The organism is Nocardia altamirensis NBRC 108246, from assembly GCF_001612685.1.
Classification (GTDB): Bacteria; Actinomycetota; Actinomycetes; order Mycobacteriales; family Mycobacteriaceae; genus Nocardia; species Nocardia altamirensis.
In genome coordinates, this window is the sequence record NZ_BDAY01000007.1 from 1 (window position 1) to 115,343 (window position 115,343).

General features: G+C 66.6%; 107 protein-coding genes (1 of these 107 running past the window's edge). 62 read left to right on the top strand and 45 right to left on the bottom strand.

Going from position 1 to position 115,343, the window contains the following annotated elements; translation table 11 throughout:
- Positions 1–123: 123 nt before the first annotated feature.
- Entirely contained in the window at positions 124–852 is a 729-nt protein-coding gene (locus NA11_RS03520; RefSeq protein ID WP_084654042.1) for a copper homeostasis protein CutC, read from the top strand.
- On the opposite strand, the gene NA11_RS03525 is transcribed toward NA11_RS03520, so the two are convergent.
- Entirely contained in the window at positions 849–1,637 is a 789-nt protein-coding gene (locus tag NA11_RS03525) for a hypothetical protein (protein WP_141717384.1), read from the bottom strand. The two genes, NA11_RS03520 and NA11_RS03525, sit on opposite strands and share 4 nt — an antisense overlap.
- A 194-nt stretch (positions 1,638–1,831) precedes the next feature.
- On the opposite strand from NA11_RS03525, the gene NA11_RS03530 reads away from it, so the two are divergent.
- Positions 1,832–2,386, top strand: coding sequence for a TerD family protein (locus NA11_RS03530; protein WP_245745703.1), 555 nt, complete (start codon positions 1,832–1,834; stop codon positions 2,384–2,386).
- 60 nt (positions 2,387–2,446) lie between these two features.
- Here the strand turns inward: NA11_RS03530 and NA11_RS03535 are convergent, their stop codons facing one another.
- The 3 genes from NA11_RS03535 to NA11_RS03545 all read right to left on the bottom strand — a co-directional run bounded on the left by NA11_RS03535 (position 2,447) and on the right by NA11_RS03545 (position 7,102).
- Positions 2,447–3,214, bottom strand: coding sequence for a lytic polysaccharide monooxygenase (locus tag NA11_RS03535; RefSeq protein ID WP_069160275.1), 768 nt, complete (start codon positions 3,212–3,214; stop codon positions 2,447–2,449).
- 256 nt (positions 3,215–3,470) lie between these two features.
- Positions 3,471–5,447 carry a glycosyl hydrolase family 18 protein gene (locus NA11_RS03540; RefSeq protein ID WP_069160276.1) on the bottom strand — a complete coding sequence of 659 codons (1,977 nt, stop codon included), beginning with the start codon at positions 5,445–5,447 and terminating at the stop codon, positions 3,471–3,473.
- A 152-nt stretch (positions 5,448–5,599) separates the two neighbouring features.
- Positions 5,600–7,102: a beta-N-acetylhexosaminidase gene (locus tag NA11_RS03545; RefSeq protein WP_084654044.1), complete on the bottom strand. Its 1,503-nt coding sequence runs from the start codon at positions 7,100–7,102 to the stop codon at positions 5,600–5,602.
- 345 nt (positions 7,103–7,447) lie between these two features.
- Here NA11_RS03545 and NA11_RS03550 point away from each other — a divergent pair, with 345 nt between their 5' ends.
- On the top strand, positions 7,448–8,707 hold the full coding sequence (locus tag NA11_RS03550) for a cytochrome P450 family protein (protein WP_069160277.1): 1,260 nt from the start codon (positions 7,448–7,450) through the stop codon (positions 8,705–8,707).
- A gap of 41 nt (positions 8,708–8,748) precedes the next feature.
- Here NA11_RS03550 and katG read toward each other — a convergent pair whose 3' ends face one another.
- From katG to NA11_RS03595, 9 genes are all read right to left on the bottom strand, one after another.
- On the bottom strand, positions 8,749–10,980 hold the full coding sequence (gene katG, locus NA11_RS03555; protein ID WP_069160278.1) for a catalase/peroxidase HPI: 2,232 nt from the start codon (positions 10,978–10,980) through the stop codon (positions 8,749–8,751).
- Positions 10,981–11,014: 34 nt separating this feature from the next.
- Positions 11,015–11,431, bottom strand: coding sequence for a Fur family transcriptional regulator (locus tag NA11_RS03560; protein WP_069160419.1), 417 nt, complete (start codon positions 11,429–11,431; stop codon positions 11,015–11,017).
- A gap of 153 nt (positions 11,432–11,584) precedes the next feature.
- Positions 11,585–12,586 (bottom strand): hypothetical protein, encoded by a 1,002-nt coding sequence (locus tag NA11_RS03565; protein WP_245745704.1) that lies wholly within the window; start codon positions 12,584–12,586, stop codon positions 11,585–11,587.
- Positions 12,587–12,882: 296 nt separating this feature from the next.
- The gene (locus NA11_RS03570; RefSeq protein WP_069160279.1) at positions 12,883–13,431 is read right to left on the bottom strand and encodes a GNAT family N-acetyltransferase; all 549 of its coding nucleotides are present in this window, start codon (positions 13,429–13,431) and stop codon (positions 12,883–12,885) included.
- A gap of 9 nt (positions 13,432–13,440) precedes the next feature.
- Positions 13,441–13,956 carry an SRPBCC family protein gene (locus NA11_RS03575; protein WP_069160280.1) on the bottom strand — a complete coding sequence of 172 codons (516 nt, stop codon included), beginning with the start codon at positions 13,954–13,956 and terminating at the stop codon, positions 13,441–13,443.
- Between the two features lie 23 nt (positions 13,957–13,979).
- Positions 13,980–14,963, bottom strand: a complete 984-nt coding sequence (locus NA11_RS03580) for a TolB family protein (RefSeq protein ID WP_245745705.1) — start codon at positions 14,961–14,963, stop codon at positions 13,980–13,982.
- Positions 14,964–15,033: 70 nt separating this feature from the next.
- Complete coding sequence (locus NA11_RS03585) at positions 15,034–16,137, bottom strand: NAD(P)-dependent alcohol dehydrogenase (RefSeq protein WP_069160281.1); 1,104 nt, start codon at positions 16,135–16,137, stop codon at positions 15,034–15,036.
- Complete coding sequence (locus NA11_RS03590) at positions 16,134–17,648, bottom strand: GMC family oxidoreductase (RefSeq protein ID WP_245745706.1); 1,515 nt, start codon at positions 17,646–17,648, stop codon at positions 16,134–16,136. Before NA11_RS03590 ends, NA11_RS03585 begins: the two co-directional genes overlap by 4 nt.
- Before the next feature lie 8 nt (positions 17,649–17,656).
- Positions 17,657–18,544: an alpha/beta fold hydrolase gene (locus NA11_RS03595; protein ID WP_245745707.1), complete on the bottom strand. Its 888-nt coding sequence runs from the start codon at positions 18,542–18,544 to the stop codon at positions 17,657–17,659.
- Between the two features lie 503 nt (positions 18,545–19,047).
- Between NA11_RS03595 and NA11_RS03600 the strand changes: the two genes are divergently transcribed.
- On the top strand, positions 19,048–19,251 hold the full coding sequence (locus NA11_RS03600) for a cold-shock protein (protein WP_069160283.1): 204 nt from the start codon (positions 19,048–19,050) through the stop codon (positions 19,249–19,251).
- Between the two features lie 51 nt (positions 19,252–19,302).
- Here the strand turns inward: NA11_RS03600 and NA11_RS03605 are convergent, their stop codons facing one another.
- Positions 19,303–19,752: a DUF4440 domain-containing protein gene (locus NA11_RS03605; protein WP_069160284.1), complete on the bottom strand. Its 450-nt coding sequence runs from the start codon at positions 19,750–19,752 to the stop codon at positions 19,303–19,305.
- Between the two features lie 54 nt (positions 19,753–19,806).
- On the bottom strand, positions 19,807–20,559 hold the full coding sequence (locus NA11_RS03610; protein ID WP_245745708.1) for a DUF1460 domain-containing protein: 753 nt from the start codon (positions 20,557–20,559) through the stop codon (positions 19,807–19,809).
- 188 nt (positions 20,560–20,747) lie between these two features.
- On the opposite strand from NA11_RS03610, the gene NA11_RS03615 reads away from it, so the two are divergent.
- The gene (locus tag NA11_RS03615; protein WP_069160286.1) at positions 20,748–21,896 is read left to right on the top strand and encodes an epoxide hydrolase family protein; all 1,149 of its coding nucleotides are present in this window, start codon (positions 20,748–20,750) and stop codon (positions 21,894–21,896) included.
- Between the two features lie 19 nt (positions 21,897–21,915).
- On the opposite strand, the gene NA11_RS03620 is transcribed toward NA11_RS03615, so the two are convergent.
- Positions 21,916–23,088: an iron-containing alcohol dehydrogenase gene (locus NA11_RS03620; RefSeq protein WP_069160287.1), complete on the bottom strand. Its 1,173-nt coding sequence runs from the start codon at positions 23,086–23,088 to the stop codon at positions 21,916–21,918.
- An 88-nt stretch (positions 23,089–23,176) separates the two neighbouring features.
- Here NA11_RS03620 and NA11_RS03625 point away from each other — a divergent pair, with 88 nt between their 5' ends.
- Positions 23,177–24,079 (top strand): LysR family transcriptional regulator, encoded by a 903-nt coding sequence (locus tag NA11_RS03625; RefSeq protein WP_069160288.1) that lies wholly within the window; start codon positions 23,177–23,179, stop codon positions 24,077–24,079.
- Here NA11_RS03625 and NA11_RS03630 read toward each other — a convergent pair.
- Positions 24,076–25,356, bottom strand: a complete 1,281-nt coding sequence (locus tag NA11_RS03630; RefSeq protein WP_069160289.1) for a nucleotide disphospho-sugar-binding domain-containing protein — start codon at positions 25,354–25,356, stop codon at positions 24,076–24,078. The genes NA11_RS03625 and NA11_RS03630 overlap by 4 nt on opposite strands.
- 301 nt (positions 25,357–25,657) lie before the next feature.
- Between NA11_RS03630 and NA11_RS03635 the strand changes: the two genes are divergently transcribed.
- A complete protein-coding gene (locus NA11_RS03635; RefSeq protein WP_069160290.1) occupies positions 25,658–26,638 on the top strand; it encodes an SGNH/GDSL hydrolase family protein in 981 nt (326 codons plus the stop codon).
- Positions 26,639–26,662: 24 nt separating this feature from the next.
- Here NA11_RS03635 and NA11_RS03640 read toward each other — a convergent pair whose 3' ends face one another.
- The gene (locus NA11_RS03640; protein ID WP_069160291.1) at positions 26,663–27,688 is read right to left on the bottom strand and encodes a LacI family DNA-binding transcriptional regulator; all 1,026 of its coding nucleotides are present in this window, start codon (positions 27,686–27,688) and stop codon (positions 26,663–26,665) included.
- 142 nt (positions 27,689–27,830) lie between these two features.
- On the opposite strand from NA11_RS03640, the gene NA11_RS03645 reads away from it, so the two are divergent.
- The 3 genes from NA11_RS03645 (at position 27,831) to NA11_RS03655 (ending at position 32,460) form a co-directional block, all read left to right on the top strand.
- Positions 27,831–29,201, top strand: a complete 1,371-nt coding sequence (locus NA11_RS03645) for an MFS transporter (RefSeq protein WP_069160292.1) — start codon at positions 27,831–27,833, stop codon at positions 29,199–29,201.
- 5 nt (positions 29,202–29,206) lie between these two features.
- The gene (locus tag NA11_RS03650) at positions 29,207–30,823 is read left to right on the top strand and encodes a metallophosphoesterase family protein (protein WP_069160293.1); all 1,617 of its coding nucleotides are present in this window, start codon (positions 29,207–29,209) and stop codon (positions 30,821–30,823) included.
- A 158-nt stretch (positions 30,824–30,981) separates the two neighbouring features.
- The gene (locus tag NA11_RS03655) at positions 30,982–32,460 is read left to right on the top strand and encodes an MFS transporter (protein WP_084654051.1); all 1,479 of its coding nucleotides are present in this window, start codon (positions 30,982–30,984) and stop codon (positions 32,458–32,460) included.
- A 62-nt stretch (positions 32,461–32,522) separates the two neighbouring features.
- On the opposite strand, the gene NA11_RS03660 is transcribed toward NA11_RS03655, so the two are convergent.
- Positions 32,523–33,275: an IclR family transcriptional regulator gene (locus NA11_RS03660; RefSeq protein WP_069160294.1), complete on the bottom strand. Its 753-nt coding sequence runs from the start codon at positions 33,273–33,275 to the stop codon at positions 32,523–32,525.
- A 170-nt stretch (positions 33,276–33,445) separates the two neighbouring features.
- Here NA11_RS03660 and NA11_RS03665 point away from each other — a divergent pair, with 170 nt between their 5' ends.
- The 3 genes from NA11_RS03665 to NA11_RS03675 all read left to right on the top strand — a co-directional run bounded on the left by NA11_RS03665 (position 33,446) and on the right by NA11_RS03675 (position 39,155).
- Positions 33,446–34,354: an alpha/beta hydrolase gene (locus tag NA11_RS03665; protein WP_167837555.1), complete on the top strand. Its 909-nt coding sequence runs from the start codon at positions 33,446–33,448 to the stop codon at positions 34,352–34,354.
- Between the two features lie 48 nt (positions 34,355–34,402).
- Positions 34,403–35,203, top strand: coding sequence for an IclR family transcriptional regulator domain-containing protein (locus tag NA11_RS03670; RefSeq protein ID WP_084654053.1), 801 nt, complete (start codon positions 34,403–34,405; stop codon positions 35,201–35,203).
- A gap of 67 nt (positions 35,204–35,270) precedes the next feature.
- A complete protein-coding gene (locus NA11_RS03675) occupies positions 35,271–39,155 on the top strand; it encodes an nSTAND1 domain-containing NTPase (protein ID WP_084654055.1) in 3,885 nt (1,294 codons plus the stop codon).
- Here NA11_RS03675 and NA11_RS03680 read toward each other — a convergent pair.
- Positions 39,134–40,024: an alpha/beta fold hydrolase gene (locus NA11_RS03680; protein WP_069160297.1), complete on the bottom strand. Its 891-nt coding sequence runs from the start codon at positions 40,022–40,024 to the stop codon at positions 39,134–39,136. The genes NA11_RS03675 and NA11_RS03680 overlap by 22 nt on opposite strands.
- A 36-nt stretch (positions 40,025–40,060) precedes the next feature.
- On the opposite strand from NA11_RS03680, the gene NA11_RS03685 reads away from it, so the two are divergent.
- From NA11_RS03685 to NA11_RS03695, 3 genes are all read left to right on the top strand, one after another.
- Positions 40,061–40,846: a helix-turn-helix domain-containing protein gene (locus NA11_RS03685; protein WP_084654056.1), complete on the top strand. Its 786-nt coding sequence runs from the start codon at positions 40,061–40,063 to the stop codon at positions 40,844–40,846.
- A gap of 67 nt (positions 40,847–40,913) precedes the next feature.
- Positions 40,914–41,993 (top strand): ADP-ribosylglycohydrolase family protein, encoded by a 1,080-nt coding sequence (locus tag NA11_RS03690; protein ID WP_069160298.1) that lies wholly within the window; start codon positions 40,914–40,916, stop codon positions 41,991–41,993.
- Positions 41,994–42,138: 145 nt separating this feature from the next.
- Entirely contained in the window at positions 42,139–43,272 is a 1,134-nt protein-coding gene (locus NA11_RS03695) for a lactonase family protein (RefSeq protein ID WP_218023235.1), read from the top strand.
- On the opposite strand, the gene NA11_RS03700 is transcribed toward NA11_RS03695, so the two are convergent.
- Entirely contained in the window at positions 43,269–43,841 is a 573-nt protein-coding gene (locus tag NA11_RS03700) for a hypothetical protein (protein ID WP_069160299.1), read from the bottom strand. The two genes, NA11_RS03695 and NA11_RS03700, sit on opposite strands and share 4 nt — an antisense overlap.
- Before the next feature lie 426 nt (positions 43,842–44,267).
- On the opposite strand from NA11_RS03700, the gene NA11_RS03705 reads away from it, so the two are divergent.
- The gene (locus NA11_RS03705) at positions 44,268–45,356 is read left to right on the top strand and encodes a ParB/RepB/Spo0J family partition protein (protein ID WP_167837556.1); all 1,089 of its coding nucleotides are present in this window, start codon (positions 44,268–44,270) and stop codon (positions 45,354–45,356) included.
- A gap of 3 nt (positions 45,357–45,359) precedes the next feature.
- Here NA11_RS03705 and NA11_RS03710 read toward each other — a convergent pair whose 3' ends face one another.
- From NA11_RS03710 to NA11_RS03725, 4 genes are all read right to left on the bottom strand, one after another.
- Positions 45,360–46,121 carry a class I SAM-dependent methyltransferase gene (locus NA11_RS03710; RefSeq protein WP_069160301.1) on the bottom strand — a complete coding sequence of 254 codons (762 nt, stop codon included), beginning with the start codon at positions 46,119–46,121 and terminating at the stop codon, positions 45,360–45,362.
- Between the two features lie 26 nt (positions 46,122–46,147).
- A complete protein-coding gene (locus NA11_RS03715) occupies positions 46,148–47,203 on the bottom strand; it encodes a hypothetical protein (protein WP_069160302.1) in 1,056 nt (351 codons plus the stop codon).
- A 430-nt stretch (positions 47,204–47,633) separates the two neighbouring features.
- Complete coding sequence (locus tag NA11_RS03720; RefSeq protein WP_069160303.1) at positions 47,634–49,229, bottom strand: alpha/beta hydrolase; 1,596 nt, start codon at positions 49,227–49,229, stop codon at positions 47,634–47,636.
- Positions 49,230–49,291: 62 nt separating this feature from the next.
- Positions 49,292–50,485 (bottom strand): sensor histidine kinase, encoded by a 1,194-nt coding sequence (locus NA11_RS03725; RefSeq protein ID WP_069160304.1) that lies wholly within the window; start codon positions 50,483–50,485, stop codon positions 49,292–49,294.
- A 228-nt stretch (positions 50,486–50,713) separates the two neighbouring features.
- On the opposite strand from NA11_RS03725, the gene NA11_RS03730 reads away from it, so the two are divergent.
- From NA11_RS03730 to NA11_RS03840, 23 genes are all read left to right on the top strand, one after another.
- Positions 50,714–51,937, top strand: coding sequence for a ParB/RepB/Spo0J family partition protein (locus tag NA11_RS03730; protein WP_141717385.1), 1,224 nt, complete (start codon positions 50,714–50,716; stop codon positions 51,935–51,937).
- A 528-nt stretch (positions 51,938–52,465) separates the two neighbouring features.
- The gene (locus NA11_RS03735; protein WP_069160306.1) at positions 52,466–53,023 is read left to right on the top strand and encodes a flavoprotein; all 558 of its coding nucleotides are present in this window, start codon (positions 52,466–52,468) and stop codon (positions 53,021–53,023) included.
- 7 nt (positions 53,024–53,030) lie between these two features.
- On the top strand, positions 53,031–55,637 hold the full coding sequence (locus NA11_RS45475; protein ID WP_069160307.1) for a class III lanthionine synthetase LanKC N-terminal domain-containing protein: 2,607 nt from the start codon (positions 53,031–53,033) through the stop codon (positions 55,635–55,637).
- Positions 55,634–56,401: an SDR family oxidoreductase gene (locus tag NA11_RS03745; protein ID WP_069160308.1), complete on the top strand. Its 768-nt coding sequence runs from the start codon at positions 55,634–55,636 to the stop codon at positions 56,399–56,401. Before NA11_RS45475 ends, NA11_RS03745 begins: the two co-directional genes overlap by 4 nt.
- A 12-nt stretch (positions 56,402–56,413) precedes the next feature.
- Positions 56,414–56,881 (top strand): hypothetical protein, encoded by a 468-nt coding sequence (locus tag NA11_RS45480; RefSeq protein WP_069160309.1) that lies wholly within the window; start codon positions 56,414–56,416, stop codon positions 56,879–56,881.
- Positions 56,878–58,146, top strand: a complete 1,269-nt coding sequence (locus NA11_RS03755) for an aldehyde dehydrogenase family protein (RefSeq protein WP_069160310.1) — start codon at positions 56,878–56,880, stop codon at positions 58,144–58,146. Before NA11_RS45480 ends, NA11_RS03755 begins: the two co-directional genes overlap by 4 nt.
- Entirely contained in the window at positions 58,133–58,594 is a 462-nt protein-coding gene (locus NA11_RS03760) for a hypothetical protein (RefSeq protein ID WP_141717386.1), read from the top strand. The genes NA11_RS03755 and NA11_RS03760 overlap by 14 nt, the downstream gene beginning before the upstream one ends.
- Positions 58,587–59,945 carry an AMP-binding protein gene (locus NA11_RS03765; RefSeq protein WP_084654068.1) on the top strand — a complete coding sequence of 453 codons (1,359 nt, stop codon included), beginning with the start codon at positions 58,587–58,589 and terminating at the stop codon, positions 59,943–59,945. Before NA11_RS03760 ends, NA11_RS03765 begins: the two co-directional genes overlap by 8 nt.
- A complete protein-coding gene (locus NA11_RS03770) occupies positions 59,927–60,949 on the top strand; it encodes a beta-ketoacyl synthase N-terminal-like domain-containing protein (RefSeq protein ID WP_069160313.1) in 1,023 nt (340 codons plus the stop codon). The genes NA11_RS03765 and NA11_RS03770 overlap by 19 nt, the downstream gene beginning before the upstream one ends.
- Positions 60,950–60,963: 14 nt before the next feature.
- Positions 60,964–61,224 carry an acyl carrier protein gene (locus NA11_RS03775; RefSeq protein WP_069160314.1) on the top strand — a complete coding sequence of 87 codons (261 nt, stop codon included), beginning with the start codon at positions 60,964–60,966 and terminating at the stop codon, positions 61,222–61,224.
- Complete coding sequence (locus tag NA11_RS03780) at positions 61,221–61,826, top strand: hypothetical protein (protein ID WP_141717387.1); 606 nt, start codon at positions 61,221–61,223, stop codon at positions 61,824–61,826. The genes NA11_RS03775 and NA11_RS03780 overlap by 4 nt, the downstream gene beginning before the upstream one ends.
- A gap of 3 nt (positions 61,827–61,829) precedes the next feature.
- Positions 61,830–62,447: a hypothetical protein gene (locus NA11_RS03785; RefSeq protein ID WP_069160316.1), complete on the top strand. Its 618-nt coding sequence runs from the start codon at positions 61,830–61,832 to the stop codon at positions 62,445–62,447.
- Positions 62,444–62,896, top strand: a complete 453-nt coding sequence (locus NA11_RS03790) for a MaoC/PaaZ C-terminal domain-containing protein (RefSeq protein ID WP_069160317.1) — start codon at positions 62,444–62,446, stop codon at positions 62,894–62,896. Before NA11_RS03785 ends, NA11_RS03790 begins: the two co-directional genes overlap by 4 nt.
- An 11-nt stretch (positions 62,897–62,907) precedes the next feature.
- Positions 62,908–64,497, top strand: coding sequence for a thiamine pyrophosphate-binding protein (locus NA11_RS03795; protein ID WP_167837557.1), 1,590 nt, complete (start codon positions 62,908–62,910; stop codon positions 64,495–64,497).
- 145 nt (positions 64,498–64,642) lie between these two features.
- Positions 64,643–65,392: an ABC transporter ATP-binding protein gene (locus NA11_RS03800; protein WP_174567653.1), complete on the top strand. Its 750-nt coding sequence runs from the start codon at positions 64,643–64,645 to the stop codon at positions 65,390–65,392.
- 2 nt (positions 65,393–65,394) lie between these two features.
- Complete coding sequence (locus NA11_RS03805; protein ID WP_069160320.1) at positions 65,395–67,746, top strand: FtsX-like permease family protein; 2,352 nt, start codon at positions 65,395–65,397, stop codon at positions 67,744–67,746.
- Positions 67,747–67,752: 6 nt separating this feature from the next.
- Entirely contained in the window at positions 67,753–68,289 is a 537-nt protein-coding gene (locus tag NA11_RS03810) for a hypothetical protein (protein WP_069160321.1), read from the top strand.
- Complete coding sequence (gene fabG / locus NA11_RS03815; RefSeq protein WP_069160322.1) at positions 68,286–69,029, top strand: 3-oxoacyl-ACP reductase FabG; 744 nt, start codon at positions 68,286–68,288, stop codon at positions 69,027–69,029. The genes NA11_RS03810 and fabG overlap by 4 nt, the downstream gene beginning before the upstream one ends.
- A gap of 230 nt (positions 69,030–69,259) precedes the next feature.
- On the top strand, positions 69,260–70,390 hold the full coding sequence (locus tag NA11_RS03820) for an SAM-dependent methyltransferase (protein WP_167837558.1): 1,131 nt from the start codon (positions 69,260–69,262) through the stop codon (positions 70,388–70,390).
- A 7-nt stretch (positions 70,391–70,397) separates the two neighbouring features.
- On the top strand, positions 70,398–71,078 hold the full coding sequence (locus tag NA11_RS03825) for a DUF8020 domain-containing protein (protein WP_245745709.1): 681 nt from the start codon (positions 70,398–70,400) through the stop codon (positions 71,076–71,078).
- Positions 71,079–71,120: 42 nt separating this feature from the next.
- Complete coding sequence (locus tag NA11_RS03830) at positions 71,121–72,302, top strand: acyl-CoA dehydrogenase family protein (protein WP_245745710.1); 1,182 nt, start codon at positions 71,121–71,123, stop codon at positions 72,300–72,302.
- A complete protein-coding gene (locus tag NA11_RS03835) occupies positions 72,299–73,258 on the top strand; it encodes an ATP-binding cassette domain-containing protein (RefSeq protein ID WP_069160325.1) in 960 nt (319 codons plus the stop codon). The genes NA11_RS03830 and NA11_RS03835 overlap by 4 nt, the downstream gene beginning before the upstream one ends.
- Before the next feature lie 125 nt (positions 73,259–73,383).
- Positions 73,384–74,229 (top strand): ABC transporter permease, encoded by an 846-nt coding sequence (locus tag NA11_RS03840; protein WP_084654073.1) that lies wholly within the window; start codon positions 73,384–73,386, stop codon positions 74,227–74,229.
- Between the two features lie 86 nt (positions 74,230–74,315).
- On the opposite strand, the gene NA11_RS03845 is transcribed toward NA11_RS03840, so the two are convergent.
- The 3 genes from NA11_RS03845 to NA11_RS03855 all read right to left on the bottom strand — a co-directional run bounded on the left by NA11_RS03845 (position 74,316) and on the right by NA11_RS03855 (position 76,637).
- Positions 74,316–74,984: a cutinase family protein gene (locus NA11_RS03845; protein WP_245745711.1), complete on the bottom strand. Its 669-nt coding sequence runs from the start codon at positions 74,982–74,984 to the stop codon at positions 74,316–74,318.
- 193 nt (positions 74,985–75,177) lie between these two features.
- Complete coding sequence (locus tag NA11_RS03850; RefSeq protein ID WP_084654075.1) at positions 75,178–75,867, bottom strand: GNAT family N-acetyltransferase; 690 nt, start codon at positions 75,865–75,867, stop codon at positions 75,178–75,180.
- Between the two features lie 137 nt (positions 75,868–76,004).
- Entirely contained in the window at positions 76,005–76,637 is a 633-nt protein-coding gene (locus tag NA11_RS03855) for a TerD family protein (protein WP_069160327.1), read from the bottom strand.
- A 654-nt stretch (positions 76,638–77,291) separates the two neighbouring features.
- Here NA11_RS03855 and NA11_RS03860 point away from each other — a divergent pair.
- The 3 genes from NA11_RS03860 to NA11_RS03870 all read left to right on the top strand — a co-directional run bounded on the left by NA11_RS03860 (position 77,292) and on the right by NA11_RS03870 (position 80,726).
- Complete coding sequence (locus tag NA11_RS03860) at positions 77,292–77,741, top strand: helix-turn-helix transcriptional regulator (protein ID WP_069160328.1); 450 nt, start codon at positions 77,292–77,294, stop codon at positions 77,739–77,741.
- Positions 77,742–77,746: 5 nt separating this feature from the next.
- Entirely contained in the window at positions 77,747–78,160 is a 414-nt protein-coding gene (locus tag NA11_RS03865) for a VOC family protein (RefSeq protein WP_069160430.1), read from the top strand.
- 145 nt (positions 78,161–78,305) lie between these two features.
- Positions 78,306–80,726: an ATP-binding cassette domain-containing protein gene (locus NA11_RS03870; protein WP_069160329.1), complete on the top strand. Its 2,421-nt coding sequence runs from the start codon at positions 78,306–78,308 to the stop codon at positions 80,724–80,726.
- A gap of 39 nt (positions 80,727–80,765) precedes the next feature.
- Here the strand turns inward: NA11_RS03870 and NA11_RS03875 are convergent, their stop codons facing one another.
- Positions 80,766–81,170 carry a YunG family protein gene (locus NA11_RS03875; RefSeq protein ID WP_069160330.1) on the bottom strand — a complete coding sequence of 135 codons (405 nt, stop codon included), beginning with the start codon at positions 81,168–81,170 and terminating at the stop codon, positions 80,766–80,768.
- A gap of 107 nt (positions 81,171–81,277) precedes the next feature.
- Here NA11_RS03875 and NA11_RS03880 point away from each other — a divergent pair, with 107 nt between their 5' ends.
- Both NA11_RS03880 and NA11_RS03885 read left to right on the top strand, forming a co-directional pair.
- Positions 81,278–81,841, top strand: coding sequence for an adenylate kinase (locus NA11_RS03880; protein ID WP_069160331.1), 564 nt, complete (start codon positions 81,278–81,280; stop codon positions 81,839–81,841).
- Positions 81,842–81,904: 63 nt separating this feature from the next.
- Complete coding sequence (locus tag NA11_RS03885; protein ID WP_069160332.1) at positions 81,905–82,579, top strand: SMI1/KNR4 family protein; 675 nt, start codon at positions 81,905–81,907, stop codon at positions 82,577–82,579.
- A gap of 52 nt (positions 82,580–82,631) precedes the next feature.
- Here NA11_RS03885 and NA11_RS03890 read toward each other — a convergent pair whose 3' ends face one another.
- Together NA11_RS03890 and NA11_RS03895 are read right to left on the bottom strand one after the other, a co-directional pair.
- Positions 82,632–83,072, bottom strand: a complete 441-nt coding sequence (locus NA11_RS03890) for a VOC family protein (protein WP_174567654.1) — start codon at positions 83,070–83,072, stop codon at positions 82,632–82,634.
- Between the two features lie 101 nt (positions 83,073–83,173).
- Positions 83,174–83,809, bottom strand: a complete 636-nt coding sequence (locus NA11_RS03895; protein ID WP_218023236.1) for a nucleoside deaminase — start codon at positions 83,807–83,809, stop codon at positions 83,174–83,176.
- Between the two features lie 148 nt (positions 83,810–83,957).
- On the opposite strand from NA11_RS03895, the gene NA11_RS03900 reads away from it, so the two are divergent.
- Together NA11_RS03900 and NA11_RS03905 are read left to right on the top strand one after the other, a co-directional pair.
- Positions 83,958–84,143: a DUF1059 domain-containing protein gene (locus tag NA11_RS03900; protein WP_069160432.1), complete on the top strand. Its 186-nt coding sequence runs from the start codon at positions 83,958–83,960 to the stop codon at positions 84,141–84,143.
- Between the two features lie 102 nt (positions 84,144–84,245).
- On the top strand, positions 84,246–84,764 hold the full coding sequence (locus tag NA11_RS03905; protein ID WP_069160334.1) for a DinB family protein: 519 nt from the start codon (positions 84,246–84,248) through the stop codon (positions 84,762–84,764).
- Here NA11_RS03905 and NA11_RS03910 read toward each other — a convergent pair whose 3' ends face one another.
- Together NA11_RS03910 and NA11_RS03915 are read right to left on the bottom strand one after the other, a co-directional pair.
- Positions 84,765–86,000 (bottom strand): glycosyltransferase, encoded by a 1,236-nt coding sequence (locus NA11_RS03910; RefSeq protein WP_069160335.1) that lies wholly within the window; start codon positions 85,998–86,000, stop codon positions 84,765–84,767.
- A gap of 125 nt (positions 86,001–86,125) precedes the next feature.
- Positions 86,126–86,758 carry a TetR/AcrR family transcriptional regulator gene (locus NA11_RS03915; RefSeq protein WP_174567655.1) on the bottom strand — a complete coding sequence of 211 codons (633 nt, stop codon included), beginning with the start codon at positions 86,756–86,758 and terminating at the stop codon, positions 86,126–86,128.
- 90 nt (positions 86,759–86,848) lie between these two features.
- Between NA11_RS03915 and NA11_RS03920 the strand changes: the two genes are divergently transcribed.
- The gene (locus NA11_RS03920) at positions 86,849–87,805 is read left to right on the top strand and encodes a zinc-binding dehydrogenase (RefSeq protein ID WP_069160336.1); all 957 of its coding nucleotides are present in this window, start codon (positions 86,849–86,851) and stop codon (positions 87,803–87,805) included.
- A 188-nt stretch (positions 87,806–87,993) separates the two neighbouring features.
- Entirely contained in the window at positions 87,994–89,400 is a 1,407-nt protein-coding gene (locus NA11_RS03925; protein WP_069160337.1) for a metallophosphoesterase, read from the top strand.
- A gap of 48 nt (positions 89,401–89,448) precedes the next feature.
- Here NA11_RS03925 and NA11_RS03930 read toward each other — a convergent pair whose 3' ends face one another.
- Entirely contained in the window at positions 89,449–90,279 is an 831-nt protein-coding gene (locus tag NA11_RS03930) for an SGNH/GDSL hydrolase family protein (RefSeq protein ID WP_069160338.1), read from the bottom strand.
- 378 nt (positions 90,280–90,657) lie between these two features.
- Here NA11_RS03930 and NA11_RS03935 point away from each other — a divergent pair, with 378 nt between their 5' ends.
- The gene (locus tag NA11_RS03935; protein WP_084654079.1) at positions 90,658–91,299 is read left to right on the top strand and encodes a DNA alkylation repair protein; all 642 of its coding nucleotides are present in this window, start codon (positions 90,658–90,660) and stop codon (positions 91,297–91,299) included.
- A gap of 47 nt (positions 91,300–91,346) precedes the next feature.
- Here NA11_RS03935 and NA11_RS03940 read toward each other — a convergent pair whose 3' ends face one another.
- Positions 91,347–92,867 carry an FAD-dependent monooxygenase gene (locus NA11_RS03940; protein ID WP_069160339.1) on the bottom strand — a complete coding sequence of 507 codons (1,521 nt, stop codon included), beginning with the start codon at positions 92,865–92,867 and terminating at the stop codon, positions 91,347–91,349.
- Between the two features lie 380 nt (positions 92,868–93,247).
- On the opposite strand from NA11_RS03940, the gene NA11_RS03945 reads away from it, so the two are divergent.
- The gene (locus NA11_RS03945) at positions 93,248–94,108 is read left to right on the top strand and encodes a hypothetical protein (RefSeq protein WP_141717392.1); all 861 of its coding nucleotides are present in this window, start codon (positions 93,248–93,250) and stop codon (positions 94,106–94,108) included.
- A gap of 132 nt (positions 94,109–94,240) precedes the next feature.
- On the opposite strand, the gene NA11_RS03950 is transcribed toward NA11_RS03945, so the two are convergent.
- Entirely contained in the window at positions 94,241–94,678 is a 438-nt protein-coding gene (locus tag NA11_RS03950; RefSeq protein WP_069160435.1) for a GtrA family protein, read from the bottom strand.
- 209 nt (positions 94,679–94,887) lie between these two features.
- Positions 94,888–96,093: a winged helix DNA-binding domain-containing protein gene (locus NA11_RS03955; protein ID WP_069160341.1), complete on the bottom strand. Its 1,206-nt coding sequence runs from the start codon at positions 96,091–96,093 to the stop codon at positions 94,888–94,890.
- A gap of 110 nt (positions 96,094–96,203) precedes the next feature.
- Here NA11_RS03955 and NA11_RS03960 point away from each other — a divergent pair, with 110 nt between their 5' ends.
- The 3 genes from NA11_RS03960 to NA11_RS03970 are packed head-to-tail and all read left to right on the top strand — an operon-like array spanning position 96,204 to position 97,488.
- On the top strand, positions 96,204–96,641 hold the full coding sequence (locus NA11_RS03960) for a MarR family winged helix-turn-helix transcriptional regulator (protein ID WP_069160342.1): 438 nt from the start codon (positions 96,204–96,206) through the stop codon (positions 96,639–96,641).
- A gap of 10 nt (positions 96,642–96,651) precedes the next feature.
- On the top strand, positions 96,652–97,059 hold the full coding sequence (locus NA11_RS03965; protein WP_069160343.1) for a tautomerase family protein: 408 nt from the start codon (positions 96,652–96,654) through the stop codon (positions 97,057–97,059).
- 54 nt (positions 97,060–97,113) lie between these two features.
- Positions 97,114–97,488, top strand: coding sequence for a Rid family detoxifying hydrolase (locus NA11_RS03970; RefSeq protein WP_069160344.1), 375 nt, complete (start codon positions 97,114–97,116; stop codon positions 97,486–97,488).
- Between the two features lie 66 nt (positions 97,489–97,554).
- On the opposite strand, the gene NA11_RS03975 is transcribed toward NA11_RS03970, so the two are convergent.
- Both NA11_RS03975 and NA11_RS03980 read right to left on the bottom strand, forming a co-directional pair.
- Positions 97,555–98,103: a DUF1062 domain-containing protein gene (locus tag NA11_RS03975; RefSeq protein ID WP_069160345.1), complete on the bottom strand. Its 549-nt coding sequence runs from the start codon at positions 98,101–98,103 to the stop codon at positions 97,555–97,557.
- A gap of 219 nt (positions 98,104–98,322) precedes the next feature.
- Positions 98,323–99,033: a TetR/AcrR family transcriptional regulator C-terminal domain-containing protein gene (locus NA11_RS03980; protein WP_069160346.1), complete on the bottom strand. Its 711-nt coding sequence runs from the start codon at positions 99,031–99,033 to the stop codon at positions 98,323–98,325.
- Positions 99,034–99,083: 50 nt separating this feature from the next.
- Here NA11_RS03980 and NA11_RS03985 point away from each other — a divergent pair, with 50 nt between their 5' ends.
- The 6 genes from NA11_RS03985 (at position 99,084) to NA11_RS04010 (ending at position 105,253) form a co-directional block, all read left to right on the top strand.
- Complete coding sequence (locus NA11_RS03985) at positions 99,084–100,628, top strand: FAD-dependent oxidoreductase (protein WP_245745712.1); 1,545 nt, start codon at positions 99,084–99,086, stop codon at positions 100,626–100,628.
- A 148-nt stretch (positions 100,629–100,776) separates the two neighbouring features.
- On the top strand, positions 100,777–101,109 hold the full coding sequence (locus NA11_RS03990) for a metalloregulator ArsR/SmtB family transcription factor (RefSeq protein ID WP_069160347.1): 333 nt from the start codon (positions 100,777–100,779) through the stop codon (positions 101,107–101,109).
- Positions 101,106–101,843: a DUF2071 domain-containing protein gene (locus tag NA11_RS03995; protein ID WP_069160348.1), complete on the top strand. Its 738-nt coding sequence runs from the start codon at positions 101,106–101,108 to the stop codon at positions 101,841–101,843. The genes NA11_RS03990 and NA11_RS03995 overlap by 4 nt, the downstream gene beginning before the upstream one ends.
- 156 nt (positions 101,844–101,999) lie before the next feature.
- The gene (locus tag NA11_RS04000; protein WP_218023239.1) at positions 102,000–103,250 is read left to right on the top strand and encodes an alpha/beta hydrolase family protein; all 1,251 of its coding nucleotides are present in this window, start codon (positions 102,000–102,002) and stop codon (positions 103,248–103,250) included.
- Positions 103,251–103,304: 54 nt separating this feature from the next.
- The gene (locus NA11_RS04005; protein WP_069160349.1) at positions 103,305–104,198 is read left to right on the top strand and encodes an aminoglycoside phosphotransferase family protein; all 894 of its coding nucleotides are present in this window, start codon (positions 103,305–103,307) and stop codon (positions 104,196–104,198) included.
- A gap of 455 nt (positions 104,199–104,653) precedes the next feature.
- On the top strand, positions 104,654–105,253 hold the full coding sequence (locus NA11_RS04010) for a hypothetical protein (RefSeq protein ID WP_141717393.1): 600 nt from the start codon (positions 104,654–104,656) through the stop codon (positions 105,251–105,253).
- A gap of 5 nt (positions 105,254–105,258) precedes the next feature.
- Here the strand turns inward: NA11_RS04010 and NA11_RS04015 are convergent, their stop codons facing one another.
- Together NA11_RS04015 and NA11_RS04020 are read right to left on the bottom strand one after the other, a co-directional pair.
- Positions 105,259–106,440, bottom strand: coding sequence for a serine hydrolase domain-containing protein (locus NA11_RS04015; protein WP_084654113.1), 1,182 nt, complete (start codon positions 106,438–106,440; stop codon positions 105,259–105,261).
- A gap of 92 nt (positions 106,441–106,532) precedes the next feature.
- Positions 106,533–107,198: a dioxygenase family protein gene (locus tag NA11_RS04020; protein ID WP_069160352.1), complete on the bottom strand. Its 666-nt coding sequence runs from the start codon at positions 107,196–107,198 to the stop codon at positions 106,533–106,535.
- Between the two features lie 377 nt (positions 107,199–107,575).
- Here NA11_RS04020 and NA11_RS04025 point away from each other — a divergent pair, with 377 nt between their 5' ends.
- Positions 107,576–108,178, top strand: a complete 603-nt coding sequence (locus tag NA11_RS04025; protein ID WP_245745713.1) for a histidine phosphatase family protein — start codon at positions 107,576–107,578, stop codon at positions 108,176–108,178.
- Between the two features lie 97 nt (positions 108,179–108,275).
- On the opposite strand, the gene NA11_RS04030 is transcribed toward NA11_RS04025, so the two are convergent.
- From NA11_RS04030 to NA11_RS45485, 4 genes are all read right to left on the bottom strand, one after another.
- Positions 108,276–111,404, bottom strand: a complete 3,129-nt coding sequence (locus NA11_RS04030; RefSeq protein WP_069160353.1) for a lantibiotic dehydratase — start codon at positions 111,402–111,404, stop codon at positions 108,276–108,278.
- Positions 111,405–111,413: 9 nt separating this feature from the next.
- The gene (locus NA11_RS04035; protein ID WP_069160354.1) at positions 111,414–112,655 is read right to left on the bottom strand and encodes a lanthionine synthetase C family protein; all 1,242 of its coding nucleotides are present in this window, start codon (positions 112,653–112,655) and stop codon (positions 111,414–111,416) included.
- Between the two features lie 12 nt (positions 112,656–112,667).
- Entirely contained in the window at positions 112,668–113,954 is a 1,287-nt protein-coding gene (locus NA11_RS04040; protein ID WP_069160355.1) for a lanthionine synthetase C family protein, read from the bottom strand.
- A 183-nt stretch (positions 113,955–114,137) separates the two neighbouring features.
- On the bottom strand, positions 114,138–114,299 hold the full coding sequence (locus NA11_RS45485) for a hypothetical protein (protein WP_167837559.1): 162 nt from the start codon (positions 114,297–114,299) through the stop codon (positions 114,138–114,140).
- 200 nt (positions 114,300–114,499) lie between these two features.
- On the opposite strand from NA11_RS45485, the gene NA11_RS04050 reads away from it, so the two are divergent.
- A protein-coding gene (locus NA11_RS04050; RefSeq protein ID WP_069160357.1) for an ABC transporter ATP-binding protein crosses the window boundary here: on the top strand, positions 114,500–115,343 show its start. The gene runs 1,085 nt beyond the window's last position; only the first 844 of its 1,929 coding nucleotides appear in the window; its start codon is at positions 114,500–114,502; its stop codon lies off the right edge, out of view.

Sequence of the window (115,343 nt, forward strand, 5' to 3'; positions counted from 1 at the left end):
GGATTCTCGCTGCCACGGGCCGGGTATACCGAGATTCGGATTGCGGGGCTGCCGCTTGCTGTGGCCATCGATGAGGTGGTCGGGGGGTGCTGAGGTTGGTGGGGGATACTCGGCGGTGTGCGTGTGGAGATCGTTGTCGAGTCGGTTGGTGGGATGCGGGTTGCTGAGCGGTTCGGGGTGGATCGGGTGGAGTTGTGTGGGGGGCTGGGGGATGGGGGGTTGACGCCTAGTGTCGGGTTGATCGAGGCGGCTGTTGGGGTGGGGGTGCGGACTGAGGTGCATGTGTTGATCAGGCCGCGGCCTGGGGATTTTCGGTATTCGCGGGATGAGATCGCGGTGATGGTGCGGGATATCGAGGCGGCTCGGCGGGCGGGGGCGCGGGGGATCGTGGTGGGGGCGTTGGGGGCGGATGGGCTCGCGGATCCCGCTTGTGCGGAGTTCGTGGCTGCGGCGGAGGGAATCGAGACGACGTTTCATCGCGCCATCGATGTCAGTGCTTCTTCGGAAAAGCTGATGGCGCAGGCCATCTCGCTCGGTTTCACGCGGATACTCACGTCGGGTCGGCAGCCGAATGTGCTCGATGGCGCGCCGGTGATCAAGGATCTGGTGCAGCGGGCGTCCGGTGCGATTCAGGTGATGGCGTGCGGTGGTGTGCGGGCGTCGAATGCGCTGCAGGTCATCGCGGCGACCGGTGTTTCCGATCTGCACGCTGGTGTTCGCGCGCCGGTGCGTGGGGACAGTGGTGGAGGGGTGGTGTCGTTCGCGGGTGTCGGTGTGCCGGAAGGGTTCGATCGGTTCGAGACCGACGCGGACGGGGTCGCTGAGCTGTGTTCGGTGGTCCGCGGCGGCTAGTCCAGGCCCTTCCACGACCATCCGGGAAGCGTGTCGTCGTAGTCGATCCCGCCGAGCACGGTCGACACGCGGTTGGTGACGACCGTGTCGATCGGATAGATGTGGCACAGCAGTGCGGTGATGCGTAGCTGCAGTTGCGTGGTCGCGCCGATGCCGATGCTCGCGGCGAAGAAGGGGGAGTGCCCGGCCGCGGCCAACACGTGGAACGCGTCGACGGTCGGCTCCCAGTCCAACAGGAAGGGTCCTTCGTCTCGTTCGGCGTCGAGAACGAGAGCGAGGTCGTCGGGATGGTGTTCGAGCAGGGTCGGCCAGTCGAGCGGATCGAGGATCTGGGCGACCTCGAGGCCGAATCCGGCTGGGGCCCTGAGCAATTGCGCGGTGGTGTCGCGTAGCCAGTCGGGCACTTCGGTCCCGTCGAGGAATGTTCCGCGCCAACCGTTGTCGCCGTGTGCCCAGCCGATGCGGCAGGCCAGGTGTTGGTAGCGCGCGGTGGCTTGATCGGACCACCGTCCCGCGTATCGCCCGTCGATGTGGCCGCCTTCGATGCGGATTCGATAGATGTCCGCGGCACAGGGCGGACAGTCGCTGCGGTGCCGCACCGCGCCGAATCCGTCGCTCACTATCGTCTCGCCGTCCTCGGTGCGGACAGACCGTGCGGTCGGATCCAGCACCACGATGGGGGATTCGGTGCAGCCTCGCGATGTGAGCGTGATGCGGACCGCCTGGTCCCGAGGCTGGAAATGCCCCGGCTCCAGCCACGGCGATGTCGAAAATGTCGATCTCACGGGTCATTCCTACTCTCGACACGTCATCGGGTGCGAGGGGGTCGCCGTATCGCGCGGGGTCCATACATCGATTTCAGCTGCCGCGCCGGATAACCAGGGGTGGCGCGTAAGGATTCCGTTAGGGTGGATGTCCAAGGTGGTTAGGCGGTGCGGTATTTCGCGATGCCGGTCGCCCCTGCGGAAGGGGACGCGCGGTGCACGTGCTTCGCGACGACAGTGGTACGGGGTTCGAGCTCGTCACCATGACACTGGGCTGGGAGCCGGTGCGCCGGGACCGCTGGTGGGGCGGGGCCGTCCGCGATATCGACATGAACGCGGCCGCGATGCTGTTCAGCGGGGACGGACTGGTGGACGTGGTCTACCACGAGAGCCTGACCTCCCAGGACGGCTCGATCCATCACCTCGGCGACAGCATCACCGGTGAAGGGCCGCGCAAGGCCGACGACGAGATCATCTCGGTGGATCTGACCAGACTGTCGCCCCAGGTGACGACGGTGATCTTTCTCGTAACCACCTACACCGGCCACACTTTCGCCGAGATCGACAACGCCTTCTGCCGCCTGGTGGACAGCGTGTCCGCCACCGAGATCGCCCGCTACGAACTGCACGGCGCATCGCATACGGGACTGGTGATGGGCGCGCTGCGCCGCACCGTCGACGGGGTGTGGGAGTTCCACGAGATCGATGAAGGCATCGCCGCGCAGCATCCGGTCGACGCCGCACCGCTGCTCGGCCGCTACCTGCGCTAGCGCACGGCACAGCGGTCGCCCCGCGCCCGCGAGGGACGCAGGACGACCGCTGGAATCAGGTCAGAGGCGCTGCCACAGGGCCGGCGTGCTCGCCGGGGTCCAGGTGGGGTCGCTGGCGGTGTGGGATTGCAGGCAGCGGTAGCGGGCACCGTCGTAGGTCACGACGTCGCCTGCCTTGTAGGTGCCGCCTGCCTGCCATTGGCCGGGGGCCGGCGTCGTGGTGGTTGGTTGCGGCGTTGTGGTGGTTGGTTGCGGTGTTGTCGTGGTCGGCTGCGGCGTGGTTGTCGTCGGTCTCGGTGTGGTGGTGGGGGTTCCGCCGTTGATATCGAGGTCGATGCAGGCGTAGAAGGCGTTTCCGGTGTCGGCGATGTTCCAGATGGCGAGGAGTTTCTGCCTACCGGTGAAGTTGCCGAGGTCGACATTGTGGGTGACGGTGGCAGGCGGCTGCTGGCCGCGGCCGTCGACGAGGCCGACGCGGGTGCTGCCGATGTAGTACTCCCAGTTGGAAGTCGCATGCCGCGCGGTGTTGGTCCAGGTGAAAGCCGCTGCGCGGCTGACGGATTGCGGTTTCCATCCCTTGTTGTCGTCGTTCAGCTCGGCGAATCTGGACTCGCCGCCGTTGCAACTGCGCAGGCCCTTGGGTCCTTCCACGCTTTGCGGTTCGTATTTGATTGCGCCACACGGGACGAGGTTCTTCGCGCATTGCGCCTGCCGACTGAGCGGCGATGAGACGTAGCCGTGGGCGTTTGCGGTGGCTTGCGGCAGCACGGCGATAAGCAGCGGGGCGAAAGCTACCGCCCCGACGATGGACAGCGTTCGATTTTTCACAAGGTGCTCCTCTAGCTGAGAGAGGACGGTGGTAGCCGGCAAGTCGTCCCACGGACCTGAGCCGAGATATGGTCCGGCGACAGGTCATTTCATCAATTGAGGATTCGACTGTAAAAGCGCGCCGAGTGTTCAATCAAGGGCGTAATTCGACGGAATTCATTGTGCGTGAACGACACTCGAATATTTACTGCGTTGAATTCGGCGCACGAAAAGGCGGGTCTCGGTGCGCGAGACCCACCTTCGATTTCGTGCGGCGTTAACTCAGCGCGACGTCGTCGACGGAGTATTTGCCCTGCCCATACCAGCCGTTGACATAGACCGTGACGGTGGTGGTTTGGGGCCCGGTCGTGAACTTGGTCGAAAGCTGTTTATACGCACCGCCAGTCGACGGCGTCCAGGTGGACGTGTCGTTGGCGGAACCGGTGACGCCGAGGTAGACGTAGCTGCCGTTCACCCACGCCGACAACGTGTATGCCCGGCCGGGTTCCACGGTGACCGTCTGGCTGCACTTGGCGTTGTCGCTGCTGCTCGGCGCACCGGACAGGGCGTTCTTGCCGCCGTGCACCGGACTGCCGACGAGCGAGCCGAGATTGCCGGTGCAGGTCCACGGTGTCAGCGCACCCGCCTCGAAATCACCGTTCACCACACCCTTTCCGCCGGGCGACGGTGTCGTCGTCGGCGGGGTTGTCGTCGTCGACGGTGGCGTGGTCGTTGTCGTCGTCGGCGGCACGGTGGTCGTGGTGGTCGGTGTCGTCGTCGGCGTGGTCGAACAGTTGCTCGGCGCCGAGCCGTTGACGGCGTCGACGACGTGGTTGAACAGCGTGTTCGCCCGATCCAGGTCCATCAGCGAGTACATCATCCCGCCGCCGAGTCCCTTGCAGTGCAGGTAATCCGCCTTGGCCTTGATGGATTGCGGTGAGTCACCGCCCCACCAGTTGGTGCCGTCGTAGAAGTAGGCCGCCTGCGCCGTGGTGTCGTAGAACGTCCTCGACGGATTGTCGACGACGCCCGTGAGTTCCTTGTACATCCGGATGCCAGGCACATTGCCGGACAGCGGGGCACCCTGTGCGGGACCGGTCGCGGGCTGGAAGACACCATTGCTGTTGCCTGCGGGGACGCCGGTCCAGCCGCGGTAGTAGAACGGGAATCCGATGGTCAGTTTCTCCGCCGGGTACCCGCCTGCGATCCCGTACGAGCTGTCGCCCTTGATCCACGCGGAGACCGCCGCGTCGATGTTGTACTTGCCGTTGCCCGGCGGCACCGGCTGCATCGGGTCGTCCGGCCTGCTGTAGATGGGATCCTGGAAGTTGGTCGGTCCCTTCGCATCCCAGGCGCCGTGCATGTCGTAGGTCATCAGGTTGACCAGGTCGAGGTACCGGCCGAGCTTGTCGGTCTCGTAGTGCCGGATCTTGTCCTGGCCCGCTGCCACGGCGGCGGTCAACGCATAGCGCTTTCCGTCGGCGGTGCCTTGCGCGTCGAGTTGGCTGCGGAATTCGGCCGTCAGCAACGTGAAATTGGCCTTGTCGTTCGGCGAGGCGTGATTACCGAGGTGCCCGCCACCGCCCGGGTACTCCCAGTCCAGATCGAATCCGTCGAAGACCCCCTTGCCGGTGCCTGGGCCGCCGTAACCGTTCTGCGAGGGCAGGTTTCCCTTGAGGAACATGTCGATGCAGGAGGAGACGAACTTCTTGCGGGCGGCATCGCTCGCGGAAACATCGGAGAAGAACTTCGAATAGGTCCAGCCGCCGATGGACAGCAGCACCTTGAGCTTCGGGTGCTTCGCCTTGAGTTGCTTGAGCTGCTTGAAGTTTCCGACGATCGGGTCGTTCCATTTATCCGCGGTGCCGTCGACGCTGTTCGACGCGTCGAACGTCTTGCCGTAGTCGGCGTACGAATCACCAGCGCCGTCACCGGCATTCGGGTTGTTCTCGTCCTGGCTCGCCGCCTTGTTCGCCTCGAAGCAGGTCAGGTCGGTCGGGTGAATGTTGGCGAAGCTGTAGTTGAGGTAGTCGAGTTTGGCTGCGGCGCCTGAGGTGTCGACCTGTTTGAGGAAGTAGGCGTTCTGGTAGACCGACCACTGGTCGTAGTAGGCAATTTTGACGCCACCCGACGTCGGTGCCTTCAACGATGCTTGCGCCGGTACGGCGTTGGTCGTCCCGACCAGCGCCATGGATATGCCGATCAGCAGGCTCGCGACGAGCGCGAAGAGTGCCGAATATTTCGCCTTCCACATGGGGGATCCTCCCTGTGGTGTAGTGGGATCTATTGCCGCACAACCCAGGTCGGGTCGTGCGGGTCGTGCTCGCGGGCGATCCGGTGGCGAATAGAGCAGTGCCGACCTGACGGTCAGGCCGGCACTGCTCCCCGGCACGAGCGGTGGTGCGGTTACTTCCAGTCGACCTGGGGGGATCGGTAGAAGTTCATGCCCTGTGCGGTCCAGATCGGACCTTGCTTGGCGAGCCGGACACGGTAGTTGTCCCAGTTATGGGTCGATGCCGGAGACCAACCGATCTCGGCCGCACCGGCCAACCGTGGGAAGGCCAGGTATTCGATATCGGCACTGGTGCGCACCGTCTCGGTCCACAGCGGGGCCTCGACACCGGCGATCTGGTTCTCCGACAGGCCTTGCAGGTAGGTGGCCGGATCCCACGAGTAGGCGTCCTTCACCTCGACGTAGCCCGCCCAGTGCAGGCCGATCGGCGTCTGTGGGTTGTACTTCATGTCGAGGTACGCCTTGTTCGCCGGGGACATCACAATCTTGTTGCCCCGCTTGGCCGCCGCGACCACGTCGGCGTTGCTGGTGGCCGGGTCCCAGTACTGCGGCACGGCCGAGGTCGGCGGGTTCGTCACAACGATGTTGTGCCAGCCCATGATCTTCTTGTCGTACTGGGACAGCATCGGCGAGACCTTGTCGTAGAAGGTCTTGTAGTCGGCGGGTGTGGTGGAGTGCGCCTCGTCGCCGCCGATGTTGAGGTACGGGCCAGGGGTGATCGCCGCCAGCTCCCGGATGACGTCCTCGACGAACTTGTAGGTGATCGGCTTCGGGATGCACAGCGAGCTGTAGCCGACCTCGATATCGGTGCGCGGCGGCACCGGCTTGCCGTCGCAGTTCAGCTCACCGTAGGAGGCCTGCGCTGCGTTGGTGTGGCCGGGCATGTCGACCTCGGGTATCACCGTGATGTGGCGCGAGGCAGCGTAATTGACGATGTCCTTGTACTGCTCCTGGGTGTAGTAGCCGCCGGGATCGCCGCCGACCGCGGTCTTGCCGCCGATCTCGGCGAGCTTGGGCCAGCTCTTGATCTCGATGCGCCAGCCTTGGTCGTCGGTCAGGTGCAGGTGCAGTGTGTTGATCTTGTACTGCGCGATCTGATCGATGTAGCGCTTGACCTGATCGGGCTTGAAGAAGTGCCTGGCCACGTCGAGCATGGCGCTGCGCCAGCCGAAGCGCGGATGGTCGAACACCGTGCCGCCCGAGACGATCCAATCCTGTTTCTGCACAGTTGTTTTATTGATCGCCGACGGGAACAGCTGGCGCAGCGACTGCACGGCCGAGAACAACCCCTTCGGCGTGTTCGCCCACAGGGTGACGCCGTCCTTGGCCACCGTCAGCTGGTAGCCCTCGTCGCCGAGGCGGCGATCGGCGTCGCCGAGCTGCAGGGTGATGCCCGGCCTGCCCTTGTCGTGCCGTTCCACCACCGGCAGTTTGTATCCCGTTGCCGGGCGCAATAATTGGGCGAGGTAGTCGGCGACGCCGCGCGCCTGGTGTTCGGCGCGGATCACGCTGTTGGCGGTCAGCTTGAAGTTGGCCTTAGGGTCGGCCTTCGCCCGCACGGGCACCGGAACGATATCGGTGACACTGCGTTCGAGCGTCGGTGGGTTGTCGGCCATGGCTGGTCCGGCCAAGCCGGGCGCCACCAGGGTTATCAGCCCTAGAATAGTGCCGAATATGAACAGAGAAAAGAGATTCCGCAAGGCGCACCTCCGGTGCACAGATCAGGAAGAGACGCGCACCAGATTACAATTGTCCGTTCCTGAACGTCCAATTGTGTTCAAGTAACGGCTATTTCGATCACAAGTGATCGAAACCGGCCAGCTGGTCCTGTTCTACTGGTGACATTGCACTGAATTACCCAGTTGAACAATGGTTTTGAACTACTCTCATCCCTGCAGAAAGTGGACAGCCATTCATGTTCATGTGGGGAAAATTCCCAATCGACACCTGGAGCTTTTTCGATGACCATGCCGCCGCCCCCTGCGCGCAGTCCTGCCCACCACGCGCAGCACCGGGCTCCTGGCGACATCGACGGACCTCGGGTGCCTTTGTACGCACCGGAATTCGCGGCCGATCCGCACGGCGCCTATCAGGAGATGCGCGCCGCACACGGTTCGCTGGTTCCGGTCGAGCTGGCGCCGGATGTGCCTGCCACCTTGGTGATCGGGTACGGCACGGCGCTGCGCATCTTCAATGATCCCGACCATTTCCCGGCCGATCCGCGAGCCTGGCAGCGCAACGTCGCTGCGGACTGCCCGGTGCTGCCGATGATGCAGTGGCGGCCCAACGCGTTGCGCAGCGCGGGCGCCGAGCACGCGCGGTATCGGCAGACCACAACGGCGGGACTGGACAAGGTCGACCAGTACGGCTTGCACGACACCGTGGCACGGACCGCGCTCCCACTGATCAACGCATTCTGCGCGGACGGTGCCGCGGACCTGGTGCGCCAGTACGCGTTTCCGCTCGCGTTCGCGGTGCTCAACGCCATGCTCGGCTGTCCGGCCGAGATCGCCGAGCATGCCGCGACCGGCATGGCCGCGATCTTCGAGGGTGTCGATGCCGAACGCGGCAACATCATGCTCGTCGGCGCGTTGCAGGAACTGATCCAGCTCAAGCGGATTCAACCCGGTGACGACGTGACCACCAGGATGCTGCAACACCCCGCCGAGCTGAGCGACATCGAGATGGTGCACCAGCTGGCCACGCTGTACGGCGCAGGCATTGAGCCGCAACAGAATCTGATCGTGAACACGCTCCTGCTGATCCTGACCGACGAGCGGTTCGGCGGCAGCGTCCTCGGCGGCAGCCTGTCGACCCGCGACGCGCTCGACGAGGTGCTGTTCAACGATCCGCCGATGGCGAACTTCTGCATCAGCTTTCCGCGGCAGCCCGTGCTGATCGATGATGTCTGGCTGCCTGCCGACCAGCCGGTCGTCATCAGCATGGCCGCCTGCAACACCGACCCGGATATCACCGCGGCACAGCAGTACTCGGGAAATCGCTCGCACCTAGCCTGGGGTGCGGGCCCGCATGTGTGCCCAGCCAGCTCGATGGCGTACCTGATCGCCCAGGACGCCATCGACCAGCTTCTCGACGCACTCCCGGAGATCCGGCTCGCGGTCGCACCCGGCGAACTCACTTGGCGCCCAGGCCCATTCCACCGAGCGGTGACGGCACTACCGGTGGTCTTCCCGGAATCGCCGCCTTTGCCTGTGCTGTAGGGGAGCGATGGCCGGCCCTGCGGCCGGCCATCGCGCGTTGATCAGGCGATATCGAAGCGATCGAGGTTCGTCACCTTGGTCCATGCGGCGACGAAGTCCTCGACGAACTTCTGCTTCGCGTCATCGGTCGCGTAGACCTCGGCGACCGCGCGCAGCTGCGAGTTCGACCCGAAGACCAGGTCGACCCGGCTGCCCGTCCAGGTGGTCGCACCTGTGCCGCGATCGGTGCCGACATAGGTGCCGTCGTCGGCAGGCGACGGCGCCCATTTCGTGCCCATGTCGAGCAGGTTGACGAAGAAGTCGTTGGTCAGCGACTCGGTCTTTGCGGTGAGCACGCCGAGCGCGGACTGCTGATGGTTCGCGCCGAGCACCCGCAGGCCGCCGACGAGGACGGTCATCTCGGGAGCGCTCAGCGTCAGCAGGTTCGCCCGGTCGATCAGCAGGAACTCGGCGGGCAGGCGGTTGCCCTTGCCGAGATAGTTGCGGAAGCCGTCGGCCGACGGCTCCATCGCGGCGAAGGACTCGACGTCGGTCTGCTCCTGCGTGGCGTCGGTGCGGCCCGGGATGAACGGCACCTCGATGTCGTATCCGGCGTTCTCGGCGGCCTGCTCGACTGCCGCGTTGCCCGCCAGCACCACCAGATCGGCGAACGACACCCGGGTGTTCCCGGTCTGGGCGGCGTTGAAGGCATCCTGGATCCGCTCGAGCGTGGGGATCACCACTGCGAGCTGATCCGGCTCGTTGACCTCCCAGCCGCGCTGCGGCTGCAGCCGGATGCGCCCACCGTTGGCGCCGCCGCGCTTGTCGCTGCCACGGAACGACGCGACCGCCGCCCATGTGGTCGAAACAAGCTGTGCGACAGTCAGACCCGAAGACAGGATCTGACTCTTGAGCGCCGCGATATCGGCAGGGCCGATGAGATCGTGCGTCACCGCAGGGACCGGGTCCTGCCACAGCAGCGTCTCCCGGGGAACCAGCGGGCCGAGGTAGCGGACGACCGGGCCCATATCGCGGTGGGTCAGCTTGAACCAGGCCTTGGCGAACTCTTCCGCGAGCTCCTCCGGGTGGTCGAGCCAGCGCCGGGTGATCTGCTCGTAGATGGGGTCGACGCGCAGGGAGAGGTCGGTGGTCAGCATGACCGGGGTGTGCGTCTTCGACGGGTCGTGCGCGTCGGGGACCGTGCCGGTGCCCGCACCGTCCTTGGGGATCCACTGCCACGCACCGGCGGGGCTCTTGGTCTTCTCCCACTCGTAGCCGTACAGGGTCTCGACGAAGGTGTTGTCCCAGGCGCGCGGGGTCGGCGTCCATGCGCCTTCGAGTCCGCTGGTGATCGCGTCGGCGCCGACCCCGGTGCCGAACGTGCTGCGCCAGCCGAGGCCCTGCTCCTCCAGCGGGGCGGCCTCGGGCTCGGGGCCGACGTGATCGGCGGGGCCTGCGCCGTGCGTCTTGCCGAAGGTGTGTCCGCCCGCGATCAGCGCCGCGGTCTCGATGTCGTTCATCGCCATGCGGCGGAATGTCTCGCGGATGTCTCTGGCTGCGGCCAGCGGGTCCGGATTACCGTTGGGGCCTTCCGGATTCACGTAGATCAGGCCCATTTGCACTGCGGCCAAGGGGCTTTCGAGATCGCGCTGGCCGGTGTAGCGCTCGTCGCCGAGCCAGGTCTGCTCTGGACCCCAGTACACGTCTTCCTCCGGCTCCCACTGATCGACGCGGCCGCCGCCGAAGCCGAAGGTGGTGAAGCCCATCGACTCCAGCGCGACGTTGCCCGCGAAGACGATCAGGTCGGCCCAGGAGATCTTCTTGCCGTACTTCTGCTTGACCGGCCACAGTAGGCGGCGGGCCTTGTCCAGGCTCGCATTGTCCGGCCAGCTGTTGAGCGGCGCGAACCGCTGCATGCCTGCGCCTGCGCCACCGCGGCCGTCGTTGACCCGGTAGGTACCGGCGGCGTGCCAGGCCATCCGGATGAAGAACGGTCCGTAGTGGCCGTAGTCGGCGGGCCACCACTCCTGCGAGGTGGTCAGCACCTCTTCGATATCCCGTTGCACCGCAGCGAGATCGAGGGTCTTGAACTCGGCGGCGTAGTCGAACTCCGCACCCATCGGGTTGGCGACGGCGGGGTTCTTCTGCAGGATCCGCAGGTTGAGCTGGTTCGGCCACCAGTCACGGTTGCCGCCGCCCTCGGCCGGGTACTTGAGGCGGCCGGACGCGACAGGGCAACCACTGGCCGCGGGTTCGGTGTTCGCCTCTGCGATGGGCGGGTGTTCCTTGGGCACGGCAATTCCTTTCGGGGGGTGTGATCGGGCTGGATCACGGGTGTGATTGCGACACAACCTGTGTCGAGCAGGCGGGGCATTGGCCCCAATAGATGACTTCTGCCTCGTCGAGGACGAATCCGCTGTCGTCCGATGCGGTCAGGCACGGCGCTGCGCCGACGGCACAGTCGACGTCGGTGATGACGCCGCACGACCGGCAGACGAGGTGATGGTGGTTGTCGCCGACCCGCGTCTCGTAACGCGCCACGGTGCCCATCGGCTGGATGCGCCGGAGCAGCTTCGCGGCGGTCAACGCGCGCAGCACGTCGTATACGGCCTGATGCGACACCGCGCCGAGGGTCTCGCGGACGAGGCCGAGGATCGCATCCGTCTCGGAGTGCGGGTGGTGGTGTACTGCGGAAAGCACCGCTACCCGTGGCGCGGTGACGCGCAGCGCCGCCTCGCGCAGCATGTGCTCGAAGTCCACAGATTTTGACACTTTCAGGATTATTACTGATTCAAGTCTTGATCGGTGGCGGTTTCGGAAATCTCGTCGCTACCTGCAACGCAACGGGCTGGGACCACCCGTTGGGGGTGCTCCCAGCCCGTTGCTTGCTTGTCGAGGTCAGGTGGTGCAGTTCTTCTGCGCGTCGACGCGAACCTTGCGGCCGGTGAACTCCTCGAGGATCGCGATGTTCTCCGGTGCGTAGTTCGTCGCGGTGATCTTGTCGGCGTTCGGGCTGCCGAGCTTGCCCGCGTAGGGCGCGGACTTCTCCAGCCAGTAAGCCGTGCGCAGGAATTGGGTCAGCACCAGGTCGCGCACCTTGGGCTCGTTCTTGATCTTTGCCCAGTAGTCGGCGTGCTTGGTCTTGGCCACGCGCAGGTACAGCAGCAGGTACCGCAGATTGGTTGCGGCGATGTCCCTGGAGTTGCTCGCCCCGATGCCCTTGATGTATTCCTGCACGACCGTGGCCGCGGGCAGGCCCATCAGGCCCGCGTTCAATTCGGCGAACACACCCTGCAGGCGGTAATCGCCCTGCTGGCGGTCCCGCAGGTAGATCCCGTCCATGTCGTCACTGAACTTGTCTTTGATCAACGGCAGGATTTCCTTGCGCGGAAAGCCGCCGTGCAACGGCACTTTGAGCATCTGCTGGGTGGAGTTGATCCACGACGAGGTGTACACATCCCACTCGGTCCTGGCAGCGTCGAGATCCCACATGTGCGTTTCCTCGTGGATCGCCACCATCATCGATTCGGCGAACGACTCGAAATTCTTCTTGTCCACGAACTGGTTCCAGTACGGATCCTTGGCCTGGGCAATGGCCAATTTCTCGCCGCTCGGCCAGCGTCGCTTGTACATGGCTTGCAGGGTCTGCATCCAGTTCGAGGAATTGAAGCGGGCTTTGAGGTCGCTCAGGTCCGCCGTTTGATTGACGGTCTCGGTGTAGCAGTACGGTTCCGCGGGCGCCGCGCGTCCGATGTCGGTTGCCGCGGGGGCTGCCGCGGCGACCGGTTCGAGTCCGACTGAAAGGATTAGACAGGCAGCGAGCGCCGGCAGGCACATACTGACACGTGATTTTCTTAATCCATTGTCGGAAGATAACTTTCGAAGATGCAAGCGTCGCATCGGATCCTCCTCAAGACGGGCGCCGGGGCCCATTCCCGGCCAAATACCCGCCGCGCTCGGAGGTTAGCATCGGCGCAGCGCAACCCGTACTTCCCAGTTGTATTCCGGGACAACAAAAGACAAGTCATCGAGATTTAATTCTGTTGTCCGGCAATGGCATTAGGTGTAGACATTTCAACGGTAGCCAGTTGAACGGAAATCCATCGCGCCCAATCTATCTCGCGATTTACCCTATCCCGGAATCGGCACCCCGTCTGTGAAACTGCACCCGTTCCGGCCGCGGAATTAGTGCAGCTCTACAGAAAGGGCTTGCGGTAGGTGATCAAGTGGCACGGGGTGGTCAGGCGGGGCGTCAGTTCGGGGTACGAGTCTGCGAGCTGTCCGGTGTGTACTGCGGTGTATCCGAGGCGGGTGTACCACTGGGTGAGGAATTCTTTGGACGGGTGCGTCCACTCGCGGGGGACAAGCAACTCGAGTTGCATGCTGCTCGCTCCGGAGTCGCGGCCGCGTTGTTCGGCGAAGCGCACCAGTTCACGGCCGATGCCGAGGCCGCGTCGCTTCGGTGCGGCGGCGAGCATGCCGAATTCACTGACCTCCTGGTCGATTCGGCGAATGCGAACGACCCCGACCAGCTCGTTGTCGAGGTGCGCGACGGTGATCTCGTCGGCACGGATGAGTGCGGCGATGTCGTCGGTGGTGGTCCGGGTGTGGCCGTTGGCCCACAGTCCTTCCTCTGCCACTTCGTAGACCTCGTTGATCAGCGCGACGACCGCGCACACGAGGTCGAAGTCGGCGGCCTGATCCGGGGACAGTGAGGTGATCTGTAGCGGGGATGCGCTGCTCATGTTCCCTGTTTACCCGCGCGGGAGCCGTGTTGCCGACGTGCCACCGAAGTGCTTGGCGGTGTCGGCGGCCAAGCTGCTGAGCATCAATCGCGTGGGGAAGGCGGAGGCCTTGTGGATCAAGCCGAGCCCTGGTTTGGGTTCGTAGGCGAAGCTCCAGGTGAATCGGCAGCCGTTCGGGGTGTCGGCGAGGTGATAGTCCTCCGCGAACGCGCGGAACAGCGGCAGGTTGGCCTGGCGCACGAAGAAGCTGTGGTGGCGGGTGGTGTCGTCCCAGTCGAAGAAGTATTCACGCAGACGGAGGACGCCGCCGGCGAGCTCGATATCGCGGGTCGTCCCGATCCCGTCGATGGGCGAGGTGTATCGCCCAGTGGTGATCAGCTTGCACCAGGTCATCGGCGACTCGGAGGTGAATCCGGCCCACACTCGGCCGCTGTCGACCGGCAGTTCCATCGAATACTTCTCGCGATAGGTCGCGGTATCGAAGAACGTCTTGTCGACGGGCTCTAGCTCGAACCAACGAGTCATCCTGCCGATTCTGCCGGATCGCCTCACCCGTGGTGCGCAGCCGGGGCCGGAATTCGCCACAGCGCGGTGGGGGCGACGCCGTCAGCGCTGGATTCGAAGGTGATCCACTTCCCGTCGGGTGACCAGCTCGGCGCGCCGTCGTACTGATCCGAGGTCGTCACCCGCACCGGTTGACCGGTCCCATCCGTACGCTTCACAAAGATCTGAGCGTGCGGGGCACCGGCATGATCGGAGGAATACACCACCCAGCTCCCGTCCGGTGCGAAGCTCGCGTCGGTGTCCTCGTCCGAGCCACTGGTGAGCGCCGCCGACCCGGTGCCATCCGGAGCAATGGTGCGCAGATCCCAGTCCGCGGAATTCCCGCTGCGCGATTGGTACACGATCCGGTCACCCCGCGGCGACCAATTCGGCTGCCGGTTATCGGTATTGCTGCGCGGCCCGTCGATCACCATGATCGCCTTGCCGCCCGCCGTCGGCACCTTCCAGATGCTCCCGCGCGCACCGGGCCCGCTCTGGTTATCGTTCTCCTGGAACACAATCCAGTTGCCATCGGGCGAGAAGCTCGGCTCGGTGAACCCGCGCGTCCCTTCGTGCGTCGTCACCTGGCGCGGTGGGGGATTCCCCGGCTGCAGCACCCAGATCTCATCCCGGTCGGTGCTGTCGAACGAAAAGGTGATGAGGTCGCGCGGCCCATTCCACGCGGACCCCGGCAGATTGACCGCCGCCTGATCCCCTTCCCGCACCAGCACCTCCGGGGTGCCACCGAAATTCCGCAACCGATTCAGACTTGCGCCGCCGAGGTTGTATCCGTCGAAGAATTCGGTGAACACCAGCGACGTCCCATCCGGGGAGAACGCGGCATTCTGGGCACTCCGTGGATGCATCGGCCGATAGACCAACTCGGCCCCATCGGCCCGAGTCTGCGCAGGCGCGGCGTCCGCCAACCCGGTGCTGGTGACCAGAACAACGAGCGCGACACCGAACGCAACCGATACTTTCTTGATCACCACCTCACGGTAGCCAGAGTCGGGCAGAGCCCGGCGTGCTCGGTCCGCTGTGCGGACCGAGCACAGCGCGTCACGGCACGAGGACCGCTTTGATGGTGCTGCCGGATTTGACGTCGGCGACCGCGGTGTTGATCTGGTGCAGGGGATAGCGGCGGATCAGGCAGTCGAGCGGGAACCGGCCCTGGCGGTAGAGGTTCAGGAGTCGGGGGATGAGGACTGCCGGTGCTTGGTGGCCCATGACGGAGCCGGTGATGGTGCGGCCTTTCAGTAGTTCGAAGACGTTGGCCTGGAGGGCAGCGTCGGGGGCGGTGACGCCGAGGATCGCGGCGGAGCCAAGGGGTGCAAGCACTTTCGCCGCGGTATTCATGACGGCGAGGACACCGGTGGATTCGATGCTGTAGTCGACGCCGCGGCCGTCGGTGAGGTCGTCGATCGCGGCGGCGCTGTCGACGGTGCTGGCGTCGATGGTGTCGGTGGCACCCAGTTCTGTTGCCAGGGTCAGTCTTTCGGGGATTCGGTCGATCACGATGATGCGGGTGGCTCCCACCGCGATCGCGGCCATCATGGCGCTCAGGCCGACTGCGCCCGCGCCGAAGATCGCTACCGTGCTGCCCGCCTGCACGCGCAGTGAGTTCAGGACGGCGCCCGCTCCGGTGATCACGCCGCAGCCCATCGGCGCGAGCACCTCGAGCGGGATGTCGGCGTCGACCTTGACCAGTCCCCGAGGGTGCGCCAAACCGTGAGTGGCGTGCGAGGATTGGCCGAAGAAGTGGTCGTGCACCGGTGCGCCCTCGGCATCGCGCAGGCCGACCGAGCCGTCGGCGCGGCGCGCGTGGAAATTCAGCGCGATGTGGTCGACGCAGTACGCGGGCTGCCCGGCCAGGCAGTGCGCGCACCGACCGCACGAATCCAGACTGAGCAGGACCCGATCGCCGGGTTCGAAGCCGGTGACCGCCGCACCGACCGCGGCGACGACACCTGCACCTTCGTGCCCGAGGACCACCGGCCGCGGCGTGGGGACAGTGCCGCGCGCGGCCTCGAGATCGGTGTGGCACAGGCCTGCCGCGACATACCGGATCAGCACTTCGTCGGGTCGTGGATCTTCCAGTTCCAGCTGCTCGACACTGAATTCGTCGGCGCCGTCCCGCGCGACGGACGCGGTGACGGTCGTCATGCGGGCACCTTCCGGCCGAGGATGAGGTCGGCGGCCTTCTCCGCGATCATGACGGTCGGACCGTTGGTGTTGGCGCTCGGCAGCGTCGGCATCACCGATGCGTCGACGACGCGCAGGCCGAGCAGCCCGTGCACGCGCAGTTCCGGATCGACGACGGAGTGCGCGTCCAGACCCATCTTGGCCGTGCCGACCTGGTGGTGCCCGCTGACCACGGTCGCCCTGGCGTGATCGCGAAGTTGCTCGCGGGTGCGCACCGCCGCGCCCGGAATCGCTTCGCCGTCAGTCCATTCCCGCAGCGCGTCCTGGGTGGCGATGTCGCGCAACATCTCCAGGTTGTCGACGAGCGTCTCCAGGTCGCGGGGATCGGCGAACACCCGGGGATCGAGAATCGGAGCGACGGTGGGATCGGCGGAGCGCAAACGCAATTCGCCGCGACTGTACGGGTGCAGAATCTGCGCGACGGCGGAGAAGCCCTGGCGCGGCAGCTCGACATTCGGCAGCGGGTACACCCAGGACAGGAAGATCGGCTGGACGTCCGGCGCGATCAGCCCGTTGATCGTGGTGCTGAAGAAGTGCGCCTCCAATCCCTGTGCGGCCCACGCGGGCGACTCCTGCTTGGAGTGCCAGATCAGCGGGCTCGACCAGTGGTCCTGCAGGTTCTGTCCGATACCTGGCAGATCGACACGGACACGCAGCCCCAGCGACCGCAACTGCTCGGCCGGGCCGACACCGGACAGCATCAGCAGCTGCGGCGAGCCGAAAACACCTGCGGACAGGATGATTTCGGATTCGGCGTAGGCGGTGTTGAGCTGCCCGTCGCGCAGGTACTCCACGCCGATGGCGCGGTCTTCGTCGAACAGCACCCGCGTCGTCTGTGCGCCGGTGACCACGGTGAGGCCGGGATCATCCTGGATCGGCTTGCCGTACCCGACCCAGGTGCTCTGGCGCTTGCCGTCCCTGATGGTGTGCTGGGTGTAGCTGACGCCGGTGCTGTCACCGCTGTTGTAGTCGTCGTTGAACGGCAGTCCGTACTCCTGCGCGGCCAGCACCCACGCCTGGACCAGCGGATCCGGGCCGGGGTTGCGCTGCACGTACAGCGGGCCGTCGGTGCCGCGGCCCGCGCTCGCGTCGCCGAAATGCTCCAGCTTGCGGAAGTAGGGTTCCACCCCCGGCCAGCTCCAGCCCGCCGCGCCTTGGAACGCCCACGCGTCGTAGTCGGCGGGCACGCCGCGCACGTAGATCATGCCGTTGAAGGCACTGCTGCCGCCGAGCGTCTTGCCCCGCGGCCACGGCAGGCGGCGCCCGTCCGCGTAGGTCTGCGGTTCGGTGGTGAACGCCCAATCGACGTCGCTGCCCCACAGCTCGATGGAGCGGGTCGGGTCATGGATGGCCGGATTGCTATCTGCCGGGCCCGCTTCCAACAGCAGCACCCGGTGGCCTGCGTCGACCAGGCGGCGGGCGAGTACCACGCCCGCCGACCCGGCGCCGACCACGATGTAGTCGTGATTCACGGGCTGTCCTATCGCGCGATCGCGGCGGCTGCGGTTTCGATCACGTCGACGACGGCCTGTGGCTGCGACAGTGCGATCGCGTGGCTGCCTGCGTGTTCGACGATGGTGGCCTTGGCCCGGGTGGCCATCTCACGTTGTCCGGCCGGGGGAATCATCCGATCGTCGTTGGCGATCAGTGCCCAGCTCGGCAGCGTCTTCCATGCGGGCTCGGCGCTCGGCTCGGCGAAGACGCCCGCAGCGACCGGGCGCTGGCTCGCGCCGAGGACCTTGGCCTCTTTGGCCGGGAGGTCCTGGGCGAAGAACTCGGGGAACTTGTCGGGGGCAACGACCAGTTCGGGGGCCGTGCCTTTGCCGTCGGGCAGCGGATACATGTGCGGCACCGAGATCTTGCTTGCCGGGCCACCGAAGCGGCCATCGAGCAGGCCGAGCGGTTCGCCCTGATCGGGCGCGAACGCGGCGACGTAGACCAGCCCGGCCGCGTTCGGCGAACCCGTTGCGGCATTGGTGATTACGGCGCCGCCGTAGGAGTGACCGACCAGGAGCGTCTTGCCCGGCATCGCGTCGAGGATGCTGCGAATGTAGGCGGAGTCGTAGGCGAGGCCGCGCAACGGCACCGCCGCGGCGGTGACCTGGTACCCGTCCTGTTGCAGTCGTTCGGCGACCCTGACCCAGCTGGAGCCGTCGGCGAACGCGCCGTGCACCAGCAATACGGCCGGCTTGTTCGCGGGCTGCTCCGTGCGAACGTCGTTGTCGGCTTTGGCAGCACATGCGGTCGTCGCGGTCATACCCAATGCCAGCGCAGTCAACAGCACGCCGCGCAGCACCCGCGATGATCCCTTGTTGCTCATCAGTTCCTTGTCTCGAATCCGGTGCGCGGGCCCTGCCGCCCGCACCATGGTTCTCACCTTGGTCGCGATGCTCAACGACGACTGAACGTCCGCCGAACGCGCTGCTCAGAATCGGACACAGGTCGGTTCGACGTACACGGGCTACGAGAATTCGTACGCAGGTACCTACCGATTGGTTCGGCACCGTTGCGCATAATGCACTACCAACGCGGTAAGCCTGGCTTAAGACACCGTGCGGTCGGTCGAACTCGGCGCCCGGAATCCCGTACTGACCTGCGGTTCAACTGTTTCTACCCGGTAAGAATCGGCGGGCAGAGCCGACTGCTCGTGCGCCGCAGGTTTCGCCCGAAACATGTTGGAGCGCAACACGTGCGATCGGTGCCGCCGCGGTGGCCGGGCGACTCGCCGACAACGACGGAAACGGCGTCAGAAGTGTCGGATAGCCCACAGTTCAAGGCTCGAGTGCGGCGGACGTGGCATAGTGTCTATCGAGACTGAGCTCGTCGAAGTGATTTGCTCGGCTCACCTACAGAAAAGAAGTTGCAAAAAACATGGCTCAAGGCAGTGTGAAGTGGTTCAACGGCGAAAAGGGCTTCGGCTTTATCGCTCAAGACGGAGGCGGCCCTGACGTCTTCGTGCATTACTCGGCGATCGGCGGCTCGGGGTTCAAGAGCCTCGACGAGGGCCAGCGTGTGGAGTTCGAGATCGGCCAGGGCCAGAAGGGTCCGCAGGCCCAGGACGTCCGCGCTATCTGATCCAGCGTGACTTGTAGCGGCCCCGCACCGAAAGGTGCGGGGCCGCTTGCGTTATTCCGGTGCGGCCGCGGCGGTTTCGTGCACCGAGCGCCACTGGTAGCCGTGGTCGGCGACATCGAGGACCGCGGTGACGAGGCGGCGGCTGTACAGTTCTGCCGGCATCGCGGAGCGATTCGATGAGGGGTGGTGGTCGGGCGACGGGTGGGCCTGGCGGTTCACGGCGGTGAAGCGGGCGACGACGATGCTGGCGCCGGTGGCGATCTCCTGCACCTCGGTGATCTCGATGGTCAGATCGGGCTGGGTGTTGCGAGCCGACCACACGCCGGCAAGCAGCGCGTCCCGGTCGAAGACCTGACCGGTCGTGGTCACCGCGGAGAAGTCCTCGTGCAGCGCGTTGGCGAACCGGTCGAAGACCTTGGGTGCGGCGTTGGTGCCCATCCACTCGGCGAGGTCCGAATGCAGGGCGTCGATCACGTCGGGCAGCAGGGGGTGTGCGGGCATTGCGGCTATCTCGATCTCGATCGGTGCTCGCGAACGGGGTGGGGCGTCGGCCGGTTACCGCGCGCGGAACACGACGATGCCGGGGATCGTCCGCAGATAATCGGCGAAGGGGGAGTCGACGACCTTGTTGTTCTCGACGAGTGAGGACGCGTTGCGGAAGACGGGCCCGTTCGGTGTCATGACGAAGATGCCGACGTGCGTGACGTCAAGGCCTGCCTCGGTGGTGTAGGCGCCGATGTAGTCGCCGGTGCGCAACTGCCCGACGACGCTCTGATCAACGGTGCCGCTGGGCAGGTAGCTGATCGAGCGGTCGACCACGGGCACTCCCGGCAGGTAGGTTCCGCCGTCGGCTTTGGCGTTGAGGTGCTTGGCGACGGTCACCGCGGCCGGACTCAGCGCGGTGGTGATGTCGTCGGCGGCAACCTTGGGGGTGTGCGCCCAATCGCTGAAGAAGTGCTTGCGCTGCCGGAATTCGACGCGCCCCTCGGTGTACCTGGTGTCGATCAGGTTCGCCACGAACTGGTCCCGACTGGTCGACCGGCTGAGCGCCTCGACGTAGTCGAGGTAGGTGAAGCAATCCACCCGCCGGAAGTCGACGACCAGCTGTTCCGGCTGTGTCGCCGACCCGACGAGCATGTTCGCCTGATACGGCGTTCCGAGGAACCGCGCCGACAGCATCTCGATCAGCTCGCCTTTGCCGCGCCCGCCCGATGCCGCCCGCAGCGCCACCGACTCGTCGATCTGCCGCGCGGTGACCTCATCGATGGTCGCCGCGGCGGGCGCACCGTGCGCCACGGGCAGCGTCACACCACCGAGGATGGCCAACACGACGAGCAATACACGAGCAATGATGCGCAAAACGCCTCCAGCAGTCGGTCGATGCACTAGATCGACCTCTACCGTAGGTGACCGGCCCGAGATCAGCGATCCGTTGTCCCGGTGCCAGGCGCGATAACTCGGTTGCGACCGGTCCGGCATGGTGTTGCACTCGTGCAATGCGCCCATTTCGGATCCAGGTGCCGGAGCAGGAGCTCACGGATCTCCGTGCCCGGCTCAGATCCACCCGCTGGCCGGAGCGGGAAACCGTCGACGATTGGTCGCAGGGCGTCCCCTTGGCCTACGTGCGTGAACTGTGCGCGTATTGGGCTGAGCAGTACGACTGGCGCGCGACCGAGGCCAGGCTGAACGCGGTCCCGAACCTGCGCACCGAGATCGACGGACTCGGCATCCATGTCGTCCATGTGCGCTCGCCGGAACCGGAGGCGTTGCCGCTCGTCCTGACGCACGGCTGGCCGGGTTCGATCGTCGAGTTCGGCAAAGTGATCGGGCCGCTGACCGACCCGGCCCGCTACGGCGGGGATCCGGCCGATGCCTTCCATCTGGTCTGTCCCTCGCTGCCCGGCTACGGGTTCAGCGACCGGCCTGCCGAGCCGGGCTGGGGCATCGACCGGATCGCGGACGCGTGGGCCGAGCTGATGAGCCGCCTCGACTACCGCCGCTACGGTGCCGCGGGTGGCGATTGGGGCACGAGCATCAGCACCCGGCTCGCGCAACGGGACCAAGCGCATGTCGTCGGAATTCACCTCGTCCCGCCGCTTGCGCCGCCCGATCCGACCACCTTCGACGACCTCACCGACGCCGAACGCGCCGCACTCCGCACGCTCGAACACGCCGCCCGCTGGGAAATCGGCTACTCGCGGATGCATGCGACCAGGCCGCAGACCGCAGGCTACGGGTTGGTGGATTCCCCTGCGGCACTGTGTGCTTGGATCATCGAGAAGTTCTGGTCGTGGACCGACTGTGCCGGACATCCGGAGAACGCGCTCACCCGTGACGAACTGCTCGACAACCTGATGCTGTACTGGCTCAACGGAACCGGCGCTTCGGCCGCCCGGCTCTACTGGGAGAGCATCGCGCAGGTCGACGAGTGGATCACCGGATCGGTGACCGAGACGGTGCACGTGCCGACCGGCTGCTCGGTGTTCCCCAAGGAGATCATGCGGCCGTCCAGGCGTTGGGCGGCACAACGTTTCACCGATATCCGCTATTGGAACGAGCCACCGCGCGGCGGTCATTTCGCGGCGTTCGAGCAGCCGGAATTGTTCGTCGACGACGTGCGTGCGTTCTTCCGTCTCGTCCGCTGACTACAGCGAACCATCAGGTCTAGGTGTTCGCACCTGAGTAGATCGCGTCGTAGATCTCGACGATCTCCTCGGCCGTCGGCACTCGGGGGTTGTTGCCGGGCGAGCCCGAGGCGATGGCTTGTTCGGCCATGAGGTCGAGGCGAGAATTCCAGTCCGCCTCGGCGATGCCGTAACTGCGTGGGGTCGGGACGTGCACGTCGTGGCACAGCTGCTCGAGTTCATCGGCCAGCGCTGCGGCCGCGACGTCGTCGGAGGAGGTGTCGGCGACGATGCGCATGGCCCGCGCGCAGTCGGCGTATCGGCCGACGGCCGCCTCGAGGGAGAACCGGGTGACCGCGGGCAGCAGCATGGCGTTGGACAGTCCGTGCGCCACGTGAAAATGACCGCCGATCGGACGGCTCATGCCGTGCACGAGCGCAACACTGGAGTTGGAGAACGCCATACCGGCCTGCATGGACGCCAACATCATCGCCTCGCGTGCGTCCCGGTCGTCGCCGTCGCGGTAGGCCCGGCGCAGATGGCTGGCGATGGTGCGCATCGCCGCAAGAGCCAACCCGTCGCTGAATCCGTTCCGGCGTCGGCTGACGTACGCCTCGATCGCGTGGGTCAACGCGTCGACGCCGGTGTCGGCGGTCAGTCGGGGCGGCATCGACATCGTGAGTTCGAAATCGATGATCGTCGCGATCGGCAGAAACGACTGCCCGGGGCACAGCATCTTCTCGTCGGTCGCACTGTCGGTGATCACCGAGAACTGCGTCGCCTCCGACCCGCTCCCCGCTGTCGTCGGCACCGCGATGATCGGCAGTGCCGGTCCGGTGTAGACGCGCGGCGCCTTGTATGACCCCATTTCGCCGCCGCTGGCGCTCAACACGGCCAAAGCCTTGGCGGTGTCCATCGGGCTGCCACCACCGAACCCGATCACCGCGTCCGCGTCGTGCGAGCGGATCGTTTCCAGCCCGGCGGCAAGGGAATCCGTGGTGGGATCGGGCACCGTCTTGTCGAACACGGCGGCGTCGATGCCTTCCTTGCTCAGGATTTCTACCAGGCGGCTGGTGTGTCCTCGGCCGGTCAGGAACGCATCCGTCACCAGGACCGGCCGGGTGATGGCCAGTTGGGCAACAACGGAGCCCAGTTCCTCCACGGCACCTGCGCCGATCCGGAGGAAACGGGGGAGGGCGATGCTCGTGCTCATAACACCATGCTTGTTGCTCATATCTGCACGGAGCAATGCTGATTAGTGCAGGACGTAGTGCACATTTGCACGCCTAGACTGTCGAACCATGAACGCCGACAATCTGCGCTTCTTCCTCCAGGTGGCCCGCAGTGGCAGGCTCAACGAGGCCGCCAGGACGCTGGAGGTCGACCACACGACGGTCGGGCGCCGGATCACCGCATTGGAGCGAGAACTCGGCCATCGCCTGTTCGACCGCGCACCCAGCGGCTGGCGTCTCACCGAAGCGGGCGAAGGCCTGGTGCCGAGGGCCGAGGCAGTCGAGTCGGCCGTCATCGCCGCGTACGAGTCGCGGGCGTCCACGCTCGGCCCGCTGACCGGCACTGTTCGCCTGGTGACCCCGGACGGCTTCGGCGCCTTCCTCGTTGCGCCGCGTCTTGTCGAACTCCGGCGCAAGCATCCACAGCTCGATGTCGAGCTCGTCACCGCCACCGAGCACGGTTCGCTGGCCGCCCGCCACTTCGATATTGCGGTCACCCTCGAACGGCCCGCACCACGCTCGGTCCGGTATCGCGTGCTGGCCACCTACGACCTGCGCCTGTACACCACCGACGACTACCTGGCCGGCGCACCGCCGTTGCGCACCCTCCCTGACCTGCGTGACCACACCCTGATCTGGTACGTCGACGCCCTACTCACCGTCGCTCCGCTACGACTCGCCAGCTCGCTGCCGCCTGAGCAGAAGGTCGCGATTCAAACCAACAACATCACCGGACACTGGCTCGCCGCACGGAGCGGGCTCGGCATCGCGCCGCTGCCCGCCTACCTCGGCGAAACCGATGCTTCCCTGAAAACCGTACTCACGGACCAGTTCTCAGCGCGCGGGACCTACTGGCTCGTGGTTCCTCGTGACCTCGAACGGCTCAGGCGCGTTGTCGTCGTCGAGGAATTCCTGCGCGATATCGTCACGGCGAACCCGTATCTGACCGACGATCCAGCTCCGTGGAACTAGCTGTCGGTCGTGGTGACGGCTTCAGGTGCGTCGCTGGCCGACGACCGCTCCGGTGTGATGGTCGGCGGCGTCCGTTCGGGGGTGATGGTCGGCGGCGTCGAGATCGAGGACCGGATCCGGACCGTACTGGGCCCGCTCGGCGACGGCCGCCGGTCCGATGCCGCGAACAGGTGCTGTTCGAGGAGGTCCGCGCCGTACAGCGGGCCACCGGCCGTGGCGAAGCCGGTCGCGACCCTGGCCGCGCCCGCTCGGCAGGCACGCGCCTGTTCGATCGCGGTCCTGAGCCGGTCCGGTGACAGCTTCTTCTTCGACACTCGGGTACCGGCCTCGCTCGTCACGACCCGGCGCGCCACCTCGGACTGATCGCGACCGAAGGGCACCACGCACACTGGGACACCGGCGGCCAGCGCCTTCTGGGTGATGCCCATGCCGCCGTGCGAGACGACGACCGCGGTCCGGGGCAGCAGAAGATGGTGCGGCAGAAACGATTCGACGCGCGCGTTGGGCGGGATGGTGAAGGTCGACGGATCGATCGCGCCTGCGGTGACCACCGTGTAGAAGTCGCTGTCCGCGAGTGCGTCCATCGCCGCCTGAGCCAGCAGTCCATCGTCCTGGAACTCGGTCGAACAGGTGACCAGCGCCAGCGGGCGATCGATCTCGTCGAGCCATGCCGGTGGCTCGGCGTCGGGGGCCCACAGCCCGGGTCCGATCTGCCGCACCGAGGCAGGCCAGTCGCGGCGGATGTCGTCGAACGGGGGCGAGGTGAAGTTGAGCAGGAGCGGCGGGTCGAGCATGTAGTCGAGCGTGTGCTCGAGGGTGGGGAGTCCCTGCTGCTGTCGCATCCGATTGAACTGGGGCAGTGGGTCATCCCAGTAGTGAGCGATCAGTCGTTGCAGGATCGAGTCCCGGATCCGGCCGAGCGGTCCTGACTTCGGGTTCAGGCCGGGACCGAACGGCGGGACGCCTCGCGACGGGATCGGCAACAGCATGGGCGCCCACGACGCCCATGGCAGACCGCCGGCGGCGGCGTAGGTCTGGCCGCCGAGTGTGGTGATATCGACGAGCAGCGCATCGGGGCGTTCCGCCGCGACGGCGTTGCTCAATGCCGCTATTTCCTCGGGAATGCGAGCGACGAGCGCGCGAGACGCTGCGCGCAGGGCCTCGACCGAGGATCGCGCGCCACTGTCCCCGAGGGTGTCCTCCGCCAAGGCGGGAGGCAAGTCCCGAATGGTGATGCCGAGCGGGATCAACGCACGCCCGGAGCCGGGCAAGGTCATTACTGTGACCTCGTGGCCACGCTTTACCAGTTCAACCAAAACGGGGGCAATCGGATACAGGTGGCCTGCCGCGGGTGAGGTGAAGGTAAAGATTTTCGCCATGGCCAAGGCTAACTCTCGGATAATCAATTGTGCGGATTTCGGATGATAATGTCATCGCCGAAATGGCTGGTCGGTCGATTCGGACACGCCTCCATTTCACACGGGCATTATTGCGGTCACATCTCCTCCATATTTGCTTTCGGTCGTCGGATTCGATAATCCCCGGCGCGGCCGGGCCGAGCGAAAAGGATGGAACACGATGAAGATCCTGCGCGTATGCCTCGGTCTGGCAACGGCTTTCGCGCTGGCCGCGGTGGTGGCGCCGGTCGCGACAGCCGCAGAGCCCGGCGTGCGATATGTGGCCTTCGGCGACAGCATGACGGCGGCGCCCTACGCGGGCGGCGGTGGTCCACTCGGCCTGCCGACCTTTCAGCAACAGCCCAAGACGGTGCCGACGCCGAACCCCGAGATCTGCGCCCGCAGCAATTACGGATGGCCGTCCATCATGGCGGCCGCGTGGGGACTCGGCGACCCGCAGACCGGCGATTGGGCCGATTATGCGTGCCAGGGGGCGACAGTCGACTTCGACCAGTTCAACAATCTGCGCACCCAGATCGATCAGGCCGCCTTCGACGGAATGCTCGGGCCCAACACCAAATTGGTCACCATTCAGATTTCCGCCAACGATATCTGGCACTCCGGCCAGGGCGCGACCTATGCCCAGACGATGGCGACCTGCCTCACGGATATCATCCGTGGCTGCGACTTTCGCACCGATCCGGGATACCTCGATGCCACCGCGATAACCGCCGAGAATCTTGCCTTTCGGATGACCAACGGCGCCAGGGGCGACATCATCGGCGCCCTGCGCGCGGTCGCACCGAAGGCGCAGATCAGGTTCATCAACTACGAGGACCCGCTGCCGCCGGCCGGCGTGCCGTTCGTGTGCTTCTCGTTCCTCGGCATTCACTCCCCGTGGCCGCAATGGCGTAACGCCTACGCACATCTGCTGACCGACAATCTGGGCAACGCCATCGAGGGGGCGGCCGCGAAGCTCGGCGTCGGCTTCTGGTCACTGAAGCCCCTCGGGATCGGTCACGATCTGTGCTCGCCGCAAACCCATTGGACGGGCCTGGCCGATATCGGCCAGCCGTACTACCCCTTCCACCCAACCGTCGAAGGCCATGCCGCGCAGGGCTATTTCCTGAACGGCATCCGGCTTGCCGAAGGCATCAACTGATCGCTGAGCGGGTGGCTGCCGCGACTACGACGGCGGCTCGGCGGTGGACTCTCGAACTCGAAGGTCCACCGCCACGGTCACATTCGAAGACTTGGGCGGGTGATTGTCGAGGGTGTCGATGAGCAGCGTCGCCGCGTGTTCGCCGATGTCGCGACGGTTCACGCCGATGGTGGTGAGCGGCGGGCACAGGGACGCGGAGGTGGGGAGGTCGTCGTGTCCGATGATCGAGACGTCGTGGGGGACACGGAGTCCGCACTCGGCGGCGGCCAGGTAGACGGCGTGCGCGATGTAGTCACTGTTGGCGATGAACGCGGTCGGGCGCTGGTCTGCCTGACCATGGAGTTCGCGGGCGATCGCGGCCTGTGCAGCGGTGGCGGAGAGCTCGGTGGTGACCGCGATGGCGGTGAATCCCATACTGGCGCCGAGTGTTTCGAAGCGTTCCCAGCGTTCGGGGTCGGGGGACTTGTCCGGCGGGGCCACCACCATCGCTAATCGGCGATGGCCGAGGCCGACAAGATGGTGCACGGCCAGGTCGACCGCGGTGCGATGGTCCGACTGCACGCTCATCGTGCCGGGGCCCGTCGTGTGGCTTGCCGCGTTGAGCAGCACGACGGGTCTGTTGGTCGCGGTGTGCCAGGCGTGCACATGGTTGCTCGCGCCGATCGGTGCGATGGCGAGCCCGTCCACCGCCCGATTCTGAAATGCCTCCAGCAGCTCCTGTTCCCGATCGGGTTCGTAGCGGGACGACCCGACCATCACGTCGTAACCCGCTCTGGCGCAGGTCTCGTCGAACCCGTCGATCACGTCGAGGAAGTGCGGGTTGCGCAGGTTGCGGATGAGCAGGCCGAGCACTTTCGACCGCCGGGTGCGTAGCGCGACCGCGGTGGCATTGGGCTTGTAGCCGAGCTCGGCGGCTCGGGTGAGGACCTGTTCGCGCAGGCGCTCGCTCACGCCGGCGCGGCCTGCGAGCGCGAGGCTGACCGCCGAGATGGACACCCCGAGCGATTGGGCGAGGTCTCGCTGCGTGATCGGTTCCTTGCCAGTAGCCACAAGCCACACCCTAGCGAACAGAAGCTGAACCAAGATGACCGCTCACTGAACACTCGACCATCTCGGTGAGATGACCATGACTCTGCGCCTCTACCAGTGCTAAAACGTTTGAGTTGTTGCTGCTCTGCCAGGAAGGACCATCGTGTCTCGCGATGCCTTTACCGTCCTCGACTCGACGAAACTGACCCCGTTCCACCGCAAGGTGACGATCCTCTCCGCCGCCGGGATGTTCCTCGACGGCTACGACATCACGGTGATCGCGGTGGCACTGCCCGCCGTCACCAAACAGTGGCACCTGTCCGCGCTGATGGTCGGCGCGCTGACCGCATCGGCCGTCATCGGAATGTTCCTGGGCGCCTTGGTGTTCGGTCGGCTCACCGATCGCCTCGGCCGCAAGAAGATGTACCTGTTCAACCTGATCGGCTTCGTCGTGTTCGCGCTGCTCGCCGCGTGTGCGCAGGACGCATGGCAGCTTTTGATCTGTCGGTTCCTGCTCGGTCTCGCGCTCGGCGCGGACTACACGATTTCCACCTCGCTGCTCGCCGAGTACGCGCCTGCCAAGCGGCGCGGCAGTCTGATGTGCAGGCTGGGGGCCACCTGGTTCGTCGGCGCGGCCTGCACCTACGCGTTCGCGCTGCTGCTGCTTCCGCTCGGCGACATCGCCTGGCGGGTGATGCTGGTGCTCGGCGCGGTGTTCGCCGTGATCGTGCTGTGGATGCGGCGCAGCATCCCGGAGTCGCCGCGCTGGCTGGCGGCCCAGGGCCATCAGCAGGAAGCCGACGCGGTGCTGACCGAACTCGGTGAGGGCGAGGTCAGGCCCAGTGTCGGTGTGGCACAGGCGCAGACGTCGCCGTGGCGCACGATGTTCACCTTCCCACTGCTGCGCATGGTGTTGTTCTGCTGCGGCTTCTGGTTCTGCTACACGCTGGCCTACTACGGCATCACGCTGTACACGCCAACGATTCTCAAGCAGGTCACCTCCAGCCAGGCAGGCATCTACACCGGATCGCTCATCATCGCGCTCCTCGGCGTCACCGGAGCGGTCGTCGGCGTGAACCTGGTCGATCGGATCGGCCGCAGGCCGCTGCTGATCGTCGGATTCGCGGGCATGCTCACCGCGCTCGCCATCCTGGCGCTGTTGCGCAATCCCGGTCTCGCCGTTGTCGTTGCGCTGCTGAGCATTGCGGTGCTGTTCGCCAACTCCGGGCCGGGCATCGTGAACCTGGTCTACCCGAGCGAGGTCTTCCCGACCTCGGTCCGCGCCACCGCCAACGGGCTCGGCACCGCGGTTTCTCGCATCGGCGCGATCATCGGTACCCTGCTGCTGCCCACCCTCATCAAAGCCTGGGGACTGCACAACGTGTTGTGGATCTTCGTCGCCGCCGGTGCGACCGGCCTCCTCATCGCGTACACGCTTGCGCCGGAAACCAAGGGCAAGACCCTCGAGGAGCTGACCGAGCGTCCGCTGAATGCCAAGGGCACCACCGAGAATGCCGAAGCGGCGGTGGGCTGACCTCCATGTCCACCCTCGACCACACCATTGCGCCCGGCGAAACGATCGGCACCGGTAGCAGTACCGACTATCGGGCATTGACCGACGGCGCAGGCGAACCCCATTGCCTGCGTACCGAACTCGCGGACCATGCCGAGCCGGTGACCGGAAAGTCCGTGCTGCGCTTCGTGCACCTCACGGATTTCCAGCTCGCCGATCCGTTTTCGCCGGGCCGCCTCGATTTCCTGCAACGCCTCGCCGGGCGGCCGGGCTGGGACGCGATGTTCCCGGCCTACCGCCCGCAGGAGGTGGTTGCGCTCCAGGCCTTCGAGGCGGTGGTCAGGACGATCGGCGAACTCGGCTCCGCGCGTGCCGAGTTCGTCATCACCACCGGAGACAACACGGACAACGCGCAGCTCAACGAGTTGCACGCGTTCCTGGCGCTGATGGACGGCGGCACCGAGCTCGATCCGGTCTACGGTGCCACCGACCTGCGAACACACCCGTCGCACACGGTGTCCGGGGATTTCTACAACCCCGCGCCTGCCTCGCGGGACCGCTACAAGCGCGACCACGGGTTCCCGGATGTCCCAGGAGTCCTTGCGGCGGCGGCACATCCGTTCGTCACCCAGGGTGTCGGCGTACCGTGGCTTGCTTGCTTCGGCAATCATGATTGCCTGGCGCAGGGCCGGGCGCCGGTGACCGAGGCGTTCCAGCGTCTGGTCACCGGCGGCAGGCGGCCGGTCGGGGTGGCCGGGGAACTTCCGGACGACCCGATGGACCGCTACCTCGCCGATCCCACGGTGTTGTCGAATGGTCCGGCGGTGTCGATCGCACCGAACGCGGATCGTCGCCTGGTCAGCCCCGCCGAGTACATCCAGGCGCATCTGGACAGCCAGGCGCATCCGCCCGGTCACGGGTTCACCGAGCAGAACCTCGCCGACGGCACGGCCTACTACTGCTACGACGAGATCCCCGGTGTCCGGGTGATCGTCTTGGACACCACCAATCCCGCGGGCCATGTCACTGGCAGTATCGGTCCGCGGCAACGGGATTGGCTGATCGATCGGCTCGCCGAGGTGCACTCCGCGCATCTCGACGCGGACGGCGCCGAGGTCAGGACCGGCAACCCCGATCGGGTCGTCCTGCTCGCCTCGCATCACGGCCTGACCATGCTCGACAACACGGTCGAAGGCCCGCAGGCCGACCTGCCGCGCTACCTCGCCGACGACATCGAGGCGGTGCTGCACCGGTTCGGCAATGTGGTGCTGTGGATCGCGGGCCACGAGCATCGCAATACGGTGACGCCGCACCACGGCGCGAGCGGCGGCTTCTGGCACATCATCACCTCGGGCCTGTGCGAGTGGCCGTGCCAGGTTCGCCACCTGGAACTGCTACTGCCCGAACCGGATTCGGCCGACGCGGTGCTGATCATCCGATCAACGATGATCGACCATGCCGCGCCGGTGCGACCGGGCACCGCGCTCGACCTGTGGGACCTGGCCAGCCTGCACCGGGAACTCGCCGCGAACGAGCCGAGCCGGGTCGGCGGCCCGCACTCCGCGGGCACCGCCGCCGATCGCAATGTCGAGCTGGTCGTCCCGATCAGCCAGGCGCTCGCCGCGGTACTGCGGGCCGAATAGCGCCGCGGCACACCGGAAGCTGCGTGGCCATGGCTGGGAAGGGGCACGCAGCCGGTCGGCCCGAACGGTGTCACACTTTGCGCGCCTGTTTCGTCGTTCTATCGATACATCAATAGAGCGGCCGCACGCATCGCTCGAGTACCGGTAGGGGTCCTCCGATGAACGCTTCCTCGCACGGCGCCTCTCGCCCGAACACCGCGGCCGGTCGAGAGGGTGGCAGAGCGGCGACGGCGGTCCTGGGGTTGCTGTCGTTCGCCATGCTGATCGTTTCTCTCGACCAGTACATTGTCGTCGTCGCCTTGCCCGATATCGGCAGGGAGCTCGGCTATTCCGCGCAGACGTTGCAGTCGGTGATCAGTGCCTACGCGGTGGCCTCGAGCGGCTTTCTGCTGTTCGGCGGGCGCGCCGCGGATCTGCTCGGCAGGCGTCGGGTCCTTGCGACGGGGCTGGCCCTCTACGCGCTGTCCTCGCTGGCAGGCGGACTCGCCACCGGTCCGGGGGTTCAGCTGACCGCGCGTTTTGTCCAGGGCATCGGTGGCGCCCTGGTCTTTCCTGGCACCTTGGCGTTGATCAATACCCTCTTCGCCGAGGGACCGGCCCGGAATCGCGCGCTCGGGGTTTGGGGCGGTTCCGGCGCCGCGGGGCTGGTCATCGGAGTGTTGCTCGGCGGGATACTCACGCACGCGTTCGGCTGGGAAGCCGTGTTCTACGTGAACGTGCCGCTCGCCGGCGCCGCCTTTGTCCTCACCTTCGTCCTGATCGATGCCGATCAACCCCGCGACGGGGCTCGCTTGTTCGATCTTCCCGGCGTGCTGTCCGCGGCAGGCACCGTGACATTGCTTGTCTTCGTGCTGGTTCAGGGCCCGAGTCTCGGCTGGACCTCGCCGTGGATCATCGGTGCGATCGTTTTGTGGCTGCCTTTGCCGGTGACCTTCGTGATCGTCGAACGGCGCAGCCGCGATCCCCTCGTGCCCGTCGACCTGGTTCGCAACAAGAGTCTGTTGGTCGCCACCGCGACCGCGTTCATGTTCGCGGCCACCTTCGGGTCGCTGCTCTACTTTCTGTCCATCTATTTCCAGGAGGTCCGTGGTTACGACGCACTGGAAACCGGTCTGGCATTTCTGCTTCCGACCGCGATGGTCGTCACCGGGTCGACCTCGGCTGGACGGATCGTGACCCGAATCGGCTTGCGCCGCACCCTTTTTGCCGCCCTCGCTATCGGTGCAGTCGGGGCGCTCGCGCTCGGCCTCGCGATGACATCGGACGCCTCGTACGCGTCACTCGTGCCAGGACTCATCGCGATGAGCCTCGGCGACGGCATCGTATTCACGGCGATGTTCATCGCGGCCGCCGCCGGAGTCTCCGGCAGCGAGCAAGGCGTCGCCTCCGCCATCGCCTCCACCGGCTCCGGTATCGGCGCCGTGATCGGGCTCGCCGTCCTCGTTCTCATCGCGAATTCCGGTGTCGAAGGCGCCACGCACGCACAAACCCAAGTCGCCACCGCGACAGGTATCAGAACCGCCGTCTTCGTGATCGCAGGCGGCATCGCGCTCACCCTCGCCATCGTGCAGCAATTGCGGATCGCACCGGACCGTGCCGGACCCGCTGCCAAGGGCACAGCCGCGAACCGGATTTAGCCATTCACCACCGCTCCGGCGAGAACGGCTGAGTTACTCGAGCATTGGGGATGGGGTCGAGCTCAATACTCGATGCTGCGGCTGATGCCGGATGCCGCGACTTGGAGTGCGGCGATGAGCCGGGCGCGATCGCGGTGCAGGCTCGCGACGACGATGCCGACGGACGCTATGACGGTCTTGTCGCGGTCGCGGATCGGGACGGCGACAGAGCAGGCGCCGAGACCCATTTCTTCGGCGGTCTGGGCGTAGCCCTCGACGCGGACACGGTGGAGTTCCTCCATGAGCCGGCCGGGCTGGGTGATCGTGTACGGGGTGATGCGGGTGAGGTTGCCGAGTACTTCGGCCTGGACGTCCTCGGGTGCGTGGGCAAGCAAGACCTTGCCGACACCGGTGGCGTGCAACGGTAATCGGCTGCCCATGTTGCTGAGGATCTGCACGGACGCGCGGCCGGACATCCGGTCCAGGTACAGCACCTGGGTCCCGTCGCGCACGGCCAGATGCACCGTGGCGAGCGTCGCCGCGTAGACGTCCTGGAGGAACGGCGCGGCAACCAACCGCAGATCGGTGTGGACGGGGGCGAGCAGCCCGAGATCCCACACCCGGCGCCCGATCTCGTACTCCCCGTCGGCACGCCGAGCGAGCGCACCCCACGCGACCAGTTCACCGACGAGCCGATGGGTCGTCGGCAGCGTCAGTCCCGCGCGGCGGGACAGATCGCTGAGGGTCAAGCGTTTGTGCTCTGTGTCGAACGCGCCGAGTAGGGCGAGCAGCCGCGACGCGACGCTCACCCCGGCGCTTGCGGCATTTCCGGCCACGGCACACCTCTTTTGAACAAGCGTTTGACAGCCAACCTTGTGCAACCACACAATAGCCGCGCAATCATACGAACTTGTGTTCGGATAGCGAACAATAGCGAAGTGTTGAGGCTCCAATGTTTTCGTATAGCCGTCCCGCAATCACCAAAGCTGTCGCAACAATCGCCGCGGTGCTCGCGGCACATATGGGTGTCGTCGCACTGGCGCCGAGCGCGAGTTCGCAGCCGTCCTCCGCCAATGAAGTCCAGCGCGGGATCGTCTACACCGGCCAGGGCCGGTCGCCGATGAAGCTGGACCTGTACTTGCCGAAGGGCAACGATGGGGCGCTGCGCCCGCTCGTGATCTACATCCACGGCGGCGGGTTCACCAGCGGTGACCGTACCAATTTCGGTGCGCCGCTGCCGTGGGGAACCGTCGAGGCCAACGCGAACGAACTGAACGCTCGCGGCTACGCGGTGGCCAGCATCGACTACGGATTGGCCCCGGCGAATCAATGGCCTGCCCCGCTGTTCAACGTCAAGGCGGCGGTCCGCTGGCTGCGCGCGAATGCGGCGAACTATCGAATCGATCAGGATCGGTTTGCGGCGTGGGGGGATTCGGCGGGCGGCTACTTCGCCACCATGCTCGGCGTCACCGGCGGTGTTGCCGAACTCGAAGGTCAGGACGGCACCCCCGGTGTGTCGAGCCGTGTGCAGGCGGTCGCCGACTGGTTCGGGCCGAGCGACTTCGTGACCATGCAGGAGCAGACCGTGATCGGCCTGCCGCACGACGTGGGGTCACCGGAACACATGTACCTCGGTTGCGCACCGTCGGCCTGCCCGGACGTCGCGCGGACCGCGAGCCCGGTCACCTATGTCGACCGCAACGACGCGCCCGTGCTGATCCAGCACGGCGCACTCGACCACATCGTCCCGATCGGCCAGAGCATCGAGTTGGACGGTGTGCTCACCAAAGCCGGTGTGCAGCACCAGTTCCACACCTATCGGGGCGCCGATCACGAATTCGCAGGCTTCGTCGACGTGCGCGCGGTCAAGCAGACGTTCTACGAGTTCCTCGACAGCACACTGCGCCGCCGGTAATCATCTCGCGGCAACACCGGCTGCTGCTTCCCTGAAAGATTCGGAGTTTTGAGCGTGACGAACGCGCCGTCGTCGGATTACGTCCAGTCCATGGCCCGCGGGTTGGCTGTCATCAAGGCCTTCGACGTCTCGCATCAACGGCAGACGCTCAGCGATGTCGCGCGGCGGACCGACCTGACCAGGGCGACCGCGCGGCGATTCCTGCTGACGCTCGTCGAGCTCGGCTACGTGCGCACCGACGGCTCGCTGTTCTGGCTCAGTCCGCGGGTGCTCGACCTCGGCTACAGCTATCTGTCCAGCATGTCGCTGCCCGAGCTGGCCGAACCGCATCTGGATGTGTTGTCCAAGCAGGTGTCCGAGTCCTCGTCGGTGTCGGTGCTCGACGGGGACGACATCGTCTACGTCGCGCGGGTCGCGGTCAGCCGGATCATGACGGTCTCGATCACCATCGGCACGAGGTTTCCCGCCGCCGCCACCTCGATGGGCCGGGTGCTGCTCGCCGGGCTGCCCGACGCGGACCTCGACGATTTCCTGCGCCGGGTGCAACTGCCGCGGCTGACCAGCCGGTCGATTCACACGCCGGATGCGCTGCGCACCGAGCTCGATCGGGTGCGGCGGGAAGGTTGCTGTGTGGTTGACCAGGAGTTGGAGGCAGGCTTGCGATCGATGGCTGCCCCGATTCGCGACCGTGCCGGTGCTGTCGTCGCGGCGGTCAATATTTCGACGCAGGCCGCCCGCTATTCCCTGGAAGAGGTCTGGGACCAGCTGGTTCCCGCTGTCCGGGCGGCCGCGGCGGCGATTTCGCATGATCTCGCACGCACTGAACGTCGCCGCAGCCATGCTGGATAGCTATGGGTTTTCACTCAGTGGAAGCACCTGGTAGCGCTTGAAGCGTACATCCCGCTATCTGTTACCAATGGGCACGGATACTGGGGATGGCGCTGTCGCCAGGGTTTTCCCGGATGCGCCCGCTCGACGGCATGTCCCCGCGCGTTCGGGATCCGTCGCAAGCCAGCCGAACGACGCGGCGGGCCCCGAACCAAGGGACTTCGCCACCAGGTTGACCGAACTGTTCGCGGCGGCCGGTTCGCCGCCGACGACCTCGGTCGCGCACGCGGCCAACGCTCGGGTTCGCGAGGGCACGCCTCAGCTCACCGAACAGCGGATCAGCGACTGGCGGGGCGGCAGGTGCACCCCGATGACCTTCGTCGCGGTGCTACCGGTGCTGGAGATGCTGATGGCGCGGGCCAAGGGCCGCATGCTCAGCGGCCACCGGGTCGACACCACCTTGCTGGACACGCGGCACTGGCACGAACTCTGGCGGGCCGCCATGGTCGAGACGGGCAGCATCGACACCGAACGCGAACCGTATCGCGGGCTGTGGCCGTACCGAGTCGAGGACAGCGACCTGTTCTTCGGCCGCAACCGTGCGAAACATCAACTGCACACGTTGATTTCGCGCGTCGAGTCGAGCAATACGATCAATCTGGCATTGCTGGTCGGCCCGACGGGTGTCGGCAAATCGTCCTTGCTCGCGGCCGGGTTGCAAGGGGCGCCCGGTCCGCGCATCCCGATAGTCATGACGCCGGGCCACGACCCGATCGCGACGCTGGAGTCCAAACTCGACGGCCTACCGCCCGGTCGCCGCCTGCTGCTCGTCGATCAGGGCGAGGAACTGTTCAGCCAGTGTTCCGACGAGACCCAACGTCACGGCTTTTTGATCGAGCTCGCGGCGCTCGCCGCACCGGGCGCCTCGTCGCCGACCACGGTGGTGTTCGCGATCGATACCGCGCACCTGCCGGAGTTGTCGCGCTATCCGGTGCTGATGGCGGCGCTGCGCGACCGATCGATGATGCTCGATCCGATGACGCAGGACGAACTGCGCGACGTGATCGTCCAGCCCGCGGCCGTCGTCGGTGTGCGGGTCGACCACAGCCTGGTCGAGGTGCTGCTGCAGGACCTGGCCGCCGTCGATGTCCACAGCCCGGTGCGGTTGCCGCTGCTGTCCTTTGTGCTCACCACGACCTGGGCGAACCGCCGGGGTAAGACGTTGGCGCTCGCGGCCTATCGGGAAGCGGGCGGCATGGAGGGCGCCTGTGCGTACGGCGGTGAAGTGTTCTGGTCGCGGCTCGACGCCAGGCAGCAGGCGGCGGCACGACATCTGCTGCTCGCGTTGACGATCACCGGGCCGACGGCGGTGCTGCGCAATCGCATGCCGATCGAGGTGCTGCTCGCCGAGTCGCCGGACCCGGAAGCGACCAGGGCGGTGCTCGCCAGGTTGACGAAACTGCGGATGATCGTGCAGCGCAACGACGACATCGAGCTGGCGCACGACCAGCTGCTGTCCGGCTGGCCGAGATTGGCCGAATGGCTGTCGGAGGAAAAGGAATTCGCACCGGCCAGGCAGCGGATCGAAGCCGACGCGCGGGAATGGGCGGCCCAGGATCGCCCGGAAGCGTTGCTGTACGCCAAGACTCGGCTGGCGGACGCGGTCGAGTGGATGGCGCGCACGCAGTCGTCGAACCGGCTGGCCAAGGAATTCGTCGCCGTGTCGATGGAAAAGGGACGCAGGCGCGCGGTGCGCAGGCGGTGGATCCTGGCCGGGGTCGCCACCCTCGTCGTGGTGGCACTCGGCTCGGCCGCCGCGGTGGTCGCGCAGCGTGCGAGCATCGCGCAGCAGCGAAAAGACGTGTGGCTCGGTGCGATCGTCGCCGAGTCGGAGCGGCTCGAGACCATCGATCCCGGGCTGTCCGCCGAACTCGCGCTGGCCGCGTACCGCATCAACCCGGACGATCCCGGCGCCCGTGCCCGCCTGCTCGCCGCGCAAGTGACCCCGCTCGATGTCACGTCCGCGGCGGCGCACGAGGGCCCGGTGCGCAAGCTCGCGTTCAGCCCGAACCGAAACCTGCTGGCCAGCGCGGGCAGTGACGGCATGGTCAGGCTGTGGGACATGGCGGATCCACGGGCGATCACGCCGGTGGCGGCCGGCCTCGGCGGTCATCGCGGCGACGTCCAATCGGTGGTGTTCGCGCCCGACGGCAACACGTTGGCCAGTGCGGGCGATGACGGCACCCTGCGGATTTGGGACGTCGCGAACCGGGCCGCACCGGACGAGCTCGGGTCGTTCGATACCGGAACACCAGCCACCGCCGTCGTTTACCTGCCCGAGGGACACGTCGTTGTCGTCGCGGGCACCGACGGCACGCTGTCCTTGGTGAATGTGGATGTGCCGCAGGCGATGCATCGAGTGACACCGCCGATCCCCGCCACCGACAAGGCGATCAGAGCGATCGCGATCGCGCCGGACCGGCCGGTGCTCGCCAGCGCGGCCGACGACGGCACGGTGCGCTTGTGGAGCGTGCGCGAGACCGGCCTGACGCCGATCGGCCCACCGCTGGACGGCGAAGGCGGAAGGCAGACAGTCGAATTCGGACCGAACGACCTGCTCGCGACCGGCAGCGCGGATGGCGTGCTGCAGGTATGGGACGTCAGGGATCCGGCCCATCCGCACCGCATCGATGCGGAGCAGGCGCGTCGCGTTCCGGTCGCCGGGATGGCGTTCGCCGCGGACGGGCAGGTGCTGCTCGCGGCCGACGCCGACGGCACCGCCCGCGTCTGGAATATGCGGCACCGGGATCGAATCACGCCTACCGGCTGGGAGATTCACGGCGCGAGCGGCTCGATCCAGTCCATTCTCGTGGTCTCGGAGACGCAGGTGGTCACCGCAGGCACCGACGGCAGGATCCGCGCATGGCGGGCCCCGCAGGTGCAACTTCCGCTGCTCTTCGACGGCTCGCTCAGCTCGGTCGGCTTCGGCGGTGCGGGCAACCTGGTCGTCAGCGGACTCCGCGACGGCGCGGTCGGTGTCTGGGATGCGTCGTCCCCTCGCTTGGGCCGGGCGCTGAGTGAAATCGACGCGGGCACACCGGGCAGGCACGGCACCCAGGTGGCGCTGCGCTCCGACGACAAGCTGCTGGCGACGGTGGGCAGCGGCGACGTGCGGCTGTGGAACCTGGCCGATCCGGCCAAGCCGGTGCCGATCGGCCAGCTGCCCGGCGCGGGTGTCACTGCGCCACTCGCGTTCACTTCGCGCGGCGATCGGCTGCTCACCGGGGTCGGCGGCCGGTCGCTGCAGATGTGGGACGTGTCCGACCCCTCGGGTGCGCGTCCGCTCGGCAAGGTGCTGCCCGGCTACGACAGGGAGATCACCGTCGCGGCGTTGTCGCCGGGCGGCTCCCGGGTCGCGGCCGCGAACGACAATCGGCGAATCGACCTGTGGGACATCGCGAATTCCGATGAGCCGGTGTCCATCGCACTCGACTCGCACGGATCGAACCTGCGCACCCTGGTGTTCAGCCCGGACGGTACCCGGCTGTTCGGCGGCGACGACACCGGCATGATCCGCTCCTGGGACGTCACCGATCCGCGCCGCGTCCGCGAACTCGGCGCCGTACGCGGGCACACCGCGACGGTGCGGACGCTGGCCATCGACAAGTCGGGCAGGCGGCTGGCCTCCGGCGGCGACGACCGCACGGCCCGGCTGTGGAACATCGACGACGTCGCCGCCATCACCCCGCTCAGCACGCCGATCAATGTCGACCTCGGCTGGACGTGGTTCCTGCGGTTCGATCCACGCGACGAATCCCGGCTGCTCGGTATCGGCGACAAGACCTCGGCCGAGCTGTATGTCGAGCCGGACCAGGTGGCGACGTACCTCTGCGCATCCTCGGCGCCGCGGATCGACGACACGATGTGGCGCGAGCTGTTCCCTTCGGTGCCCTACACCCCGCCGTGCTCTTGATCGCTCGGGCGCAGTAGCCACCCCTGCAGCGCCTCGGTGACTTCGGCGGGGCGTTCCTCGGTGACAAAGTGGTTGCCGCCGTCGATGCGGACCAGGGTGGCATACGGGATGCGCTTGGCGAGCTCTTCGGCTGTGCGCCAAGGGATTGCGGGATCGCGGTCACCCCAGATCACCGTGGTCGGGCAGTGGATCGCCGCGAGCCCGGCGGCCAACTCGGGGCGTACTCGAACCTGATAGCCCGCGAAGAAGTGCGCATACCAGCGGCGGCCTGCCGCGGTGTCCAGAACGGCGAGGTAGCGCCCCAGCTGCTCGGTGTCGAAGGACCCGTTGCGGACGTACGGTGCGAGCCCGGCGCGATGCACCCTCCGGATCGCGGGCGAGGTGACGATCCGGCGCAGCAGCGGTCGCCGCGCCAAGCCCGTGAGCAACCCGAACAGCAGATAGAAGGGCCCGGTGAACGTGCCGTGCGCGCGGGAATTCATGATCGCGAAGCGACGAACCCGCTCAGGATGCCGCTCGACGAAACCCAGCCCGAGAAACCCGCCGTAGTCGTGACAGGCCAGGTCGACTCGATCGAGTCCGAGTGCGTCCAGCACGCGGCCGATCCGCGCGACCCCGCTGTCGTAGTCGCAGCTCAACGCGGTGTCGCGGGCCGAGTCGCCCCAGCCGAACCAGTCAGGCGCGATCACCCGCCGCGACCGCGACAGCGGCCCGATCTGGTGCCGCCAGGTCGCATGACTTTCCGGCCAGCCGTGCAGCAGCACCAGCGGATCGCCGTGTCCCACATCGACATAGCGCAGCAGGACGCCGTCGACCTCGATCTGCCTCAGTTCGAAGGTCGGCACCTGCGCGAGTGTGTCGGGCTTCATCCCGGTCCCCTTTCCGTTGTCTGTATCGTCGCGGACATGGGGCGGCCAGCACTTCCGGAAACGTGCGCTGACGCGACCGCGGTCGCGGTGGCGCCCGCGCGGCTGTGGCTGCGACTCGGCCACGCGGTGTACGTCGGACCCGGCATGGCGCTCGGCGCGCATTCGAGCGCGATCGCCTGCCTCGGTGTCGGGCTCGACGACACCTTCCGGGTGCGGGTCGCCGACACACCCGATATCACCGCACGCAGCTTCTTGTTCCGGGCCCGCGTCACCCACCACATCCTCGACACCGACGTCCGCAAGCTGTTCTGCTACTTCGATCCGACCTCGACCGCCATGGCCCGCGCCCTCGGCGGCATGCGCCGCACGGTGCACGGTTTCGCCGTCGATCACCGCAACGAGGCCGAACTCATCGCGCTGTGCGCCGAACCGGACCCCGATATCGAGAAATTCCTGGAGCTGGCCAGCATCCCGGCGCCGACCATCCGTGATCCGCGCATCGCCGCGGTCGCGGCCGCCATCCGCGACGACCCGACCCAGCAGCAGCGGGCCGCCGAAAAGGCCGCCGCCGCAGGGTTGTCCACGTCCTACTTCCTGCGTACCTTCGCCGAGCAGGCGGGGACCAGCTTCCGTCGCTACGTGCAGTGGGTTCGAATGTTGCACGTGGCCAAGGCGTATGCCGCTGGGTACGACCTCACCAGGGCGGCCACCGACGCGGGCTTCGCATCCCCCTCGCACTTCAGCGACACCTTCCGTGCGATGTTCGGCCTCACCCCGACCGCCTTCGTCGGCATTCGCGGCGAACTGCACATCCTGGATTGACTCGCCATTCTCAATCTGGCAGTCGCAACCGAACATTCGGTGGACCGATACGGAATGATGTTGTGTCGTGGTGGATTACATGCCGATCTTCGACCGGGTCCGTGGCTGTCTGCTTGGTGGGGCGGTGGGTGATGCGCTCGGCTGGCCGATCGAATTCCTCCGGCTCGAGCAGATACGGCAGCGGTACGGCCCCGACGGGGTGACGGGCTTCCTGCCACAGCATGCGGTCGGTGCGCCGCAACAGATCACCGACGACACTCAGCTGACACTGTTCACCGCGGAAGGACTGCTGCGCTGCCCGCCGGACGCCGACCCGCTGCCCGCGCTGCGCCGGGCGTACCTGCGCTGGCTGGAGACTCAGCGCCAGAAGAAGCCCGCGCGCGACGTCGACGGCTGGCTGGCCGGCCTACCGTTCCTGTATGCGGTGCGTGCGCCGGGCAACGCGTGCATGTCCGGGTTGAATCAGCAGGCCCGCGGCTACGTCGCCCCGACCTCGTTGGATGCGGCCGGGCCGGTGAATCCTGGGTCGAAAGGGTGTGGCACGGTGATGCGTTCCGCGCCGTTCGGGCTGGCAGGCATGGGTCCCGAGCGCGCGTTCACCACGGCCGCGCTTGCCGCGCAGTTGACGCACGGGCACAGCACCGGATACCTGGCTGCGGGTGCGTTCGCGGCACTGATCGACCGGGTGCTCGACGGGGTCGAATTGCCCACGGCGGTGCAGCAGACCATCGGCCAGCTCGCGCAGTACCCGGCGGGTGCGGAAACCGCGGCGGCACTGAATCGCGCCGTCGAGCTGTCCGCGCAGCCTGCCGCCGCCGAGCAGGTCGAGCAGGTCGGGCTCGGGTGGATCGCGGAGGAGTGCCTGGCCATCGCGGTGTACAGCGCCTTGCACGCGGTCGAGTCCGGTGATGTGCGGGCGGCGCTGCTGCTGTCGGTGAATCACTCCGGCGATTCCGATTCCACGGGGGCGGTGGCGGGCAACCTGATCGGCGCCATCCATGGTGTTTCGGGATTGCCGATGGAATGGGTCGCCGAGGTCGAGGGCCGCGATGTGCTGGTCCAGGTCGCCGATGACCTCGTGATGAGCTCGCGGCTCGGCGACCGGTCGGCGCTCGCTGCCCGCTACCCGGTCGATCAGGCGTTGTAACCGGCGCTGTTCGCGTGCCATACGCAACGTGATGGCATTCAAATTGCAAGTGGCGCAACATTTATTGCACTGCTTGCGAACACGTGTGACTTGGGTCATCCTTTCCCGATCGCAGAGAGATCACTGCGGACGGAAGGAGAAGCTGGTGCGCGAAGGTGAGCTCGGACGGCGGCGCATGCTCGGATTGCTCGGCGGCGCGGCCGGGGTCGCGATGGCGGGCAGCATGGTGCGACCCGCGATGGCGGGCGCGGCGCCGGGGGAGCGGGCGTTCGTCGGCTGCTATACCTCCAGCGGTGCAGGCGGATCCGGCATCGGGGTGGTCGGCGTCGAGGCGGCCACCGGCCGGCTGGCCGTGGAAAGCATTGTGGGCACAGCAGATCCGTCCTACCTGGCGCTCTCGCCCGACGGTCGCTTCCTGTACGCGGTGAACGAGGGCTCCGGCGCGGGCACCGTCACCGCGATCGACTTGCGTGGCCAGCCCGCCGTGCTGAATACCGTTGCGGTGCAAGGTGATGGACCAACCCACCTGTGTGTCACCCCGGACGGCCGCTACGTGCTGACCGCGAACTACACCTCGGGCAGCGTCAGCGTGCTTGCGGTCGACGGCGGCAGGCTCGGCGCGGTGACCGATGTCGTCCACCATTCCGGCGCCGGACCGGATCCCGAGCGGCAGTCCGAACCGCATGCGCACCAGGTGCTGATCGATCCCTCCGGCGGCTGGGTGCTCGCGGTCGACCTCGGCGTCGATTCGGTCTACGTCTACCGGTTGACCGACGGCAAACTGAACCAGCACGCGCAGGTCGCGATGACACCGGGCAGCGGACCGCGGCACCTGGTCTACCACCCCGACGGCCGCCGGGTCTTCGTCGCCAATGAGCTGAATTCCACCGTCACAGTGTGTGATTGGCGCGCAGATCGGGGCGAACTACGTCCTGGCGTTTCGATTCCGGCCGATCAACTCACCGGCGGTGAACGCAACTATCCCTCAGCGCCGGTGGTGTCGCGGGACGGTCGATTCCTCTACCTCGCCAACCGCGGCCACGACAATGTCGCGACCTTCGCGGTGGCTGGCGATTTCCTGGTGCCGCTCGGCACTACGCCGTGCGGCGGCAAGTTCCCCCGTGATCTGCGGCTGAGCCCGGACGGTCGACGGCTGTATGCGGCCAACCAGAAGTCGAACTCGGTGACCTGCCTGGCCATCGACCCGGCGACCGGGCTGCCCGCCGGACCATCGACCGCGCTCGAGACCGCGGCGGCCACCTGCGTGCTGTTCGGTTAGGCCTGCCCGGTGTGCAATTCGGGCCAGAGCACCTGGTCGGGCAGGCAGAGGCTGGCTGATCGGGTGGTCGGCACCGGTCCGGTGCCCGGGTCGAAGGCCCACTGGGAGATCGGTCCCGCCGCCTTCCACCGCAGTGCGCCGGTCGCATCGGCGACCACCTCGTACACCGCCTCGCTGCCACCGACAAGCTGGGTGCCGACGCAGTAGTCGTTGTACTCCGTGCCTGGCTGCTGTGCGCCGAGACTGAACGCGCCTGCGGGTCGGGTGGCAGCGCCGGGATTGGCGACAGTGCTCGGGGTGTTGGCGGCAACGCCGAGGACCCATTGCGGGGTGCCCCGACCGCCGATCGTGCAGGTGAAGACTCGTCCGCCCGCGACGACGGTCGTCCCTTGCGCATGCGGAGCGCCTGCCCAGAGGCAGTCGGTGCTCGGCTCGGCGGTCGCCTGGCCGGTGGACACTGCGAGCAGGCCGAGCGTGGCGGCTGCGGCGATCGAAAGTGTCACTCCACGAAGCAATTTCGGCGTGCGTGCGGTGACGGGAGCGGGGGAGGTGGTTTCGGCGTTGAGCATGGTTCCGACGATAGAAATCGGTTGTCCCACACGGCATCCCGCTGCAGCACTAATTGCCGGTCATACCGCGGATGTAGGGGTGAACCCGGATTGCGAGATGCGGGATAATCCTGATCCCCGGCAGAAGAATTCAATGTAGCGCGGCCACAGTGGCGTTCGCAAGATCCCTCTCACGGGTGCAAGAGTGGTGGTCGCGGCCAATGCTCTGGACCAGTCTCTAGCTATGTTCGATCACGCTTCGATTGGGGAGGGCGTAACGGCGACGAGGATCTCGAGGGTCCCGGCTCTGGTTATCGCGCGGAGCTGGATTGTATCGGTTCAAAGCTGAGTAGACGCCACCTCGCGGGCACTGATGTCGAGTAGCCGCGGCGCGGCGCCTTCGTCGACTGGAGAGAACAGATAATGGCTCTTGATAATCGTGTCGATGTGACGTATTCGCGAGGGGATCACGAGGTATCGCGTGCGCACGAATGGCTTTCCCGGATGTCGTCGATTCCGGTGGAGCGCGTCGCGGTTGCCTTGATCGCGCCGGGCTATTCGCCACGAATCAGTACCAAGGACGAGCACGTCCGATTGCTCACCGAGGCGCCGACGCCGCTGCCCGCAATCATCGTGCACCGCACCACAATGCAGGTCGTCGACGGCGCGCACCGGCTGGCGGCGGCGGTGGCGCTCGGGCACGAGACGATCGAGGTCAGATACTTCGACGGCAGCGAAGAAGACGCGTTCGTGCTCGCCGTGCAGGCGAACGTCGCACACGGCCTGCCGCTGTCGCTGGCCGAGCGCAAGGCGGCGGCCCGGCGGCTGGTTGCTTCGCATCCGCAGTGGTCGGACCGGCTGATCGCGGGCATCACCGGGCTGTCGCACAAGACCGTCGGCGCCGAGCGGCGTCGTTCAGCCGGGGAAAGTTCCCAGGTGAACACCCGGGTCGGCCGGGACGGGAAGGTCTATCGGCGCGAGGTTTCCGAGGGGCGTGGCATCGCCGCGGAGATGATCAAGAGCAGGCCGGACGCGTCGCTGCGGGAGATCTCGAAGCAGGCGGGCATCTCGCTGGGGACGGCAAAAGACGTGCGCGATCGCCTTTCTCGGGCCGAGGCGCCCGACTCCCGATGTCAGCAGGCGGGGAAGCCTGCCTCCTTCACCCCGATCCGGCACGTGCCGGATGACGCCGAGGACGCCGCGGCCGTGCTCGGCGGCGGCGCGACGGCAAAGATCGGCGAGCTCGGCGAGCTGACCGACCGTGTCGGACGGTCGACCGCTGCTCCGGTACAGGAACTGATTCTGCGCAGCCTGCGCAACGATCCCGCGCTGCGCTTCAACGACAAGGGCAGGACGCTGCTGCGTCAGCTGGCCTCCTCGATCATGGATATCCGGACCTGGGGTCAGCTGACCACCGAAGCTCCCGGCCATTGCGTCGATACGCTCGCCAGGCTCGCCCGCGCCAACGCCAGGTCATGGCACGAGCTCGCCGACAAGCTGGAGAGCCAGCCCGTGCCGAGCGAGAACGCGGAGTAAGAACTACGCCCGTGGGGCGCAGTCGAGCAGCATGAAGAGCGGTCGGCGGAAATTCTCGTTCCACCACGGATCTTCGGTGCGCTGCTGCGCCGTCGGGTGCGGTTCGCGGAGGTCGGTGATGACGAACCCGGCCTCGGTGATCATCCGAATATAGGCCTCGAGCGAATAGAACTGCTGGACCGAGGCGACCGGTGACACTCGCCCGGCGACATCGAACTTCTGCTCGACGGTGCGCACGCCGAAATAGGCGTCCATCGACAGCGCGGCGGCGTCGTCACCGTCGCGTTCGGCGCGCGCCGCATAGAAGCACGGATGCATGCCGAGCAGGATCAGCCGTCCGGTCGGGCGCAGCACCCTGGCGAATTCGTGGAAACGCTTGCCCGGCTGCGCGATACCGTTGGGCAAGCGGTTCGCGATCACCAGATCGACGCTGTTGTCCGCCAGCGGCAGGGCCGCCACGTCGCCGTAATGGAAGGCCGTCACGTCGAGCCTGGCATCGGGATGCGTCTGTGCCGCCTCGATGAATTCCGCGCACGAGTCGACGCCGTGCACGAAGGCGGCGTTGCGCTTGACGAGCTCTCTGGCGAGATAGCCTTCCCCGCAGCCCGCGTCGAGGATTTCCAGCCCGGTACAGTCGCCGACGATATCCAGCAATGCGGGATCGGTGACGCGTATTTGATACTCGTCCAGCTCGCCGCGCACGATGTCGATCCAGAACTGCGCATTGCGTGCATAGGCGGAAGATACGCGCTCGTCACCCAACATCCCGACCTCATGTTCTGCGGTTGTTGCTACAACATGGATGTCAGTAGCTTAGTACTCGCCGCAAGCACACGCTTGTCCAGTACCGCCTGCTCCAGGCGATCGCTCAGCGCACGGGCCAGCACATCCGAGGCAAACAGCGGATCGTGCTCGCGCAGTACGGGTATCGCCGACGTGACGAGATAATGCAGATACGCTTCGTTGCTGCAGCAGATATCCTTGGCCACTTCGGCCGCGGTATTCTGCAAACTTCCCCGCGCCGGTAACGAGAAATCGGGGGAGCGCGGCATATCGGCATAATAAGAAGCCATCGACCACAATTCGTTGCGCCGCAACAGCACATTGTTGTCCAGGCTGCGTGCGTAGGCGATCGACGTATCGGTATCACCGGCTTGGAGCAGTACGCCGACAATGCCGCTCCGATAGGCGAACGCCGAATTGCGTTCGCGTGCATGCGGCGTGGTGTCGGCGGGGACCGCGCCGGTCAGTTTGGTCAGCTTGTGCACGAGGATCCCGTAGCCGACCGTCGTATGCAGTGAGTTGGTGCCGCCGTCGAGGACGTCGATCAGCTGCAGGCCCTTCTCGATCAGCGGCGCGGTGTCCGCGAGCAGCCCGCGCGGTTCCTCCGCGAACAACGCGTTCAACGCCAAATCCTGGCTGACGCCCCAACATCGGGCCAGGTTGAGCACGGTTTCGTGCGGGTCGAGCCGCATCATGCTCGACGCGGCGGCGAGCGTGGTCGCGACGTGCTGGGCCGAGCGGCTGTCGGTCAGCAGCGAGCCGACCCGTCCGTTCGAGACCTCCAGTCCGACATCGTCGCACTCGCGCAGAATGCTGCCGAGGCGCGATCCATAGCTGCGCCGGGTGACGTAATCCGACAACCCGGGCAGCACCGCGATCAGCTGCTGCAGCGTCGCACCCGAAACACGATCGAGCCAGAACTCGTTGCGCCACAATCTCGAGAGCGTGCTGGCCGGCAATTTCGACAGGAAAACCACATCGGCCATGCTGAGCATGGCGGCTTCGGCGAGGGACTCCAGCGGCTGCGGGGAGAAGAGCAACGACCCGTCTGCCGGAACACTCATACCAGATCTCACCCCCAAGAGCGGTAGCCGCCGATATCATCGAATTGCGCTCGTGCGCAAGGACTATCCCACCCGCGGAACTACGATGGTGGCCGGTGTCCTCGGCCCCTATAGTGTCAGACTTTCTTCGAAATCGCGTTCGGTTGCGAAAAGTTACCAGGTGAACACTGAGCGAAACCGCAGTGCACGCCGGGATCCGAGGATGTCCGATATCTTGCCGGTCTGCCGCTGCGGCAGTGGATTTAGTTCGTTACGTTCGTGCTTCGGCACGGGTAATTGTTTGTTTCCGAGAGGAACTAGCCGAAAATGGTGGCCACTACATCCGATGCACGGCGTGGTCACAATTCATTGCTATTGCGGTTCCCTCGGCCACGATCTTTTCGGTGGGCAAGCGTCGTGTGGGAGTGGTGCCCAGCGAATTCGCCACGGGTCACCTGGCGAACGGCGGCCGATCGGCGGTGCAGGCGGTGCCACGGGCGGGCAGCTCCAGGTCGATGAGATAGTGCTCCTGCAAGGCCGTGACGCAAGCGCCCGAGGGCTGGTGTCCGTAGCCATCGGTGACGACGACCAGGTGGGCGTTGCGCAGTGTCCGCTCCGCTCGATACGCGGCGGTCACCGGCGTCGCCGGATCGAATCGATTGTTGAACAACAGCGCCGGTACTTCCGACCGCAACCCCCACGGCCCGGAATACCGTTGCGGGTAACCATCTTTCGGCGCGGCCCAGGAGGCACACGGCTGCCGCATGTACAACCAGAACGGTCCGTACACCGGCGCGACCTCGGCGACCTCCTCGGCCAGGCTCGGCCACGACTCGGGGTGGCGTGCGAAGGTGTTGTCCGCGCACGAGATCGCGGTGTAGGAGTCGAGATAACCGGGAGTCATCGTGCTGGCGCGCAACACTTCTCGTACGACGTCCGCGTCACCCGCGGCGCCGCGCTCCAGTTCGGCGAGCACACGGGCCAGGCGCGGCCAACCCTGCTCAGGGTCGTAGAGCAGCGTGGCGTGCGCCTGCACGATCTCGTCGTAGGTCAGCGACACCGCCCCGTCGCCCGTCCCGACCATGATCGGACCTCGACGGGAACGCGTAAGCAATGCGTCATCGCGTGACCGGAGGTCGGCCTCGGTGGCAGGCACCGGTCCGCCCGCGAACGCACAGCGCGCGCCGCCTGTCTGCGCACACAGCCGGAGGAACTCGCCGAGCACTTCCTGGGTGCCGACCGCGGTGTCCGCGATGACACTGCGGGTGTCGCTGGTGTAGGCCTCGGGATCGATCATCGAGGTGAGCTGAAGCGCGCGGACCCGGTCGCCGAACAGTGCGCCGTACACCGCGCCGAGGTAGCTGGCGTAGGAGCCACCCTGATAGGTGAGTTTCGATTCGCCGACCGCTCGGCGCAGCAGATCGAGGTCGCGCGCCGCGTCGACGGTGGTGAGATGCCCGACCAGCCCGGCGCCGTGGGTCGCGCAGCCCGCCGCGTGTTCGCGGCTGCTGCGCTCGTCCGCGCGTTCCTGCTCCTTGTTCGCGGGTGGAATCGCGGTGCCCTGCCAGAACTGTTGCTGTTCAACGGGATCGGCGAAGCAACGGATCTGGGCGCTGCGGCCGACGCCGCGCTGGTCGAAGGTGACGACGTCGAAGCGGCGGCTCACCTCGCCGGGGAACAGCTCACCGCTGGCCGCCCAGCCGAAGCCGGAGTCGCCCGGCCCGCCTGCCGCGGCGAACAGCGTGCCGATGCGGGTGGCGGGATCGCCGGCGAGCTGCCGGATCACCGCGAGCTCGAGCTTGGCCCCGTTCGGCTGTGCATAGTCGACGGGCACCTCCGTCGTCGCGCATTGATATCGGTGCAGCTCGGGTTCCTGGCATGGCGTCCACGTCAGGGTCGGCGTCGGGACCGCGTCGGCCTGTGCGACGAGCCGCGCCGCCATCGGAGTCGACGGCCGGGCGCCGAGTCCGGTCGAGTGCGAACATCCGGCCAGCGCGGACACCGTCGCGGCGACCGCGGCGAGTACGACGAACCTCCAGATATGCATACTGCCTATCGTGTGCCGCCCGGCTTCGTGCAGTCGTCCTCCTTTGTGACCACAGCCGAATGTCATCCCACCTGTGCCGCGGTGAGCGGCAGCCTGGCCACCACCCGCCAGCCGCCCGCGTCGGGTCCGGCCGAGATGGTGCCGCCGAGTGCCGTCGCGCGTTCCCGCATCGTGACGAGTCCGCGCTGCTTGCCGGTCGGTTGTGCGGCCAGGTTGCCGACCAGGCCCGCCGGATTCTGCACGGAGATGGCCAGCGTGGTTGCCTCCGTGTGCATGTCGATGTCGATCGGCTGTCCCGGCGCGTGTTTCATCGCATTGGTCAGCGCCTCCTGGACGATGCGATAGGCCGCCTGATCGACCGCGCTCGGCAGTTCGGCGTCGTCGATCGTGGTGTGCACGCGGACCGTGATCCCGGCGGCGCGGGCCGCGTCGACGAGCAGGGGCAGCTGGGCGAGTCGCGGTGGCGCGGTGAGATCGTCGGTCGGGCCGTCATCACTGCTGAGCAGGCCGATCATCGTGCGCATCTCCTGCAGCGCGTTGACGCTCTCGGACCTGATCGAGCCGATGACACCCGCCATCGGTGTGTCGGTGCTGCGGCGGGCAAGCACGCCGAGGGTCGCCTCGGATTGGATGGCGATCGCCGACAGGTGACCGGCGATCACATCGTGCAGATCCCGCGCCATGGTCTTGCGCTCCTCGGTCACCGCTGCGCGCAGATCCAGCTCGGCAACCAGGCTCATCGCCTGTGCCCTGATGCGTTCGGCGTCGGCAATCGCCTTGTGCGAGTAGACGGTGGTCGCCCACCAGATGGGTGTCGCGACGAAGGCGACCGCGAGCGCGGCGGCCAGCACGGTGCTGCGCCAGTCGCCGGTGACGATCAGCGTCGCGAGTACCGCGGCCGCGGCGAGCGTCGCGCAGCTGGTCGTCACCAGTCGCGGCAGGTTGCCGTGCGCGTACAGCACCGCCGCATAGATGAGATCGGAGAACAGCAGCCAGATCGGGACGGAGGGTCCGAGCGCGAAATCGATGGCCAGTGGGCCGATTCCGAACAGCAGCATCGGGACAGGGAGCCTGCGTCGCAGGAAGGTTGCCAGGCACATGACGACGAGCAGCAGCATCCGCACCAGGAGTGCGGGTTTCGGGGAGTCGGTGATCGTGTCGAGGCCGGCGAGGTACAGCAGCATGCCTACCGCGAACACGAAGACCGCGATCAGCGCGTCCCGTGTCGTCGCCGACAACGTCGACAAGTAGCTCACTCGGTCATGACAGCACACGGTGCGGCGGCGAAGGGTCCGCCGAAAGTAGGAGGCGGATCGACCCGATGGGGGACATACCGGAGGACCCCCCGGCGTTAAATTCTCGGAAAGAAGCAGGATTATGACCAGAGGGGACTCGAGAGAACTGGTTAGGATAACACCTGGCGGTAGTCGGGGTGTGGGAATTGCGAACGCAGAAGTGCCGGCAGCTGCCTACTAAGTGAAGCGTTGACATTTCTGAAAGGCGCTGTTTTACTTCCCCGTGGAAATAACGTTGACATTACCGCCGACCTGATGTCGGGAGTGATGAAGGGGGTTTCCGCTCGTCACGTCGGCGTCGATCGAGTTCAACTGGGGACAGGTGGGATGATGACGCATAGTGACGGCCGTGAAACTACGTTGCCAGGCGGGGGTGAAAAATCCCCTTTGCACGAATGGCTTGCCAGCGGGTCGTCGATTCCCGTGGAACAAGTTCGCGTCGAATTGATCGCCTATGGTCATTCGCCGCGTTTCACGGCGGGCACCGGCGCCGACCGAACGAGCGCCGACCATGTGCGGGTGCTCATCGAGACCGAGTCCGAGCTTCCCGCCATTATCGTCCATCGCGCCACCATGCGCGTCATCGACGGCGCGCACCGATTACGCGCGGCGATCGCACTCGGGCGACCGACGATCGCGGTCAAATACTTCGACGGATCCGATGATGATGCTTTCGCGCTCGCGGTGCAAGCCAATGTGGCACACGGACTTCCGCTCACACTCGCGGAACGCAAAGCGGCGGCGCGCAGGCTGGTTTACTCGCATCCGCAGTGGTCGGATCGGCTGATTGCCGGCGTTATCGGGTTGTCGCACAAGACCGTTGGCGCGGAGCGGCGGCGTGCAGGTGGGGAAAATGCCCGCCTGAACACTCGGGTGGGGCGGGACGGCAAGGTGCACCGTTTGACGGTCTCGGAGGGCCGGGGGGTCGCCGCCGAGATCATCAAGAACAACCCGGCGGCCTCGCTGCGGGAGATATCCAAAGAGGCAGGGATATCCGTCGGTACGGCAAAAAAGGTCCGCGACCAGTTGTCCGGGCCGAGTGACGGTGTGCCGAGGCAGGCGGTCGAGCCGCCCGTGCAACGACTGCGTGGCGGTCCGGAACCGGTGGGGCTGCCGCGCAGGGTTCCGCCTGCGACGGTGACCTCGACGCAAGAGGCGATCCTTCGTGCGTTGCGTAATGACCCGGCGCTCAGATTCAACGACCGGGGCAGGGTGCTGCTGCGCCGCCTAGCTGGATCATTCACGGATATTCATGCGCTGCAAGAACTCGCGGCGACTGCGCCGCAGCACACGCGCGATGCATTGGCCAAATTGGCAAGGGCTAATGCCAGAAGCTGGCAGGAGTTGGCGAGCAGGCTGGACGGCGGGCTCGATCGCGCACAACCGGATTCGGATATCAATCGAACCGGATAGCTCAGCGCCGCTCGTAAAGGGGGCATCGCCAGCGACGGCGGTGCCCCCAATTTCTTGGTAGCGCCGGAAGGTTCGCGCATCGCGCGCCCCGGCCGCGGTGGCCTGTCTTATTGCTGATGACCTGCGGTTTATTCGGCAATGCACACGAATGCCATTAGTGGCAAGAATCCGGGTACGCGAGAGTTTGTTGAAATCGTTTTCGCCAATTCGTCCCATCGCTCCATTGCCGCATTCGGAATGGCTCTGATAGAAATTTGAGCGAGGCGGGAAATGCCGCTTCGCAACCAAAAGAAACAAGGAGATCATCATGATCGACGTCACCAACATCGCCGACCTGCACGACATCGACGCCACCTCGGGCGCTGCGGAGCTGGTTGCTTCCATCTCGTCCAACGGCTGCTGATTCAGGTCTGAGGCTTCGGTGTTCATGTGTTTCGGCACATGAACACCGGCCCGGCCGCAACGGCCGGGCATTTTTATTCTCCGCACATTTGCATTGACGTGATTCTGGAAGGTAGCGGCTGTCCGATGCGGATCATCTTGTTTTCGACGGGAACGCTGAACAGCTGCTTTCTGCCGGTATGGATCAATTGGATGAAGGCGAATCGCGCCGACGACACCGTCCGCGTCGTGCTTTCCAGGCAGGCGACGAAGTTCGTCAGCGCCCACAGCATTCACGCGTTGTCGGGCACGCCGGTCGCGATCGATAGCTGGGACGATCCCGTGCTCTGCGCCGAGTCGTTCGCACCACACACCTGGCTGGCCGACCACGACGTGCTGCTGGTCTATCCCGCGACGCTGAACACGTTGTCGCGCATTGCCGCCGTCGACGCGTCCACCCCGATGTTGAGCGCCGTGCAGTCCACCGCGGCGCGCATCGTCCTCGCACCCAATCTGCCACCCGGCGCCGATCGTAATCCGGCGGTGCTCGCCCTGCTGGACACCTTGCGCGAACGGCCGGGCACGGTGGTCGTCGACCCGGTGGCGCGGCCGAGCGCAAGCGTAGCGGAGAACGCGGCGGTGGCCCCGCCGATCTGGGATGTGTTCCCGATCATCGACGCCGATCCGGCCCGAAGGGTGGCGTGAGTTCGCGATGAAGTTCTATCTCGAAACCCTGGCCGACCCTGAGTATTTCGCTCCGCTGGAGCAGTGGCGGCTCGACGCCGTCCGGCATCCGCACCTGGCCGCGATTCCGCACGGCGCGATCGAATGCTATGAGCTGCCAGACAATTGGGGGGCCACCAGTCGCGGGCCGTGGACGGTTGTCGCACCGCTCGGACACGAGCTCGCGCCCCAGGGCTGGAAAGTGCACCTGGCGCCTGCGCTGCCCGATGTCGCTGCGGTGATCGCCGCGACCGCGCGGCTGTGCTTCGATCGTGGGCTGGCGTTCAAACACCCTGCCAGGCACGAATATACGTGGGCGCTCAACGGGAAGTACGCGCCGCGCGAAGCCTCGGGGAAGATCGCGGTCATCTATCCGGACGCGGACACCGATCTGGACGAGCTGTTCGGCGAGCTGCTGCGGCTGTTCGGTGACCACCGCGGGCCACGGGTGCTCGGCGACTACCGCCTCGGTGACTCGATCGTGCACACCAGATACGGCGCGTTCACGGCGCGCTACGGCCGTGACGCCGCGGGTGAGCCCGTGCTGGCCCTGGCGGACGAGACGGGTGCGCTGGTGCCTGATCGGCGCGGGGTGCGTCCGTATACCCCGCCCTTCGCCGAGCGTCCCGCGACGGTCGACGCCACGCCGAGCGCGGCGGGTGCAGAGCGGCCGCGCCCGGTGTACACCGTGGTCAGCGCCCTGCACATGTCCAACACCGGTGGTGTCTACCGGGCCAAGCACATTGACACCGGCGACCCCGTAATCCTCAAGGAAGCACGGCATTTCACCGGCTTCGACGCCGGGCTGCGCAGCGCGGTGGATCGACTCGGCGCCCAGCGCGACAGCATGCGGGCGCTGGCGCACACCGGGGTCACGCCGGAGGTGCTCGACTATTTCACCCAGGGGGACAGCGACTTTCTCGCCTACCGATACGCGCCGGGATCGACCCTGCAGGAGTGGTCGGCGGCGCGTAATCCGGCGCTGATCCAGGGACGGCCGGAACATCCGGTGCCGGTCGAGCTCGCGCGCTCCTTCGCCGAATCGGTGACCCGGCGGATCGCGCAGCTGGCGCGCCTGGTCGCCGCGGCGCACGAGGCGGGCGTGATCCTGGTCGACCTGCATCCCGCGAACGTGATCGTCGAGCCGGACGGCGAGCTGCGGCTCATCGATCTCGAGGCCGCCACCCGCGATACCGATACGGCGGCATTGTTCGTCGGCGCACAGGGATTCGTCCGGCCCGGATCGGGCGGGCGGAGCGCGGACGAGTTCGCGCTCGCCGCCACCGAGCTCTACCTGTACGTGCCGATGGTGCCGCTCACCACCTACATCACCGAGGGGATGGCGACGCTGATCGACTTCGCCGCCAACACCTTTCACCTGGATACCGCATGGCGCGCCGAGATGCGCCGCCGGCTCTGCGTAGCCGACAGCGCCACGGCGAGCGGCGGGTGGGGGTCGTCCCCGGTGGTCACACCCGAGGACACCTTCGCCCGCTACGCCGACTTGGTGGCCGAGAACCTCAGGCAAAGCTTCGATTTCGACAGCCGCTATCCGATTCCGTGCAGCCCGGCCGGATTCGGCGAGTTCGCCCGCTTCGGCATCGGTCACGGTCCGGCGGGCGCGGTATGGGCGCTGTCGCGCATCGGCGCGGTGCCCGACCACGTCGCGGCAGGCTATCTCACCTGGCTGGAGAAGAACTTCGAGCAGTTCGGTGCGCTCGGCAACGGCCTGCTCGACGGCTGGGCGGGCAACATCATCGTCAGTGCCGAACTCGGCGCCGACGAACTGGCCACCCGGCTGATGGTGCGGTTCCTGGAAACCACCGAGCTGTCCGCGGCACCGTGGCACCTGCGCGGTGGTCTGGCCGGGCAGGTGTTGCTCGCGCTGTGGTGGCGGGCGCACGGCGGCACCGAAATCGGCACCGACTGGCTCGAACGGGCCGCCGATGAACTGGAACACCGCGTCCGCGCGCAGCTCGGGTCGGACACCGCGGTGACCGGCTTGCTGAACGGTCTGTCCGGCGCCGCGCTCGCGCTGTTCCGCGCCGATGCCGTGCTGGCGAAGCCGAGCTACCTCGAGACCGCCCGCGTCGCGATGGACACGGAGCTGGCGACATACGTGTCGCACGACGCGGGCGAGCCGCTGCTGTATCACTGGGACGGCCAGATCAGGATGCTGAGCTATCTGGACCGTGGCAACGCCGGATTGTTGATCGCCGCAGCCGAACTCGGCGACGCATGGGATCCGGGCGCGGACACCCGCCTCGCGCTGCAACGTGCGGCGTGCAGCCGGGTCGGCGTGCAGCCAGGCCTGTACATCGGCCTGGCGGGCGGTCTCGCCGCCAACGCGGTGCTCCGGGAACGGACGGACTGGTTCGACGCCGCCTACCTCGACCGGTGCAACGAGCAGATCGCCGCCAGCATCGCCGCGTTCTCCGGCGCAGGCGCCCGCGGATTCCATGTGCCAGGCCAACTGTCGGCCCGCGCCTCCGCCGACTTCGCGACCGGCGGAGCAGGCGTGCTCGCGGTGCTGTCGTTCTGGCAGGGGCGCGCGCAGTCCTGGCTGCCGGGAATCTGCCAGGGGGAGTGGCAATGAGCGTCGCGGTGGTGACCGGTGGCTCGCGCGGCATCGGCGCCGAGATCTGTATGCGGCTGGCAGCGGCCGGATTCGAGGTGCACTTCTGCTATCGGCAGGCACAGCGCCGGGCCGAGACGATGCTGAGCAGGTTGCGGCAGCGATACCCCGACGCCGCCGTGTACGGCCATCGGGCCGATATCACCGACTCTCGCGCGCTGTCCGCCTTCGCCGCGACCGTGGCCGAAACCGGTTGCCGAGTAGACGCACTCGTGCTGAATGCCTCCGGCGGAATGGAGCGCGACGCGCCACCCGGATACGCCGCTCTGGTGAACGGCGAGGCACAGGTTGCTGTCCTCGAATCGTTCGCGCCGCTGCTGCGGCCCGGCTCAGCCATCGTCTATCTGACCAGCGTGCAATCGCACTTCTTCGGAACCATCGAGGAATTCGACAGCTACTTCGCCATCGCGCAGAGCAAGCACCGCGGCGAGCAGCTGATCGAACAGTGGTGGCGGACACACAGTTCCGCTCTCGCGCTGACCACCGTCGTCAGCGACATGGTCGAAGGCACCCCGGCGGCCATGCTGATGGATCTGCGCGAACCCGCCGCCTCCGCGGACCGCCGCCAGGTGGCGCTGCGGTCGGGAGTGCCGCTGCCGACGGTGCAGACCATCGCGCGGCAGGTCGAGCTCGCGATCACCGCCGAACGGCCGCCGGGCAGCTACGTCGACCACGTCGGTGCGGCCATCGAAACAGCCGGTACGACAACCGAGTCCGATCGGTAGGAAGGAGTGCACATGTACGACACCATGTATCGTGTCGCGACCCGCGGCGTGGTAATCGCGTTGGCCGGTGCCGCGCTTGCCGGTTGCGGCGACATCGCGAACCTCGGCAAGAACACCAACAGTTCGACGCCGGGCGGTGATTCGGCTCTCTCGGCACGGGCGCAGGAGGTGGTGCTGCGTGGCCTCGGCGCCGCGTCGTTCGCCGAGGCGTGTGGCCGGGTCGATTGGGCGTGCCCGATCACCGGAATCGACGCCGAATCCGACTACGTGGTCACCATCCGCTCTTCTGTCGACGATCAGCGATGGGAACCCGCTGGCCGCGGCGCCCGCAGTGTGCTGCGGTATCTGCGGGACGCGCAGGGGACTGCCGAGGTCAGCGCGGTCAAATACACGAACAAGAAGGGCACGGTGCTCGACACGGCCGACCGGGTGACCGTGCGGTTCGGCGATTGCGCGCTGCCATGCGGGAGTCCCCGATGACGAGTTTGTCGACACCACCGCTACGCAACGACGGCGCACGGCGCGCCGATATCGACCGGATCATCGAAATCGCGTGCAGCACCGCCGCACTCATCGATTGCCGGCGCGACCAGATCCGGGACGTGCTGACCCCGATCGCCACCATCGACAGCGTCGACACCGAGATCGCCGATTCGATCGACCTGCTGAACACCGCGGGCGTCGAGTACGCCGCGTACCGGCAGGCCGACCCCGAAACCCAGCTGCGAGTGTTCCTGCCCGCGAACAATCTGCTGTACAGCTTGGCGCTTTTCGTCGCACTGCCGTCGTTGTTCTGTGGAAATGTGCTGGCCCGTCCGGCTTCTCGGGTGAAGTCCGCCTACCTCGAGCTCGCCGCGATCCTGTCCGACGGTCCGATCGATGTCGGCGACCGGATGCGCACCTATTCGCAGGCCACCTTCGCCGAGATCTCGCAGGGCAGCGTCGTTGTCTTCAGCGGCAAGCCGGAGAACGGCCGCGCGGTTGACAAGGAATGCGCAAGTGGGCTTTTCCTCGGGTTCGGCACCGGCATCAACCCGATCGTGATCGGCCGCGACCTGTCCGGGCCCGAGCTGACCAACGCCGTCGAGGCCACGGTCGCCGCCCGGCTGTACAACAACGGGCAGGACTGCCTGTGCCCCGACGCCATTTTCGTCGACGCGGCGGTGGCCGAGGAGTTCGTCCCCGCGCTGGTGCGGCGGCTCGCCACGATCCCGGTCGTGTCGACCGGTACCACGCCGGGGCTGATCAGCGCGCCGCTGGCGGACATGACCACCTACGATCGCGCCGTCGCGGAGCTGGACACGCTGGAATCCGCGCTGGTGTGGACCGGCGAGATCAGCGCCGACGACCGGCATTGCCCGATCGGTGTCGCGGTCCGGCGGCTGCCCGAGATCGCCCGCTCGGTCCCCGAACTGTTCGGCCCGATCTTCAATGTGGTCGTTTACGACCACCTCGACCAGGTCGTCGACTTCCTCGACGCGCCGGAAACCGAGCCGTACGGGATGTACCTGAGTGTGTTCGGCGTCGCGGAGCTGGTCGGCGTCGACCGGGTCGGCAGTGCGCGAAATACCGGTGCCCGCACCGCCTTCGAGTTCGAGAACGGGCACGAGCCGTTCGGCGGATTCGGCAGCAATGGCACGATTTCGGCGGGTGTCGGGCGCGAGCCGGTGGCACGGCCGCTGCTGCTGTCGGCCGAGCTGGCCCGCTATGCGGCCGAACGTGGAGGCGTCGATGCGCAGCGATGAGCCGGTACTCGGGCAGGTCCGCACCGAGACCGTCGACACCATGGACTTTCTGCGATGGAACACGCAGATCGGCCGGATTCTCGCCAAGTACCTCGAGACGCTGGACGTGCCGGAGGCCGAAAAGAACGCCGCCAACATCCTTTTCTGCTCCCCGCAGGTAATCGACTGGGCTGCCGCGATGTACGCGGCCGCCGAGCGCGAGCAGCGGCCGACGCTGCCTACCGAGGTGTTGAACGCGGACGGCTGCCGAGTATTCGGCACCAGCACCAAGCGCGGCTGGCGCGGTGCGGCCCTTGCCGTCTCGTGCGAACGCGAGGTTGCGCTCGTGGTGCTGACCGGGCTGGCGATCGGCACCGGCGAGCCGCGCTGCGTGCTGCTCGAGGCCGAATTGTCCGCGCCGGACAACGCGGGAGCCACCGTGACGCTGGGGAGCTTCCGCCATGACTGAGCGCCGTACGCTGCCCGTGATCAACGGGGTGCCGCTGTCCACCTCGAAAATGGAATCGCTACGCCGAGAACTGGCTTCGGTTCTCGTTGCCGGACAGCACGCCCTGCTTGCGCCCGCGCAACCGCGCGCCTACGCCTACGCCTACCTGATCGCACGGGAACTCGGCGTTCCGTTCATCCTCGGCGCACCGCACCAGCAGGCCAAGGCCTTCGACACGTATCGGACGATCGGCGACCTCACCGTGGTGACGTGCCCGACGGGCGCACAGGTACCCCCCGTCCTGGCGACCACCTCCGGCACCAGCGGCCTCGGCCGGTACGTCGCCTGGTCACCGGAAGCGTTGGCGTACCAGGCAACTGCCACGACCGAACGTCTCGGCACCACGGAGACCACCCGCTACGCGACGGCTCTCGGCATGGGAAGTTCGTACGGGTTCAGCGTGTTCAACCTCGCCCTCGAATACGGCACCGAATTCCGGACCTGCGACGCGACCTCAGTCAGCGATCTGCTGGCGATGCTCATCGCGCGCCGGTGCGACAGCCTCGACACGCTGCCCGGCGTGTGGCGCTACCTGGCGCAGGCCATGCGCAGCGACGCCGATCTCGCGGATGCTGTGCGGGCGTTGACCGTTCGCGGCGTCGGTGGCGAGGTGGTCGCGCACGATCTGCTCGACTTCTTCGAGGACGCGGGCGCCCCGCTGCACAACGGCTACGGGTTGACCGAGGCCGGGCCCAACGTCGCGATCTCGATCGGCGCGCACTACTCGCCGCGACATGTCGGAATCCCGTTGGTCGGCACCGAGGTCAGGATCGTCGACGACGAGATCCAGGTCCGCAGTGCGAGTGTCGCCGACCAGGTCTGGTCTGCCGAGCAGCGACAGCTGATCCCGAATCCGGATCTGACCGACGGCGGCTGGCTGCGCACCAAGGACATCGGCACCCTCGACCCGTCCGGCCTGCTCGCCGTGCACGGCCGGCTGGACGCGATGCTGATCAGCCAGGGCGCGAAGCTGCATTCCAGCGTGCTGGAGCAGCAGGTGCGCGGCACCGACCGCACGGCGCCCGAAGTGGCTGTGCTGCAGGTGGATCCGTCGAACAACGGACGGCGGCGAGTGGTGTTGGTGGCGATCACCGACGCGGTCGACGCAGGCGACGACGCGGAACTGGCGCGGTCGATCGTCGCGGACGCCAGAGCGTTCCCTGTGCAGTTCAAGGCGCGCGACATCCTGCTGATGCGGCACGCCGACGTGCCGCTGACGGCGGCGGGGAAAGTGGATCGCCGCAGGCTCTCGGCCCAAGTGGCGGCTCATCTGAACGGATCGATGGAGATGCCATGCACGCAACTGTCGTAGATTATCTCGGCGCGCATCGTGCCGCCGGATACGAGACCGCGTCGGCCTTCGATCCCGGCCCGCACCTCGCCGACGCGCAGACCGCGCGGTTGTCCAGGGCCGAGGTGCTCGCGCACTGCGTCGATGTGTTGCTCGACCGCAATCCCGAGGTGCTCGGCTCCCGGCTGGTCATCGTGGAGGCGGCCCAAACCGCCGGTGTCTACTTCCCGTCCAATATCGAGGAGTACGCGCCGACGCCGACGCGGACCCATCCACGTCTTGCCGCGTTGCCGAACGACCGGCTGATCATCTCGCACGCCTGCGCGTCGGCGGGGTTGGCGCTGGCGGTCGGCACCTCGCTGATCCAGAGCGGCCGTTTCGACCACGCCCTCGTGCTCGGCGCCACCGCACCGGGTTTCATCGAGGAGGCCGCGTTCGCCAGCGCAGGCGCGCTGACCGACCTCGACCATTGCCGACCCTTCGACGCCAGCGCCGACGGCACGGCGCTCGGATTCTTTGTCGGCGCAGTCATTCTGGGCGCGGCCGCGCCGAACCGCACGGACCGCTTGGTGATCAGCGGCATCGGTGTGCAAACGCTCGGCCTCGGCGCCCAATCCGATCTCGACAGCCAGCTGTGGTGCATGCAGAGCGCGGCGCGACAGGCCGGGGTCACGCCCCAGTTCGTCTCCGCGCATGCCACCGGCACCAAGCACGGCGATCGAATCGAACTCGATGCGGTGGCGGCGCTCGGTCGCTCGCTCGACACCGAGCTGTACGTCTCGTCCTGCAAGGGCGAGGTGGGCCATTCGGTGCATTCGGCCGGATTGGCCTCGGCCATGGTCGCTTTCGAGACGCTGCGGGGTGGCCGGATCTTCGGTACCCAGCATTGCCTCGATCCGATCGAGGCCGTCGGTGCGCAGGTCGTCGCGCACGGCCGCACCGTCGAGAACGCCGGACCGAAAGCAGGGATCGTCAACTCCTTCGGGTTCGGCGGGACATCGTGCTCGATTCTGGTTCAGATATGAAGGGAATGATTGCTATGCCTGCCAACGAGAAGGAATTCTTCGACATCGTCGCCGCCGAGATCGAGCGGATCAACGACCTGGACGAGCCGCCGACGGTGGCCGCCGAGGATTCGATCGTCGACGACCTCGAACTCGACTCCCTCGGCATGCTCGAACTGGTGCTGCGGCTGCAGTCGGCGTACTCGGTGTCGCTGAGCGAGGAGGAGGTGATCGGCGCGAAGACCGCCGGTGATCTGCTCGACCTGGTCAACAGCAAGGACCCGGTGCACCAATGATGAAGTTCCTCGCGCTGGAACCGGTGCTCACGCAGGAGGATTCGACGCGTGCGGCCCGGCTGATCAGCGGCAATCCGCTCTCTGCGGTGTCGACCGCAGGCCCGCAGTGGTTGCGCGATCGCGACGCCGCTGCGGCGATCGAGCAGTCGGCCGTTGCCTTCGTGATCAGCGGTGGCGAGGACGGGCTCGGCGTCGTGCGGGCCCAACGTCTGCAAACGCCAGGGGTTTTCGAGGTCGTCCTGCACAGTGCCGATGACGCCGCCCTGGAATCGGCCGGTGTCGAGGCGGCGCTCGACGAGTTCGTGCGCTACCTGTTGAACAGCACCGAGGTGCATCGCCTCGAAATCTGGTTCGGCGTCTACAACCGGCTACTGCTCGAATACGCCATGGCGTCGGAGTATTTCCGCTGTGAGGGTTTGGTGCAGGATCGCTTCTTCGCCGAGGGACGGTACTGGGACGGCCTGGTGTGGTCGATCACCGGACCGCTGCTTCGTCGGCTGCAAGCGGTCGAAAACGGTGCCGCCGAATCGGAGCGGAGCTACGCCCGCACCGCGCGCCGGTTGCGCGAGGCGATTCGCGAGCACCTGGCCGAGACGGAGTAGACGGTGACGTTGCTCGGCAGGTGGACTCGGTTGGAGGAGAGCAACGGGGTCGATCCGTCCAAGATGCTGAGCCATGTCTTCGAGTCTGCGGCGCAGCGGTTGGTCGCCGGGTCGGCGGTCGCGCCGGTCGACGCCAGGAGCCTCGACGACATGGCGCAGGCGTCGGATCGCCTGCTCGGCTACATCTATCGCCGCGACACCGCGCCGGGGCAGCGGCCGATCGGCATCTACGACTGCCGATTGGCCGATCCGGCGCGGATGCACATCGGCGTGGTGCTGGCGGGCGACGCGGCGTGGGGCAACGGTGTCGGCATGGACGCGATGCTCGTGCTGCTGCGCTATCTGTATCACTTCGACAATCGCCGCGGCTTCGAAATGACTGCCGCCGTGCACAATCCGAACACCGTCCGGATCTTCGTGCACAACGCGGTGCGGCCGGAAGCGTTGCTTGCCGACTGCGTCGCGGACGGCTCGAAGCTGGGGCCACGGGTGGTCGGCACGCTGACCGAGGCGGAGTTCGCCGAGGTGGGATATCAGGTGCCTGGCGCGAGTGAATTCACCGACACGCACTGGCGGTCGGTGCGGGAACGGGTGCTCGACGAGATAGGAGCGCAGCGATGACTGCAGTCGAGGTCATGTCCGTGCTGTTCGATCAGATCGGCCGCCCGGCCCGGCGGTCGCGCTCGATCGAGCTGACCCAGGAACGGGTTTCGGCGTTCGGCGCCATCACCGAGGACATGCAGTGGATCCACACCGACCCGGAGCGGGCCGGCGCGGAACTCGGCGGCACCCTCGCGCACGGCATGCTGGTGGCCGCGCTGATACCGGCCATGATCGAAGAGACGATCGATGTCCCCGACTGCGATCGGGTGATCAACCTCGGCTTCGACCGGCTGAGTTTCGCCGCACCGGTGCCGGTCGGCACCGCAATCTGTTTGGAAGCCAAGGTGATCGACGCGAAGCCGGGGCCAGGCCGGGTCGACGTGCGGTGCGACGTGACGATGTGGCTCGACACCGAACGGCCGCGGGTGTGCGCCGCCGGGGTGCTCCGCGTTCGATTCATAGAGTGAAAGGACTTGCGGTGAACGGGATCTGGAACGAGATCGTGCGTCTGTTGGAACGCTCCGGGTCCCGGCTGTATGCCGGTGTGCCGGGTGACGATCCGGACATCATCGATGCCGCGCGCGCGGCGGGCGCGACGTTCGCCGCGATGCAGGACCAGCGCACGGCCGCGTATGCCGCGGTGGGCTGGTCTCGGCTCAACGATCGGGCGGCGGTGCTCGCGACCGCGGCAGGGCCCAATCTGCTCAACGCGTTGATCGGCATCTCGGAGGCCTACGCCTCGCGGACACCGCTGCTGGTGATCAGTACGACCAACCGGGACGCGGTGATCGGTCGCGGTGGCTTCCAGGAGTTTCCGGTCGCGGCACTGAGCGACGGCCTGTTCGTGTGGACGCACCGGGTGGCGACTACCGCCGAGTTGGCATGGGCGGTGGCCCGCGCCCAGTATCTGGCCGAGCACGGTCGCCGCGGCCCGGTGCACCTGTTGATTTCCCCTGATCTTGCCGATGGCGTGCTGCCCGATGCCACGCAGGACATCCCGGTGGCGGCGCCGATGCCACCGGCACAGTCCGCCGAGACCATGGCGCCGGTGTTCGAGGCGTTGCGCGCGGCGCGGCGCCCGGTGCTGCTGTTCGGCGGCGGCACTCGCGCCGAGGACGTTGTCGCGCACGGTGTGCCGCTTGCCGCGGCTTGGAATGCGTTGTGCCTCGTCACCGCCTCCGGTCGCGGTGTCTTTCCTGAGGACCATCCGCGATTCGGCGGACTGGCCGGTCTGTATTTGCCTGAGGAATCGCGCGCGGCACTGGCCGTGGCCGACGCGGTCGTTGTGCTCGGCAGCCAGCTCGAGGAGACCGCGCTGATGGGCTGGGACGAGCCGGGACGGCCGATGCTGGTGCACGTCGATACCGATTCGTCCGTTTTCGATCGCGCGGTGCCCGCACAGTATCCGGTGGTCTGCGACGCCGGTGTATTCCTGCGCCTGGCCGCCGCTTTCGCGGGCGCACCGAGCAGCGCGCCGCCGTGGTGGCAGCCGTGGCGACCGCTGCGCACCGCGGACGGGTCCGGAACGGTCGGCTTCTGGAACACGCTCGGCGAGGTGCTGCCCGGACAGCGCGTAGAGGTGCTCGCGCAGGAGAACGGGCTGGCCGACCTGTGGGGGTACTACGCGCCCTGCTTCACCCTTCCGCCCGGCGTGCGGCCGTTGGTGCCGAGCGAGCAGACCCCGCTCGGCTTCGGCCTCGGCGCTGCACTCGGCGCCGCCCTCGACGGACGCAGGGTCGTCGCGGTCGGTGGCGACGGCGCCTTCCTCACCAATCTGCCGACCATCGTCGCCGCCGGACGGGCGCGCGCGGACATCTGCTACATCTGCCTGGACAACGGCGGATTCGGCTGGCCCGCCCTGTCCAGGGACGACACGACGATCGTCGATTTCGATGCGGCCGAGGCGATCACCGCGCTGGCCAGAGAGGCGGGCTTCAGCACCGCCGCGGTGGCGGATCCGGACTTACTTCCCAAAACGCTCACCACCGCGCTGGCAGGCAGCGGCCCGCGCCTGGTGGTGGTGCGACTCGCCGACCGTCCGCCGTTCCCGCCGACCGGAATTCACTGAGCTCACCGGCGGATGTCGTCCTCTCGTCCCGGATGTAGTCATAAAGGAGGACGACGGGCGACGGGCAGACGACCACCATAATCGGAGTACGAAACGCGGTTCGGCGTTCTTCGGGGTGGTTTGGCGAACGAAAGGATTTGGTGCTGTGCAGCTCTCGACAGATCCCTCGGCTCCGGTGTTGCGATTGCGAGCAGTCACCAAATCGTTCGGCAAGAAGGACGCGGCGGTCGTCGCGCTCGACGCGGTCGATCTAGACATCGGTGCAGGATCGTTCACCGTGGTCATGGGCCCCTCGGGCTCGGGGAAGACGACCATGGTCTCCTGCCTGAGCGGGCTGCTGACGCCGACCAGCGGCACGGTCCACTACGGCGAGCGCGATATCTACCAGCAGTCCGACCGCGACCTGTCAAGGATGCGGCTCGAACACTTCGGCTTCGTCTTCCAGGAGTACGGCCTGCTCGACTCGCTGTCGGCGCGCGGCAACATCCTGCTTCCTGCCCGCGCCGCAGGGAAGAAGGTCGACCAGCAGAAGCTCGGCGCACTGTGCGAAGACCTGGGGATCACCAGGTACCTGTCGATGCTGCCCGACGAACTGTCCGGCGGCACCCAGCAGCGGGTGGCGGTCGCGCGGGCGCTGGTCTCCGAACCCGATGTCATCTTCGCCGACGAGCCGACCGGCGCGCTCGACTCGCACAACGCGGCCCGCATCCGAGAACTGTTGCGTCGCATCGTCGATGAGCGCGGCATCTCCATCGTCGCGGTGACCCACGACCCGCAGTTCGTCGAGTTCGCCGACCGGGTGCTGCTCATTCGCGACGGCCGCATCCAGCACGACCTGGTCGGCGCCACCGTGAAAGAGGTTGTCGCGTACTCGGAGAACCGGGTGGCGGTGTGACCATGCCACGGCTGCAGATGATGGTCGGCCTCGCCGTCGGTCAGCTCCGTCGGCTCCGGCGCCAGACCGTGCTCGTCCTGATCATTTCGATCGCGCTGCTCGCCGCGCTCTTGATTCCCGGCGGGCTGTATATGTCCTACCGCGACAAGATCTCTCAGGCCATCGCGGGCAGCGTGCTGCCTGGGGAGCTGATCGTCACGTCGAGCACACCGCTGCCGGACGGCGCGATCGCTGAGGCTGCCGGTGCGGCGCCAGGTGCGTGTGTCTTGGCGCAGGCGTCCGGCCAGGTCGTCCTGTATGCGGGCGCCGTGTCGTCGCAGTCGGTGACCGGATACTTCGTTCGGGCCGACGGCGCCTGTGCGCAGCCGACGCCCGCGCTGGCATTCGGTCCCGCCGACGTAGCTGCCGACGCCGCGGCCTCCGGACGGGGCAGCGCGGAAGTGATGGGCGTCAACGGAATTCGGGTTCCGGTCGAGAACAACCTGCCCGCGATCGCGGAAGCCACGTCGGTGCGCCTCGGCACCGCGGCGCTGGCTCGTGAGGTGCTCGGCGACGGGTACACGCTGGTGTCACTGAGCGGCCTCGACGCGAAGGCGGCCGCGGATCGGCTCGCCGAATCGGGCGCCACCGTGCGGACCCGCGCTGACTATGTCGATGAGCTGACCTCGCAACAGATCTCGAATGTCAGCTTCGTCGGCGTCATCGCGATCATCTTCGCCGCGGTGCTGGTCTGCGGATTGGCCGCGGCCCTGGTGTTCTCGCTGGTGCTGTTGGCGATGAGCCTGCGGCCGCAGTTCGACATTCTGCGCCGCATCGGGGTGCCGACGCGAGAAATCCAGGCGGTCAAGGCGATTCAAGCGTTCGTGATGCTGATCGGGGCCGCGATCGTCGGCACCGCCCTCGCACTGCTTGCCGATGCGCTGGTGCCGACCGATCAGATTCTGCTTGGCACCTTCACCGTCGACGGCGTCGCCATCGATGCGTGGACGTGGCTCGGCGCGGTGCTCGCGGTCGCGGTGCTGCTCGGCGGCGCATGGTTCCTCGGCGACGTGATCTCCGGCCCGCGGCGCACGGAAAACGCAGGCGCGGCACGGCGGTTCGCCCTCGTGCGCCGTGCCGCGCTGCTCGTGCTCGCCGTCGGTTCGATCGCGCTCGGCATCTGGTCGACGACCGCCGAGCGGTTCGGCTTCACCGGCATTGTCGTCGGCTACTGCCTGGTGTTGCTCGGGTTGTTCGTGCTCGCCGCGCCTGCCCTTCGGGTGTTCGCGCCGTTCTCCGAGATCGGCGGGACGCGCGGGGTGTTGCTGCCCTGGTTCGGGCTCGGCAGCGTCGGCCGGGTGCGCACCCAGGCCGCGGTCGCGGTGTCGTGCATCGGCTTCACCGCGACACTCGTCGCGATCATCTCGGTGTTCGCGACGTCCACCGATACCTCCATCAACCGGCAGATCGACGCGAATGTCGGGGCGCAGCTGGTCGTCGAGCCCAAGACCGGGTTCGTGATCTCGGCCGCCGACGTCGGTGCGCTGCGCGGTGTGCCCGGCGCGAGCGGAGTCGTGGCCGTCGCGCCGCAGAACGGTGTCGACGTCTCGGGTCACGCGGGCAACGGCGTCGCCATCGACGGTCCGGTCGGCGGCGGCGCGTTGCGGCTCTCGATGGTCGCCGGAACCGCGACGGTGGATCGCGAGCACGCCATGATCTCCACCGCGGCGGCGGCGAAGCTCGGTGTGGCCGTTGGCGATTCGATCCAGGTGCAGGGCTCGCCGGTGCAGGTCGCCGGCATCTACGACATCGCGCCGACCCTGGGCGACTTCGTGGTGTCCGCCGATCCGGCGACGGCCGCAGGCTTCCAGTACCTGCTGGTCCGCACCGAGGACCCGGCCGCCCTCGGCGCGGTGACGACCGTCGCGGCCGGGCTGCCGAATCTCGTTGCGCGCTCCATCGCCGACTACGGCGTCAAGCAGAAGGCCGAGTCGAAGATCATCATCGAGGCGCTGACCCAGCTGTCCACCGTGGTCGGCATCGGCCTGCTGCTCGCCCTCGGCGTGGTGCTCGGCGTGCTGACCGGCGGCCGCACCAAGGAGTGGTCGACGTTGCGGCAGATCGGCTTCAGCAGGGGGCTGGTGCTGCGCAGCGTCGGCGTCGAGGGGGCGGTGGTCGCCGCGGTCGGCGTAGTCGCAGGCCTCGGCGTCGGATCGGCGTTCGGCTACGCGGTCTGCAAATACTTGAGCTGGGTTGGCATCACCGACGTGGTGCTCGACCCGGTCACCTCGGTGGTCGCCGGTGCCGGCCTGATCGCGGTGGGATTGATTGTCTATCTGCTCGCGTGCTCGAGCACACTTCGACAGGTGCGGTGATTTGCGATGATGGTGACCATAATCTTGGCCTGCGAGGCGGCATTCTGGATCGCCGCGGCCACCGGCCTGCTGTTGCGGTATGTGGCGCGCTGGCGGCAGGCGAGCACGGTGGTGCTCGCCATGGTGCCGCTGATCGACGTCGCGCTGGTGACCGCGGTGGCGATCGACGTGTACAACGGCGCGGCCGTCACCGGTGTCCATCGGCTCGCAGGCATCTATCTCGGCTGGACCGTGGTCTTCGGCAAGTCGACCATCGCCTGGCTCGACGGCTGGTTCGCCTACAAGTTCGCGGGTGCGCCACGGCCGGAGAAGAAGCCGAAGGAGGGTCCGGAGGCGATGCAGAACGAGATCAGAGCGTTCGTGAAGTGGTTGGCCGCAGCCGGAATCGCGATCGCGGTGTGCTTCGGCCTGTCGGTGACGGTCGCCGACGCCACCCAGGCCACGGAGCTGCGTGGCGTGCTGCAGCCGCTGCTGCTGATCACCATCGTCTGGTTCGTCACCGGACCGGCGTGGGTGAAGGGCAAGACGGAGGCGAAGAAATGACCGTTGCGCGGCCGCTCGCGATCGTCACCGGCGGTGCGCGTGGCATCGGCGCCGCCTGCGCCGTTCGCCTCGCCGACGACGGATACGACATCGCGCTCTGCCACCTGCGCCCGAGCATTGCCGCGGAAGAAGTCGCCGCCGAATGCAAAGCCCGTGGTGCGCAGGTGTATCGCGCGGCGTGTGACGTCGGGAGTCCCGCGGAGGTCGAGTATTTCGTCAAGGCTGCGCAGGAGCGGTTCGGTGATGCCGAGGTGCTCGTGTCCGCGGCGGGCATCACCAGGGACGTGCTGCTGTTCAGTTCCACGGAGTCCGACTGGGACGATGTGCTGCGCACCAACCTGTCCGGCGTCCGCCATGTCTGCAAGGCCGTGGTGCCAGGCATGATGCGGCGCGGTTCTGGTTCGATCGTGACGCTGTCGTCGGTGGCGGGACTGACCGCCGTGCTCGGCCAGACCAACTATGCGGCAACGAAAGCGGGACTCATCGGCTTCGGCAAGGCGCTGTCCGCTGAGGTCGCGCGGTTCGGGATCCGCGTCAACACCGTCGCGCCCGGCTTCATCGACACCGACATGACCAAGGCGCTCGACCCGAAGGCGGCCGCCGCGGCTCGAAAGTCGATACCGCTCAAGCGATTCGGGGAACCACGAGAAGTGGCGAACCTTGTCGCATTCCTCGCCTCAGCGCAGGCGAGCTATATCACCGGGCATACATTCTGCGTAGACGGCGGACTCACCGCCTGACCCGGTTATCTCGCGGCGACCATTGATTTCGCCGCGCTCAATAATGCCTTTTCGTATATCTGCGTGCCCTTTTCGGGTGCGCAGATTGTGCGTTCACGAACGTTGACGGTGTTGCGGCGGGTTGCCTAAAGTTCGAGTCATCGGGTTTCGGAATACGAAATCCATTCGATGTCATGGCAATACGGCATATCACCGATCTCGTTGGTGTGCATTCTCGAAGGGGAATTCGGGTGACTGGTCTGCGGATGCGATCCATCGGATATGGCGGTCGACTGCGCGCGAACGTCGCATCGGTCGGCGACGACGCGCCCCGTATCACGTTGATACCTTCGGTCGGCGAGTATCCGGTCTACGACGAGAAGCTGTACTCGATGATGACCGCCGACGCACTGCGCGTCGAGGCCTTCGATCGCGCCCTGCGCGGTTGCGCGTCCGGGCGCACGGTGGTCGACATCGGCACCGGCGCCGAGGCGAACTGGGCATTGGTGGCCGCGGAGGCCGGCGCGACCAAGGTGTGGGCGATCGAGGCGCTACCCGAATCTGCCGAGAAGGCAAGGGCACTGATCGCCGAACGTGGTTTCGCGGACGTGATCACGGTGCTCACCGGCGACTCGCGGACCATCGAGCTACCCGAGCCTGCCGACGTGTGCGTCTCGGAAACCATTGGCGCCATTGCCAGTTCCGAGGGGATCTGCGAAATATTCGCCGACGCCAAGAGACGCCTGGTTCGCCCGTCCGGCATATTCATTCCGCATCGCGTGGAAACGGTCGCCGTGCCGTTCGATTACGCGGCCGTGCTCGGCGCCGCAGGCCCGGCTTTTCAGGCGGAGTATGCGTTGTATGTCGACCGGGTATTCCAGTCGGTGGGTGGTCCTTTCGATCTCCGGCTGTGCTGGACCGACGTTCCGGACAGCGGCAGACTCGCGGCGCCGACGACGGTCGAAGTGCTGGAATTCGGCGTCGCCGATTACGACTATGCGGTGCACGAGTCGCGGGTGCGCATCGACCGCGCGGGCCAGTTCGGCGGCATCGCCCTCGGCATTCGGCTCTGGGTGTCGCCGGACGATCAGGAACCCATCGATTCGATCGCGCAGCAGACGTCGTGGCTGCCCGTATTCGTCCCCGCGACCGTCGAGAACCCGAGGGCCGTCGCCGTCGGCGACGAATTCGATCTGAGCTTCGCGGTGCAGTTGAGCGCCGACCGCATCCACCCGGACTATCAGCTGACCGCTCGGTTCACCGACCAGCCGCACGCCGATATCGACTGGGACGGAAAGTATCTCGGCGGCGCCGAATTTCGCTCCACTCCGTTCTACCGAGATCTGTTCGCGGCCTATCCGGCCACCTTCCGAGGAGAGTGAACGTGCCATGCGGATGAAACTCACGGCGGTCTCGATCGCCACCGCCGCCACCATGATCGGCGCGATGTCCACGGCCGATGCCGATGAGCTGGAACGCGATATCGGCTATTCGGCCGAACTCGTCGACGGCGCGGTGGTGCTGCGGACCGACGGCGGCTCGCTGAGCGCCGACGGCAACGGATTCCGGATCAACGATCAGCACGGCAGACCGCTGGTCGAGCTCCCACTGTCGTACGTGCGCGACGGGATGCGGTGGCCGATCAACGCCACCGTCGACGGCAACACCGCCACGTTGCGGCCGGAGACCGACCCGAGTTCCGCAGTGCCTGCACCAGATCCGATCGCCGACAGCAGGCCTGCGACCGATCCGCAGTCCGACAGCTTCAACAACGCGCTCATGCGGTTCTCCACCCAGTTGAACGTCGGCGTGATGCTCGGGACGCTGATCGGCACCGCCGTCGGCGCAGGCATCGGTTGTCTCGTCGGCGGCATCGTCGGCGCGGCCGCCGGTCTGGTCGCCACGATCGGGGTCCTGGCTATCCCCGGGTTCATCGGTGGTTGTCTCGCAACAGGTTTGGTCGGATCCACCATCGGCGCTGCCGTCGGGGTCATCGCGGTCGGCATGCCGATGGCCGTCTTCGGCGGCCTCCTGCTCCTCGACGCACTCAACCAACCGCCGGCTAAATGACCGGCTGACCGCCGCAACGGTCTTGTGGCACAAGGAGGGATCGTGGCCGACTCCCGGTGCGTTTATCACCAGGAAGCAGGCGAACGCACCGGCGGGTGCGCGTCGGTGCTCGGGATCGAGCAGGTCATCGAGATCGCGGCGGCCGACGCCGCGGTGTGGGATCGAGACGGGTTGCCGGCCTCCGCGATCGAAATGCTCGGGGACGCCGGGCTTTTCGGGCCGGACCGGCCGGTGGAGTTCGGTGGGTCGGGCCTCGGCCCGCACGAGTTGGGTGCGGTGGCGGCGCGGCTCGGTTTCGCGTGCACCTCCGTGCGTTCACTGTTCACCGTCCAGGCCATGGTTGCCGCGGTGGTGGACCGGTGGGGGACCGCGGCGCAACGCACGCGGTGGCTGCCTGCGCTCACCGGCGGCGCGATGGTCGCCGGGCTCGCCGTGACCGAGGCGAACGCCGGGAGCGACTTGTCCGGCATCCGAACGACATTCGAGCGGACCGGCGCGGACTGGCGGATGTCGGGGCGCAAGCTGTGGATCACCTTCGGCGCTGCCGCGGACGTGGTGCTGGTGCTCGGGCGGACAACGGCGGGCTCGATGGCGGCGCTGGTCGAGACGAATGGTCCCGGCGTGACCGTGGAACCGGTGTCCGGCCAGCTCGGCATGCGTGGCGCGCGCATCGCGCACCTGTCGTTCGACAACGTGCTGGTTCCCGGCGAAAACGTCATCGGGCAACCGGGATTCGGGCTGTCCCACGCCGTCGGCACCGCTCTGGACCACGGTCGCTTCACCATCGCCTGGGGCTGCCTCGGGATGGCGCAGGCCTGTCTTGCCGACACCCGCGATCATGTTGCGCAGCGAGCGCAGGGTTCGATGCGGCTCGCCGATCATCAGACGGTGCGGGCGATGCTCGGCCGCTGCTGGGTGGACGTGGAGAGCGCGCGGGCGCTGTGCGAGCGGGCGGCGGACCAGCGGGCCGCGCACCAACGCGACGCGATCCTGGCCACCGTCGTCGCGAAATACGTTGCGGCCAAAGCTGCTGCCTCGGTGAGCGAGCATGCGGTGCAGCTGCTCGGCGCCGCCGGGTGCGCGCCGGACAGCCGGGTCGGGCGCTACTTTCGCGACTCGAAGATCATGCAGATCATCGAGGGCGCGCGCGAGGTCGCCGAGCTCGACATCGGTGACCATGTGTTGCGTGCGCGTGCGGCGGCGTACGAGGCGGTCACGGTATGAGTGCTGCCGCGGTGACCGCAGAGGGTGTCCGGAAGCGCTACGGCGACAAGTACGCCCTCGACAGTTTCGATCTCGCCGTGCCACCGGGCACCGTGTGCGGCCTGCTCGGCCCGAACGGCGCGGGCAAATCGACCTCGGTGCGCATCCTCGCGACCCTGCTCCGCTTCGACAGCGGCCACGCCAGCGTCGCAGGCTTCGATGTGGCGCGCCAGGCCGACCTGGTGCGCAGCCGCATCGGGCTGGTCGGCCAGCACGCGGCGCTCGACGAGGTCCTCAGCGGCACCCAGAACCTCGTCATGTTCGGCCGCTTGTTCCACCTCACGCCGCGGGCGGCCGCCCGCCGCGCCGCCGAACTGCTCGCGCAGTTCGGCCTCGCCGACACCGGCGACAAGCCGGTCAAGGTCTATTCCGGCGGCATGCGCCGTCGGCTCGACCTCGCCGCGAGCATGATCCTGGCACCCGCCGTCCTGTTCCTGGACGAGCCGACCGTCGGGCTCGACCCGCGCAGCCGCAACGAGGTGTGGCAGGCGGTCCGCGCGCTCGTCGCGGCGGGCACCACCGTCGTGCTGACCACCCAATACCTGGACGAGGCAGACCAATTGGCGGACCGGATCAACGTCATCGATGCGGGCAAGGTCATCGCGGAGGGCACGCCGAGCGAGCTGAAGTCCCGAATCGGCGGCGACCGAATCGAATTCGTGGTGCACGACCGGTTCCGCGTCGCGGCGGCGGCCGACGCGGTGCGCAGGCTCGGCACCGCGGACCCGGTCCTCGACGCCGACATCAGGCAGGTGAGCATGCCGGTCGCCGACAAGGCGAGCGCGTTGTCGGCGGCGGTCCGGGCGCTCGACGACGTCGACATCCGCTTCGACGACCTGATCCTGCGCCGCCCGACCCTCGACGAGGTCTTCCTCCACCTCACCGGCAACGACACTGAACCGCCGGTGATCACGTGAGTACGACAGTGCCTGGTCTAGCTGGTGGTGATGGAGCGAGTGCGAGGGCGTCGGGCCTTGCTGGTGGTGATGGTGTGAGTGCGAAGGTGTCGGGTCTAGCTGGCGGTGATGGTGTTAGTGCGGGGGTGTCGGGTCGAACCGACAGCGACCCTACGAATGCGTGGGTCCTCGTCCCGAATAGCGGCGGCCTCCGCTGGGCGCTGCTGGACAGTTGGACCCTCACCCTGCGCGGGCTCGCTCATTGGCGCCGCAATCCGGGACCCATCATGTTCGCGCTGGTGTTCAACATCCTCGTCATGCTGATGTTCGTCTACCTGTTCGGCGGCTCGATGCGCGTGCCGGGCGGCGGCGAATACCGCGACTACCTGGTGCCGGGCATGTTCACCATGACGATGCTGTTCGGCATCGGCGCCACCGCGCTCGCGGTGACCACCGATGTCGATCGCGGGGTGACCGACCGCTTCCGCTCGATGCCCATCTCGGCCGCCGCGGTGCTGATCGGGCGCGCGGCCGGCGACATGCTGCTCTCGATGCTGACCCTGACGGTGATGATCCTGACCGGTCTGGTGCTCGGCTGGCGCCACCACGGTTCGATCGGCGATCTCGTCGCGGCGATCGGCCTGATCCTGTTGCTCCGCTTCGCGTTGATCTGGATCGGCGTCTACCTCGGTCTCGCCTTCACCAGCAGCGCGGCGATCATCGGCGTGCAGACCGCGGAGTTCCCGATCGGCGCGCTCTCCGGTGTCTTCGTGGCGACCAGCGCCATGCCCGGTTGGCTGCGCGTCGTCGCCGACTGGAATCCGCTGTCCGCCACGGTCAACGCCACTCGTCAGCTCTTCGGTAATCCCGGTGTGCTCGGCGACTCCTGGGTCACCGCCCATTCCGTCCTGATGGCCGTCGTCTGGCCCGTGGTGCTGCTGCTGATCTTCGTTCCGCTCTCCGTCAACGCCTTCCGCGACCTGAGTCGCTGATCGACGAAGAGAACTGGCCGCGCTCTACGGCGGTTCCACCCTCTCCCGTAGAGCGCGGACCAGTTATATCGCTGCCGTCCGCGCCCTCAGCGGTCAGCAGCGAAGCTTGCGGCCTCGGGAGTGTGCGCGATGTAGCTCAGGTGGGCGAACGGATTGATGCCCCATGCCTGGCAGACCGGATCACCCGCCGCGCAGAATTCCCAGGTGCGCCCGGCGTACGGGCCGGTGATGCCGCGGCCCGCGGCGCGAATCGGCGGCCCGAACATCAGCAGCGCCGACACCTTCGGCTCGACCCACTCGGGCAGCGTGGCCGCGATGGGTCCACCGACCAGTGCACCGTCGCTGCTGACGCCGACCGAGTTGGCCACCACGTTGGTGCCCTGGGAGTAGCCGACGATGACGAACCGCTGATGCGGGCAGGCGTTCGCCTGGGCGACAACATGGTCGACCAGATCGCGGTTACCCGCCTGCACCGAGACCGGTTCGTTCAGATCGGCCGGGTAGTTCACCCGATACGCGCTGGTCGTGCGTCCCGTCATGGCGCGCTGGAGTGCGACGTAAATCGGGTCGCCGACGATCACACCGAGGATGCCCGGCTCGGCAGTACCGCGGGCCACCACCACGTCCACATCGGTGCATGCGGCTCCGGCCGGCTTGGCGGCGACGGGCATGGCCGAGGCGACCCCGGCTGTGGCCAGCGTCAGGCCGACGACACCCGCCACCCGCGCGACAATCGAAAAAATCGACTTACCCACCGAATTCACTACGCCTCACGCTTCTATTCACCTGGGACAATTTTCGAAAACATAAGACCACGTGGTCAATTCGCTGCAACGCGAGAGAATTTATGTCCTCGGCTCCGGCGAGTCAACGCGCTTCAGCCGAGCTACAGCGACTTTAGTTCCGGTGAACAAGCGCGGCGTTCGGCGGCAACAAGGCCGCCGACACTCACGGCAGGTCGCGGATCAGCTCTATGGAGGGAATATCGGTGTGGGAGCGGATTCTGGTGTTGCCGGTGACGGTGAACCCGTGCCGTTCAGCCACGCGCAGCATCGCCACGTTGTCCTCGCGGGTCCACACCTGAACCTGCCGGTGCCCCTCGTCCTGGAGCCACTGCAACTGAGACCGCATCAGGTCATCGATGACCCCGGAACCGCGGGCTTCGGGTGCCACCCACACGCCGATGAGCTCTTGGGCAAAAGGGCGGTCCGCCGACGGCACCGCACTGAGCTCGCCGACCGGCTCCCCGTTCCGGAATACAGCGATGATGCTGGTTCGGTCAACGAATTGGTCCCGCCAATACTGCGGGGGTCTGGTTTGCGTTTCTTCTAAGGTGGTCTTGAAGGCCCACGGAGTGTCAGTGAGTTTGCGCAATGCGAACTCGCGGCGCAGCTGCCAGTCATCACCTGTCAACACTTTCGTCACGACAGGCCGAACGCCCGCTGCTCCCGTGGTCGAACCTAGGTCCGACGATGTACTGGCCTGGCCGTCTTCGGCCGCGCTGAGTACGTCTCGACCAGCGCGGTCTTGGCGGTCGACGGTGCGAACTATCTCATCCAATCCGGCAGCGGACCCGTGCAGTGGCTGGCGCCCGGCGAGTGCGACTTTGCTGACGAATCTCTTTGTTGCCTGGATCATCTCGCCGAGTGCGTCAGACCATCCTGACAACCCACACCACCTACATCCCGGACGCTGGCACCATTCGCAACGCCGGAGATCTTCTCACGTCGACCAACTCTTGCCGCGTGGCGGCGTGGGCGTCGCGCTGAACAGCTTCAGCTATTACTCGGCGGGATGAGGTGCTCGGCGAGATGGGGGACGGCCTCGACCGGATGGGTTGCGCTGACGGGTTTGTCGATGGTTCGCAGCGTCCAGGTGTCGCCGTCGCGATGCAGCGCGGCCACCAGCATGCCGGTGAAGGTGCCTGCGGTGGACAGGTCGAGGTAGCTCAGTTCGGTGTCGCTCACGCCGTCGACCATGCGGCAGAAGGCATTTCCGATCGCGTCGAAGGGGTGTTCGTGGTACGAGGTAACCACGAACAACACCGTGGTGAGTGTCGCGGGCACCCGGGACAGGTCGACGGTGATGATCTCCTTCTCGCCGCGGCCGTTGCCGGTGCGATTGTCGCCGAGGTGGCGCACGGAGCCGTCGGTGGAGGTGAGCTTCGCGAAATAGACGGCGTCTATCAGGGTGTTGCCCGCGAACAGCAGTGCTGTCGCGTCGAGGTCGGCGGTGGCGGCGCGGTGGCCGGCGTGGGTGTGGCGGGGAAGCGCGTCCCAGCCGAGGCCCATCCGCACGTAGCGCAGGGTGCTGCTGCGGTCGGCCGGGGGCCGCGGGGTGCGTACGGGAGCGGCGCCGGGTAATTGGGTGCCGGTGTGTGCGATGCGGAAGACGGGTTGGCTGCGCAACCCGGATCGGCCGACGCGTATTTGGTGTCCTGCTCGGTGTGCTCGGCCGATTTCGCTTGTGGCAGAATGTATGTCGCCGGGGCGGCGACTATCGAAGCCGGGCGGGACGACCGGTCGATCGAACTTGGTTGACGTTCTCCGGCTGAGAACCAAATCCTGCATGGGCAACTCCCTTTCTCCCCATGTGCCGTCGGAACTTCGACGGCGGTTGCTCCGCGCGGGCGTCGTTCAGCCACAAGCGACCGGGTTCATCACCCTCCCAACGGGATTACACCGAATCGGCGTGAGGTGCCCTCGCATTTGGTGATCGGCTCGAATTCCGTACTACCCGTGACGCATTGTGGTTGCGCCGCAACGGGGTTCGTATCGCACGATCATCCGCGTGCCGTCAGTATATCCGAGGTATGAACTCGCGCAGCCGTTTTCGCTCAGAGCGATTGGTGCGCAACCGATTCGGAGTCGAGCATCGCCCGCCCAGCCGCCGTGAAGGGCCGCCGATCGGCACTGTCGCGCCCCGCACTGGTTATCGGCAAGCATCGTAGGTATTCATCGCTGACCCGCCGTTTCCGCGGCGCCGCCGAGTTCGAATGCGCGCGGTGTCGGTAATGCGATGATTTCGGGCCGAGATGTGCGCAATATGGCACGATCGGGCAGGTGACCAGCAGACCAACCGCGGCGCAGCACCTGAGCGACCTCGCACGGTTGCGCCGAGTCCGCGATCGCATCGACCGGGAATACGCACAGCCGCTGGACGTGACGGCGCTCGCCCGCGACGCCCACATGTCCGCCGGGCACCTCAGCCGCCAGTTCCGGCTCGCCTACGGCGAATCGCCCTACGCCTACCTGATGACGCGGCGCATCGAGCGCGCGATGGCGCTGCTGCGCCGAGGCGACCTCAGCGTCACCGAGGTGTGTTTCGCCGTCGGCTGCTCGTCGCTCGGTACCTTCAGCACCCGCTTCACCGAGCTGGTCGGCGTGCCGCCGAGCACCTACAAGCGCGAGGCGGAGCAGGCGACCGCCGGGATGCCCTCCTGCGTGGCGAAACAGGTCACCAGACCGATCAGGAATCGAGAAGCGCAGGTCACCGAGCAGAAATTATCGTGATCGCTATGAACATCACCATTGCTCAGGCTTACCTGCCGCAGGACGACCCGGACGCGGCCCTCGCCTTCTATCGCGACACCCTCGGCTTCGAGGTCCGCAGCGATGTCGGATACAACGGGCTGCGCTGGATCTCCGTCGGCCCCGCCGACCAGCCGGACGTCTCGATCGTGCTGCATCCGCCCGCCGTCGACCCCGGCATCACCGACGACGAACGGCGCGTCATCACCGAGATGATGGCCAAGGGCACCTTCGCAGGCATCAACCTCGCCACCAAGGACCTGGACAGCGTCTTCGAACGACTGCAGGCCAGCGAAACGGCCGAGGTCGTGCAGGAGCCGACCGACCAACCGTACGGGGTGCGTGACTGTGCCTTCCGTGATCCCGCGGGCAACATGATCCGCATCGCGGAAGTGCGCTGAATGCGCGCGTAGTGGCCGGGGCGTGCGGCAGACAACGCGCCGACGAATGACACCCGACGTCTCGCTCGATGCTGGTTGGATCGAGTGAGGCTTCGCCGACGGCGCCGCGCAGGCGGCCCGCGTGACAGATGGAGATACGATCAGCATGGCCACGAGGACGAACAAGTCGCCTGCGCGACACGATGCCGACAGCCACGATCTGATCCGCGTGCACGGCGCGCGCGTCAACAACCTGAAAGACATCAGCGTCGAGCTGCCGAAGCGCAGGCTGACGGTGTTCACCGGGGTCTCCGGCTCCGGGAAGAGCTCGCTGGTGTTCAGCACGATCGCCGCCGAGTCGCAGCGGCTGATCAACGAGACCTACAGCGCGTTCGTGCAGGGGTTCATGCCCTCGCTGGCGCGCCCTGAGGTCGACGTGCTCGAGGGGCTGACGACGGCGATCATCGTCGATCAGGAGCGGATGGGATCCGATCCCCGCTCCACGGTCGGCACCGCCACCGATGCCAACGCGATGCTGCGCATCCTCTTCAGCAGGCTCGGCAAGCCGCATATCGGCTCGCCGCAGGCGTACTCGTTCAACGTCGCGTCGATCAGCGGGGCCGGCGCGGTCACCATCGAACGCGGCGGGACGCAGACGCGGGAGCGGCGCAGCTTCAGCATCACCGGAGGCATGTGCCCGCGCTGCGAGGGTAGGGGAGCGGTCAGCGATATCGACCTGACCCAGATCTACGACGAGACCAAGTCCCTCAACGAGGGTGCGCTCACCGTTCCCGGCTACAGCATGGAGGGCTGGTTCGGCCGGATCTTCAGCGGAAGTGGCTATTTCAACATGGACAAGCCGATCAAGAAGTTCACCAAGCGCGAACTCAACGACCTGCTCTACAAGGAGCCGACCAAGATCAAGGTCGACGGCATCAACCTCACTTACGAGGGCGTAATCCCGAAGATCCGCAAGTCGATGCTGTCCAAGGACGTCGATTCGCTGCAATCGCATATCCGCGCCTTCGTGGAGCGGGCGGTGACCTTCCAGACATGCCCGGAGTGCGACGGCACTCGGCTCAGCGAGGCCGCGCGATCGTCGAAGATCGGCAAGGTCAATATCGCCGACGCCTGCGCGATGCAGATCAGCGATCTGGCGGAATGGGTTGGCGGGCTGAAGGAACCGTCGGTGGCGCCGCTGCTCGAATCGCTGCGGCATACCCTCGACTCGTTCGTGGAGATCGGGCTCGGGTACCTCTCGCTCGACCGGCCGTCGGGCACGCTGTCCGGCGGTGAATCCCAGCGCGTCAAGATGATTCGGCACCTCGGCTCCTCGCTCACCGATGTCACCTACGTGTTCGACGAGCCGACCGCAGGCCTGCACCCGCACGATATCCAGCGGATGAACGAGCTGTTGCTTCGGTTGCGGGACAAGGGAAATACCGTCCTCGTTGTCGAACACAAGCCGGAGACGATCGTGATCGCCGACCATGTCGTCGATCTCGGCCCCGGCGCCGGTTCGGGCGGCGGCACCGTCTGTTTCGAAGGGACGGTCGAGAAGCTGCGGACCAGCGGCACCATCACCGGCCGGCACTTCGACGACCGCACCGTCGTCAAGGATGCGGTGCGAAAGCCGAACGGCGCGTTGAAGATCCGCGGCGCGAAGGCGAACAATCTGCGCAACGTCAACGTCGACATTCCGCTCGGCGTGCTGGTTGTCGTCACCGGTGTCGCAGGCTCAGGCAAGAGTTCGCTCGTGCACGGCTCCATCCCGGCGGGCGAGGGGGTCGTTTCGATCGACCAGAGCGCGATCCGCGGTTCCCGGCGCAGCAACCCCGCGACCTACACCGGCCTGCTCGAACCGATCCGCAAGGCGTTTGCCAAGGCCAACGGCGTCAAGCCCGCGCTGTTCAGCTCCAACTCCGAAGGGGCGTGCCCCACCTGCAACGGCGCGGGCGTCGTCTACACCGACCTCGGCATGATGGCGGGCGTCGCCAACCTCTGCGAGGAATGCGAAGGCAAACGGTTCCAGGCCGCGGTCCTCGACTACAAGCTCGGCGGCCGCGATATCAGCGAAGTGCTCGCCATGCCGGTCGCCGAAGCCGAAGAGTTCTTCGGCGCAGGCGAAGCCGCCATCCCCGCCGCGCACGCCATCCTCCGTCGCCTCGCCGACGTCGGCCTCGGGTATCTCACCATCGGCCAGCCGCTCACCACCCTGTCGGGCGGTGAACGTCAACGCCTCAAGCTCGCCACTCACATGGCCGACAAGGGCGGCGTCTACGTCCTCGACGAGCCGACGACCGGTCTGCACCTGGCCGACGTGGAACAGCTCCTCGGTCTGCTCGATCGCCTGGTCGACTCCGGCAAATCCGTCATCGTCGTCGAACACCACCAAGCGGTGATGGCGCACGCCGACTGGATCATCGACCTCGGTCCCGGCGCTGGGCACGACGGCGGCACGATCGTCTTCGAAGGAACACCCGCCGATCTGATCGCCGCCCGCTCCACCCTCACCGGCGAACACCTCGCCACGTACGTCGGTGCCACCCCGAACGGCAAGCGCAAGACGAGCGCTCGATCGAAATAGCCACCCGCACAACGTATCCCGACGCCGCCAAGCGGCGGGTCACATAGGTTCGGGCAAGTACCCGAGTCGATCGATCACGCGCTTGCGCAACAGGAGGTATTCGTCCCAGCGGAATCGCGTCGGACCCGGCCTGCGCTCGATGACACGTGCCGCGGTGATGGTCTGCCCGAGCTGGAATTGTTCGCGCGTGAGGTCGAGCTCGATACCGCTCGGCAAGCGGTTCCACCAGTGAAAACCCTGCTGTTCCTCGTCGAGTCGCACCTCGCCGACCATGAGCTCACCGCCGAAGATGTCGTTGACGATCAACGCCGTGACATCGCAATGACCCCACGCGGGGTTGCTCGGCTGCCAGCCTGCCCGCTCGATGTCGTCGGGAGAGCACGTGTCGGCGGCCCAACTCGCGCGCAGTGCCTGGTCGATGGTCAGCAGGTTCCACGGGATCATGTCGGCAGCATGCCACTGTACACCGACAGTCCGCGCCGACCGGCGGGTGTGGGTTCGGGCGGGGACGGCCAAGTAGCCTCTGTTTCACCGCGATTGGAGGAGGGGCTGTGCATATTGTGATGTTGGGGCCGAACGGGTCGGGCAAGGGGACGCAGGCGAAACTGCTGCGGAACCGGCTCGGGGTTCCGCACATCTCGACGGGTGATCTGTTGCGGGCCGCGGTGCAGGCGCGGACGGCGGCCGGTGTGCAGGCCGAGGCGATCATGGCGGAGGGCAAGCTGGTGCCCGATGAGCTGGTCCTGGCGGTGTTGGCCGATCGGTTGGCTGACGCGGATGCGGCCAAAGGTTTTGTCTTGGATGGATATCCGCGCACGCTGTCCCAAGCCACCGCCTTGGACGAGCTGCTCGCCGACAAGCAGCTGTCGCTGCGGCATGCCGTCGTGCTGTTGGTGCCCGACGAGGTGATCCTCGAACGGTGCCGCATCCGCTACGAAGCCGAACACCGCCCCGACGACGATCCCGACGTGGTTCGCGAGCGATTGGCGGTGTACCACAACCAGACTCAACCGGTGATCGACCGCTACGCCGCCCGAGGCATCGCTGCCATGGTCGAGGGCGTCGGCACGGTAGCCGAGGTCTCCGAACGCATCCTCGCGACCCTGCCCCGCTGACGCCGCCTGACGTCCATCCTTGGGAAGCGTGCGTGGTTCGGCGCTGCGATAGGGTGCCAAGCCATGACGCATGACTGGTCAGATGTGAGCGAGCGGATTGCCCGCTTGGCCGCGGCTCCGGGGGCGGATCAGATCTTCGGCGCAAGTGGGCACGGGCATGGGTGGCGGCTCGAACCGCCGCTGAGCCCGTCCGAGTTGAGTGAGATCGAAGACCAGCTCGGGGTGGAGCTGCCGGAGGAATATCGGTCGTTTCTCTTGACGGTCGGTCGAGGCGGGGCGGGGCCCGCCTATGGGTTGTTTCCCGTCCGTCAACTGGACGAGCGCTGGCAGTGGGACGGTGACGGCGCGGAAATCACCGCACTGGAAACACTTTCGCAACCCTTCCCACATATCGCCGCGTTCAACCCGGCGGACGGGCTCCCCGGTCCGCCGGTCAGGGAAGCCTTCGATTCGCCGGAGGCATTCGGGGTGGCCGAGGACGCCTACTGGGACGACCGCTACCAGGTCATCGACCGGCCCGAGCATTCGGTCGGGCTGGTTTACCTGTGCCATCTCGGCTGCGCATATCGGGAGGCGCTTGTCGTCAGCGGGCGGGCGAGGGGACAGATGTGGGCCGACGAGCGGGCCGGTGACGGTGGCTTGCTGCCGGTGACCGACGATGCGGGTGTCCCGCTCGGCTTCGCTACGTGGTACCGAAAGTGGCTGAACAACAGCGAAGCACAGCTCGCTAACCGATAGTCGTTGGCCGCCAGTCTATTTCGCGAACAGGCGGGTTGGCCTGCTCGGCCTTTCAGCCGATCTCTTCGGCCAGCCCGACGATGATGCCCTCGGGACCACGCACGTAGCAGAGCCGAAAGATCTGCTCGTACTGCTCGACCTCGCCGACGAGTTCGGCGCCGTGCGTGCGCAGGCGAGCGATGACGTCGTCGATATCGTCGACGGCGAACATGATGCGACGAATGCCGAGCGTGTTCGCCGGCGCGATCTTCGGCTCAGCGGTGATTGCCTTCGGCGCGTGGAACATTGCCAGCTCGACCTTGCCGTGCCCGTCCGGGGTCCGCAGCATCGCGACCTCCTGTCGGACATCGTCGACCCCGATGATCCGTTCCACCCAGCGTCCCTCGACGGGCCCCTTGTTCTCCAGCTCCATCCCCAGTTCGACGAAGAACGCGATCACCCGGTCGAGGTCTTCGACAACGATGAGCACGTTGTCCATCCGCCGAATCGCCACAGCTCTACCTCCGTCGTCAGTGCGCCCGATGTGGGCTTCGACGAGGACGACCTTAGCGACCTACGGCCGAAACCCGGTGACTTGTGCGGTAATCCGCTGCCTCACCGAGGGCGGGCTCGGAAGACGGGGTCCATTACTGCGGCGCCCACGCCGCCCAAGAGGTACTCGGGTTGGTAAACCTCGTGCGAGCGGGCCGCCAATTCGATTGCGCTGATGGAGATCTGGCCGATGCCGGAATTTCGGATGGTCTCGACCGAGCTGGCCCAGACCACGCGCGGGATACCGGCCCAGGCGATCATGCCGATACACATGGCGCAGGGCTCTCCGGTCGTATAGAGGGTCGTGTGCTGCCAGCCGGAGTTGCCGTGCCGGTTGACGTAGTCGTTGATCGCGACGACCTCACCGTGGAACCCGGGGTGCGCCGAGCCGTTGTTCACGCCCTCGGCAACAAGGGATCCGCTGCCGTCCACGATGACAGCGCCGAACGGGTACCGCGGGTTGGCTGCCGCCTGCCGGATGGCGTGCGCCATCTGCAACTCGTGGAAGCGCCATTCCTCCGGCGTCGGTCGATAGTTGTTCAGCCGGTCCATGGTGATACGGGCGGACTCGTCGATATCGGTCGAGTCGGTCGCCGAACTCGTCCCGGTAGTGGCTGTCGTCAGCGCTGCTACCGAGGCGGTCAGCGCCAGCGCGGCCGTGCGTCGAGAGATCGTGGCAGAGCGGGGGGTTGGCTCCATCGTCGTAGTGTGTCAGCTGATCGACGTCGCTGTGCCAGACAACGGGGCGTTGCAAAGTCGGCGAACCCGATCTTCGCCTGCTGCGACGGTGGAAGAATTCGATGGGCGCGGTCCAGATCTGCTGGATGCGATTTCGGAGGAGGCCGGTATGGCGAGAAAAGTGGCCGACTGCCGCAACTATCCCAGCGAGATGAACTGCAGCCTGGCGATCAGCGGCGAAGAGGACGAGGTGGTGCGGGCCGCCAGCGAGCATGCGGTGTCGGTGCACCAGCATCAGGATTCGCCTGAGCTTCGCGACCAGATTCGAGGGATGCTCGAGGACGCCAAGGATTGAGTCAGCCGGAGGTCGCTCACCTCTGATCTGCACGGTGCCGGTCCGCGGTCGGTGCGCACCACCGACGGCAGTGGACCGTGCCGACAAGGTCATACTCGGAGCATGAGTCAAAGCAATGCTGTGCCAATGGACTCCGTCATCAACGATCCGTTGCGGGTCCAGTTCGAGCACTTCATCGAGGAGCATCGCGCAAGCTTGCAGCACTGCCTCGACGGGCTGACCGAGGAGCAGGCGCGCCGGTCCCTGGTCGCTTCCCGGACCACTTTGCTCGGGTTGCTCAAGCACGTCACATTCGTCGAGCGCGTGTGGTTCGACGAGGCGGTGACCTGTCGGCCGCGCAGCGAGATCGGCATCCCGGACACCCCCGACGAGTCGTTCGTGCTGACCGACGACGACTCGATCGACACCGTGCGGCGTGCGCACCAAGAGGCATGCGATGCGGCCCGCCGCGCAACCGCCGACCTCGACCTCGACGACGTGCTCCTCGGCAATCGGCGCGGACCGCTTCCGCTGCGCTGGATCTACCTGCATGTGCTGCGCGAAATGGCCCAGCACTGCGGGCACGCGGACATCCTGCGCGAGCAGATCCTCACGCCCCGCGATGCGTCGGTGTCTGGCTGATCATGGACTAGGAGTGGTGTCGGCGCGGGAGCCATCGTCGATGAGCAGTTTCGCGGCCACCGTCGCCCCGTCTGGTCGGATCGTGCGCGCCACCGCCTGTGCGCGGTCCCGGGTCTCCGGAGTCAAAGCCGTTGTGAGCGCGACGGACAGCGAGTCGACGGTCGGGGCCGGACCGTCGTGCGCCGCACCGATGCCGAGCTCGGCTACGCGCGCGGCCCACTGCGGCTGGTCACCGATCTGCGGTACCACCACTTGGGGCGCGCCCGCCCGTGCCGCGGTCGTCGTGGTACCCGCGCCGCCGTGATGCACGACGGCCGCGACGCGCTGAAACAGTGCCTGCTGGTTGATCTCGCCGAGGAGGAAGCAGTCGTCGGCGTCGTCGATCGGCACCAGCCCGGCCCAGCCGCGGGCCAGCAGGATCCGGCGGCCCTGCGCCCGCACCGCCTCGATGGCCACCCGGGCAATGTCCTTCGGCACATAGGACGCCATGCTGCCGAAACCCACGTACACCGGCGGTTCGCCCGCGCTCAGGAATGCCTCGACCGCCGCGGGAAGCGGGCGATCGTCGGGCAGAATCCATGCCCCGGTCTGCAGGAGGTCGAACTCCGTCAAGCCTTGCGACGGACAGAGCACGGCGTCGGCCGCCAACCACGGCCGGTCGGTGTAGACGTGGTCGCGCACGTTGTCCACCGGCGGCAGGCCGAGCGCCGCCCGCTTGTGGTTGAGCGGCTCGCGGTACATGGTGTTGATCCGCTCGGTGTCCTTCGCCCACAACGCCGCAATTTCGGCCTCGTCCAGCTGAGATGGCTTGCCAGGCAACGCTCCTGGCGGATAGTGCCGCGACGGCATGCCGTAGAGCTGATAGGAGGCGAACACATAGCGCAGGCCGAGCTGCTCGGCCACCTCACGCGCACCGGCAGGCATCAGGCCTGCCGCCACCAGCACGTCACATCCTTCGGCCGCCGCGGTGAGGGTTTCGAATCGCGCGGTAACCAGCTCGGCCGCGAACCGGAGCGCGTCTTGCGCGGTCGGTGGCTTATCGCCTGCGACCACCGAGTGCACGGTCGGCCCGAGCGGGATCAGCGGCACGCCGACCCGCGCCAGCAGCGCCTCGAAATCCTCGTCGGGTGGCGCACAGACCCGCGCCTCCGCGCCGAGCGCCCGCAGCGCCACCGCGAGCCCGACCACCGGCTCCACATCCCCACGCGATCCGATCGACGTCAACAGCACACGCACCTTGCAACTCCCATCTCCGCAGGTCCTGGCGTTTCGAACGGCAAGTGTGGCGCATGCCCCCGCTCTTGCCGCAAGCCCCCCGGTGCGCTATATGTTGAAGGGGGCGCACGGGGGATCCATCGACATCACAGGATGTTCGTCATGTCCGGCGTCAACCGGGGGACCGGGGGCAAGGGTGAGTGCGCCGGGGAGGCGCGGAACGCCTGGATGGCGAGCCTGGCGAAGCGCCGTGAGGCGGCGATGCGCGCGGGCATCGGTGCGGCAGCGATTCCGCGGTGGGCCATGAGCACCAGGAACAGATCGTCGAGGACGAAGTCGGGGCGCAGGTCGCCGGATCTCTTTGCACGACAGGACAATTCGGCGACCGCCTGCAGCGCGTACTGACGCTCGGCCGCGAAATCCAGCGCGTCGGGGAATGCCGACATGAAGGCTTCGGTGAAGCCCCGGCAGCTGGCGTGCAGTTCGAAGGTCTTCTCGAGCATCAGACAGAAGCCGCGCCACGGATCCGGTTCGGCCAGGCACTCGTCGACGATGGCGTGGCACTCGTGCGTCTGTTCCGCGAACGCCTCGGCAGCGAGGATCGTTTTGGTCGGGAAGCGGCGGTACAGGGTGGCGGGGCCGACACCGGCGCGGCGAGCGATCTCCCGCATCGGCACGTGCACGCCCTCCTCGGCGAACAGCGTGCGTGCCGCGTCGAGGATGCGCTCGCGGTTGTCGCGGGCGTCGGAGCGCAGGGAGTGAGGCAAATGGTTCGGCACCCCTCTCACTTTAGCTAAGTGGACGGGGGTGTCCGTTAGCGTCGGAGCGGTATGGCCCCAGTGTCGCGGGCCACTAGTGAGGAGTTGGCCGTGAAGGCAGTTGCAATCCAAAAGTTCGGTGGCCCTGAGGGTTTGGTGGTCGTCGAGGTTCCTGTCCCGACGCCGGCCGCTGGGCAGGTCGTGATCGCTGCCGAAGCGATCGGTGTCGGCGGAGTGGACGTGGTGATCCGCAAGGGCGTCGTCGCCGGGTTCGGCTTCGCGGAAGGGTTTGTGCTCGGCAACGAGGTCGCGGGCACCGTGACCGCGGTCGGCGATGATGTCGATACGGCGTGGCTCGGCCGGCGCGTGTGGGGGTTCACCGGCGAGGGCGGCGGCTATGTCGAGAACGCGATCGCTGCGGTCGACGCGATCGTGGAACTTCCCGCTGACCTGTCCATTGTCGACGCGGTGGCACTCGGAAACTCCGGCATCGTCGCCCATTTCGCCCTCGCCCGTGCGCATTTCGCACCCGGCGAGACCGTGTTGGTGCGCGGCGCGGCAGGCAGCATCGGCCTCCTGGTTGTGCAGCTTGCGGCCAAGGGCGGTGCGGCCGCAGTGGCGGTCACCACCTCGTCGGCGGAGCGAGGGGAGCGGCTGCGCGAGTTCGGCGCCACCCATGTTCTCGACCGTTCCGGCAACGGTGCAGGCCCCGAGGACTACGACGTCATCATCGATATCGTCGCCGGTGCGGATTTGCCTTCGTTTCTCGGCAAACTCGCGCCGAACGGCCGCATGGTCGTGGTCGGTATCGTCGCGGGCATGCCGCCTGCGGACTTCGGCGCCGCGCTCGTCGCCGCATTCCGGAAATCTTTGTCCTTGGGGACTTTCAGCGCCGACACCGTGACCGCAACCGAGCGGCGCGCCGTGCTGGTCGATCAGTTCGCCGCCGCCGGTCGGGGTGAATTACGCGCTGTCGTGCACGAACTGCTGCCGCTGGAACACGCGGTGCTGGCACACCAGAAAATGGACAAGGGTGAGGTTTTCGGCAGAATCGTGTTGACACCGTAAACTCGCGATAGGGGCGTGAGTGGTGAACCGGGATTACGGTTCGGCAACCGCACTTGGCGAGTTCGCATCCCGCTCACCTGCGCGTTCACAAATATTCAATGCTCGAGGCCGACCGGACAGCCGACAGGCCCGCAGCGTTCAAATTGCGCGGTTACCGTTCAATGGGAGGGTGAAGGGCGGAGGACTCCATGGTGAGCACGCGGCTTCGAGCAGTCTGGCTGGTCAACGTGACGATGGGAACCGCTGCGGTCGCAGCAGGGGCCCCGGTGCTGGCGCGACCGACGGCGGCGCTGCGCCAATTCAACAGCGCTGGGGGACAGCGTGATTCGATAGTCGCGTCGGACCTGGAAGTCGTCACCGTCACCGATCGGTCCGTGGTGGTGACCTGGACCACCCGGGCTCGGGACCGGACCGGGCGACTGCGAAATGCTCCCGCCGACACCGAAGTTCGGCTGACGCCTGCCGACAGTCGCGGCCCGACACGGGTGCATTATCTCGACAGCAATCCCACGCCGTACCACTATGCGGAGATCGAGGGACTGGAGCCAGGGCGAAGCTACCGGTTCGCGGCCTATTCCAACGGGCACCGTGCGGTACCGGCCAGGACCCTGGTCACCCGGCGGGCCGGAACCCCGGAAAGCACAGGGGTTTTCACCACCTTGCGGCCGCCGCCGGGGCAGTTGGTGTGCACCATCGCGCTCGCCAACGATGTGCACTACGGCGAACACACGAGCGGCCTGCTGGTGGCCGGATTACCTACTGGATTCCGCCACGACGCAGGCGTCTCCTACCCCGAGACCATGCTCGGCGCGATGCTCGACGAACTGCGCCGACCGGATCGGGCCGTCGATCACCTGATCGTGTCCGGTGACCTCACCGACTCCGGCACACTCGAACAGTCGCAGGGCATCCGGGCTCGTCTGGATGCCTGGGGCGAGCTCGGGCGCGACTACTTCGTCTGTCGCGGCAATCACGAAGCGCCACGTCGAAACGATTACTGGGGCAGTGTCTTCCATCCACACCAGCGGCTCACCGAGCAGGATCTCGGCGGCCTGCGGCTCATCGGGCTCGACACCACCCGGCGGTTCGGGTCGGGTGGCACGTTGGAGGGGCATCAGCTGCGTCACTTGCGGCATCTGCTGATGGCCGAACCCGATCGTCCCACCCTCGTTTTCGGGCATCACCCGGTGACATCCGCTGCGGCCGTGAGTAATCCGGGTGGGCCTGGGTTCGTCCTCGACCGGATGAGTGCCGCTGCGCTGCAACACATCTACCGCGACGCGCCGGGGGTGTTCCTGCATCATGCCGGGCACACTCACCGCACTCGCCGCACCATGGCCGACACCGAGATCGATGTCGAGTTCCTCGAAGTCGCTGCGGTCAAGGAATATCCCGGCGGTTATATGTTGCTCCGCATCTATACCGGCGGCTACATGGCCAACTTCTACAAGACGCGCTCGGAGCCCGCGCGGCATTGGAGCACGCGCACTCGTCGCCAATACTTCGGCCTGCAACCAGATCATGCGCTCGGATCGATCACCGATCGCAATCACGTTGTGCTGCGGGACTTTTCCGGAATGAAGCCGCTCCGATAGTTGGACCATCGGAGCGGCTTCGATCTGTGCCGGACTCGATTCGCAGTCCTAGCTGGTGACGAGGGTGCCGGTGGCCTTGTTCATGGTGGGCAGGTAGCCGCGAGTCTGGCCATCGATGGTGGGGTGGTAGGACTCGACGGGGTCGGCGACGTTGAGTTGGTTGATCCACGGGTCGCGGCCGCAGATGCCGTGCCCGGCGAAGGCTTGGCGCGGGTCGGCGAAGGTCAATCCGGCGTTCCGTGCGCGGGCGGCGGTGACCTTGGCGAGTTCATCGGCCGCACGGTTGAGCGAGTCGCGCTTGTGCAGGCTGAAGCTGAGCGGACACACATCCCGCTCGAACAGGCGCGGGTATCCCATGACGATGACCGTCGCCTTCGGCGCCTTGGCCTTGATGTCCCGGTAGAGCCCGTCGAGGCGGCCGGGCAACGTGTTGTTGGCGTAGGCGATGGCGGTGGCGACCGCCCTGTCGCACTCGGCGTCACTGGCGGGGAACACGCACGAGCTCAAGGTGCGGGAGAAGCCCGCGTCGTTACCGCCTGCGGACACGGAGACCAAGTCGGTGCGATCGCTCAATGTGCCCAGCTGCTTGCTGTGCACATCCTGCGTGGTGGCGCCGCTGCAGGCGGTGAAGGAGAAGGACCCGACCGAGTGGGTGGCCGCCCATCGTGCCGGGTACGCGTAGTCACTGCGCAGGCAGTCGCCGCTGTCCGGCCGGTAGGTGCCGGTGCCGACACCCGAAGAGTAGGAATCACCAAGCGCGACATAGTCGATCGGTGCTGGTGCAGGTGCGGCTCCCGCGGCTGCGGTCGGTACCAGGACCGCCAGCAGACCGGTCATGAGCGCAGCAGAGGTCGCAAGCAGTGCACGGGCGCGAGTCATGGTTGCTCCAAGAAAAGGGACGACAGCCGCTAGAAAGTTAGCGAACCTCTCTCATTTTACCGTTACCGAGAGCAATATCTAAAGCGTAAAAACTCTGAAAGTTGTTGTCACCCTTAGCCATTGGACTGTCAACAGATGCCTGTCCAACCGGCCTGCGGAACGTTAACCAACAGTCTCGCGATGCAACCCGAACAACTGATCACCGAGGTATCCGCCGAGACAATCGCCGATGAACAATCCATAACTTCCGCCGAGCCCCACTCGGCGAGACACACCCGCTCGCGACACAGGGCGGACCGTCTGGATGCGAGGTCTCGTAGTCTGAGTTCCAGGCGACGGACGGGAGGCGCGGTGGGCGGGACGACGGTGGTCGAGGTAATGGCCGAGTTGGCTGCGCTCGAGGATCCGAAGGCGCGGGCGGTCAATGAGAAGCATGGTGACGACCACGGGGTGAACCTCAGTAAGTTGCGTGCGGTCGCGAAGCGGCTGAAGACGCAGCAGGAGCTTGCGCGGGAGCTCTGGGTGACCGGTGACAGCGCGGCGCGGCTGTTGGCGTTGCTCATCTGTCGCCCGAAGGCGTTCGAGCGTGTGGAGTTGGACATCATGCTGCGCGAGGCGCGCACGCCCAAGGTGCAGGACTGGCTCGTGAATTACGTGGTGAAGAAGAACCCGAACGCCGAAGAGCTGCGCGTGTCCTGGTTCGCCGACCCGGACCCGGTGGTCGCCAGCGCAGGCTGGGCGTTGACCACCGAACGCGTGGCGAAGAAACCCGAGACGCTCGACCTCGCGGCACTGCTCGACAGCATCGAGGCGGAGATGAAAGACGCCCAGGAACGCCTGCAATGGGCAATGAACCACTGCCTGGCCCAGATCGGGATCGAGCACCCCGAATACCGCTCCCGCGCAATAGCTATCGGTGAGCGCTTGAAGGTGCTCGAGGACTACCCGACTCCACCGAACTGCACGTCGCCGTTCGCGCCCATCTGGATCACCGAAATGGTGCGCCGCCAAGGCAAGTAGGACGGTCCGACTCCTGAAATCGTCTGGGGGAAAGAAAGAGTCACCGATTACGGGGCGATCGCCGGACTGCCGAACCACTGCTCGGCGACTCGCTCGAACGCTTCGCGATCGGCGTCGTGACCGCCCACCCAAGCCACTACGCCGTCGGGCCGGACGAGCACGGCGCGCAATCCGAGATGGTTTCTCGCCGCCCCTGCCGCGTACCGAATCCGGTTCTCCCACTGCATCGCCGCATCGTGCAGGTATCGGTCGGCGCTGAAATCCAGTGCGACGCCGCGTCCGTCGTGCATCAGGTCGCCGAGGCGGGTGCCGTCCTCGAGCCGGAAGTCGGGGGCACTGCGGCCGACCAGCGGGTGCTCGCTGCCGAGGTCGTAGCGGATCCACAAGCTCGAGATCCGTCCGAACACGTAGGTGGTTCCGTCACCGGTTGCGATCAGGTCCCGGATCACGCCTTGGATCGCTTGGGAATGCGGGTCCGGCCGCATGACCGCAACCTGGGCGCGGGACCAGTCGAGCACCTTGGCGGCGATCGGACGGCGCTCGCCGGTGTAGGTGTCGAGCAGCCCGTCCGGCGCGGTACCGTGCACGGTCGCCGCGAGCTTCCAGCCCAGGTTCCCGGCGTCGCCGAGGCCGGAGTTGAGTCCTTGCCCGCCGAGCGGGGAGTGGATGTGCGCGGCGTCGCCCGCGAGCAGGACGCGTCCCTGTCGATAGGTCGTCGTCTGCATCGCCCGATCAGTGAAGGTCGAGGCGAGCTGGACTTCAGTGAGCGTCACGTCGGTGCCGGACACCCGGCGCAGCACCGCCTGCAGATGTTCCAGCGTCGGCTGCTGCGAGCGGTCGAACGCGCCGCCGTCGAAGTCCATCATCGCGACGTGTCCGTCCGTCTGCATCCGGATGTAGAGGCCCGTCGACGTCAGAGTGAACCCGTGGCTCAGCTTGTCCGGATCGGCGATGGTGGCCAGCATGGTGTAGCCGGTGAATTGCGGTTCGGTGCCGACGAATTCGAAGCCTGCGAGTCTGCGCACCGTGCTGCGCCCACCATCGCAACCCACGACCCAGCGGGCCGTGTACTCCTGCTCGTCGGTCTGCACGCTCACGCTCTCGTCGTGCTGGGTGACGGCAGAGACCATGGCGCCGTATCTGATTTCGACGCCGAGTTTCGCTGCCCGCTCGGACAACACCGATTCGATCGTGTCGAGGCTTGTCATCATCAATTCCGGTGCCGGGCTCGGCAGTCGGAACGGCAGGGCGGTCGGGTCGATAGCGGCCGCATCGAGCATCATCCCCGCGAAATGGCCCGCGAGGCGCGGCGGCGCAGGGTCGTCCGTGTCGGGAACTTCGTCGATACCGGACGCCGTCAACAGCGCGTCCAGCATCCCGCGGCGGTAGAACGCCTGGATCGACATGGCGGACAGGCCCCGACCGCCGAGCGGTTCTGCCCGCCACGGGGAATGCGGCTCCGGCTCCCGTTCGAGTACCAGAACGGAGCAGTCCGCAAGTCCGAGCTCACAGGCAAGAAAAAGGCCGACAGGTCCCGCGCCCACGATCACTACATCGAATTCATCCATGCCCCCATACTTTTCAACGACTCTTGCACCACCCTGACGCGATACTTGCGGCGCACATGCGCGGTCACGCGCACGGTGGGTCCATGCGCAGGTGAGCCGGCTGTCGCCGGCCTATCGTCAGAGATGGCAAGTGGGTCTGCGCGCAAGTCGGCGTACAGTCCGGACTGGGTTCGTTACCTCGGGGCAAATGAGGATGACGGTGATGGTCGGACTCTATGCCGCGTGGAGTGCACTGACAGGATCTCGAGAAGTTGATAATCAGTAGAGCAGCGATCGACGCATGGGGGAGGTTCCTCGCACACCTGTCGGAACGGATCGAAGCAGGTAGTGCCGCTGCCTCAGGTCTACCTCGGAATTTCGGCGGCCAGACAGTGCAGAAGGTGCACACGTTAGCTGCTAAAGATGAAGAAATCGGAACGAATGTAGCCGCGACGGAGACCTGGGATCGCACGCCGACTGGTGCGTTCGACAAACCGCGCAGCCCGATATATGAGGCGACTCCCCCCAGCAAGCCGGTAAGAGATATCGATGTGTCGGATTGGAAGGACAAAGTTACCTATCCCCGATTCGACGATTCGGGGCGGATGTTCGATCAGAACAACACTCCCTTCACCGGTGGTGCGAACGGCTGGGCCGACTTCCTGATGGACGGAGACGGCGAATTCATTACCGGAAACAGTTACCATGGCATTTTGTACAAGCTGCAGCGAAGCCGGGACGGATCTGCCGCATTTGGTATTTGGCGAGTCCAGGACGGTTGGCTGGGCGAGGTCAACCCGGTCTGTAATACGTACCTGGAGGAAAGCCTTGACCCTAAATTCCCTGCGCAACTCAGGGATCGGCTGATCAATCGCAACGTCGACCTCACCAAGGTTAAATTCGACACCGAGTCCCAGGGAAAGCTATGGAAGGGGGAAGCGCCCGTATTGTCCGTCGAACGAATGCGCACCGACGCTGAGTCAGTCTTCAAAGGCTATGGTGATGATTTCTGGGTGGACGTCACCAAGGTGTCCCGTCACCCCGACCAAGTGGACGTGGCATTGTCGCTCAACCCAGTTCGTGGCGAGCCCGGACAAGTCACCGTGGCCGTGCAGCGAGTCGATGGGCTGACAACCGTGCGGTTCACGGATTTCGAGATGGGTCCGGAACGGACACGAACCTTGGCTGTGCTGCATGAACTCCGCGAAACGATGACGCCTTGGATAGCCGAGTCTGGCGCGATCTGGCACCCCGGCGCCTAGCCATCAGTTCGCATTGCTTGTTCATCAGAGCTCAGCAGCCGGTCCCCTCCGTGGCGGGTAGAAAGGGTCCCGCGGCCGCGCCCCACATCGTGCGATTCCGCACTGATCGGGGCTGAAACATGTTCTGGTACTTCAGAAGACGAAATCGCGCAGTGCGAGGAAGCGCACTCCGCCGACCGCCGCCATGATGGCGAGCACGGCAACTGCCTGTGCGCTCGCGCCGAGGGCGGGTGCCGAGAATTCGAGGGCGGCCAGTGCCGCGGTGCTGATCAGCAGGCCGATCAGCGCGAGACCGCCGCCTTCCCATTGCGCGGTGAACCAGCCGACGCGTCCGGCCGCCTGGAAGGTGAGTTGCCGGTGCAGTTCGTTCGCGATCACCGTGCTGACGATCGAGCCTGCGATATTGGCGACCAGCGGGCCTGCACCGCTCATCGCCATGAACAGCACGACGTAGGCGATGTTGCTGGTGCCGCCGACGAGGGTGAATCGGATCAGCTGGGCGAAGGTGTGCGCACTGCGCAGGTACCGCAGCACGCGAGTGGCTCGATCGGCCCATTCCGTGCGCAGCATCGGGTAGGTGCCTGCGCCGATCGTCAGATCGGTGCTGTGGAGGATCGCCCAGTGGGCGTTCCGCGGCCCGGACGCGGGAATTGCTGTGCTGTTCACCCGAATACCGTCGCCAATCGGGCTGACACCGACCTGCCACCGTCCTGATACGTCCGCTGACGCGAGATCCGAGATCTCCCCGGCCGAGAGACACGCTGTCCAGACCGACCGCGTCAGAGTCTGTCGAAATCGACCTGGACGGTTGCGCCCCCACGTAGTTCAGCGACCCGCTCAGCCTCGGCGTTCACCTGTTTGCGGAGGTCGGCGCTCAGCGCCCCGAACGCGCTGACCGTCAATGTCACCGTGCGCCCGCTCTTTCGGGGCCGCCAGATCCCGACGATCTTGCCATCGGCCAACACGGTGCCCGGCTCGCCGACCGCCTTCCACACCGCACGGTGGTATTTCTTGTCGACGATCGTTTCTCGATCGCGCATCTGCGTGTAGGGATCTCGCGGCGGCAACAGTCGCACTCCGCGCACTTCCGGCGACGACCGCAGCACATCCAGATCGCCGGCAAGGATCCACCTCGTGGTGCCGTCGAATTCGACTGGGGTGAGCTCGTTTTCCACGGTAGTCCACCACGGATCGACATCACCGGCTTGCACGCCGACCCATGCCGCGAAATGCTTGCGGGTCGACGGTCCGTAGCACCGCAGGTAGCGCCGGAGCAGTGTGGCGCGGGCAGCATCGGAGTCGACGTGCGGCAGCGGCTGACCCAACCATTCCTCGAGCAGGACGAACGGCGCCTTGTTCGCGTTGCGTGGCGCGAAGCAGACGATGCCGCGCAGCGTCAGAATCCGGAGACAGAAGTGCACGACACCCTCGCCGAGCGGCACATTCTTGCCGTAGGGTCCCGTCGCCTGCCAGGGTTTGCGTTGCGCGGGTGTGAGTTTCGGCGCGATGCGGTCGGCGAGTGCTTTGCCGAGTTCGTTGATCGCCAACTGTCGTCCGGACAGGACGGCCGCGATTTCGTCGGCGGTGCGCTCGACCATCTCGTCCAAACCCACGCCAAGCGTGGTCAACGCCTCGTCGATGCCGACGATCAAATGCAGTCGCGCGGTTTCGGTGGCGGGCAGGACGCCGGTGGTGAAAATCGGTGCATCGGCGGTCGGGAAGTAGAACGGTGAGCCGCGCATGCACCACGTTTGCAGCAGACTTTTCTCCTCGCCGACGAGGTGGTCGATGCGATCCACCATGACGTCGTCGACGCGCGCGTGCAGCGCGAGTATGGCGGAACCGGGTGGGCTGTTCTGCACTCCGCACGCACCCGCCACGTCGAGCAAATCCTCGACCGGTCGCCGGTGTCCGAGGTGGTGCGCGGCCAATCGAAACGCGATGACGTCCTGAGTGTGCACGACGGTGCTCTTACGAACTGCCACTGCTCACCTCCCACGACGGGGTTGGCTTGTGCCGGAACAGCCTATCCGTCAAGCTCGCCGGTGACGGGAAACTGCTCGCGGAGCTAGATACGTGTATATACACTTATTGGATGGAACCGGTGGAGACAGCCTGCGTGTGCACCTCACTGCGGATGGCCACACGATCGGTGGTGCGCCTGTACGACCGCGCGTTGGGCCAGGCGGGTCTGCGACACGCGGGGTACTCGATCCTGGCGCGAATCGACGCCGAGGGCCCGCTGATGATCAGCGAGTTGGCCGACCGATTGGTGCTGGAGCGCACGACGTGTTCGCGGGAGGTGGACGCGCTCGCCAAAGCAGGCCTGCTGACCATCGAAGCAGGCAGTGACCGGCGCCAGCGCGTGCTGCGGTTGTCGCAAGCGGGCGCGGCCAAGCTGGGTGCGGCCAGGCAGCACTGGCACGCGGTGCAGGAAGGGCTGACGGACTCCTTCGGTGTCGAGGACGCCGATGCACTGCTCGACCGATTGCGCAGCCTGCTTCGCGCCTCGCAGCAACTCATCGATCAATGAGGAGAAGAACATGCCACTTGTTCGGATATCGCTGAACCGTCGCGCCGGGGACTTCGCGCGGCGGGTCGGGGACAGTGTGCACTCGGCGATGGTCGAGACGCTCGGTATCCCGGAAGGGGATCGATTCCAGATCATCACCCAGCGCGACCCTGGCGAGATCGTCTACGACTCAACGTTTCTCGACATTGAACGCACCGATGGCATCGTCATCATCCAAATCTCCCTCGTCGCAGGACGTGACCGTGACGTCAAATCCGCGCTGTACGCGAGCATCGCCGAACGCTTGTCCGCCGACCTCGGCATCCGACGTGAAGACGTCTTCATCAGCCTGATGGAGGCGGCACCGGCGGACTTCTCCTTCGGTAACGGCGAAGCCCAGTTCGCCTACCACCTTCCGCCGCACCTGCAATCGTCGTGAAACTCGCCAATTCCCTTTGCCGACAAGACATCACCATCACAGAGGAGCACACCAATGACCCGACAGACCGTGACTACCGACAAGATCGCCCCTGCGGTCGGCCCCTTCTCCGCCGCAGTGCTCGGTGAGTTCACGTTCCTCAGTGGGCAAGTCGCGCAAGACCCTGCCACCGGCGCGCTGATCGACGGCGACGCCGCCACGCAGGCCGAGCAGGTGCTGCAAAACCTGACCGCGGTTGTCGAAGCCACAGGCAAAACCCTCGACGACGTCGTCCGAGTCGGTGTCTATCTCACCGACATGGCCGATTTCGCGGCGGTGAACACCGTCTATGCCAAGCATTTTCACGCGCCGTACCCGGCGCGCACCGCCATCGCCGTTGCGGCCCTGCCGCTGGGCGCGGCCGTCGAAATGGACGCGATCGTCCGCTGAATCGAGGACAGTCGCCTTGGCCTGTCCGGCAGGTCGTGCCGGACAGGCCACCGGCCCACCGACGGCTCAGCGCTTGAGCAGGAAACCGAAGTCGCTGGAGACCTTGCCGTTGAGCCGGACCACCGAAACGAGCTTCCCGTCGGCGATCAGTCTGTCGACTTCGGCCCGCGAGAGACCGAAGCCGGTGGCGATCAGTCGCACCGGCCGGACCGGGATCCGCGCGGCGAAGCGAACCGAGACGTCGATCACCTCGCTGTCCCGGTGATCGGATCCACCGGTGTCGAGCCGCCAGGCGTTGTCCCAGTCGAGTGCGATGCGGTTGCGGCGCAACACAATCGGGTCCTGGAGCAGCTCAGCCGCCAGGGCGGGGTCGTTGTCGTGTAACCGGTCGAGCAGCTCGGATCGGATGGCGCGCACGTTCATTCGCTCCATGACGGTGAGTTTTGTGGTCTCCCCGCACGTGGTACACAGCGCGAGAAGCCAGACATCGATGAGCTTGTGATGTGCGTTGACGCGAAACTTGCCGCTTGTCCGGAAGCTTTCGGATGCGCACACGTGGCATCTACGGCGAACGAGTGGGAGACAGACGGGTTCGACTACCCAGTTTTCGAGCACAGAAAATACACCTGTTTCCAGTGAGAAGTCCGCAGCAAAAAGCAGCGCGGCGCACCTGCGCGACGCGCGAAGAACTAACGCTCGGGAGGTCTCACTGGATGTACAACGGCATGTCCTCGACTAGACGATCTGGCCCGCCGAGATCGTACTGATCGACGGCGGCTCTGCTCCACCGGTTTTCCGGCACGGCGCCCGAAGCGGGGAATACCAGGTAGCGGTCTAGGCCAGGCCGTTGATCATCAGGGTGAGGGTGAAATCGAAACGGTCGTGGCCTTCGCCTGCGGTGAGTTCGGCGGCGTAACGGGTGGTGTACGGGAATGTCTGCGCGGGTAGCGCGGTGAACCGCCGGATCAGTTCGTCGCGGTCGAGGATCCATGCGGCGTCGTCCTGCGCCGATCGCTGTCGCGCCATCGATTGCTCGAGGCAGTAGGCGGCCACGTACAGCAGCAGTGCGTCGATGGCCCAGGCGGCGGCCTGTGGTGCGACGCCGCCGGCGAGCACGATCGCGAGCATCCCCTCGTTGATGCGGACGATCTCGAGGTCGGTGGGTGCCGTCGCGAGCGAAGCATGGGAAATGCCAGGGTATTTCAGGTACTGATCGCGAATCTGGGTGCACACGTCGCGGAGCTGCTCGCGCCAGATCGCTGGGTTCGGTTCGGGGAGTACGAGTTCGGCGCAGAGCCGCCCGATGAGCAACTCGTCGAGGTCGGCCTTGTTGACCACGTGGGCGTAGAGCGAGGCGGGTCCGGTGTCGAGCTCGCTTGCCAGCCTGCGCATGGTCAGTGCCTCGTAGCCCTCTGCCGCGATGACGCCGAGCGCGGTGTCGATGACCTGCTCGACCGTGATCGGGGTCTTGCGCCTGCGCGGTGTGGGATCAGCGTCGGGGTTGGGCGGCTGGTGCCGTGCCGCGCGTCGCTCCTTGGGGTTCACTCGATCACCATACCTTGACTGGAACGCTGTTCGTGTATAGAACGGTGTTCGTGACCAACTATGGATATCAGGACGTGACCGTCGTCGGAGCTGGGCCGGTAGGCCTGGTGCTCGCCGCCGAGCTGGCGCTTGCCGGGGCAAGGGTGCAGGTGCTCGAGCGGGAGACCGAACCGGGCGAGGCGATGAAGGCGCAGTCGATCAACGTGCCGACCGCCGAGGCGCTCGACCGCCGCGGTCTGCTGCCTGCCGCCGAACAGGTGCATCGAGCGACGCTCGAGCGATTGGGGTCGTTCGGCATGCAACGAGCGGGCAGCACCGCACCCGAGCAGCGATTCACCGGACATTTCGCAGGCATGGTCCTCGACGCCGACCTCGTGGACTGGTCCGATCCCGACTTCACCGCGCACACCGCGGCCGCAGGAGCACGCATGGTGCCGCAGCCCGAGCTGGTGGCGCTGCTGACCGACCACGTCACGCGACTCGGCGTACCGATTCATCGCGGGGTGGAGGTCACCGCGCTCGAAGACACCGGCGACGGCGTGCTCGTCGGGACCGCGTCAGGCGAGACGATTCGCACCGGGTGGCTGGTCGGGTGCGACGGCGGGCACAGTGCGGTTCGCCGCCTCGCAGGCATCGAATTTCCCGGCACCGAACCGGAATTCGTCGGATATCAGGCGGTCGCCGACATCGCCGACCCGGAGCAGCTCGTCAACGCGTGGGTGTATTCGACCAAGGGTGCCTACCGCTACGGGCCGCAACCTGGACGCATCGCCATCGTGGAGTTCGGCGTGGCGCTCGCCGACCGCTCGGCGCCGGTCACCCTCGACGAGGTGCAATCGAGTCTGCGTCGGGTGTCGGGTATCGATGTCACGCTGACCGCGTTGCGCGCGACCCCGACCCGCTGGTCCGACAACGCCCGGCAGGCCGCGAGCTACCGGTCGGGGCGGGTGTTCCTGGCCGGCGACGCCGCGCACGTGCACCCCCCGTTCGGTGGTCAGGGGCTCAATCTCGGGGTCGGCGATGCGATGAACCTCGGCTGGAAGCTCGGTGCGGTAGTCGCCGGGTGGGCGCCGGAAGGTCTGCTCGACACCTACGACGTCGAGCGCCGTCCGCTCGGCGCATGGGTGCTGGACTGGACTCGGGCCCAGGTCGGGGTGCTGCGCGGCGATGCCAAGTCGGCGGCGCTGCGTGCGATCGTCGCCGATCTGCTGAGCACCCGCGACGGAACGACCTACGCGGTCAAGCAGATCGCCGGCGTCACGCAGCGCATCGAGCTGCCCGGCGATCATCCACTGGTCGGCGGATTCGTCCCTGATCTCTGGCTCACGGATGGATCCCGCCTGGTCGACCACGGTCACCGCGGTGGATTCCTGCTGCTCGATCGCACGCCGGACGGTGCGTTCGCCCACCTCGCCGCAGGCTGGTCCGGACGGGTCACCAGCGTGACCGACAGCAACGCGACGCCGACCGGTGTCTTGGTGCGCGCGGACGGTGTGGTCGCGTGGGCCAGCGACACCACCGACCGTGCCGGTCTCGAAGCGGCTTTGCGCCAGTGGACCGGCGCGCCGTCGTCCGCGACCGAGCCGGTGGGCTGAACCGCTCGTGCGGGCAGTCGGGGACGACGAACTGCCGTCTGTTGGGCAATTCGTAAGGGGGCACCCGGGATTCAGCGTGCCGGGCGAGTTCGGTGGGCTCGAGCATCTTCGGTTGTTTGCTATTTAGCTAATATGCTAAATTGACGGCATGGTCGACGTGGGAAGTGACGAGGAGGCGAGTGTCTTTCGGGCGCTGGCAGACTCGACGCGGCGGCAGATCTTGGAGGATCTGCGCGCCGGTGATCTCACCGCGGGGGAGATCACTGCCAGGTTTCCGATCAGCGGTCCGTCGATCTCGCGGCATCTCGGCGTGCTCAAGGCGGCCGGGCTGGTCCGCGAACGGCGAGCAGCCAATCGGATCTACTACTCATTGGTCGAGGAACGGCTCGCGTTGTGCGTCGGCAGGTTCTTGAGCGTGGTCTGCCCCGATCAAGCCGTGCTGCGGCGGCGGGAACGGCGAGCCTCGGGGGAGCAGTCATGAAGACATTTCAACTGGCCAGCGTGATCGAACGGCGGCTGCTGGTGAACTACCGGGTCGACCCGGACGTTGTCGCGCGCCTGTTGCCCGTCCCGCTGCGCCCCCAGCAAGTCGGCGACTGGGCCGTCGCAGGCATCTGCCTCATCCGCCTCGGGCAGGCGCGCCCCTCCTGGCTGCCCGGTCGATTCGGTGTCCGCAGCGAGAACGCCGCGCACCGGATCGCCGTCGAATGGGATGGGCCGCAAGGCCGTTCGACCGGGGTCTACATTCCGCGCCGCGACAGCGGATCCGCACTCAACGTCCTCGCGGGCGGCCGCGTGTTTCCCGGCGAGCACCACCGAGCGACCTTCACCGTCCGGGAAACCACCACGGATTTCCATGTCGCCTTCACCAGCAGGGACGACACACTCTCGGTGCGCGTCGACGTCCAGACCGCCGCCCAATTCCATGGCAGCACCCTGTTCGCCAACTTGGACCAGGCCTCGGATTTCTTCCGCAACGGCTCGACCGGATTCTCCGCGACCCACACCGAGAACCTCGAGGGCCTCGAACTCGACACGGACGCATGGCATGTCGAGCCACTCGACATCCGCGACATCCACTCCACCTTCTTCGAAGACCAAGCCCAATTCCCGCCCGGCAGTGCCGAACTCGACTGCGCCCTCCTCATGCGCGACGTCCCGGCCACCTGGAACGCCGTCCCACCCCCACAAATCCACACCCGCTCCCACCCCTGACCCAGCACAGGACCGAGCGTCCGGCAGCGAAGGGGCCAACTCGGGGTGCTGTCAGCCTTTGGCGGTATGGCGACTCCCTCAGGAGGAGGACGCGGGTGTGGGGAGGTCCTTGCGATCATGGTGGGGTTGTCCGCCGGTGTTGAGGAGGATCTGCACGTGTTTACGCTGCGTGGTCGCGCGATGGGGGTGGTTGCGGGGTTGGCGGCGGCCTGCTTGGTTGCTGGGTGTACGTCGGATGCGCCTGCGGCGACCGACACTCGAGCCAAGGTGACGTTGCCGTCGTTGACGGGGCAATACCCGGTTGGCACAACCGATTTGCATGTGGTGGATACGCGTCAGGATCCGTTTCATCCAGGCGACAAGCGCGAGATCATGGTTACCGTCAGCTATCCGGCGCTGCCGGGTGGGGAGCGGGCGGCGTGGATGGCGCCGCGGGTGGTCGAGGATATCGATAAGAGCACTTCGGATCCGAAGTTCTTGGATCTGCCTGCGGGCAAGGTGAATTGGGGTGGGGTGCAGCGGCAGGCGCGCAGCTCGGCGGCCGTCGATCGGACGGGGGGTGAGTGGCCGGTGGTGTTGTTCTCGCCGGGGTTCGGCGCGCCGAGGGAGATCTATGCGGGGCTCACCGACGACCTGGCCAGTCGCGGATATGTCGTCGTGTCGATCTCGCACAACTACGACTCCGGGGTCGTCGAGTTCCCCGGCGGTCGTGTGGTGGTCGGGAACCCCGAGCCGGACGACAAGTACTTCGCGACCGACATCGACGCCAGGGTCGCCGACAGCAGGTTCGTGCTCGACCAGTTGACCAGGCTCGACGACGGCACCAACCCGGACGCCGAAAACCGGCAACTACCACAGGGTTTGGTCGGCGCGCTCGACCTGTCGAAGGTGGGCATGTTCGGCCATTCGTTCGGCGGTTACGCCGCAGGCGAGACGATGTATCAGGATCGCCGTGTCGCCGCGGGGATCAACTTCGACGGCGGCATGAGCGTCGGACGGGTCGGCGCGATCACCGAGCACGGGGTGGATCGGCCGTTCATGCTGGTCGGCGCCGATTTTGTGGACAAGGAGAAGGGGCGAACGCTGGAGCATTCGCACCTGCAGACCGAGTTGGATCCGTCGTGGCAGCAGTTCTGGGCCAATCAGCAGGCCTGGAAGCGTGACCTGCACTTCGATCATGCCGGCCACAACAGTTTCACCGACCTCCAGATCGTGCTGCCGCAGATCGCGGACCTGCTGAAGCCGGAGCCGCGGCAGCAGCAGATCGGCGACATCGATCCAGCACGGTCGCTGACCGCACAGCAGAACTATCTTGCCGCGTTCTTCGACCTGCACTTGAAGGGTGGCGACGGCAGGTTGTTCGAGGTGAACAGTCCGCCCCTCCCCGACACACGATTCATCCCGTGATGTCGATCATCACCGGCCTGGCGGCCGTCAGTTGAGGCGCCGTCGGTGACGAACATGCATGTCGGCCAGCTGGCTGTCTCGCAGGAGACCGTGCGGACGCTGGTGGACGCGCAGTTTCCTGAGTGGCGGGATCTGCCGATACGTGAGGTGTCGGGTGTGGGGACCGTCAACGTCATCTTTCGGATCGGCGACCGGCTTGCGGCGCGATTCCCGCTGCAGGCGGGGGATGCCGAAGCGGCATGGCGGAGCTTGCGGGCCGAGGCGGCAGCTGCCCGGGAATTGTTCGGCCGCACTAGGTTTCCGACACCGGAGGTGATCGCGCTCGGCGAACCCGGTGCGGGTTACCCGCTCCCGTGGTCGGTGCAGACCTGGTTGACGGGGACGGTCGCCACCGAGGACGATCCCGGCGAATCCGTCGATTTCGCCAAGGATCTCGCCGAGTTCATCCGATCCGTGCGGGAAATCGACACCCGAGGACGGACTTTCGCCGGACAGGGCCGAGGGGGTGAATTGCGAACCCACGACGAATGGATGCGGACCTGCTTTCAGCGCAGTAAAGGACTACTGGATGTTGCAGCGCTACAACAGATGTGGGACACCATGCGAGAACTGCCGCGAGGAACTGCCTGCGATGTGATGGCGCACGGCGACCTGATCCCGGGGAACGTGCTGGTGTCCGACGGGCGTCTGGCGGGAGTGATCGATGTCGGCGGGTTCGGGCCAGCCGACCCCGCACTGGATCTGGTCAGCGCCTGGCATCTGCTCGACGCAGGTCCGCGGCGTGCACTGCGCGACGACCTCGAGTGCAATGACCTGGAATGGGATCGCGGCAGAGCCTGGGCTTTTCAACAAGCGATGGGTCTGGTCTGGTACTACGTCGACAGCAACCCCGGCATGAGTGCGCTGGGCCGCCGTACCCTCGCCCGGATCACGGCGGACCTGAACTGAGAGTGCTGTTTTCGTCGTCGACACGAACGCGATGGCCCTGAGTGTGCAAATATCTGACGGATGAATTGACGTGCTGTATGCGGTAATTCGTTTCAGTGGCGGCCGCTCGAGGAGGACGCACAGCACTATTGTTGCTCCCCAGTTGAACCCATTCACGGGAGCAATTCTCTGTGATTCCATCGGCAAGTGTGAATCACTTACGCAGAGCTACGGCTCGCCACCTCGTCACGGTCGTAATCGCGGTATTAGCAACAGGTTTCGTTGCTCTACCTAATTCATTCGCGGAGCCGCCGACGGATCCGTCTCCACCACCGTCGGCCGCACCGAGAACGCAACCGATACCACTCGGGCCGGATCCACAGTCGCGAGTGTATTTCAAGATTCCGGCCGCCAACGAGATGGTCCGGCTACAAACACGTTTCACGGTGCCACCAAAGCCGCCCAGGGTGGGAACCATGTTCTTGTGGCCAGGCCTCGAGCCTCGCGAAGGCGGCAGAAACTACTACCCGATCGGCCTCGGCGTCCTGCAACCGGTGCTCACCTGGGGTGACGCTTGCGCTCCTGTCCAGCAGCCCCCGACGTACTCGACCTGGTGGATCTCCGGCCAGTACGTCAACGTCTACTCCAGGGACCCGCGCTACGCCGACTGTCACTCCGGACCGGCGATGTCGGTGAAGGTGGGTGAGGTGCTCGACATGGACATCGCCCTCGATCAGGCCACCGGCGTGTGGACGCAAACCGTCAAGGGCCAGTCGGGTTCGGTGCGTTACTCGATCAACATGCGCAAACAAGCCCAGAACATGGCCCTGTTCGCGATCGAGCCGTGGGACAACGCGCGGCTCGCCAGCCGACTCGTCTTCTCCGACACCACCATCACCTTCCGCGACGAAGCCGCGCAAAGTTGTCTCACCCCCGAACTCACCTACACCGGAACAGGCGGAACCATCAGTAAACCGACAACCGTCGACGGCCGCCGCTGCCACATCGACACCGTCACCGTGAACACACCGCGGAGCGCCGAGCAGTCCGCCATCGGTCGCGACGCCCCGCGCTGAGTGGACTAAGCGAGGGCCTGGTGTAGCGCCTCGGTCCACGGCAGCCAGCGCGGATCGGGGCCGACGATGGTGTCCGCGCCCATGTTCGTGCACGTGTAGGCGACCGCGACACCGGACTCGGGGTGGGCGTAGGTGATTCGTCCTCCGGTGCCGACACTGCCGAACGATCCCGCGCCGAGCATGGGGTTGGTCGGTTGCGGGAGACCGTAGCCGTGCGCGAACCGGTGCGTCACCGGTAAGACGTCCATCGGTGCCGGGTGGCGCAGTCCGTCGGTCTGCGGTTGTCGTGCCCGGTCGATGGACTGTTGCGTCAACAGCCGGACGCCGTCGACCTCGCCGATCGTCGCCGCGAACAACCGCGCCAGGGAGCGGGCGTTGCCGATCCCATTGCCCGAGGGCACCTCGGCCGCGTGCCCTTCTTTGGTGTTCAGCAGCGCGATCCCGTCCTCCCTGGTCGCGAGAGTCGCCAATGTCGCGCGCACCAGACGCGCCCCGACATCGATCCCCAGCCCGACAAGCAGCTTCTCCACCTCCGCCGGTCCGGCCCACTTCTCCCGAGTGAACTGCGGGACGACCCGGTGCTCTTCCTGCTCCGGAAGGCCGATCCACACACTCAGATCGAGTGGTCCGGCGATTTCGGCAGCAAGGAATTCACCGACGGTCTTCCCGGTGATCCGCCGGATCAACTCACCGGCGAGGTACCCCAACGTGAGGGAGTGATAATAGAGCGCGGTGCCGGGCTCCCACAGCGGAGCCATCGTCTCCAGCGCGCCAACACACGCCGCCCAGTTCGTCATATCCGTTGCCCCGATACCGGATTCGGGATCGAAGCTCGACAACCCGGCCCGATGCGACAGCACGTCGGCGACCGTGATGTCGGCCTTCCCGTTGCTCGCGAACTCCGGCCAGTATTCGCGCACCGGCGCCTCGAGATCGAGCTGCCCACGCTCGACGAGCATGTGCACGCACGTCGCCGTCAACCCCTTCGACACCGACATCAACACCACGAGCGACTCCGCGTCCCACCCTTTCCCCGACACCGGATCCTGTCCCGCCCACAAATCCACCACAACCCGGCCCTGCCGATAGACACACAGCTGCGCGCCGCCTTCGTCCCCGCTCTGCCCTCGCCCGAACGCATCCCTGACCGCATCGAACCCACGCTCGACAAACCCCTCGACAACCACCACGACCTCCTACCCCGGGCGAAACCCCTTCGCCACCAAGGCATTATCCAACCACCAAGGCTGCGAGCACGGTATCGGAGGTCGGCGAATGGTCAGCGGAAGTTCAGAATGAAGTCGAAAGTTCCTTCCTTGCCCTTGGGCACGGTGCGCACCGTCATCAGTAACCGTCGGTCGAAGATCGAATCGGTGTTGTTTCGTGGTTCATTGGGGAAATACAGCTGGGTGGTCAGCACCCGCTGGTTGGGCGCCTGCACCTTGACGTGGATATGCCGGGTACGGCCCGGGTACAGACCTGGCACGATCGTCGACAGGCTGAATCGGCCGTTCGCGTCGGTGAACTGGTGCCCCCGCCACTTGTAGCCCGAATTGTCGTAGGCGCCCGCGTCGTCGGCCTGCCAGAAATCCAGCAAAGCCTTGTCCACCGGGCGGCAGGACCGGCTGAACACATAACCGCTGACCGTCAACAGCGTGCCAGGCGCGCCGGGTATCACCAGATCGCTCCGCCGAGGCGAATTCGGCTTGAAATAGGGGCCTTCGGTCTGCGCAATCGTGGGTGCGTCCCCGTCATGGCAGGCCGGGGTCGGCTCGAGGTCGTCCGGCACGGGCTGCGGACCCGCACTTGCGCTACCGCTGTTCGACGCGGCACCGGCGGTCAGTGCCGCCGCGGCCGGAACAGTCAATAGACCTAGTTGCAGAAGGCGTTTACGCGTAATCGCCTGGGGGAGTTCGGCGTCGTCGTCCGTGGGCTGATTAGACATGATTTTGCCATCCTCAAAGGAACTGGAGTTGGGAGTGTGCCCGGGGTTCCATCCGGCGTTCGCGAAGCATGCCTGTAGGCAGCAACGAACACCTTCACAGGTGACTTCACTGTCGACCTGCTGCTGCCGCCGACCACCATTCCTCGGCGCCGAGCGGCATTCATGATCACCGAACCGGAGCAATATCACCGGGCCCACCGGTCAGCAACCAAACATCCTGCCAGCAAATATATTTCGAATTTGAACTGACAATTCACGATAAGACGATCCCCCCAACCGAGCAATCGCCCCAACAGCTCCCAGTTGAACGGGAATCACCGCGACACTAGAATTCTGCCGACCGTTCTGTACGGCGTTGGCCATCAGGGGGTCCGGGGATGAGCGATCGAGTGCGAGTGTGGTGCCTGCGGCACGGTGAATCGGAGAACGTCACCGCAGGTGTCGCCGGTGCGGTGCCCGAGTCGCCACTGACCGAGCGCGGCGTGCGTCAAGCCGCCGAAGCAGCTCGGGGTTTGGCGAAAGAGCCAGTCGCCCATGTCTACTCCAGTACCGCGCTGCGGGCACGTGACACGGCGAGGGCTATCGCGTCGAGCAGATACCTGGACGTGGATGCGCTGGCCGATCTGAGTGAAGTCAGTATCGGAATGGAAGAGGGCACCAGTGATCCGGTGGTGCGCCGGCGCACCGCCGAGGTGCTGCGCGCTTGGATCGTGGATCGCGATCTGCGACAACAGGTCGCGGACGGCGAGTCCGGGCTCCAGGTGGTTGCCCGCATGACATCGGCCTTCCAGCGGATCGCCGCCACCCATCCCGGCGAGACCGTGATTGTCGTCGGCCACGTGGCCAGCCTCAGCGTTGCCGTCGCGCGACTATGCCCCTCCGGACCCCAGATCTGGGGAGCGCCGCTACCCCACGCCAAGCCGTTTCTCCTGGAACTGGATCACGAAACCTGGCACTGCCGCTCGTGGCCGAGCAGATGAGCCTGGTGGGGTTGAGGGACGGGTCCTCTTGGTCGGTTGATCACTGGGAACTGGTGGCGGCATCGGCCGAGAGGGCTACGCCACCAGTTCCCAGTGATCACTTGTCCAGCAACAGATGTGGCTCAAAGGGGGTAGGTCGGGGGTGCCAAGGGGCGCGGTTGAGGCTTTCGGTGGTTCGCCAGAGGAGGCCGAGGACTTGTTGTTCGGGTGGGTGGCCGCAGCCGAGGAGGCGGTTGCAGTGCATGTGGACGTAGCTGCGGGTGAGATCGAGGGGGGAGCGGGTCAGCTCGTTGGTTAGGTCGGTGAGGCGAGATGCGGTGGTGCGCAGGTGGGTTCGGCGTTGGGCGAGGATGGCGGCAATTGCGTCGCCGCCTGGTTGGTCGGCCAACCATCGGGGGTTTGCGAGCATTGCGCGGAGGGCGGGTTTTTGACGGCGGAACTCGTCGGAGGTTGCGCGCCGGTCGAGGACACCGTGGCGGTAAAAGTCTTCTTGTGCTGCGGGATTCAGGCCGAGGGTGGTGACCAGATCGTGGACCGTGTAAATCCCGAGCATTGTCCGGTCCAGCTCGACTGTTCGCTGGTCGATGAGGTGCAACAGATCCAGGACGGCCGCGCTGTCGGCGGCGAACAGATCTTCGGCCACCGAGGTGCCCGCGGTGCCGCCGTAGCGTTCGACTTCCTGGTCGTAGGTGTCGATGCACAGTCGGCGGCAGAAACCGTCCGACACCAGGGTCGCTCCCCATCGCAGCAGGGCAGGAGCCAGGTTGTCGGCCAGTTGGTCGGGGGTGCCGTGCCAGCGGATGCGCAGGTGCGGGTCCGGATCGGCGTAGCGCAGAAAGAACCAGCTGTCGGCCGAGCCGTCGGCGACGGTGTGCGCGCAGAACGCGCGGATTCGATCGGCGAGCAGATCTTCCTCGAAGGTGGGGACGTGGTAGAGCTTGGCGAACAGCCAGTCGCTGCCCGGCGGGCGGAGTCGGTCGATGGATGGTGTTCGGGCGGTGCGGGTTTGCGGTTGGGCCGGTGCGGGCTCGACGGTGTCGCGCACGACCGGCACCACGATCTCGCTGAAATAGTTGCCGTCCGGTCCCGGCAGCCACGCCTGGTCTGGCGCAGGCAATGCCTCCTCCAGATACAGTCTCCCGCCGGGCATTCGACGCGCCTCGGCCCGGATCTGTGCGATCTGCTCGGGTGCGTCGAGGTCGAGCAGCAGACGGTGATCGGCCATCGCGAGGTAGACATGGCGCGGGGCTTGCCAGCGCTCGCGCCATCCGGCGAAAGCCGCACTGAACGAGGACGGTGACGCGGCGGCCAGATCGTCGGCGTTCACCCGCCAGCGCGCCGGGGCGAGCACGATCCGGCCGACCTGAACCCGTGGGACGAAGGGGAATCCGGCGGCCGGACCCCAGTCGAACGTGGTCGGCATCGCGCGCCCGTACCGGTTGATCTCGTCGAGGAAACGCAGCACATCCGGGGCCGACTGCGGGTTGAGCATGTGCCCGGCGCAGGCGACGACTTCCTGTCCGGTGCGCGGCCAGCGCACCACGAACCGGCCGTCGTGGACGCCGACCACCAACTCGGACAACGGGATGACGCGTTCCGGCGGTGCGCCGGGCGTGGTGTCGAATGCCAACTCCCAGTCCCTGGCCAGCGGACGGATGGCGACGTTGGCCAGCCGTCCCGGTCGCGGGACGTAGGTGACCTCGGCCCACAATCGGCCCGGTCGCCCTTCGGCTTCCGCATCGGCGGCGGCGCGCAGCGCGGTCTCCGCGTCCGGTCCGAGCAGATCGGCGAATCGGCCGAGGACCCGGCCTGCCACCGACGCGCCCATGTTCGGGCCGACGACGATCTGGAACTCGCCCGCATCAACCGCTTTCGGCGATTCCGCGACGACGAACAGCGAAATATCCAGTGATGAAGGCGCTTTCGTTGCATCGACCGACTGGACTTCCAACTTCCCGAGCGTCGCCGCGTTGAGTTCGATCACCCGGCTGCGGTCTCGGACCGCGGTGAGCGCAAGGTCGACGAGCGTGCGATGCCGCAGCTGTTGACGGCTGCTGTCCTGGGTGCCGCTGTCGAAATGTCCTGGCGCACCGAGCCCGATCTCCGGGTCGAGCAGTTCCAGCAGCCGCACCTCGCGGTCGGCGCCGTAGCGATCGAGGAAGGAGTCCCGATAGCTGTCGAGGTGGACGACACCGGTAGGCCACGACGTCAGCCGCACCATGAGTTCGGCGGCGCGCGCCGCCTCGTCGGCGACGGCGCGGCTGACCTGCTGCCCGGCGAGCGGCAGCCCCATATCGGTTTGAAACGGCCCCTTCGGAGTCGGGGCCGAGTGCACCGACTGTGCCTGGACCATCAGCTTCGGATACCCGGCCGCCGCCTGATCGTGGTCGAGCCGGTCCCAGGCGCCCAGCTGGTCGAGTAGTTCATTGAGCGCCGCCGCGTCGTCGGCGGCTGCGGGCACGGCGGCGAGACGTTGTGCCACATAGCGTGCCGGGTCGGCTGCGGTGAGCGGCGGGCGCAGATCGGTGAGCAGCAGGGTCTGTTCGCACAGCTGGTCGAGTAGCCGTTCCGCCTGCGCGGCGGTCGCGCCGAGCGATCTCGTCAACTCGTCGACGAGATCGCGGTAAGGCACCGGGGTGCGCGCGGATTCCAGGGCCCGCCGCACCGGGTTGGTGGCTCGCAGCGAGACCGCGCGGCCCGGCTCGGCATCGCCGCCGATCGGCGTGCGCTCACTCAGGAAGACCCGGTCGGCCTGGATGAACGCCGCCGGATTCGTGCACAGGCGCAGCTGTGCGCGCACGTCGTCGCGTTCCTCCATGGTGTGCACGAAGTCGAGCAGCCAACCCATGTCTGGCCTGGTGCGCATGGTCGGCGGCGCGTCGGCGAGCGCGAGGTCGGTGTGCGTACCCCAGCCCGCGAGGCCGACTCCGGCGAACATCCCGAACGGTGTCGGCCTGCTCGACATCCTGATCAGATACCGCTGTAGCTTCCCGGCGAGCCGCCGCCGGGCGCCGGCATCGGTGGTCGGTCGTTCCAGTGCCCGTAGCAACTCGCCGCCGCCGACCGCGAGCGCCCGCTGCACCCGAGGGTCGGCGGGGACCAGCGTGCCCGGCGCTACCTCGGTGGGCCAGTCCGACGCGACGCCGAGTGCAAGATACTCCTCGATCGGCAGCAGCGGGGCGCGCACCACCAACCAATCCAGTGCGCGGTACAGGTTCGTCGCCATCTCATCTCCTCAGGCCAGCAACAACATTCGGTCCCACTGCGGCGGCACGTCGGTGGCGGCGGCGAGCAGGGCAAGCGCGGGTCCTGCGGCGCCGTCGAGCAGGCCGGGGGTGTCCTTCGGCACCGTGTCGGCGCAGCGGAAGCCGAATCGGTATCCGGGGTGGTAGAGGTCGAGCAGTCGGTGGGTCAGGTCGGCCGCCACCGCGACGAACTGCGGGTCCTTCGTGTCCTGCGCGAACCGCACGGTGATCTGCAGCAGGCCTGCGACGCCGTGACACAGGTCGGGGGAGACCTCGGTGTCGGACAGGCGGCGCAACGCGGCGGACATCGCGTCGAGCGCGAGGTCGCGCAACGCCGCATCGTCGATCGCTGTTCCGGCGAGCCACAGCGTCCTTGCGACGCCGGGACCGCCATAGCACCAAGCGTTTCGCGAGCCCGAGGCCGCGCCGGAAAGGTCGACTGCCTTGGGCCAGTTCGGTCCGTGCTCGTCGTCGACGCGTTGCCGCACGAGCCACCGCGCGACCGTTTCGATCGATTCCCGTTGTCCGGCAACGGAAATGCCAGCGAGTTCGGCGAGCGCGAGCAGCGCCAACGGTCCAGGTATGCCGTGGGCGAGACCGCAGTTGAGCAGACCGTCGGGAAGCGATTGTGCCAGAGGCGATCCCGGCTCGAGGCGCGACGACGGGGTGTACCAGTTGGGTGCGTCGCCATCCCAACCGCACAGTGCAACCAAACCGGTCAGCACTGCGCGAAGAGCCGTGGGATTCGTATTGCGCCGCAACAGATAAGCCCCCATACCAGTGAGCCCGGAGACGATGTCGAACGTCTCGAAGGGCAGCCCGTGCGGCCGTTCTGTCATCGCTTGGGCGCGGGCAACCGCTTCCCGATTGACGAGATGGTCGAGGTGGGCGAGGAGACGTTGGTAGCGGACGCCGCCGCGGGACAATGTCCACGTAGCGAAGGCCAGGCCTGCCAGCCCGTCGAACAGCCCGGATTGGGGCGCCTCGTCCTGCTCGACATCGTGCACTGCCGCCGCCAGGCACCGCTTCGCGGCCAATTCCCAAGTATCACCGGGAAATTGGCCGAGGAGCACGGCACAGCCCACCGCGCCCGACGCCCCGTCGCGCAGCCGAGTCGGCCGGTTGGGCATCGGCGGAAGGCTGTCGGGTGCGGCGAGGCGACCGCCAACGGCCCGCGCGACCTCGACGGCTTGTGCCGCAGTGGCGGCGGGTAACACGCGCGTCCACGTCATCCGCAACCCCTTTCAGGCCAAGAGCAGCGTGCGGTCCCAGGACGGTAGGACGTCGGTGGCGGCGGCGAGCAGTGCGAGCGCCACCCCTGCCGCGCCGTCCAGCAGGCCCGGATCGTCGGTAGCCGGGCCTGTTTCGGCTATGGCGGCGTATCCATAGCGCCGCTGCGTTTGGAACATCTGCACCAGCTGAGTGGTCAGTGCGGTCGCCGCGTCGGTGAACACTGCGGCACCGGTGTCGTGCGCGAACCGCAGCGTGATCTGCAGCAGCCCGGCCACCCCGTGGCACAGCCCCGGCGAGGCATCGATGCGCCGCTCGTCGGCCGGACGGCGATATACCGCGGTCATGGTGTCCACCGCGATATCGCATAGCTGCTTGTCCGACAACACAGTTCCGGCCAACCACAGTGCCCGCGCGACCCCGGGACTGCCGTAGCACCAGGCGTTGTGAGTCGGTCCGTAGGCAGCGGTGGCGCCGGTCGCGTCCGGCATCCCCACTCCGGTCGGCCAATTCGGTCCCCACTCGTCGTCGGCCCGATGGTCGACCAACCAGCGCGCCACCCGTTCGACGGCCTCCAGCTGCCCCGCGACGGAGACACCGGTGCTCTCGGCAAGCGACAGCACCGCGAGCGGACCCGGTATGCCATGTGCCAAACCGCAATTGAGCACGCCGTTGGGATAGGAACGCGACATCGGGGTGTTCGGAACCATCGCGGTGAACGGGGTGTGCCAGTTGGGCAATCCGTCCTTCTCGCCGCACAGCGCCACCAAACCGGTCAGCACGGCACGCAGCGCGGGGTCCACCCGCGGTTCGTCCCTGCGGCCCAACAGATATGCGCCCATGCCCGCCATGCCGGAGATCACGTCGAACGCGGCGAACGGCAATCCGGCCGGCGTGCGGGTGACCGCGTCGCCGAGTCCGGCCGCCGACGCGCAGATGGGTCCGTCCACACTGTCGAGCAGCCGCCGGTACCGAGTCCCGTTCCTGGACAACGCGTCCGCCGCAAACGCCACCTCACACAGCCCGCCGAACAGACCGAAGAACCCGCGCTCGGCCTGCTCGATCGCCTGCGCGGCGGCCGTCAGGCTGTCATGCGAACGCGCGGCCCACTCCTGGCCTGGCTGGTATCGGTCGAGTTGGCCGAAGAGCACCGCACGTCCCGACGCGTCTTTCCCCGCGGATCCGGTATCGCACAGCCGCTCGCCGACCTCGACGGAGACGCCGACCGCTGTCGCGGCCAGACCCGCGGGAAGCGCGCTCCGCCAAGGCCGTTCGGCTGCTGTCAGCAGTACTTCGTGCATCGCGGCGGATGCTCGGTGTTGCAAGCCGACCCGCAGGTCGCACAGTGCGAGTCGCTACATGTCTCGAAGTCGGAGGTCCTCATGGCCATCGCCGGATCGAGAATCCTGGTTGCGTCGCCGATCCGGATATCGAGATCGAAATCATCAACTGGTGCGGACATCATTCAGCCCTTTCTGGGAATTTCAGCAAGTCCGTTCGGTGGTCTTGCACATCGGGTAGCTACTGCAGTCGTCGGTGGGGCAGACGGATTCGTTGGTCCGCATGACCGGTGTGGTGAACCGGTCCTGTTCCGGTTTGTCGCCGAGGCGGATATCCAGATCGAATTCGTCTACAGGAGCAGACATGTGATTTCCTTTCCCTTCGCGGCACGGTCGCCGCAGCGCGGATTACGCGACTTCCACCGTGCGGCACGGTCATTCCTCATCGACAGGGAACGGGGCCCGGTATGCCAGGGACGTTCTCCCGAATCTTCCCGGCCCGTGCCTCTGCCGATCGGGAGCGCCGCCGCGCGAGCCTGTAGGACAGGCACAGGACGGAGACCTGCATGACGACAGCCGATTCCGCCGATGCGCCCCTCGTCGGTGTGGACGAGATGAGTACGCCGTCCTGGATGGCGGTGGACCAGCAGGTCGCCGACGCCGGGCTGTGGCGGACGCTGCGTGCGTTGCCCGCGGGCGCCAAGGTGGTCGTCGCGCTGGCGTGGCAGGCCTCTCGGCGGTTGACCCTGCTGACCGCCGTGCTCGCGGTGGCGGGTGGCGCCGCCACCGCGTTCGGCCTGCTGGCCACCGCCGACGTGCTGACCGTGTTGCTCGCGCATGGCCCGACACCGGAGCGCGTGGTCTCCGCGCTGCCGTCGGTGGGGTTGGTGGTGGCCGCGTTGGCGACCCGGGCGCTGATCGAAAGTGCCACCGCCACTGCGGAAGCCGTGCTGAAGCCCCGGGTCGAGCGGATGGCGCGGGACAAGGCGCACACCGCGATCGCGGGGGTCGACCTGGTCGCCTTCGAGGACAGCGAGTACGCGGACCTGATCCGGCAAGGGCTGCAACGGGGCATGGGCAGCATCGCGCGCTGCGTCGAGGCGATCACCAGCGTGTCCGGCGCCGTCATCCACGTCGTCGCTGCGGTGGGCACGGCGGCAGTGCTGCACCCGGCGCTTGCGCCGCTGGTGCTGCTGGCGGTCATCCCCGATATGTGGGCGTCCGCGCGGGCGGCGCGGCTGGCCTATCAGTCCTATGTCCGGATGGTGACCCGCCATCTGCGCACCGCCATCGCCAGCGAACTGCTCTCCGACCGGGAGACCGCCGCCGAGTTGCGCGCCTGCACGGCGGGCGCGGCCTTGCTCACCGAGTATCGGCGGATCAGCGAGCAGCTCACCGCCGAGGCGACCA

Excerpts from the sequence above, each read along its gene's own strand:
- NA11_RS03540 (WP_069160276.1), bottom strand. The coding sequence starts at position 5,447 with ATGTGGAAGGCGAAATATTCGGCACTCTTCGCGCTCGTCGCGAGCCTG.
- NA11_RS03545 (WP_084654044.1), bottom strand. The coding sequence starts at position 7,102 with ATGGCCGACAACCCACCGACGCTCGAACGCAGTGTCACCGATATCGTT.
- NA11_RS03550 (WP_069160277.1), top strand. The coding sequence starts at position 7,448 with ATGACCATGCCGCCGCCCCCTGCGCGCAGTCCTGCCCACCACGCGCAG.
- NA11_RS03560 (WP_069160419.1), bottom strand. The coding sequence starts at position 11,431 with ATGCTGCGCGAGGCGGCGCTGCGCGTCACCGCGCCACGGGTAGCGGTG.
- NA11_RS03565 (WP_245745704.1), bottom strand. The coding sequence starts at position 12,586 with ATGCGACGCTTGCATCTTCGAAAGTTATCTTCCGACAATGGATTAAGA.
- NA11_RS03570 (WP_069160279.1), bottom strand. The coding sequence starts at position 13,431 with ATGAGCAGCGCATCCCCGCTACAGATCACCTCACTGTCCCCGGATCAG.
- NA11_RS03575 (WP_069160280.1), bottom strand. The coding sequence starts at position 13,956 with ATGACTCGTTGGTTCGAGCTAGAGCCCGTCGACAAGACGTTCTTCGAT.
- NA11_RS03585 (WP_069160281.1), bottom strand. The coding sequence starts at position 16,137 with ATGACGACCGTCACCGCGTCCGTCGCGCGGGACGGCGCCGACGAATTC.
- NA11_RS03595 (WP_245745707.1), bottom strand. The coding sequence starts at position 18,544 with ATGGTGCGGGCGGCAGGGCCCGCGCACCGGATTCGAGACAAGGAACTG.
- NA11_RS03600 (WP_069160283.1), top strand. The coding sequence starts at position 19,048 with ATGGCTCAAGGCAGTGTGAAGTGGTTCAACGGCGAAAAGGGCTTCGGC.
- NA11_RS03605 (WP_069160284.1), bottom strand. The coding sequence starts at position 19,752 with ATGCCCGCACACCCCCTGCTGCCCGACGTGATCGACGCCCTGCATTCG.
- NA11_RS03615 (WP_069160286.1), top strand. The coding sequence starts at position 20,748 with ATGCGCCCATTTCGGATCCAGGTGCCGGAGCAGGAGCTCACGGATCTC.
- NA11_RS03620 (WP_069160287.1), bottom strand. The coding sequence starts at position 23,088 with ATGAGCACGAGCATCGCCCTCCCCCGTTTCCTCCGGATCGGCGCAGGT.
- NA11_RS03625 (WP_069160288.1), top strand. The coding sequence starts at position 23,177 with ATGAACGCCGACAATCTGCGCTTCTTCCTCCAGGTGGCCCGCAGTGGC.
- NA11_RS03630 (WP_069160289.1), bottom strand. The coding sequence starts at position 25,356 with ATGACCTTGCCCGGCTCCGGGCGTGCGTTGATCCCGCTCGGCATCACC.
- NA11_RS03635 (WP_069160290.1), top strand. The coding sequence starts at position 25,658 with ATGAAGATCCTGCGCGTATGCCTCGGTCTGGCAACGGCTTTCGCGCTG.
- NA11_RS03650 (WP_069160293.1), top strand. The coding sequence starts at position 29,207 with ATGTCCACCCTCGACCACACCATTGCGCCCGGCGAAACGATCGGCACC.
- NA11_RS03655 (WP_084654051.1), top strand. The coding sequence starts at position 30,982 with ATGAACGCTTCCTCGCACGGCGCCTCTCGCCCGAACACCGCGGCCGGT.
- NA11_RS03675 (WP_084654055.1), top strand. The coding sequence starts at position 35,271 with ATGGGCACGGATACTGGGGATGGCGCTGTCGCCAGGGTTTTCCCGGAT.
- NA11_RS03680 (WP_069160297.1), bottom strand. The coding sequence starts at position 40,024 with ATGAAGCCCGACACACTCGCGCAGGTGCCGACCTTCGAACTGAGGCAG.
- NA11_RS03685 (WP_084654056.1), top strand. The coding sequence starts at position 40,061 with ATGGGGCGGCCAGCACTTCCGGAAACGTGCGCTGACGCGACCGCGGTC.
- NA11_RS03700 (WP_069160299.1), bottom strand. The coding sequence starts at position 43,841 with ATGCTCAACGCCGAAACCACCTCCCCCGCTCCCGTCACCGCACGCACG.
- NA11_RS03710 (WP_069160301.1), bottom strand. The coding sequence starts at position 46,121 with ATGTTGGGTGACGAGCGCGTATCTTCCGCCTATGCACGCAATGCGCAG.
- NA11_RS03715 (WP_069160302.1), bottom strand. The coding sequence starts at position 47,203 with ATGAGTGTTCCGGCAGACGGGTCGTTGCTCTTCTCCCCGCAGCCGCTG.
- NA11_RS03720 (WP_069160303.1), bottom strand. The coding sequence starts at position 49,229 with ATGCATATCTGGAGGTTCGTCGTACTCGCCGCGGTCGCCGCGACGGTG.
- NA11_RS03735 (WP_069160306.1), top strand. The coding sequence starts at position 52,466 with ATGCGGATCATCTTGTTTTCGACGGGAACGCTGAACAGCTGCTTTCTG.
- NA11_RS45475 (WP_069160307.1), top strand. The coding sequence starts at position 53,031 with ATGAAGTTCTATCTCGAAACCCTGGCCGACCCTGAGTATTTCGCTCCG.
- NA11_RS03745 (WP_069160308.1), top strand. The coding sequence starts at position 55,634 with ATGAGCGTCGCGGTGGTGACCGGTGGCTCGCGCGGCATCGGCGCCGAG.
- NA11_RS45480 (WP_069160309.1), top strand. The coding sequence starts at position 56,414 with ATGTACGACACCATGTATCGTGTCGCGACCCGCGGCGTGGTAATCGCG.
- NA11_RS03755 (WP_069160310.1), top strand. The coding sequence starts at position 56,878 with ATGACGAGTTTGTCGACACCACCGCTACGCAACGACGGCGCACGGCGC.
- NA11_RS03760 (WP_141717386.1), top strand. The coding sequence starts at position 58,133 with ATGCGCAGCGATGAGCCGGTACTCGGGCAGGTCCGCACCGAGACCGTC.
- NA11_RS03765 (WP_084654068.1), top strand. The coding sequence starts at position 58,587 with ATGACTGAGCGCCGTACGCTGCCCGTGATCAACGGGGTGCCGCTGTCC.
- NA11_RS03770 (WP_069160313.1), top strand. The coding sequence starts at position 59,927 with ATGCACGCAACTGTCGTAGATTATCTCGGCGCGCATCGTGCCGCCGGA.
- NA11_RS03775 (WP_069160314.1), top strand. The coding sequence starts at position 60,964 with ATGCCTGCCAACGAGAAGGAATTCTTCGACATCGTCGCCGCCGAGATC.
- NA11_RS03780 (WP_141717387.1), top strand. The coding sequence starts at position 61,221 with ATGATGAAGTTCCTCGCGCTGGAACCGGTGCTCACGCAGGAGGATTCG.
- NA11_RS03790 (WP_069160317.1), top strand. The coding sequence starts at position 62,444 with ATGACTGCAGTCGAGGTCATGTCCGTGCTGTTCGATCAGATCGGCCGC.
- NA11_RS03805 (WP_069160320.1), top strand. The coding sequence starts at position 65,395 with ATGCCACGGCTGCAGATGATGGTCGGCCTCGCCGTCGGTCAGCTCCGT.
- NA11_RS03810 (WP_069160321.1), top strand. The coding sequence starts at position 67,753 with ATGATGGTGACCATAATCTTGGCCTGCGAGGCGGCATTCTGGATCGCC.
- fabG (WP_069160322.1), top strand. The coding sequence starts at position 68,286 with ATGACCGTTGCGCGGCCGCTCGCGATCGTCACCGGCGGTGCGCGTGGC.
- NA11_RS03825 (WP_245745709.1), top strand. The coding sequence starts at position 70,398 with ATGCGGATGAAACTCACGGCGGTCTCGATCGCCACCGCCGCCACCATG.
- NA11_RS03835 (WP_069160325.1), top strand. The coding sequence starts at position 72,299 with ATGAGTGCTGCCGCGGTGACCGCAGAGGGTGTCCGGAAGCGCTACGGC.
- NA11_RS03850 (WP_084654075.1), bottom strand. The coding sequence starts at position 75,867 with ATGATCCAGGCAACAAAGAGATTCGTCAGCAAAGTCGCACTCGCCGGG.
- NA11_RS03865 (WP_069160430.1), top strand. The coding sequence starts at position 77,747 with ATGAACATCACCATTGCTCAGGCTTACCTGCCGCAGGACGACCCGGAC.
- NA11_RS03870 (WP_069160329.1), top strand. The coding sequence starts at position 78,306 with ATGGCCACGAGGACGAACAAGTCGCCTGCGCGACACGATGCCGACAGC.
- NA11_RS03875 (WP_069160330.1), bottom strand. The coding sequence starts at position 81,170 with ATGATCCCGTGGAACCTGCTGACCATCGACCAGGCACTGCGCGCGAGT.
- NA11_RS03885 (WP_069160332.1), top strand. The coding sequence starts at position 81,905 with ATGACGCATGACTGGTCAGATGTGAGCGAGCGGATTGCCCGCTTGGCC.
- NA11_RS03895 (WP_218023236.1), bottom strand. The coding sequence starts at position 83,809 with ATGGAGCCAACCCCCCGCTCTGCCACGATCTCTCGACGCACGGCCGCG.
- NA11_RS03900 (WP_069160432.1), top strand. The coding sequence starts at position 83,958 with ATGGCGAGAAAAGTGGCCGACTGCCGCAACTATCCCAGCGAGATGAAC.
- NA11_RS03905 (WP_069160334.1), top strand. The coding sequence starts at position 84,246 with ATGAGTCAAAGCAATGCTGTGCCAATGGACTCCGTCATCAACGATCCG.
- NA11_RS03925 (WP_069160337.1), top strand. The coding sequence starts at position 87,994 with ATGGTGAGCACGCGGCTTCGAGCAGTCTGGCTGGTCAACGTGACGATG.
- NA11_RS03930 (WP_069160338.1), bottom strand. The coding sequence starts at position 90,279 with ATGACTCGCGCCCGTGCACTGCTTGCGACCTCTGCTGCGCTCATGACC.
- NA11_RS03935 (WP_084654079.1), top strand. The coding sequence starts at position 90,658 with ATGGCCGAGTTGGCTGCGCTCGAGGATCCGAAGGCGCGGGCGGTCAAT.
- NA11_RS03940 (WP_069160339.1), bottom strand. The coding sequence starts at position 92,867 with ATGGATGAATTCGATGTAGTGATCGTGGGCGCGGGACCTGTCGGCCTT.
- NA11_RS03950 (WP_069160435.1), bottom strand. The coding sequence starts at position 94,678 with ATGCTGCGCACGGAATGGGCCGATCGAGCCACTCGCGTGCTGCGGTAC.
- NA11_RS03960 (WP_069160342.1), top strand. The coding sequence starts at position 96,204 with ATGGAACCGGTGGAGACAGCCTGCGTGTGCACCTCACTGCGGATGGCC.
- NA11_RS03965 (WP_069160343.1), top strand. The coding sequence starts at position 96,652 with ATGCCACTTGTTCGGATATCGCTGAACCGTCGCGCCGGGGACTTCGCG.
- NA11_RS03970 (WP_069160344.1), top strand. The coding sequence starts at position 97,114 with ATGACCCGACAGACCGTGACTACCGACAAGATCGCCCCTGCGGTCGGC.
- NA11_RS03990 (WP_069160347.1), top strand. The coding sequence starts at position 100,777 with ATGGTCGACGTGGGAAGTGACGAGGAGGCGAGTGTCTTTCGGGCGCTG.
- NA11_RS03995 (WP_069160348.1), top strand. The coding sequence starts at position 101,106 with ATGAAGACATTTCAACTGGCCAGCGTGATCGAACGGCGGCTGCTGGTG.
- NA11_RS04005 (WP_069160349.1), top strand. The coding sequence starts at position 103,305 with ATGCATGTCGGCCAGCTGGCTGTCTCGCAGGAGACCGTGCGGACGCTG.
- NA11_RS04010 (WP_141717393.1), top strand. The coding sequence starts at position 104,654 with ATGTTCTTGTGGCCAGGCCTCGAGCCTCGCGAAGGCGGCAGAAACTAC.
- NA11_RS04020 (WP_069160352.1), bottom strand. The coding sequence starts at position 107,198 with ATGTCTAATCAGCCCACGGACGACGACGCCGAACTCCCCCAGGCGATT.
- NA11_RS04025 (WP_245745713.1), top strand. The coding sequence starts at position 107,576 with ATGAGCGATCGAGTGCGAGTGTGGTGCCTGCGGCACGGTGAATCGGAG.
- NA11_RS04030 (WP_069160353.1), bottom strand. The coding sequence starts at position 111,404 with ATGGCGACGAACCTGTACCGCGCACTGGATTGGTTGGTGGTGCGCGCC.
- NA11_RS04035 (WP_069160354.1), bottom strand. The coding sequence starts at position 112,655 with ATGACGTGGACGCGCGTGTTACCCGCCGCCACTGCGGCACAAGCCGTC.
- NA11_RS04040 (WP_069160355.1), bottom strand. The coding sequence starts at position 113,954 with ATGCACGAAGTACTGCTGACAGCAGCCGAACGGCCTTGGCGGAGCGCG.
- NA11_RS45485 (WP_167837559.1), bottom strand. The coding sequence starts at position 114,299 with ATGTCTGCTCCTGTAGACGAATTCGATCTGGATATCCGCCTCGGCGAC.